General features: G+C 70.4%; 100 protein-coding genes and 5 tRNA genes (2 of these 105 cut by a window edge). 83 read left to right on the forward strand and 22 right to left on the reverse strand.

All coding sequences use genetic code 11. The features are described from left to right. Positions 1–878, forward strand: partial view of an alkaline phosphatase family protein gene (locus HSO01S_RS00825; protein ID WP_066038693.1) — the 3' portion only. 271 nt of this gene lie to the left of the window's left edge; the window shows 878 of its 1,149 coding nt (coding positions 272–1,149); its start codon lies beyond the left edge, outside the window; its stop codon occupies positions 876–878. A 91-nt stretch (positions 879–969) separates the two neighbouring features. On the opposite strand, the gene sepH is transcribed toward HSO01S_RS00825, so the two are convergent. Next, positions 970–2,142: a septation protein SepH gene (gene sepH, locus HSO01S_RS00830; protein ID WP_084361185.1), complete on the reverse strand. Its 1,173-nt coding sequence runs from the start codon at positions 2,140–2,142 to the stop codon at positions 970–972. 201 nt (positions 2,143–2,343) lie between these two features. On the opposite strand from sepH, the gene HSO01S_RS00835 reads away from it, so the two are divergent. Then, positions 2,344–2,637, forward strand: coding sequence for a DUF4193 domain-containing protein (locus tag HSO01S_RS00835; RefSeq protein ID WP_066038695.1), 294 nt, complete (start codon positions 2,344–2,346; stop codon positions 2,635–2,637). On the opposite strand, the gene HSO01S_RS00840 is transcribed toward HSO01S_RS00835, so the two are convergent. Continuing rightward, positions 2,634–3,092, reverse strand: a complete 459-nt coding sequence (locus HSO01S_RS00840) for a DUF3093 domain-containing protein (protein WP_066038696.1) — start codon at positions 3,090–3,092, stop codon at positions 2,634–2,636. The genes HSO01S_RS00835 and HSO01S_RS00840 overlap by 4 nt on opposite strands. A gap of 39 nt (positions 3,093–3,131) precedes the next feature. Here HSO01S_RS00840 and dut point away from each other — a divergent pair, with 39 nt between their 5' ends. The 6 genes from dut to dxs all read left to right on the forward strand — a co-directional run bounded on the left by dut (position 3,132) and on the right by dxs (position 12,725). After that, the gene (gene dut / locus HSO01S_RS00845; RefSeq protein WP_157078836.1) at positions 3,132–3,590 is read left to right on the forward strand and encodes a dUTP diphosphatase; all 459 of its coding nucleotides are present in this window, start codon (positions 3,132–3,134) and stop codon (positions 3,588–3,590) included. 200 nt (positions 3,591–3,790) lie between these two features. Then, positions 3,791–4,408 carry a DUF3710 domain-containing protein gene (locus HSO01S_RS00850; protein WP_066039098.1) on the forward strand — a complete coding sequence of 206 codons (618 nt, stop codon included), beginning with the start codon at positions 3,791–3,793 and terminating at the stop codon, positions 4,406–4,408. Between the two features lies 1 nt (position 4,409). Continuing rightward, positions 4,410–5,153 (forward strand): DUF3159 domain-containing protein, encoded by a 744-nt coding sequence (locus HSO01S_RS00855; protein WP_084361187.1) that lies wholly within the window; start codon positions 4,410–4,412, stop codon positions 5,151–5,153. Positions 5,154–5,171: 18 nt separating this feature from the next. Continuing rightward, complete coding sequence (locus HSO01S_RS00860) at positions 5,172–7,610, forward strand: HAD-IC family P-type ATPase (protein ID WP_066038697.1); 2,439 nt, start codon at positions 5,172–5,174, stop codon at positions 7,608–7,610. Between the two features lie 154 nt (positions 7,611–7,764). Beyond that, positions 7,765–10,611: an aconitate hydratase gene (locus HSO01S_RS00865; RefSeq protein ID WP_066038698.1), complete on the forward strand. Its 2,847-nt coding sequence runs from the start codon at positions 7,765–7,767 to the stop codon at positions 10,609–10,611. Between the two features lie 122 nt (positions 10,612–10,733). Continuing rightward, positions 10,734–12,725 carry a 1-deoxy-D-xylulose-5-phosphate synthase gene (gene dxs / locus HSO01S_RS00870; RefSeq protein WP_084361188.1) on the forward strand — a complete coding sequence of 664 codons (1,992 nt, stop codon included), beginning with the start codon at positions 10,734–10,736 and terminating at the stop codon, positions 12,723–12,725. A 109-nt stretch (positions 12,726–12,834) separates the two neighbouring features. Here dxs and HSO01S_RS00875 read toward each other — a convergent pair whose 3' ends face one another. The 5 genes from HSO01S_RS00875 to HSO01S_RS00895 all read right to left on the reverse strand — a co-directional run bounded on the left by HSO01S_RS00875 (position 12,835) and on the right by HSO01S_RS00895 (position 18,639). Next, positions 12,835–13,320 carry a dihydrofolate reductase family protein gene (locus HSO01S_RS00875; RefSeq protein WP_066038699.1) on the reverse strand — a complete coding sequence of 162 codons (486 nt, stop codon included), beginning with the start codon at positions 13,318–13,320 and terminating at the stop codon, positions 12,835–12,837. A 78-nt stretch (positions 13,321–13,398) separates the two neighbouring features. After that, a complete protein-coding gene (locus tag HSO01S_RS00880) occupies positions 13,399–15,546 on the reverse strand; it encodes a 3-hydroxyacyl-CoA dehydrogenase NAD-binding domain-containing protein (RefSeq protein ID WP_066038700.1) in 2,148 nt (715 codons plus the stop codon). Continuing rightward, a complete protein-coding gene (locus HSO01S_RS00885) occupies positions 15,543–16,757 on the reverse strand; it encodes a thiolase family protein (RefSeq protein WP_066038701.1) in 1,215 nt (404 codons plus the stop codon). The genes HSO01S_RS00880 and HSO01S_RS00885 overlap by 4 nt, the downstream gene beginning before the upstream one ends. A 72-nt stretch (positions 16,758–16,829) precedes the next feature. Then, on the reverse strand, positions 16,830–18,050 hold the full coding sequence (locus tag HSO01S_RS00890) for a ribonuclease D (RefSeq protein ID WP_169799912.1): 1,221 nt from the start codon (positions 18,048–18,050) through the stop codon (positions 16,830–16,832). Then, a complete protein-coding gene (locus HSO01S_RS00895) occupies positions 18,043–18,639 on the reverse strand; it encodes a DUF3000 domain-containing protein (protein ID WP_066038702.1) in 597 nt (198 codons plus the stop codon). The genes HSO01S_RS00890 and HSO01S_RS00895 overlap by 8 nt, the downstream gene beginning before the upstream one ends. Before the next feature lie 84 nt (positions 18,640–18,723). On the opposite strand from HSO01S_RS00895, the gene HSO01S_RS00900 reads away from it, so the two are divergent. Beyond that, positions 18,724–19,905 (forward strand): alpha/beta hydrolase family protein, encoded by a 1,182-nt coding sequence (locus tag HSO01S_RS00900; protein WP_066038703.1) that lies wholly within the window; start codon positions 18,724–18,726, stop codon positions 19,903–19,905. A 10-nt stretch (positions 19,906–19,915) separates the two neighbouring features. Here HSO01S_RS00900 and HSO01S_RS00905 read toward each other — a convergent pair whose 3' ends face one another. Together HSO01S_RS00905 and HSO01S_RS00910 are read right to left on the reverse strand one after the other, a co-directional pair. Next, the gene (locus HSO01S_RS00905) at positions 19,916–20,362 is read right to left on the reverse strand and encodes a SufE family protein (protein WP_066038704.1); all 447 of its coding nucleotides are present in this window, start codon (positions 20,360–20,362) and stop codon (positions 19,916–19,918) included. A 68-nt stretch (positions 20,363–20,430) separates the two neighbouring features. Continuing rightward, the gene (locus HSO01S_RS00910) at positions 20,431–21,330 is read right to left on the reverse strand and encodes a sulfurtransferase (protein ID WP_066038705.1); all 900 of its coding nucleotides are present in this window, start codon (positions 21,328–21,330) and stop codon (positions 20,431–20,433) included. A 106-nt stretch (positions 21,331–21,436) separates the two neighbouring features. Between HSO01S_RS00910 and zapE the strand changes: the two genes are divergently transcribed. Both zapE and HSO01S_RS00920 read left to right on the forward strand, forming a co-directional pair. Continuing rightward, a complete protein-coding gene (zapE, locus tag HSO01S_RS00915) occupies positions 21,437–22,471 on the forward strand; it encodes a cell division protein ZapE (RefSeq protein WP_066038706.1) in 1,035 nt (344 codons plus the stop codon). Positions 22,472–22,673: 202 nt separating this feature from the next. Continuing rightward, positions 22,674–23,915 carry an ammonium transporter gene (locus HSO01S_RS00920; protein ID WP_066038707.1) on the forward strand — a complete coding sequence of 414 codons (1,242 nt, stop codon included), beginning with the start codon at positions 22,674–22,676 and terminating at the stop codon, positions 23,913–23,915. Between the two features lie 17 nt (positions 23,916–23,932). Here the strand turns inward: HSO01S_RS00920 and HSO01S_RS00925 are convergent, their stop codons facing one another. Together HSO01S_RS00925 and HSO01S_RS00930 are read right to left on the reverse strand one after the other, a co-directional pair. Continuing rightward, the gene (locus HSO01S_RS00925) at positions 23,933–24,739 is read right to left on the reverse strand and encodes an EI24 domain-containing protein (protein WP_084361189.1); all 807 of its coding nucleotides are present in this window, start codon (positions 24,737–24,739) and stop codon (positions 23,933–23,935) included. Positions 24,740–24,796: 57 nt separating this feature from the next. Then, positions 24,797–24,872, reverse strand: a tRNA-Val gene (locus HSO01S_RS00930). A 142-nt stretch (positions 24,873–25,014) separates the two neighbouring features. Between HSO01S_RS00930 and HSO01S_RS00935 the strand changes: the two genes are divergently transcribed. From HSO01S_RS00935 to HSO01S_RS01010, 16 genes are all read left to right on the forward strand, one after another. Further along, positions 25,015–25,086, forward strand: a tRNA-Gly gene (locus tag HSO01S_RS00935). A gap of 58 nt (positions 25,087–25,144) precedes the next feature. Continuing rightward, a tRNA-Cys gene (locus tag HSO01S_RS00940) sits at positions 25,145–25,218 on the forward strand. 26 nt (positions 25,219–25,244) lie between these two features. Next, positions 25,245–25,316, forward strand: a tRNA-Val gene (locus HSO01S_RS00945). Positions 25,317–25,381: 65 nt separating this feature from the next. Next, positions 25,382–25,945, forward strand: coding sequence for an alpha/beta fold hydrolase (locus HSO01S_RS00950; RefSeq protein WP_066038708.1), 564 nt, complete (start codon positions 25,382–25,384; stop codon positions 25,943–25,945). Between the two features lie 121 nt (positions 25,946–26,066). After that, positions 26,067–28,010, forward strand: a complete 1,944-nt coding sequence (gene thrS, locus HSO01S_RS00955; protein WP_066039100.1) for a threonine--tRNA ligase — start codon at positions 26,067–26,069, stop codon at positions 28,008–28,010. Between the two features lie 56 nt (positions 28,011–28,066). Then, positions 28,067–28,609 (forward strand): HIT family protein, encoded by a 543-nt coding sequence (locus HSO01S_RS00960; RefSeq protein ID WP_066039101.1) that lies wholly within the window; start codon positions 28,067–28,069, stop codon positions 28,607–28,609. A gap of 27 nt (positions 28,610–28,636) precedes the next feature. After that, positions 28,637–29,536, forward strand: coding sequence for a pyridoxal 5'-phosphate synthase lyase subunit PdxS (gene pdxS, locus HSO01S_RS00965; protein ID WP_066038709.1), 900 nt, complete (start codon positions 28,637–28,639; stop codon positions 29,534–29,536). Continuing rightward, a complete protein-coding gene (gene pdxT, locus HSO01S_RS00970) occupies positions 29,526–30,149 on the forward strand; it encodes a pyridoxal 5'-phosphate synthase glutaminase subunit PdxT (protein WP_066038710.1) in 624 nt (207 codons plus the stop codon). The genes pdxS and pdxT overlap by 11 nt, the downstream gene beginning before the upstream one ends. A gap of 56 nt (positions 30,150–30,205) precedes the next feature. Continuing rightward, positions 30,206–30,964 carry a YebC/PmpR family DNA-binding transcriptional regulator gene (locus HSO01S_RS00975; RefSeq protein ID WP_066038711.1) on the forward strand — a complete coding sequence of 253 codons (759 nt, stop codon included), beginning with the start codon at positions 30,206–30,208 and terminating at the stop codon, positions 30,962–30,964. Continuing rightward, positions 30,961–31,554 (forward strand): crossover junction endodeoxyribonuclease RuvC, encoded by a 594-nt coding sequence (ruvC, locus tag HSO01S_RS00980; RefSeq protein WP_066039102.1) that lies wholly within the window; start codon positions 30,961–30,963, stop codon positions 31,552–31,554. The genes HSO01S_RS00975 and ruvC overlap by 4 nt, the downstream gene beginning before the upstream one ends. Beyond that, positions 31,554–32,177, forward strand: coding sequence for a Holliday junction branch migration protein RuvA (ruvA, locus tag HSO01S_RS00985; protein WP_066038712.1), 624 nt, complete (start codon positions 31,554–31,556; stop codon positions 32,175–32,177). The genes ruvC and ruvA overlap by 1 nt, the downstream gene beginning before the upstream one ends. Then, the gene (gene ruvB / locus HSO01S_RS00990) at positions 32,174–33,232 is read left to right on the forward strand and encodes a Holliday junction branch migration DNA helicase RuvB (RefSeq protein ID WP_084361191.1); all 1,059 of its coding nucleotides are present in this window, start codon (positions 32,174–32,176) and stop codon (positions 33,230–33,232) included. The genes ruvA and ruvB overlap by 4 nt, the downstream gene beginning before the upstream one ends. A gap of 107 nt (positions 33,233–33,339) precedes the next feature. Next, positions 33,340–33,726, forward strand: coding sequence for a preprotein translocase subunit YajC (gene yajC / locus HSO01S_RS00995; protein WP_245635841.1), 387 nt, complete (start codon positions 33,340–33,342; stop codon positions 33,724–33,726). 76 nt (positions 33,727–33,802) lie between these two features. Next, the gene (gene secD / locus HSO01S_RS01000; RefSeq protein ID WP_066038714.1) at positions 33,803–35,542 is read left to right on the forward strand and encodes a protein translocase subunit SecD; all 1,740 of its coding nucleotides are present in this window, start codon (positions 33,803–33,805) and stop codon (positions 35,540–35,542) included. Beyond that, positions 35,542–36,543 (forward strand): protein translocase subunit SecF, encoded by a 1,002-nt coding sequence (secF, locus tag HSO01S_RS01005; RefSeq protein ID WP_066038715.1) that lies wholly within the window; start codon positions 35,542–35,544, stop codon positions 36,541–36,543. The genes secD and secF overlap by 1 nt, the downstream gene beginning before the upstream one ends. A 139-nt stretch (positions 36,544–36,682) precedes the next feature. Further along, on the forward strand, positions 36,683–38,938 hold the full coding sequence (locus tag HSO01S_RS01010) for a RelA/SpoT family protein (RefSeq protein ID WP_066038716.1): 2,256 nt from the start codon (positions 36,683–36,685) through the stop codon (positions 38,936–38,938). A 47-nt stretch (positions 38,939–38,985) separates the two neighbouring features. Here the strand turns inward: HSO01S_RS01010 and HSO01S_RS01015 are convergent, their stop codons facing one another. The 3 genes from HSO01S_RS01015 to HSO01S_RS01025 all read right to left on the reverse strand — a co-directional run bounded on the left by HSO01S_RS01015 (position 38,986) and on the right by HSO01S_RS01025 (position 41,795). Further along, positions 38,986–39,561 carry a hypothetical protein gene (locus HSO01S_RS01015; protein WP_157078837.1) on the reverse strand — a complete coding sequence of 192 codons (576 nt, stop codon included), beginning with the start codon at positions 39,559–39,561 and terminating at the stop codon, positions 38,986–38,988. Positions 39,562–39,692: 131 nt separating this feature from the next. Beyond that, positions 39,693–40,922: a DUF349 domain-containing protein gene (locus HSO01S_RS01020; RefSeq protein WP_066038718.1), complete on the reverse strand. Its 1,230-nt coding sequence runs from the start codon at positions 40,920–40,922 to the stop codon at positions 39,693–39,695. Positions 40,923–40,985: 63 nt separating this feature from the next. Next, a complete protein-coding gene (locus tag HSO01S_RS01025; protein ID WP_066038719.1) occupies positions 40,986–41,795 on the reverse strand; it encodes a peptidylprolyl isomerase in 810 nt (269 codons plus the stop codon). Between the two features lie 60 nt (positions 41,796–41,855). Here HSO01S_RS01025 and HSO01S_RS01030 point away from each other — a divergent pair, with 60 nt between their 5' ends. From HSO01S_RS01030 to HSO01S_RS01170, 29 genes are all read left to right on the forward strand, one after another. Beyond that, a complete protein-coding gene (locus HSO01S_RS01030; RefSeq protein WP_084361192.1) occupies positions 41,856–43,274 on the forward strand; it encodes a replication-associated recombination protein A in 1,419 nt (472 codons plus the stop codon). Between the two features lie 193 nt (positions 43,275–43,467). Continuing rightward, positions 43,468–44,097 (forward strand): 30S ribosomal protein S4, encoded by a 630-nt coding sequence (gene rpsD, locus HSO01S_RS01035; RefSeq protein WP_066038721.1) that lies wholly within the window; start codon positions 43,468–43,470, stop codon positions 44,095–44,097. 78 nt (positions 44,098–44,175) lie between these two features. Beyond that, complete coding sequence (locus tag HSO01S_RS01040) at positions 44,176–44,589, forward strand: DUF948 domain-containing protein (RefSeq protein ID WP_066038722.1); 414 nt, start codon at positions 44,176–44,178, stop codon at positions 44,587–44,589. A gap of 63 nt (positions 44,590–44,652) precedes the next feature. Further along, positions 44,653–44,862: a hypothetical protein gene (locus HSO01S_RS01045; RefSeq protein WP_066038723.1), complete on the forward strand. Its 210-nt coding sequence runs from the start codon at positions 44,653–44,655 to the stop codon at positions 44,860–44,862. Between the two features lie 76 nt (positions 44,863–44,938). Continuing rightward, entirely contained in the window at positions 44,939–47,617 is a 2,679-nt protein-coding gene (gene alaS / locus HSO01S_RS01050) for an alanine--tRNA ligase (RefSeq protein ID WP_066038724.1), read from the forward strand. A gap of 3 nt (positions 47,618–47,620) precedes the next feature. Further along, positions 47,621–48,091: a Holliday junction resolvase RuvX gene (gene ruvX, locus HSO01S_RS01055; protein ID WP_066038725.1), complete on the forward strand. Its 471-nt coding sequence runs from the start codon at positions 47,621–47,623 to the stop codon at positions 48,089–48,091. A 49-nt stretch (positions 48,092–48,140) separates the two neighbouring features. Continuing rightward, positions 48,141–49,328 (forward strand): endolytic transglycosylase MltG, encoded by a 1,188-nt coding sequence (mltG, locus tag HSO01S_RS01060; protein ID WP_157078838.1) that lies wholly within the window; start codon positions 48,141–48,143, stop codon positions 49,326–49,328. Positions 49,329–49,343: 15 nt separating this feature from the next. Then, on the forward strand, positions 49,344–50,237 hold the full coding sequence (locus tag HSO01S_RS01065) for a shikimate dehydrogenase (protein ID WP_066038726.1): 894 nt from the start codon (positions 49,344–49,346) through the stop codon (positions 50,235–50,237). Between the two features lie 95 nt (positions 50,238–50,332). Continuing rightward, the gene (locus HSO01S_RS01070; RefSeq protein ID WP_066038727.1) at positions 50,333–52,861 is read left to right on the forward strand and encodes a helix-turn-helix transcriptional regulator; all 2,529 of its coding nucleotides are present in this window, start codon (positions 50,333–50,335) and stop codon (positions 52,859–52,861) included. 56 nt (positions 52,862–52,917) lie between these two features. Further along, the gene (aroC, locus tag HSO01S_RS01075) at positions 52,918–54,117 is read left to right on the forward strand and encodes a chorismate synthase (RefSeq protein ID WP_066038728.1); all 1,200 of its coding nucleotides are present in this window, start codon (positions 52,918–52,920) and stop codon (positions 54,115–54,117) included. Continuing rightward, positions 54,114–54,626: a shikimate kinase gene (locus HSO01S_RS01080; RefSeq protein ID WP_066038729.1), complete on the forward strand. Its 513-nt coding sequence runs from the start codon at positions 54,114–54,116 to the stop codon at positions 54,624–54,626. Before aroC ends, HSO01S_RS01080 begins: the two co-directional genes overlap by 4 nt. After that, the gene (aroB, locus tag HSO01S_RS01085; protein ID WP_066038730.1) at positions 54,623–55,702 is read left to right on the forward strand and encodes a 3-dehydroquinate synthase; all 1,080 of its coding nucleotides are present in this window, start codon (positions 54,623–54,625) and stop codon (positions 55,700–55,702) included. Before HSO01S_RS01080 ends, aroB begins: the two co-directional genes overlap by 4 nt. Before the next feature lie 7 nt (positions 55,703–55,709). Continuing rightward, positions 55,710–56,174, forward strand: a complete 465-nt coding sequence (locus HSO01S_RS01090) for a type II 3-dehydroquinate dehydratase (protein WP_066038731.1) — start codon at positions 55,710–55,712, stop codon at positions 56,172–56,174. Between the two features lie 84 nt (positions 56,175–56,258). Beyond that, positions 56,259–56,819: an elongation factor P gene (gene efp / locus HSO01S_RS01095; protein WP_066038732.1), complete on the forward strand. Its 561-nt coding sequence runs from the start codon at positions 56,259–56,261 to the stop codon at positions 56,817–56,819. A 12-nt stretch (positions 56,820–56,831) separates the two neighbouring features. After that, positions 56,832–57,239, forward strand: a complete 408-nt coding sequence (gene nusB / locus HSO01S_RS01100; RefSeq protein WP_066038733.1) for a transcription antitermination factor NusB — start codon at positions 56,832–56,834, stop codon at positions 57,237–57,239. Positions 57,240–57,519: 280 nt separating this feature from the next. Beyond that, entirely contained in the window at positions 57,520–58,056 is a 537-nt protein-coding gene (pyrR, locus tag HSO01S_RS01105; protein ID WP_066038734.1) for a bifunctional pyr operon transcriptional regulator/uracil phosphoribosyltransferase PyrR, read from the forward strand. Beyond that, positions 58,053–59,009, forward strand: a complete 957-nt coding sequence (locus tag HSO01S_RS01110) for an aspartate carbamoyltransferase catalytic subunit (RefSeq protein WP_066038735.1) — start codon at positions 58,053–58,055, stop codon at positions 59,007–59,009. The genes pyrR and HSO01S_RS01110 overlap by 4 nt, the downstream gene beginning before the upstream one ends. Then, positions 59,006–60,346, forward strand: coding sequence for a dihydroorotase (locus HSO01S_RS01115; RefSeq protein WP_066038736.1), 1,341 nt, complete (start codon positions 59,006–59,008; stop codon positions 60,344–60,346). The genes HSO01S_RS01110 and HSO01S_RS01115 overlap by 4 nt, the downstream gene beginning before the upstream one ends. Beyond that, positions 60,339–60,893, forward strand: a complete 555-nt coding sequence (locus tag HSO01S_RS01120; protein WP_066038737.1) for a PH-like domain-containing protein — start codon at positions 60,339–60,341, stop codon at positions 60,891–60,893. Before HSO01S_RS01115 ends, HSO01S_RS01120 begins: the two co-directional genes overlap by 8 nt. After that, positions 60,890–62,053 carry a glutamine-hydrolyzing carbamoyl-phosphate synthase small subunit gene (gene carA / locus HSO01S_RS01125; RefSeq protein ID WP_157078839.1) on the forward strand — a complete coding sequence of 388 codons (1,164 nt, stop codon included), beginning with the start codon at positions 60,890–60,892 and terminating at the stop codon, positions 62,051–62,053. The genes HSO01S_RS01120 and carA overlap by 4 nt, the downstream gene beginning before the upstream one ends. Further along, positions 62,053–65,331, forward strand: a complete 3,279-nt coding sequence (carB, locus tag HSO01S_RS01130; RefSeq protein ID WP_066038738.1) for a carbamoyl-phosphate synthase large subunit — start codon at positions 62,053–62,055, stop codon at positions 65,329–65,331. Before carA ends, carB begins: the two co-directional genes overlap by 1 nt. Further along, positions 65,328–66,293 (forward strand): orotidine-5'-phosphate decarboxylase, encoded by a 966-nt coding sequence (pyrF, locus tag HSO01S_RS01135; protein WP_084361194.1) that lies wholly within the window; start codon positions 65,328–65,330, stop codon positions 66,291–66,293. The genes carB and pyrF overlap by 4 nt, the downstream gene beginning before the upstream one ends. Next, positions 66,290–67,204 (forward strand): guanylate kinase, encoded by a 915-nt coding sequence (gmk, locus tag HSO01S_RS01140; protein ID WP_066038740.1) that lies wholly within the window; start codon positions 66,290–66,292, stop codon positions 67,202–67,204. The genes pyrF and gmk overlap by 4 nt, the downstream gene beginning before the upstream one ends. Before the next feature lie 5 nt (positions 67,205–67,209). Next, a complete protein-coding gene (rpoZ, locus tag HSO01S_RS01145; RefSeq protein ID WP_066038741.1) occupies positions 67,210–67,476 on the forward strand; it encodes a DNA-directed RNA polymerase subunit omega in 267 nt (88 codons plus the stop codon). A 30-nt stretch (positions 67,477–67,506) separates the two neighbouring features. After that, on the forward strand, positions 67,507–68,751 hold the full coding sequence (gene coaBC / locus HSO01S_RS01150; RefSeq protein ID WP_066038742.1) for a bifunctional phosphopantothenoylcysteine decarboxylase/phosphopantothenate--cysteine ligase CoaBC: 1,245 nt from the start codon (positions 67,507–67,509) through the stop codon (positions 68,749–68,751). Continuing rightward, the gene (metK, locus tag HSO01S_RS01155) at positions 68,748–69,956 is read left to right on the forward strand and encodes a methionine adenosyltransferase (protein ID WP_066038743.1); all 1,209 of its coding nucleotides are present in this window, start codon (positions 68,748–68,750) and stop codon (positions 69,954–69,956) included. Before coaBC ends, metK begins: the two co-directional genes overlap by 4 nt. A 131-nt stretch (positions 69,957–70,087) precedes the next feature. After that, positions 70,088–72,274 (forward strand): primosomal protein N' family DNA-binding protein, encoded by a 2,187-nt coding sequence (locus HSO01S_RS19275; RefSeq protein ID WP_066038744.1) that lies wholly within the window; start codon positions 70,088–70,090, stop codon positions 72,272–72,274. Next, positions 72,271–73,191, forward strand: coding sequence for a methionyl-tRNA formyltransferase (fmt, locus tag HSO01S_RS01165; RefSeq protein ID WP_066038745.1), 921 nt, complete (start codon positions 72,271–72,273; stop codon positions 73,189–73,191). Before HSO01S_RS19275 ends, fmt begins: the two co-directional genes overlap by 4 nt. After that, positions 73,188–74,765 carry an RsmB/NOP family class I SAM-dependent RNA methyltransferase gene (locus HSO01S_RS01170; protein ID WP_084361195.1) on the forward strand — a complete coding sequence of 526 codons (1,578 nt, stop codon included), beginning with the start codon at positions 73,188–73,190 and terminating at the stop codon, positions 74,763–74,765. The genes fmt and HSO01S_RS01170 overlap by 4 nt, the downstream gene beginning before the upstream one ends. A 60-nt stretch (positions 74,766–74,825) precedes the next feature. On the opposite strand, the gene HSO01S_RS01175 is transcribed toward HSO01S_RS01170, so the two are convergent. Continuing rightward, a complete protein-coding gene (locus HSO01S_RS01175) occupies positions 74,826–75,254 on the reverse strand; it encodes a hypothetical protein (protein WP_066038746.1) in 429 nt (142 codons plus the stop codon). A 148-nt stretch (positions 75,255–75,402) separates the two neighbouring features. Here HSO01S_RS01175 and rpe point away from each other — a divergent pair, with 148 nt between their 5' ends. The 16 genes from rpe to HSO01S_RS01255 all read left to right on the forward strand — a co-directional run bounded on the left by rpe (position 75,403) and on the right by HSO01S_RS01255 (position 93,589). After that, the gene (rpe, locus tag HSO01S_RS01180) at positions 75,403–76,074 is read left to right on the forward strand and encodes a ribulose-phosphate 3-epimerase (RefSeq protein WP_066039107.1); all 672 of its coding nucleotides are present in this window, start codon (positions 75,403–75,405) and stop codon (positions 76,072–76,074) included. A gap of 18 nt (positions 76,075–76,092) precedes the next feature. Further along, on the forward strand, positions 76,093–76,356 hold the full coding sequence (locus HSO01S_RS01185; RefSeq protein WP_066038747.1) for a phosphoribosyl-ATP diphosphatase: 264 nt from the start codon (positions 76,093–76,095) through the stop codon (positions 76,354–76,356). Positions 76,357–76,434: 78 nt separating this feature from the next. After that, positions 76,435–77,274 (forward strand): ATP phosphoribosyltransferase, encoded by an 840-nt coding sequence (gene hisG, locus HSO01S_RS01190; RefSeq protein WP_066038748.1) that lies wholly within the window; start codon positions 76,435–76,437, stop codon positions 77,272–77,274. Next, positions 77,274–78,044, forward strand: coding sequence for an imidazole glycerol phosphate synthase subunit HisF (hisF, locus tag HSO01S_RS01195; RefSeq protein ID WP_066038749.1), 771 nt, complete (start codon positions 77,274–77,276; stop codon positions 78,042–78,044). The genes hisG and hisF overlap by 1 nt, the downstream gene beginning before the upstream one ends. Then, positions 78,041–78,415: a phosphoribosyl-AMP cyclohydrolase gene (gene hisI / locus HSO01S_RS01200; protein ID WP_066038750.1), complete on the forward strand. Its 375-nt coding sequence runs from the start codon at positions 78,041–78,043 to the stop codon at positions 78,413–78,415. Before hisF ends, hisI begins: the two co-directional genes overlap by 4 nt. Beyond that, entirely contained in the window at positions 78,412–79,962 is a 1,551-nt protein-coding gene (locus HSO01S_RS01205; protein ID WP_066038751.1) for an anthranilate synthase component I, read from the forward strand. The genes hisI and HSO01S_RS01205 overlap by 4 nt, the downstream gene beginning before the upstream one ends. Next, positions 79,962–80,837: a Trp biosynthesis-associated membrane protein gene (locus HSO01S_RS01210; protein WP_066038752.1), complete on the forward strand. Its 876-nt coding sequence runs from the start codon at positions 79,962–79,964 to the stop codon at positions 80,835–80,837. The genes HSO01S_RS01205 and HSO01S_RS01210 overlap by 1 nt, the downstream gene beginning before the upstream one ends. A gap of 49 nt (positions 80,838–80,886) precedes the next feature. Then, the gene (locus tag HSO01S_RS01215) at positions 80,887–81,117 is read left to right on the forward strand and encodes a DUF6704 family protein (RefSeq protein ID WP_066038753.1); all 231 of its coding nucleotides are present in this window, start codon (positions 80,887–80,889) and stop codon (positions 81,115–81,117) included. A gap of 5 nt (positions 81,118–81,122) precedes the next feature. Continuing rightward, entirely contained in the window at positions 81,123–81,896 is a 774-nt protein-coding gene (gene trpC / locus HSO01S_RS01220) for an indole-3-glycerol phosphate synthase TrpC (protein ID WP_066038754.1), read from the forward strand. Then, on the forward strand, positions 81,893–83,128 hold the full coding sequence (gene trpB, locus HSO01S_RS01225; RefSeq protein ID WP_066038755.1) for a tryptophan synthase subunit beta: 1,236 nt from the start codon (positions 81,893–81,895) through the stop codon (positions 83,126–83,128). The genes trpC and trpB overlap by 4 nt, the downstream gene beginning before the upstream one ends. Beyond that, positions 83,125–83,922, forward strand: a complete 798-nt coding sequence (gene trpA, locus HSO01S_RS01230; RefSeq protein WP_066038756.1) for a tryptophan synthase subunit alpha — start codon at positions 83,125–83,127, stop codon at positions 83,920–83,922. The genes trpB and trpA overlap by 4 nt, the downstream gene beginning before the upstream one ends. An 8-nt stretch (positions 83,923–83,930) precedes the next feature. Continuing rightward, a complete protein-coding gene (lgt, locus tag HSO01S_RS01235; protein ID WP_066038757.1) occupies positions 83,931–84,956 on the forward strand; it encodes a prolipoprotein diacylglyceryl transferase in 1,026 nt (341 codons plus the stop codon). Between the two features lie 123 nt (positions 84,957–85,079). Beyond that, positions 85,080–89,660 carry a glutamate synthase large subunit gene (gene gltB / locus HSO01S_RS01240; RefSeq protein WP_066038758.1) on the forward strand — a complete coding sequence of 1,527 codons (4,581 nt, stop codon included), beginning with the start codon at positions 85,080–85,082 and terminating at the stop codon, positions 89,658–89,660. Next, on the forward strand, positions 89,653–91,110 hold the full coding sequence (locus HSO01S_RS01245; RefSeq protein WP_066038759.1) for a glutamate synthase subunit beta: 1,458 nt from the start codon (positions 89,653–89,655) through the stop codon (positions 91,108–91,110). Before gltB ends, HSO01S_RS01245 begins: the two co-directional genes overlap by 8 nt. A gap of 71 nt (positions 91,111–91,181) precedes the next feature. Continuing rightward, entirely contained in the window at positions 91,182–92,627 is a 1,446-nt protein-coding gene (gene pyk, locus HSO01S_RS01250; RefSeq protein WP_066038760.1) for a pyruvate kinase, read from the forward strand. A gap of 188 nt (positions 92,628–92,815) precedes the next feature. Then, complete coding sequence (locus HSO01S_RS01255; RefSeq protein WP_066038761.1) at positions 92,816–93,589, forward strand: hypothetical protein; 774 nt, start codon at positions 92,816–92,818, stop codon at positions 93,587–93,589. Positions 93,590–93,661: 72 nt separating this feature from the next. Here HSO01S_RS01255 and HSO01S_RS01260 read toward each other — a convergent pair. Then, positions 93,662–93,747 (reverse strand) — tRNA-Leu (locus tag HSO01S_RS01260). Between the two features lie 39 nt (positions 93,748–93,786). Between HSO01S_RS01260 and HSO01S_RS01265 the strand changes: the two genes are divergently transcribed. Beyond that, a complete protein-coding gene (locus HSO01S_RS01265; protein WP_066038762.1) occupies positions 93,787–94,392 on the forward strand; it encodes an ANTAR domain-containing response regulator in 606 nt (201 codons plus the stop codon). Positions 94,393–94,430: 38 nt separating this feature from the next. Here HSO01S_RS01265 and HSO01S_RS01270 read toward each other — a convergent pair whose 3' ends face one another. Then, positions 94,431–94,847, reverse strand: coding sequence for a PaaI family thioesterase (locus HSO01S_RS01270; protein ID WP_245635867.1), 417 nt, complete (start codon positions 94,845–94,847; stop codon positions 94,431–94,433). 102 nt (positions 94,848–94,949) lie between these two features. Between HSO01S_RS01270 and polA the strand changes: the two genes are divergently transcribed. Then, a complete protein-coding gene (polA, locus tag HSO01S_RS01275) occupies positions 94,950–97,628 on the forward strand; it encodes a DNA polymerase I (RefSeq protein ID WP_066038764.1) in 2,679 nt (892 codons plus the stop codon). Positions 97,629–97,715: 87 nt separating this feature from the next. On the opposite strand, the gene HSO01S_RS01280 is transcribed toward polA, so the two are convergent. The 4 genes from HSO01S_RS01280 to imuA' form a co-directional block, all read right to left on the reverse strand. Continuing rightward, positions 97,716–98,894 carry a baeRF2 domain-containing protein gene (locus tag HSO01S_RS01280; protein WP_066038765.1) on the reverse strand — a complete coding sequence of 393 codons (1,179 nt, stop codon included), beginning with the start codon at positions 98,892–98,894 and terminating at the stop codon, positions 97,716–97,718. A gap of 54 nt (positions 98,895–98,948) precedes the next feature. Then, complete coding sequence (locus HSO01S_RS01285; RefSeq protein ID WP_066038766.1) at positions 98,949–102,356, reverse strand: error-prone DNA polymerase; 3,408 nt, start codon at positions 102,354–102,356, stop codon at positions 98,949–98,951. Positions 102,357–102,461: 105 nt separating this feature from the next. Then, complete coding sequence (locus HSO01S_RS01290) at positions 102,462–104,138, reverse strand: DNA polymerase Y family protein (protein ID WP_066038767.1); 1,677 nt, start codon at positions 104,136–104,138, stop codon at positions 102,462–102,464. Continuing rightward, positions 104,135–104,986 carry a DnaE2-dependent mutagenesis accessory factor ImuA' gene (gene imuA', locus HSO01S_RS01295; protein ID WP_174522959.1) on the reverse strand — a complete coding sequence of 284 codons (852 nt, stop codon included), beginning with the start codon at positions 104,984–104,986 and terminating at the stop codon, positions 104,135–104,137. Before imuA' ends, HSO01S_RS01290 begins: the two co-directional genes overlap by 4 nt. Positions 104,987–105,073: 87 nt before the next feature. Here imuA' and HSO01S_RS01300 point away from each other — a divergent pair, with 87 nt between their 5' ends. The 8 genes from HSO01S_RS01300 (at position 105,074) to HSO01S_RS01335 (ending at position 113,343) form a co-directional block, all read left to right on the forward strand. Next, positions 105,074–106,777: a DUF885 domain-containing protein gene (locus HSO01S_RS01300; protein ID WP_066038768.1), complete on the forward strand. Its 1,704-nt coding sequence runs from the start codon at positions 105,074–105,076 to the stop codon at positions 106,775–106,777. Next, complete coding sequence (locus HSO01S_RS01305) at positions 106,774–107,493, forward strand: DUF4166 domain-containing protein (protein ID WP_066038769.1); 720 nt, start codon at positions 106,774–106,776, stop codon at positions 107,491–107,493. Before HSO01S_RS01300 ends, HSO01S_RS01305 begins: the two co-directional genes overlap by 4 nt. Next, complete coding sequence (locus HSO01S_RS01310; protein ID WP_066038770.1) at positions 107,490–108,461, forward strand: epimerase; 972 nt, start codon at positions 107,490–107,492, stop codon at positions 108,459–108,461. Before HSO01S_RS01305 ends, HSO01S_RS01310 begins: the two co-directional genes overlap by 4 nt. A 211-nt stretch (positions 108,462–108,672) precedes the next feature. Continuing rightward, positions 108,673–110,124, forward strand: a complete 1,452-nt coding sequence (gene rpsA / locus HSO01S_RS01315; protein WP_066038771.1) for a 30S ribosomal protein S1 — start codon at positions 108,673–108,675, stop codon at positions 110,122–110,124. Between the two features lie 152 nt (positions 110,125–110,276). Beyond that, positions 110,277–110,897 (forward strand): dephospho-CoA kinase, encoded by a 621-nt coding sequence (gene coaE, locus HSO01S_RS01320; protein ID WP_066038772.1) that lies wholly within the window; start codon positions 110,277–110,279, stop codon positions 110,895–110,897. Then, entirely contained in the window at positions 110,894–111,658 is a 765-nt protein-coding gene (locus HSO01S_RS01325; RefSeq protein ID WP_066038773.1) for a LamB/YcsF family protein, read from the forward strand. The genes coaE and HSO01S_RS01325 overlap by 4 nt, the downstream gene beginning before the upstream one ends. A gap of 22 nt (positions 111,659–111,680) precedes the next feature. Beyond that, positions 111,681–112,394, forward strand: coding sequence for a 5-oxoprolinase subunit B family protein (locus HSO01S_RS01330; RefSeq protein WP_245635842.1), 714 nt, complete (start codon positions 111,681–111,683; stop codon positions 112,392–112,394). Continuing rightward, a complete protein-coding gene (locus tag HSO01S_RS01335) occupies positions 112,384–113,343 on the forward strand; it encodes a 5-oxoprolinase subunit C family protein (protein WP_245635843.1) in 960 nt (319 codons plus the stop codon). Before HSO01S_RS01330 ends, HSO01S_RS01335 begins: the two co-directional genes overlap by 11 nt. Here the strand turns inward: HSO01S_RS01335 and HSO01S_RS01340 are convergent. Then, positions 113,340–114,365, reverse strand: coding sequence for a 6-phosphofructokinase (locus HSO01S_RS01340; RefSeq protein ID WP_066038775.1), 1,026 nt, complete (start codon positions 114,363–114,365; stop codon positions 113,340–113,342). The two genes, HSO01S_RS01335 and HSO01S_RS01340, sit on opposite strands and share 4 nt — an antisense overlap. Positions 114,366–114,467: 102 nt before the next feature. Between HSO01S_RS01340 and uvrB the strand changes: the two genes are divergently transcribed. Continuing rightward, positions 114,468–115,343 carry the 5' end (the start) of an excinuclease ABC subunit UvrB gene (gene uvrB / locus HSO01S_RS01345; RefSeq protein WP_066038776.1) on the forward strand. Its footprint extends 1,194 nt past the window's final position, so the window shows 876 of its 2,070 coding nt (coding positions 1–876); the start codon lies at positions 114,468–114,470; its stop codon lies beyond the right edge, outside the window.

Below are 115,343 nucleotides of genomic sequence, written 5' to 3' on the forward strand. Positions count from 1 at the left end.
CCGGCACCCGACCCGGCGAGCACGGCATCGTGGGCTACACGGCCCTGGTGCCCGAGGCCGGTCAGGTCGTGAACCAGCTCTCCGGCTGGTCGGAGGCCATGCCTCCGGAGACCTGGCAGCGCCGCACCACGGTCTTCGAGCAGCTGCAGGATGCGGGGCTCCGGTCGAGCACGATCGGCCCGGCCAAGTACGCCGACTCCGGACTCACCCGCGCGATCCTCCGCGGCGCCGACTACATCCCCGCGGCGACCATCGCCGATCGTTTCGCGGCAGCCCGCCGCCTGTTCGACGAGGGCGGCCGCGGACTCGCGTACCTCTACATCCCCGAGCTCGACCAGCTGGCCCACTCCCGTGGCTGGGAGTCCGACCGCTGGCTCGCCACGCTCGAACTCCTCGACTCCGAGTTCGCGGCCTTCACCGCGACGCTCGGCCGGGGCGAAGGGCTGCTCCTCACGGCCGACCACGGCGTGGTCGACGTGCCGGCGACCTCGCAGATCCTGTTCGGCGACGACCCGGCGCTGATCGAGGGGGTCGAGCACGTCGGGGGAGACCCCCGCTGCGTGCAGCTCTACCTGGCCCCGGATGCACCCCTCGGCGCAGCCGACCGGCTCGCCGAGAGCTGGCGCGAGCGGGAGGGCTCGCGGGCGTGGATCGCCACGCGTGAGGAGGCGATCGAGGCCGGCTGGTTCGGACCGGTGGATCCGGAGGTCGCACCCCGGATCGGCGACGTGATCGTGGCCGCGCGAAAGCTGGTCGCGTATTACGACGGGCGGAACGGCGACACCACGGGCCGGTCGATGATCGGCCAGCACGGCTCGCTCACGGTCGAGGAGACCCAGGTGCCGCTGCTTCGGGCCGGGGCCTACGCGCTGGACTGAGGCGGGGACCAACAGCAAGCTACCTGACAGACCAGGCTGAGTCTGCTCAGGGCACGTGAGCCCAGGCGGGGCCGACTCAAGCCGGGCCGGCTCAGGCCGGGTCGTCCTCCGACCGGGCGCCGAACACGATCTCGTCCCAGCTCGGCATCGCCGCACGCTGACGCTTCGACGCCGGCTGCTTCGAGGGCTTGGGGCTCGAGTCGTCGGACAGGTCCGGGCCAAGCCCGTCCAGAGGGGTGTCGAGCGCCTCGACGATGTCCGAGAGGTCGGTCATGTCAGCCACGGCACGCGGCCCACCGAAGACGGGATGCTCGTCCGCGTGCTCCTGCGCAGCAGGCTCGAAGGCGGCGGACTCCCGCTCGCCCCGGCGGCGGCGGAGCGCCTCGAGCAGATCAGCGGTCTGGTTGTGGTCGGCGGTGTCGGAGTCGTCCGGCGCACGCTTGGTCGCGTAGGCGTCGAACGGCCGGCCCTGCTCACGCGTGGGCGGGACGGCGGCGGCGAAGGGAGAGGGAGCCGGAGTCGCCGCCTCGGGGGCCTCGGCGACCGGGGTCTCGCTCGCGTCGCGACGGGCCGCATCCGGAGCCGGCTTCTCGGCCGGACGCTCGGGAGCGCGCTCGAGCGGCGCGAAGGCCCCGCTGTCGAAGCGCGTGTCGGCGGTGTCGCCGGGCGACACGGCGCGGAGCCGAGGGATCAGGCCCTCGGTCAGCTCGCCGTGACGGGAGAGGGTGGTCGCCTCGTTGTTGAGAGGGGTGAGCACGTGGCGCTTGGGGTCGAACTGCCAGCGGGCGTCGTGGTCGATCTCGCGGGAGACGAAGGTGAGCTTGACGATCCAGCCGGTCTCGTCCTTCCAGCTCGCCCAGCGGATGTCCTTCGCGTCCAGGCTCTCGAGGCGCTCCTCGAGGGCGTCGCCGAAGGTCGAGAGCGGCTCCTCGCCGAGCGGGTCGGCCGGGCTCGTGGGCTGCACCGGCACGCGGAGCGCCGAGTCGACGATGAACTGGCGCTCGGCGACGACCGGGCCCTCGAAGCGCTCGACGTATTCGACGTCGGCCCCGGTGAGTTCGGCGACCTCGAACGCGGAGAGCCCCGCGCGGATGTGGGTCTGGATCTCGCGCGGCGAGACCTTCTTTCCGCCCTGGGCGGACACGATGCCCTGACGGAGCTTCGATTGGAGGAGCTCGTCGATCACGATGCGATACCGCTCGCCGCCGTCGTTGGAGACGATCAACGCCCCGTTCTCGACTCCGATTACCGTCAATTCCTGCATGGTGAAAGGCCTCCAGAGGTCACTGTGCGATGACAGGATCGCACGCGAGCCCCCTGGGATCCGGGAATGTTCTGGGCGCGCCGCAAGTTGATGGCGGCGTGAGTAATTACTGCTCACGCGACGGTTTGCTATTCCCGCCCGTTTGATGCAAACTAACGCCGCCGATTTGGTTAATGGGCTGTATTCAAGAAGTGGATGGGCATGGCGACTGATTACGACGCACCGCGCAAGACCGATGACGACTCGGATTCGATCGAAGCGCTGAAGGAGCGAGTGCCGGACAAGATGTCCGGTGTCGTTGACGTCGATGACGCTGACAACCCCGGTGGTTTCGAACTGCCCGGCGCCGACCTCTCCGACCTCGATCTGGATGTCGTCGTCCTGCCTCCGCAGGCCGACGAGTTTACCTGCGTGAGCTGCTTCCTGGTGAAGCACCGGTCGCAGATCGATCACGAGGAGAAGCTGGGTGCCATCTGCGTGGAGTGCGCCTCTTAGGAGCTGCTCCCGCGGAGTGACACCGCATCGATGAGATCGCCGGGACGCCGGGTCGACACCAGCCAGTAGGGTGTCGGATCCAGCGGATCGGCGATTCGCATCTTAACCACCGGATCGACCCAGCCGCGGATGCACAGCCAGGCCCGGACATCCATCAGCCGGCCCCGCTGAGCCGTGGCGTCGGCCCCGGTGAAGGCCTCGCACTCACCGATCAGCTCGAGGGGGATGGACGCACGTCCGACCCGGAGGGTGTCACCCGTGACCTCGATCACGGGCGAGGTGAGGATGAGCACCAGGAGCGCGCCGGCGTAGAGCACGATGCCGACTCCGACCCCGACGGGCCAGCCCGTGCCGTCCCAGATCGGGGCGAAGACGATGATGCTCGCCGGCAGGACGAGAGCCGTGGCGAAGAACACCCAGGGCGACGGAGAGAGCCTCTCCCGATAGCGCGTCATGGCTCTATTCGATCATTCTTTCTGCACTACCCTCGACTCGTGACTTCTTCCATCGAGATCCTGATCACCGGCGAGGCCGCTCCGGTCTACGCCCACCCGGGCGACGCGGGGGCCGACCTCCTCTCGACCGAGGCGCTGACGCTCGCTCCGGGCGAGCGCCGGCTGATCGGCACCGGGGTCTCGATCGCGTTGCCCGACGGCTACGTCGCGTTCGTGGTCCCGCGGAGCGGTCTGGCGGCCAAGCACGGGATCACGGTCGTCAACTCCCCGGGAACGGTGGATGCGGGATACCGCGGCGAGATCAAGGTCGCTCTTCTGAACACGGACAGCGAGGTGCCGTACGATATCGCCGTCGGCGACAGAATCGCGCAACTGATCGTGATGCCGGTGACACGAGCCGTGTTCGTGCCCGTCGAGACGCTCCCCGGGAGCCATCGGGGCGCAGGCGGCTTCGGCTCCACCGGATACTCGACGACGACGAACGGAAACCAGGCATGAGCAAGAAGAAGACGGCCCCGAACGACGAGCCCGAGAACGAGAAGTCGGGCGAGGTCACGCCGGCGGATGCGCCCGCGAGCGGCGAGGTCGCCGAGACGGGTGCGACTGTCGAGGTAGACACCTCCGACACGGCTGACGCTGCCGGCACCGCCGGCGATTCCGACATCGAGCTGGCCGAAGCGGATGCGATCGCCGAGGCGCTGGCCGACAACACCGACGGCCCCGACGACGCGAAGTCCGCCCCGGCCGACCGCGAGACCGAGGGCCCCTTCGACTCGACCGAGGCGAACCCGGCCCGTCCCTACGTCGACCTCGGCGGCCTCAAGATCCTGCCCCGCGAGGGGCTCCACCTGCGTCTGGAGGTCGAGGAGGGCACCAATCGGGTCGTCGCCGTCGGCCTCGACTTCGCGGGCTCCACGCTCCAGGTGCAGGCCTTCGCCGCACCGCGCTCGACCGGCCTCTGGCACGAGATCCGCGAGCAGATCGAGGATCAGATCCTCAAGCAGGGCGGGCAGAGCACCGCGCAGGTCGGCCCGTTCGGCCCCGAGCTCGTCGCCGGCGTCCCCGCGGTCGCCCCCGACGGCACGCAGGGACTGCGGATCGCCCGGTTCATCGGCGTCGACGGCCCGCGCTGGCTGCTCCGCGGCGTGATCGCCGGCGAGGCGATCCAGAACCCCTCCGCCAGGGCGGCGATGGAAGAACTGTTCCGCAGCGTCGTGGTCGTCCGCGGCACCGCACCGATGCCTCCGCGCGACCTGATCCCGCTCAGCATCCCGAAGACCGCGGCGACCGGCGGCGCCCAGCCCGCGACCAGCTGAGATGAGCGACGACCCGAAGCCCACGCCGTCCACCTTCTCCGAGGCGTTCGCCCAGGCGGCCCGGAACGCCGGGATCGGTCAGGTGGCCCCCGGTGAGACCCCGACCGGTGCCTCGCTGCTGCGGGCCATCGGCGGTGTGCGCGGCCTGATCGAGTCGATCCTGCCCGGGCTCGCGTTCCTCGTGATCTACACGATCACGAAGGACCTGCCGCTCGCGGTCACCGTGCCGGTCGCGGTCTCGGTCGTCTTCGTCATCATCCGGCTGGTCACCCGCAGTGCGGTCATGCCCGCGATCGCCGGGTTGATCGGCGTGGGCGTCTCGGCCGGCCTGTCGCTGTTCACGGGTCGCGCGGAGGACAACTTCGTGATCGGCATCGGGATCAACATCGCGTGCCTCGTCATCCTGCTGATCAGCCTGATCGCGCGGCGCCCGCTGATCGGTGTGATCGTCGGCCTGCTGAACGGCGACGGCGGCGCCTACCGCACCGACCGGGCGAAGTCCCGGGTCGTGCTGGTCGCCACCTGGTGCTGGGTGGGGCTCTTCGCCGCCCGGCTGATCGTCGAGCTGCCGCTCTACTGGGCCGGTGAGACCGAGATCCTCGGGTCGGTGAAACTGATCATGGGCGTGCCGCTGTACGCCGCCCTGCTCTGGGTGACCTGGCTGCTTGTCCGCGCCGCGTACGCGAAGCCGGCCGCGGCGGTCGACGCCGATCCCTCGCCGGCAGACGACACCGAGACCCCCTAGAGAGCAGCCCGGTCCCGCATGCCGATCACCGCCCCCGGGCTCAGCCACGCCGAGGTGGCGGATCGGGTCGCGCGCGGACAGACGAACGTCAGCGACCGGTCGACCTCGCGCTCGGTCGGCAGCATCCTGCGCGAGAACGTCTTCACCTTCTTCAACGCCGTGCTCACGGTCTGCTTCGTGGCGGTGCTGCTGCTCGGCGACCTGGGCGACGGGCTCTTCTTCGGCATCGTGGTCGTCAACTCGCTGATCGGGATCGTGCAGGAGCTGCGTGCCAAGGCGAGCCTGGAGAAGCTCGCGCTGCTGGCGGCGCCCGAGACGGCCGTCCGCCGGGGCGGCGAGGTCGAGGTGATCGCCCCCGAGCAGGTTGTGCTGGGCGACCTGATGCTGCTGCGGCCGGGCGACCAGGTGACGGCGGATGCGGAGCTCTCGGCCGTCGCCGACCTGCTGGTCGACGAGTCGATGCTCACCGGTGAATCGGTCCCGATCGCCAAACGCCCCGGCGACCGACTGCTCTCCGGCTCGCTCGTCGTCTCCGGAACCGCCGAGGCGACCGTGAACGCGGTCGGCGCCGACTCGTACGCGAACACCCTGACCCGGGAGATCAAGAAGCACTCGCTCGTCTACAGCGAGCTGCGCGCGGCGACCACGCGCATCCTGGTGTATCTGACCTGGCTGCTGATCCCGATCATCGCGGTCGTGATCGTGGGGCGGGTCTTCACCTACGGGGCGCACCAGGGCCTGGACTCGATCGCGGTGGAGGACTGGCGGCACGCGGCGCTCGACACGGTGGCGAGCGTGGTGGGCATGATCCCCGAGGGCCTGGTGCTGCTCACCAGCCTCGCGTTCGGCGTCGCCGTCATCCAGCTCAGCCGCCAGAAGGTGCTCGTGCAGGAGCTCGCCGCGGTCGAGGTGCTCGCGCGGGTCGACGTGCTGTGCCTGGACAAGACCGGCACGCTCACCACGGGCGAGATCGGCTTCGAGCGGCTGGTGACCCTCGACCCCGCGATACCGGATGCACGCATCGACTCGGTGCTGGGACTGATCGCCCACGACGTGGCCGCGAACCAGACCGCGCTCGCCCTGCGCTCGCACTTCGTCGACGACGGCTCGTCGGTGCTCGAGCGGCTGCCGTTCAGCTCGCGCCGGGCGTTCAGCGCGATCACCGTCGAGCGGCCGGTCGTGCGGGCTGCCGAAACGGAAAGCGCGCGGGCCGCCGAGCCCCTCGGCGAAGGGCAGGCCCGCAGCCGCGAGACCTGGCTGCTCGGCGCCCCCGAGCGCCTGCTCAGCGCCCATCCCGACGCCCTGACCCGCGCCAACGCGATCGCCGCCGACGGCCGCCGTGCCCTCGTGATCGGCGTCGGCGAGGGCCTCGCGTCGGACTACTCCGACCGGGAGTCGCCGGGCGACGGGTTCCGGCCCGCTGCCATCGTGGTCTTCCGCGAGTCCGTGCGGCCGGATGCGCGCCCCACCCTCGAGTTCTTCGACGAGCAGGGCGTGCGCGTGGTCGTGCTCTCCGGCGACAACCCGGTGACCGTCGGCGCCATCGCGGGGGAGCTGGGCCTCAGCCCCGACGCGGTCGACGCCTCCTCCCTGGCCGACGACGACGCCGTGACCGGCGCCCTGGCGGCCGGGAGCGTCTTCGGCCGGGTGGCTCCCGAGCAGAAGCGCCGGGTCGTCCACACCCTCCAGGAGGAGGGGCGCACCGTCGCCATGACCGGCGACGGCGTCAATGACGCGATGGCGATCAAGGACTCCGACCTCGGCATCGCGATGGGCAATGCCACTCCGGCCACCCGCGCGGTCTCGCGGATCGTGCTGCTCGACAGCCGGTTCGACCGGCTGCCGACCGTGCTCTCCTACGCCCGCCGAGTGATCGCGAACGTCGAGCGGGTGTCGAACCTCTTCCTCACCAAGACGGTCTACGGCATCGTGCTCGCGCTGGTCAGCGCCGTGCTGCTCTGGAAGTTCCCGTTCCTGCCCCGCCAGATGACGCTGGTCTCGTCGCTGGCCATCGGCATCCCGTCGTTCTTCCTCGCCCTCGCGCCGAACCGCCGGCGGTACCAGCCGGGCGTACTCAAGCGCGTGCTGAGCTTCTCGATCCCGACCGGGCTGATCGCGGCGGCCGCGGTCGTGGCGAGCTTCATCGTGCTGCGCGAGAACGTGCCGCTGGGGGAGGCGAGGAGCCTGGTCACGGTGACGCTGTTCATCGTCTCGCTCTGGGTGCTCTGCGTGCTCGCTCGCCCGCTCACCGGCTGGCGGCTGGTGCTGGTGGGCGCGGTCACGGCCGCGTTCGTGCTCGCCTTCCTGGTGCCGCTCGCCCGCGACTTCTTCAACCTCGAGCTCGGCAGCCCGGTCGCCCTCCTCTACGCCATCGGCGTCGGGGTGGTCGGAGCGCTCGGAATCGAGGGCTGGTACCGGTTCGCCCGGCGCCGCGGCCTGGTGTTCGATCGCGAGTGACGGTGGTATATTTATCTTGACGTCAAGATAAATCAGTCAGACGTGAACAGTGCTCGCGCGGCATCCGCGGCCCTCACCGGTTAGGTTGCCCTTGCTAGCCATCCACCCTTCTCGCGCACAAAGATTGTCGTGAGTCAGCGAAGGTGAGGTCGACGTGTCGGCAGTCAACAGTTTCGAATCCAAGGACACCCTCCAGGTCGGTGACACCGCCTACGAGGTCTACCGGATCGACAAGGTCCCGGGTCACGAGAAGCTCCCGTTCAGCCTCAAGGTGCTGCTGGAGAACCTCCTCCGCACGGAGGACGGCGCGAACATCACCGCCGATCACATCAAGGCCCTCGGCGGCTGGGTCCCCACCGCCGAGCCGGACACGGAGATCCAGTTCACGCCCGCGCGCGTGGTCATGCAGGACTTCACCGGCGTGCCCTGCATCGTCGACCTCGCCACCATGCGCGAGGCCGTGGGCGCCCTCGGCGGCGACCCCACCAAGATCAACCCGCTGGCCCCGGCCGAGCTCGTGATCGACCACTCGGTGATCGCCGACCTGTTCGGTTCCGCGAACGCCCTCGAGCGCAACGTCGAGATCGAGTACGAGCGCAACGGCGAGCGGTACCAGTTCCTCCGCTGGGGCCAGACGGCCTTCGACGACTTCAAGGTCGTCCCGCCGGGAACCGGAATCGTGCACCAGGTCAACATCGAGTACCTGGCCCGCATCACCTACACGCGTGAGGTGAAGGACTCCTTCGGCAACACCGTCCTCCGCGCCTACCCCGACACCTGCGTCGGCACCGACTCGCACACCACGATGGTCAACGGCCTGGGCGTGCTCGGCTGGGGCGTCGGCGGCATCGAGGCCGAGGCCGCGATGCTCGGCCAGCCCGTCTCCATGCTCATCCCGAAGGTCGTCGGCTTCAAGCTGAGCGGCTCCATCCCCGCCGGCGTGACCGCGACCGACGTGGTTCTCACGATCACCGAGATGGTGCGCAAGCACGGCGTCGTCGGCAAGTTCGTCGAGTTCTACGGCGAGGGCGTCGGCCAGGTGCCCCTGGCCAACCGCGCCACCATCGGCAACATGAGCCCCGAGTTCGGCTCGACCGCCGCCATGTTCCCGATCGACGACGTGACCCTCGACTACCTGCGCCTCACCGGTCGCAGCGACGAGCAGGTCGCGCTGGTCGAGGCCTACTCCAAGCTGCAGAAGCTCTGGCACGACCCGGAGACCGAGCCGGTCTTCAGCGAGTACCTCGAGCTCGACCTCGCCACCGTCGTGCCCTCGATCTCCGGGCCGAAGCGCCCGCAGGACCGCGTGGAGCTGAGCGTCGCCAAGCCGACCTTCATCCGCGACCTCGAGAACTACGCGAACTCGGACCACGACCTCTCGCGCGTCGACGCCTCGCTGGAGGGCACGTTCCCCGCCTCCGACCCGCTCGGCTTCACCGCGCAGGACGAGGATTCGGCGCACGAGCACTCGCACACCCACGCGAGCCACACCAGCCACGCCCCCGGCGCGTACTCCAAGCCCACCAAGGTCACGACCGCGGCCGGCGACAAGTACACGCTCGACCACGGAGCCGTCGCGGTCGCGGCGATCACCTCCTGCACCAACACCTCGAACCCCAGCGTGATGCTGGCGGCCGGCCTCCTGGCCCGCAATGCCAACAAGCTGGGCCTCAAGGCCAAGCCCTGGGTCAAGACCACCCTCGCCCCCGGGTCGAAGGTCGTCACCGACTACTACGCCAAGGCCGGCCTCACCGACGACCTCGAGGCCCTCGGCTTCTACACCGTCGGTTACGGATGCACGGTCTGCATCGGCAACACCGGCCCGCTGATCGACGAGGTCAGCGCCGCGATCAACGACAACGACCTCGCCGTCACCGCGGTGCTCTCGGGCAACCGCAACTTCGAGGGCCGCATCTCGCCGGACGTGAAGATGAACTACCTCGCGAGCCCCCCGCTCGTGATCGCGTACGCCCTCGCCGGGTCGATGAACTTCGACTTCGAGGTGGATGCGCTGGGTCAGGACTCGAACGGCAACGACGTGTTCCTGCGCGACATCTGGCCCGACGCGGCCGAGGTGCAGGCCACGATCGACAGCTCGATCAGCACCGAGATGTTCACCCACGAGTACGCGAGCGTGTTCGAGGGCGACGAGCGGTGGCGGTCGCTGCCGACGCCGACCGGCCCCACCTTCGAGTGGGACTCGGAGTCGACCTACGTGCGGAAGCCCCCGTACTTCGACGGCATGACCCTCGAGACCACCCCGGTCTCGGACATCGCCGGCGCCCGCGTGCTCGCGAAGCTCGGCGATTCGGTCACCACCGACCACATCAGCCCCGCCGGCAACATCAAGGCCGACAGCCCGGCCGGCCGCTACCTCGACGAGCACGGCGTGGCCCGCAAGGACTACAACTCCTACGGCTCGCGACGCGGCAACCACGAGGTGATGATCCGCGGCACCTTCGCGAACATCCGGCTGAAGAACCAGCTGCTCGACGGCGTCGAGGGCGGGTACACCCGTGACTTCACGCAGGAGGGCGGCCCGCAGTCGTTCATCTACGACGCGAGTCAGAACTACCAGGCCGCGGGCACCCCGCTCGTGATCTTCGGCGGCAAGGAGTACGGCTCCGGCTCGTCGCGCGACTGGGCGGCGAAGGGCACGAGCCTCCTCGGCGTCAAGGCGGTCATCGTCGAGAGCTTCGAGCGCATCCACCGGTCGAACCTGATCGGCATGGGCGTCGTGCCCCTGCAGTTCCCGGCTGGCGAGAGCTGGGAGTCGCTCGGGCTCGACGGAACCGAGATCGTGTCGATCAGCGGGATCGAGCAGCTCAACGAGGGCGTGACCCCGAAGACGGTGCACGTCGTCGCCGAGCCCAGCGAGTCCTCGGCCGAGGGCAAGCAGACGATCGAGTTCGACGCCGTGGTGCGCATCGACACCCCCGGTGAGGCCGACTACTACCGCAACGGCGGCATCCTGCAGTACGTGCTGCGCAGCCTGGTCTGAGCATCGCGCTGAAGCGGTGGGCAGGCGGAGACGCCGCCCACCGCTTCTTCGTGTGCGGAGGGGATCGATCGGATGGTGCGGCGTAGACTGCGGATTCAGCCTGTCGTGGGAAGGTGGAAGACATGAGCCTGCTCGAAGGGATCAACGGACCCCGTGACCTGGACTCCTTGTCGACGGAGGAACTGGAGACGCTCGCGGGCGAGATCCGGGCCTTCCTGATCGCCGAGGTGTCGAAGACCGGCGGCCACCTGGGCCCGAACCTGGGTGTGGTCGAGACGACCATCGCCATCCACCGGGTGTTCGACTCGCCCCGCGACGCGATCGTGTTCGACACCGGGCACCAGTCGTACGTGCACAAGCTGCTGACCGGGCGTCAGGACTTCTCGCTGCTACGCCAGAAGGGTGGCCTCGCAGGCTACCCGCAGCGCTCGGAGAGCCCGCACGACGTCGTGGAGTCCTCGCACGCCTCGAGCTCGCTGTCCTGGGCCGACGGCATCTCCCGGGCCTTCGAGATGACCGGTCAGGACGACCGCCACGTGGTGGCTGTCGTCGGCGACGGCGCCCTCACCGGCGGCATGACCTGGGAAGCCCTGAACAACATCAGCGACGACAACTCGCGCAACCTCGTGATCGTCGTCAACGACAACGGGCGCTCCTACGCCCCGACCATCGGCGGCATGGCGCGCTACCTCAACGGAGTGCGCACGGCGAGCAAGTACCAGAAGCTGCACCACTCCAGCCAGCGCTTCTTCGACCACCTCGGGGCTCCCGGGCGGGCCCTGTACCGCGGGGTCCGCGGCGGCCTGCACGGCTTCCTCAGCCGGATGACCAACAACGCGGCCCTCTACGCGAACCTCGACATCAAGTACGTCGGCCCGGTCGACGGGCACGACGTGCACGCCATGGTCGAGGCGCTCCGTCAGGCCAAGGAGTACGCGGCCCCGGTCATCGTGCACGCGATCACCGAGAAGGGCCGCGGCTACGAGCCGGCGCTGACCGACGTGGCCGACCAGTTCCACGCCGTCGGCCAGATTGATCCCGAGACGGGGGAGCCGCTGTCGGCGCCCTCGGGTAGCCCCTCCTGGACGGGCGTCTTCGCCGACGAGATGGTGCGGCAGGCCGAGCGCGACGAGACGATCGTCGGGATCACCGCCGCGATGCTCCGGCCGACCGGGCTGCACAAGTTCGCCGAGCGCTTCCCGGCCCGCGTCTTCGACGTCGGCATCGCCGAGCAGCACGCGGTGACCTCGGCCGCCGGTCTCGCCTTCGGCGGCCTGCACCCCGTGGTCGCGCTGTACGCGACCTTCGTCAACCGCGCCTTCGACCAGGTGCTGATGGATGTCGGGCTGCACGAGGCCGGCGTCACCTTCGTGCTCGACCGCGCCGGGGTCACCGGTCCGGACGGGCCGAGCCACCACGGAATGTGGGATCTCGCGATCCTGCAGGTCGTTCCCCGCATCCGCCTCAGTGCGCCCCGCGACGCCGAGCGGCTCCGCGAGCTGCTGGGCGAGGCCGTGCAGGTCACGGACGCGCCCACCGTCATCCGCTTCCCGAAGGGCTCGGTCGGCCGTGAGCTGCCGGCCGTGCGCCGCACGGGCGACGGCGTCGACGTGCTGCGTGAGGACGACCGGGGCGACGTGCTCATCGTCGCCGTCGGCCCGATGGCCACCCTCGCACTCGACGTGGCCGAGCTGCTCGACGCGCAGGGGATCGGCACGACCGTCGTCGACCCGCGCTGGGTCGTGCCGGTCGCCTGGAGCATCATCGAGCTCTCGGATGCGCACCGGCTGGTCGTGACGATCGAGGACGGCGTGCGGGTCGGCGGGATCGGCACGCGCATCCGTCAGGATCTGCGCGAGGCCGGCGTCGACACCGCCGTGACCGAGCTGGGGTTGCCGGACGAGTTCCTCGAGCACGCCACGCGCGAGGAGATCTTCGAGCGCGTCGGGCTCACCCCGGCGCAGATCGCGGAAGACCTGATCGCGCAGGTGCGCGGCAACAAGATCCCGATCGCGCGCCCCGTCGACTCCCGCCCCAACGCCGGCATCACCCCGCGTGAAGCCGCTCCCGGCACCGACACCGGCTCGACCCCCCTCCACCACGCCAACCGCTAGCGCCGCGGGCCGCTAGCCTGACGCCGCCCGCCGTCGCGCCGGCCCGGCTACGCCCTCCGGTAGGTCGTCGTCACCGCACCGCTCGGGTGCACGTGGGTGTCGTGCGCCCTCAACGGCGCGCCGGTGGCGGCGACCGGCAGCAGGGGAGTGCCGGCGCCGAGCAGACCGGCATGGTGGTGAGGATGATCTCGTCCAGCAGCCTGGCATCGGCCACCTGTGCGGCCACGTCGCCGCCCCCGACGATCCAGATGTTCCGCCCGGCGGCCGCCTCGACCCACTCGGCATGCAGCTCGCTCACGGGAGCAGCAGCCACCCGGATGTCGCCGCCCTCGATCACCGGCAGCACACGGCTCGTGAGCACCCACGCGACCTGATCCGGGTAGGCCCACTCTGACCCTTCCGCGAGCACGAACTTGTAGGTCCGCGCCCCCATCACCACCACGCCCACCTCGGCGAGGAACGTCTCGTAGTCGGCCCCGAACTCCTCGAAGCCGAACTGGAGGAGCCAGTCGAGCCCACCCTCCCGATCGGCGATGAACCCGTCGAGCGAGGCGGCCACGTAGTACTGCGTCTTGGTGCTGTGCTGATCCGTCATGCCCACATCGTAGAAGCGGCCACCGACGGTGGGTCGGTGGCCGCTTCGGGGGGCGGCGAGAGCCGCGAGGGGTGCCCGCTACTCGACGCCCTTGATGACGGGGTGGTGGAAGGTGTCGCCGAAGACGCGCTCCGAGGCACCCACGCGGTCGAGGTAGGGCGTCAGCCCGCCCATCTGGAACGGGTAGCCCGCACCGAGGATGAGGCAGAGGTCGATGTCCTCCGCCGCGTGCACGACGTCGTCCTCGAGCATCCGGTGCACCTCGTCGGCCAGGCCGTCCTCCACCCGGCGCTGGATCTCCTCGGCGGTCATCGGGTGCGACTCCTCACCCTTGCCGGGAGTGACGATCGCCACGGCCTTCTTGTCGAAGCCCTTGATCTTGCCCTTGTCGTCGCGGTCGAAGATCTTGCCGTACTCCGCGAGCTTGTGCAGGTTCTCGCTCTCGAAGAACCTGTCCGGGAAGGCGGCGTGGTGCGTGTCGAGCACGTGCGCGCCGACCTTGAGGCCCACGAGCTCGAGCAGCTCGAACGGCGTCATCGGCAGCCCGAACGGGTCGAGCGCGTGGTTCATCACCTCGAAGGGGGTGCCGGTGTCGACCGCGTGCATGGCCTCGCCGAGCACCTTCGCCAGGATGCGGTTCACGACGAACCCGGGGGTGTCGCGCGTGATGACCGCGTTCTTCTTGAGCTTCGCGGCGGTGACCATCGCGGTCGACAGCGTGGCCTCATCCGTCGCCGGCGCGTTCACGACCTCGATCAGCGGCATGACCGCGACCGGGTTGAAGAAGTGGAAGCCGACGAGGCGTTCCGGATGCGCGAGCTTCGCCCCGATCTGCTCGACCGAGAGCGACGACGTGTTGGTCGCCAGCACCGCGGTCTCCGAGACGTGCTTCTCGATCTCGGCGAAGACATCTTGCTTCACGCCGAGCTCTTCGAAGACGGCCTCGATCACCCAGTCGGCGTCGTTGAACTCCGCCTTGTCGGTGGTGCCGGAGATGAGCGCGTTGAGGCGGTTCGACTCGTCCGAGGAGATGCGGCCCTTCGACGCGAGCGTCGCGATCTCGCCGCGGATGTAGTCGAGGCCCTTGTCGACGCGCGACTGGTCGAGGTCGGTGATGACCACGGGCACCTGCAGGCGGCGAACGAACAGCAGCGCGAACTGGCTGGCCATGAGACCGGCGCCGATGATGCCGACCTTGGTGACCGGCTTCGCGAGCTTCTTGTCCGGAGCCCCGGCCGGCCGCTTCGCGCGCTTCTGCACCAGGTTGAAGGCGTAGATGCTCGCGGCGAACTGGTCGCCCGAGATCAGCTCGGCCAGCGCCTCGTCCTCGCGCTCGAAGCCCTCCTCGGGCGTACCCGACTTGGCCGCCTTCAGCAGGTCGAGCGCCTTGTAGGGCGACTTCGCGACCGTGCCGATGCGCGACTCCAGCATCTTCCGCGCGATGCCGACCGCGGCATCCCACTTCACCAGACGCTCGACCTTGCCCGGCTCGTTCGGCCGCTTGACCTTGACCTGGCCGGAGATGACCGAGTCGGCCCACTTCAGCGAGTCCTCGAGGTAGTTGGCCGGCCCGAAGATCGCGTCCGCGATGCCCAGGTCGAAGGCCTCCTGACCCTTGAGGGTGCGGTTGTTCTTCAGCGGGTTCTCGATCACGACCTTGAGGGCGTTCTCGATGCCGATCAGGTTCGGCAGCAGGTAGGCGCCGCCCCAGCCCGGGATGATGCCGAGGAAGACCTCGGGCAGCGCCAGCGCCGGCGTCGACGAGTCGATCGTGCGGTAGTCGGCGGCCAGGGCCACCTCGACACCACCGCCGAGCGCGAGCCCGTTGATGAACGCGAAGGTCGGCACGCCGATGGTCTTCATCGTGCCGAAGGCGTAGTGCCCGAGCTGGGCGAGCTGCTTCGCGGCCGCCTTGCTCGGGATCTCGCTGACCTTGCTGAGGTCGGCGCCCGCGGCGAGGATGTACGGCTTGCCGGTGACGGCGACCGCCTGGATCTCGCCCCGTGCCGCCCGCTCCTTGAGCCCCGCGAGGGTCTTCTGGTACTCGATCAGGGTCACCGGGCCCAGCGTGTTCGGCCGGGTGTGGTCGCGCCCGTTGTCGAGCGTGATCAGGGCGAGCACCTTGCCGCTGGGCAGCGGCACGTCGCGCACGAAGGAGTGGGTGACGACCTCGTCGGCCGAGAAGGCCTCGAGCTCGGAGAAATCGATCGTCGAGTAGTCGGTCATCGTGCCGCCTTCTTGGTCGCCTTCTTGTTCCAGTTCGGGTTCTCCCAGATGACGCTGCCGCCCTGGCCGAGGCCGATGCACATCGCGGTGACGCCGTAGCGCACCTCGGGGTGACGCTCGAACTGGTGGGCGAGCTGGATCATCAGGCGCACACCACTGGATGCGAGGGGGTGACCGAGCGCGATCGCTCCGCCGTACTCGTTGACGCGCGGGTCGTCGTCGTCGATGCCGAAGTGGTCGAGGAAGGAGAGCACCTGCACGGCGAACGCCTCGTTGAGCTCGAACAGGCCGATGTCCTCGATCGAGAGCCCCGCCTTGCGGAGGGCCTTCTCGGTGGAGGGCACCGGGCCGATGCCCATGATCTCCGGCTCGACGCCGGCGAAGGCGAACGACACCAGGCGCATCTTGACGGGCAGACCGAACTCCTTCGCGAACGACTCGCTCGCGATCAGCGACGCGGTCGCGCCATCGTTCAGGCCCGAGGAGTTGCCGGCCGTCACGCGCCCGTGCGGGCGGAACGGCGTGCGGAGCCCGGCGAGCCCCTCCATCGTGGTCTCGGGGCGCGGGGCCTCGTCACGGGTGGCGAGCCCCCAGCCGGCCTCGCTCTTGATGGCGACCGGGATGAGGTCGGGCTGGATGTTGCCGGCCTCGTAGGCCGCGGCGACCTTCTGCTGGCTGCGCAGCGCGTAGCGGTCGGAGCGCTCCTTGGTGAGCTGCGGGAACCGGTCGTGGATGCGCTCCGCGGTGTTGCCCATGTTGAGCGCCTCGGCGCTCACCAGCCGCTCGGCCATGAACCGCGGGTTCGGGTCGGCACCGAAGCCCATGGGGTGGCGCCCCATGTGCTCGACACCGCCGGCGATGGCCGCGTCGTACTGGCCGAAGCCGATGGCGCCGGCGACCGTGGTGACGCTCGTCATGGCGCCCGCGCACATCCGGTCGATGGCGTAGCCGGGCACCGACAGGGGCAGCCCGGAGAGGATGGATGCGGTGCGGCCGAGGGTCAGGCCCTGGTCGCCCTGCTGGGTCGTCGCGGCGATCGCCACGTCGTCGATGCGGTCTTGGGGCAGGCTCGGGTTACGGTCGAGCAGGCCCTTGATCGCCTTGACGACGAGGTCGTCGGCCCGCGTCTGCCAGAACATTCCTTTTTCGCCCGCGCGCCCGAACGGGGTGCGCACTCCATCGACGAAAACGACTTCAGATCTTTCGGCCACTATGCCTCCTGGGATTGGATCGGCTTCGATCCTAGAACCGGCGTCTGAACGCCCGGAATCGTTTGACTCTTCCTACGAATCGCCGTCGGACGCCGTCTCGGGCTCTTGGTGGGCTTCTACAAAGGCATCGACGATCGGCTGTGCAGTCAGTTCAATCTGCCACGGCCGCGCACCGAGCTCGCCGAGCGCCTCGGAGATGTTCTCGACGGTCTCCGGCTGCGGGGGACGCCAGGCCAGCCGCCGCAGGAAGTCGGGGGTCAGCAGGTTCTCGAGCGGGATGCTGTGCTCCTCGCCGACCGCGGTGAGGGCGGTGCGCGCGGCCTTGAGTCGCGCATCCGCCTCGGGATTGCGGTCGCCCCAGCTGCGGGGAGGCGGGAGGGTGTCGGTGGCGCGCCGCTGCACGGGGATCTCGTCCGTGGTCAGAGCGCGCTCGATGGCGGCCCACCAGCGGTCGATCTCTGAGCGGCTCGCACGGCCGGAGAACTGCTTGAGCGACGCCAGCTCGCGACGCGAGGTCGGCAGGGCCTTCGCCGCGACCAGCAGTGAGGAATCCGGAACCAGACGGCCGGGGGCGATGTCGGTCTCGCGGGCCAGCGCGTCCCGGGCGAGCCAGAGCTCCTTCGCGGCGGCGAGGTGCCGGTCGGCCCGGAGGGTGCTGATGCCGGTGAGGCGGCGCCAGGGCTCGGCGGCCGGCGCCTTCTCCTCGCGGGCGACGACGGCGGCGAACTCCTCCTCGGCGATCCGTTCCTTGCCCTGCTCCTTGAGCAGCACGGCCATGGCGTCACGGACGTCGATCAGCAGTTCGACGTCGAGGGCCGCGTACTCGAGCCAGGAGGCCGGCAGCGGGCGGGTCGACCAGTCGGCCGCCGAGTGCTCCTTCTTCAGGTGGATGCCGAGCAGCTCCTCGACGACCGCGCCGAGGCCGACCCGGGGCAGCCCCAGCAGCCGGGCCGCGAGCTCGGTGTCGAAGACGGTCGTCGGGTCCAGGCCCACCTCGCGGAGGCACGCGAGGTCCTGGCTCGCCGCGTGCAGCACCCACTCGACGTCTTGGATGACCGACTGCAGGGGAGCGAACTCCCGGATCGCCGGCGGATCGATGAGGAAGGTGCCGGAGCCGCGCCGGTAGAGCTGGATCAGGTACGCCCGCTGGGAGTACCGGAAGCCGCTCGCCCGCTCGGCGTCGACGGCCACGGGGCCCTCGCCGAGCGCGATCGCCTCGACCGCGTCATGGAAGTCGTCGACCGTCGTGATGACGGTTCTCTCTGGTGTCTCGATCAGTTCGCCATCACTCACGTCGGGCCCGCCGGGTCTGCAGCATCGTCACCCCGTCGACGACGGGCGGCAGACCGGCCAGCATGCACAGAAGTTCGCTCCAGCCCTCGACATGGGCCTGGAGGTCGTGGTCGGTCGGTGTCCACGAGGCGCGCAGTTCGATCTGCGCCCCGTCTCCCTGGCTCGACAGTTCGCCGAAGCCGGTGGAGATGATCTTCGTGGCGGTGCCGGAGGCCGCGGTGTAGTTCGCCCCGCGCGCGTCCAGCGCATCCACGAGCCACGACCAGGCCACGTCGGCGAGGAACGGGTCGAGCCCGATCTCGGTCTCGAGCGGCGCCTGCGCGAAGCAGACCACCCGGAACTCGCCTCCCCAGGCCTCCGGCCGCGACTCGTCGTGCAGCAGGATGAACCGCCCCGTTCCGAGCTCGGAGTCGGCGCCGTGACGTGCGGGGTTCACGTCGGCGGCGAGTGCGACCGAGTTCGGCGCGAGGTTGCCGGGCGCGGGGATCTCGTTGATCACGAGCTCGTCTCGCGTGTCCGCCCGCCGCAGCGATTCGAGGGCTGCGCCGAACGCCGCGGGGACGTCCGGGGTGAAGGGGGAATCGGCCACGTCTGCAGACTAGAGTTCTTTACCGTGCGGGCGGCGAAGGCACGCCGGTCGCCGGCCCGCCACGACGGCTCGGAAGGCGGAAAGATGGCTCCTCGTTCGACTGGTCCCGCGCACGTCCCGGTGTGGGCGGTGCTCGCCCTGGTCGCCGGATCCGCTGCGACGGTCGTCACCGCGGCCGCCGCCGTGATCACCGCGCGGATGTCGCGGGCCATCGTCACGCCCTCCGTCCCGGAGGACGACACCCGCATCCTCGGCTACGACCCGGCGGCCCGCGTGGTCTCGCTGGCCGTCACGGCCGACTCGATCCTGCCCGGCCGGTACAGCCTCCGGTTCACGGGCGACACCGGGCACGCCCGGCTGGGCGAGGTGCTCTCGGTCGCCGACGGCGTGGTGCGGCGCACCGTGCTCGCGGTCGACTACGGCGATCTGAGCGCTGCTCGCGCGGGCCGGATCAGCGGCTGGTACTTCATCCACCCGCGCGAGCTCGACGTTCCCGTCGAAGAGGTCGAGGTCTTCACGCCCGTAGGGCCGGCGCCCGCCTGGCTCGTGCCGGCCGCCGACACCTCCTCGACCCGGTGGGTCATCCAGGTGCACGGCCGCGGAGTCCGGCGCGGCGAGACCATCCGCGCCATCCCGGTCTTCCACGCCCGCGGTTACCACTCCCTGCACATCTCCTACCGCAACGACGGCGACGCCCCGCGCTCGGCCGACGGCAAATACGCGCTCGGCGACACCGAGTGGCAGGACCTGGACGCGGCGATCACCTACGCCGTCGACCACGGCGCGACCGACATCGTGCTGATGGGCTGGTCGATGGGCGGCGCGATCTGCCTGCAGGCGATGGGTCGCGCGGTGCACCGCGAGCGCGTCAGAGCGATCGCGCTCGACTCCCCGGCGATCGACTGGCAGGACGTGCTCCGTTACCACGGGCGCGCCCGCGGGGTGCCCGAGCTGCTGGGGGATGCAGCCCTCGCCACGATCACGCACGGCTGGGGCGGCGTCGTCACCGGCCAGGACCAGCCGCTCGACCTCGACCGGCTCGACTTCGTGAAGCACTCGGACGAGGTGCACGTCCCGTTGCTCGTCATGCACAGCGACGACGACGGCTACGTGCCCGTCACCGGGTCGCGGAAGCTCGCCGAGGCGCGGCCTGACCTCGTCACCTTCGCGCCGTTCTCGATCGCCCGGCACACCAAGCTCTGGAACTATGACGTGCAGCACTGGAACGCGTCGATCGACGCGTGGCTGGACGCGAACGGGCTCTGAGTCGGCTCGGTCAGTCCTTGGCCGTGACCCGGGCGCGCACCTGGCGCTTCGTGCGCCCGAGCAGAGCGGTCATCCCGCGGATCCTCAGCGGCGAGACCGCCTCGGTGAGTCCGATCGTGTTCGGGAAGTCGTCCGGGATCGCGAGCACCTCGTCGACGCTCAGCCCGTCGATACCCTGCACGAGGATCGACGCGAACCCGCGCGTGGTGGGGGCCTCCCGCGGCGCGGTGGCGAACAGGTGCACGATGCCCTCGTCGCTCACCTCGACGAAGATGAACACGGGCGACTGGCACTCCTCCACCCGCTCGAACAGATCCGGATGCTCCTGGTAGCGCTCCGGGAGCTCGGGGAGCTCGTTCGAGAACTCCAGCAGCATCTCGAGCCGCTCGCGCTGGCCCAGGGCCAGGAAGTCGTCGCGGATGCCGGCGAGGGATTCGGGGAGCGTCGTCTCAGTCATCCCTTCCAGTATGCGCCAACCACGGATGCCCGAGGCAGGGCGAACCAGCAGCTGGCGGCCAGGCGAGACTAGCGCGCCGGCACCTCGCCGGGCTCGGAGCCCTTGACGATCGGCACGCGGACCGTGCTGCCCCACTCGGTCCAGGAGCCGTCGTAGTTCCGTACGTCCTCGAAACCGAGGAGGTGCTTCAGCACGAACCAGGTGTGGCTCGACCGCTCGCCTATCCGGCAGTACGCGATGACCGGCTCGCCCTCGGCGAGGCCGGCGCCCTCGCGGTAGATCGCGTCGAGCTGGGCGACCGGACGGAAGGTGCCGTCCTCGGCCGCGGCCTTCGCCCAGGGCACGTTCGCCGCGCTCGGGATGTGGCCGGCGCGCAGCGCGCCCTCCTCGGGGTAGGCCGGTGCGGTGGTGCGCTCGCCCGAGTACTCCTCGGGGGAGCGGACGTCGATCAGGGGGTGGCCCAAGTGCGCGAGCACGTCGTCCTTGAAGGCGCGGATCTCGTCGTCGTGGCGTTCGACGACGGGGTAGTCCACCGCATCCGGGGTCGTGCGCTCGGTCGTGATCGGACGGCCCTCGGCGATCCACAGGTCGCGCCCGCCGTCGAGCAGCCGGACGTCCTCGTGGCCGAAAAGGGTGAAGACCCAGAGGGCGTAGGCCGCCCACCAGTTGTTCTTGTCGCCGTAGATGACGACGGTCGAGTCGCGCGAGATCCCCTTGCCGCCGACGAGTTCCGCGAACGCGGGGCCCTCGATGTAGTCGCGGAGCACGGGGTCGTTCAGGTCGGTGTGCCAGTCGATCTTGACGGCGCCGGGGATGTGGCCGGTCTCATACAGCAGCACGTCCTCATCCGATTCGACCACCACGAGGCCCGGTTCGCCGAGATGGGCTTCGAGCCACTCTCCCGACACCAGGCGCTCCGGGTGCGCGTATCCGGCGAACTTCTCCGAGCGATCGTTCTCGACTGTCATCTCACAACCTCCAGTTAGGGTAGGAACAACCCCCAGACGAATCTAAGTCTTCCCGACGCCCCGCTGCACCTCGCGGGTCGGATTACGACACACAGGACTCCAGCAGATGACAGATGAGCGGCAGTCCGTCGCCCCGCGCCTCACCGAGCGCAGCCCGTCGATGTCCGTGGACGAGCTCGCCGCGACCCTGGTGCCGCCGCGTCAGTTCGACACCGCGTCGTTCGAGAGCTACCGGCCCGACCCCGACGCCCCGTCGCAGGCCGAGGCGCTCGAGCGCATCCAGGCCTTCGCGGGTGGCTGGAAGCCCACGAAGGGCACCGGGTTCTTCGGCCGCTCGAAAAAGGCGCCGGCCGCCAAGCCCGGCATCTACCTCGACGGCGGCTTCGGCGTCGGCAAGACCCACCTCCTCGCCGCACTCTGGCACGCCGCCCCGGGCCGCAAGTACTTCGGCACCTTCATCGAGTACACCGCGCTGGTCGGAGCCCTCGGCTACGCCAACGCCGTGAAGCTGTTCTCCGGCTCGGCGTTCATCGCGATCGACGAGTTCGAGCTCGACGACCCGGGCGACACGATGCTGATGACCAGGCTGCTCGGCGAGCTCACCGCCACGGGCACGCGACTGGCCGCCACGTCGAACACCCCGCCGAACGCGCTTGGCGAGGGCCGGTTCGCGGCCGCCGACTTCCTCCGCGAGATCCAGGCGATCGCCGACCGCTTCGAGATCCTCCGCATCGACGGCCTCGACTACCGCCGCCGCGACATCGAGGGCCACGCCGCCGCGTTCGGCAGCGACACCGAACTCGCCGTGGCCATGGACCGCCACGCCTCGTCCGGTGAGACCGTCACCTACGACGGGTTCCGCGACCTCGTCGCGCACCTCGGCACGATCCACCCCTCGCGCTACATCAAGATGATCGAGGGGGTCGACGTGATCGCCCTCAGCGACGTCACGCCGCTCACCGATCAGACGGATGCGCTGCGACTGGTGGCCTTCATCGACCGCGTCTACGACGCCCAGATCCGCATCCTCGCCTCGGGCACCCCGCTCGACGAGGTCTTCGCGGGGGACATGCTGAACGGCGGCTACCGCAAGAAGTATCTGCGTGCCGCATCCCGGTTGATCGCGTCCGCGACGCTCTAGAACTTCCCGGCCCGCCGAAACACGATGTTTACACGGGGCCCGGCCACGTAACACGGCGTACACACAGCACGCCTCCTCGCGAAATCTCTCTTCGGCAGACTTCCCTTGCCTGCAATTGCGCCGTCGGCCCCGTGCTAGCCGTCGGCACCACAGCAGTTCCGGAAGTACCCGCCAGCACGTTATAGAGAGGTAACCATTCATTATGGAAGAAGTAACCGGCAACCTGAACGCGTTGTGGTTGCTCGTTGCAGCCGCCCTCGTGCTCCTGATGACCCCCGGTGTCGCGTTCTTCTACGGCGGCATGGTCAAAGCGAAGTCCGTCATCAGCATGATGATGATGAGCTTCGGAGCGATGGGCCTCGTCGGCGTCCTCTGGGTGATCTACGGCTACGGACTCGCGTTCGGCACGCCGCTCATCCCGGGAATCGTCGGCAACCCCTTCGAGGGCTCGATCGGACTCGGCAGCCTGCTCGGCATCGATGACACCGGCGCGATGAACCCCGACCTCGCCGGTCTCTCCTTCGCCGGCTTCCAGGCGACCTTCGCGATCATCACCGTCGCCCTGATCTCCGGTGCGATCGCCGACCGCGCCAAGTTCGGTGCGTGGATGGTCTTCGCGGGTGTCTGGGTCACCGTGGTCTACTTCCCGGTCGCCTTCATGGTCTTCAACCTGGCCGAGGGCTGGGCTCCGGTCTGGGGCGTCAACGACTTCGCCGGTGGAACCGCGGTGCACATCAACGCCGGTGCCGCCGCCCTGGCGCTCGCCCTGGTCCTCGGCAAGCGCGTCGGCTTCCAGAAGGGCATCCAGAAGCCGCACAACGTGCCGCTGACGCTGCTCGGCGCCGCTCTGCTGTGGTTCGGCTGGTTCGGCTTCAACGCCGGTTCCGAGGCCGCGGTCGACGGCGTCGCCGCGATCGCCTGGATCAACACCCTCGCCGCTCCCGCCGCCGGTATCCTCGGCTGGCTGATCGTCGAGAAGATCAAGGACGGCAAGCCCACCTCGATCGGTGCCGCCTCCGGCGCCGTCGCGGGCCTGGTCGCCATCACCCCCGCCTGCAACATCCTGACCCCGGGCTGGGCCATCCTCCTCGGCGTCATCGCCGGTGCGGTCTGCGCCCTGGCGGTGGAGCTGAAGTTCAAGCTCGGCTTCGACGACTCGCTCGACGTCGTGGGCATCCACCTCGTCGGCGGCATCATCGGAACGCTCTACATCGGCTTCTTCGGCGCCGGCATCGGCTGGTTCACCGGCGGTGGCGGACCCGAGCAGCTCTGGAAGCAGTTCGCTGCGGCCGCGGTGATCGCGATCTACTCCTTCGTGATGGCGTTCATCATCGGCTGGATCATCCAGAAGACGATGGGCTTCCGCATCAAGAACGAGGACGAGGTCGCGGGCGTCGACACGACCGTCCACGGCGAAGAGGGCTACGTGCTCGAGACCGTCTAGGTCTCCCTCTCACCGAGTCAGATCAGCGGGGCGTCTCCTACCGGGAGGCGCCCCGCTTCTGCGTTCCCGGCTCGCGCTTGGCCGGCTTCTGCGTGCGCGGCGCGGGCGAGGAGGGTCGCGCCGACCACCGCGGCGGGCATCGCGACGACCGCACCCAGCGGGATGAGGAAGACCAGGTACGCGGCGGCGCCGAAGCCGAGGGTGCGTGCGCGGCGGGCCCCGAGCATCCGTCGCCGGTCGCGCAGAGAGCCGCCGCGCGCGTCGAAGGCGAAGCCGGTCAGCTCGAGGGCGAGCACCCAGCCGCCGAAGAACGCGGCGAGCACGGGGGAGAGCACGGGGCCGATCAGCGGCACGAGCCCGACCAGGAACAGGCCGAGGCCGATCACGACGGTGAGGGCGAGGATGCGCAGGCCCGCACCCAGCCCGCGCCAGAGCAGCCGCCAGAAGCCGCCCTGCGGCTCCGGAGGGGCATCGCCCAGTCCCTCCTCGGTCGCCAGCCAGATCTTCTCGTAGAAGGGATCTCCGACGGCGAGCGTGATGGCGGTGAAGGTGAACACCACGAGCAGCACGCCGGCGGCCACGAGGGCGAGGGCGGCCGAGACCCGCACGGTGCTGCGCCAGGGCTCGTCCCAGCCGTCGGCGAACGGGGTGGCCCATTCGGCGATGCCGGGGGAGTTGACCGCCAGGACGACGAGGCCGGCGCCGTAGACGAGCGCGACGATCAGGGCCGGGATGGCTCCGACGAGCATGAGTGCCGGCCTGGTGAGCCAGAAGCCGAGTCCGCGGCCGAGGAAGGCCACGCCGGAGAGGAAGTCGCGGATCATGGGGCCGAGCCTATGAGGCCTGTGCCGATAGGGGACTTTCGCGGATGCAAATTGTTCTGGTGGGCGATACCGGACTCGAACCGATGACCTCTTCCGTGTGAAGGAAGCGCGCTACCAACTGCGCCAATCGCCCGGGGGCAGTTATCGATGCTACTGCATCCTGGAGGGTGCTCGTGAACAACCGGTGATGCCGACACGCACGGGATACGACGATTTGGCAACCTCGCGAGAAGTCGGCTAGTGTCTAATCCGTTCGCAGGAATGCGAGCGAAAATGCGGATGTGGCGCAGTGGTAGCGCATCACCTTGCCAAGGTGAGGGTCGCGAGTTCGAATCTCGTCATCCGCTCGAGTGAAGTCACTCGAAGAGTCTCTCTTCGGGTTGTGCTCTGGGGGAACCCCCACACGGTGGCGTGGCCGAGAGGCGAGGCAGCGGCCTGCAAAGCCGTCCACACGGGTTCAAATCCCGTCGCCACCTCCACTCGAAATCCCGGAGTTCACTCCATTGGGCGATTGGCGCAGCGGTAGCGCGCTTCCCTGACACGGAAGAGGTCACTGGTTCGATCCCAGTATCGCCCACAGAAAGACAGGCCAGGATCCCGATCCTGGCTTTCTCTCGTTAAGCGCCCCGAAAGGATCTCATCGTGACCGACACTCTGATCTTCGACGCCGACGGCCGTGGCATCGCCTACGCCGAGGAGGGCTCCGGCCCCGCGCTGGTGCTGCTGCCCGAGAAGGGGTCGGAGATCGGCTACCTCGGTGCGCTCGCCCACTCGGTCTCGGCCGAGGACTTCCGCGTGATCCGGATGGGGTCGCGCGCCGGCGACGCGTCGCTCTCCGAGCTCGCCCAGGACGTCGTCGACCTGCTCGACGCCCTCGACGTGAAGGACGCCTGGATCGGCGGCCACGGCTTCGGCGGCAGCATCGCGCGGATCGTCGCGATCGAGCACCACGACCGCGTCAACGGCGTCATCCTGTTCGGCGTCGAGTCGGGCGAGAACCTGCCCGCGCTGGCCGAGGGCCTGCCGGTGCTCGTCATCCAGGGCACCGAGGACGACGCGAACCCGCCGGCGAACGGCGAGGCCCTCCGCGACTCGGCCCCCGGGCTGGTCTCGGTCGTCCCGATCGAGGGCGGTGGCCACGACTTCCCGGCGGCCCACGTCGGCGAGACCTCCTGGGCCATCGAGGATTACCTCGACTGGGACTGATCCGCGGGGCCGGGTGTGAGCTCGCGCCTCGGTAGGATTGTGGGGTTCTCTTCGACGCAGGCAGGAGCCCCCACACGTGGCAACAGGATTCGAACTCTTCACCGACCGGTCGATCGTGGCCATGCGGGTCAACGGTGAGCTGAAGGATCTCGCGGCGACGGTCACCGACGCCGACACCGTCGAGCCCGTGACCATCGACAGCCCGGACGGGCTCGCCATCCTCCGCCACTCCGCCGCCCACGTGGCCGCGCAGGCCGTGCAGGCGATCAACCCGGAGGCGAAGCTCGGCATCGGCCCGCCCGTCACCGACGGCTTCTACTACGACTTCGACGTCGCCGAGCCCTTCACGCCCGAAGACCTCAAGGCGATCGAGAAGGGGATGGAGCGCATCATCCGTCAGGGCCAGCGCTTCGTCCGTCGCGTCGTGACCGAGGAGGAGGCCCGCGCCGAGCTCGCGGACGAGCCGTACAAGCTCGAGCTGATCGGCCTCAAGGGCTCCGGCGCCGACGACTCCGTCGAGGGTGCCGAGAACGCGGCCGACGAGTCGGTCGAGGTCGGCGGCGCCGAGCTCACGATCTACGACAACGTCGACCCCAAGACCGGCGAGACGGTCTGGAAAGACCTGTGCCGCGGCCCGCACCTGCCGAGCACCCGCCTGATCGGCAACGGCTTCGCGCTCACCCGCCTGGCCGCCGCCTACTGGCGCGGCTCGGAGAAGAACAAGCAGCTCCAGCGGGTCTACGGCACCGCCTGGCCCACGAAGGACGAGCTGCGCGCCTACCAGACCCGCCTCGAGGAGGCCGCGAAGCGCGACCACCGCAAGCTCGGCAACGAGCTCGACCTGTTCTCGTTCCCCGAGGAGATCGGATCGGGCCTCGCGGTCTTCCACCCGCGCGGCGGCATCATCCGTGCCGAGATCGAGAACTACCTGCGCGACCAGCTGGTCGCCCACGACTACGAACTGGTGAACACCCCGCACATCACCAAGAAGCACCTGTTCGAGACCAGCCAGCACCTCACCTGGTACAAGGAGGGCATGTTCCCCCCGATGCACCTGGATGAGGAGACCGACGCCGAGGGCAACATCACGCGCCAGGGCCAGGACTACTACCTCAAGCCCATGAACTGCCCGATGCACAACCTGATCTTCCGCGCCCGCGGCCGCAGCTACCGCGAGCTGCCGCTGCGCCTCGCGGAGTTCGGCACCGTGTACCGGTACGAGAAGAGCGGCACGCTCTCGGGCCTCACCCGAGTGCGCGGCCTCACGCAGGACGACGCGCACATCTACGTCACCCCCGACCAGGTGAAGGACGAGCTGGCCCGCCAGCTTGACTTCGTGCTCGAGACCCTCCGCGGCTACGGCCTCGACGACTTCTACCTCGAGCTCTCCACGAAAGACCCGGAGAAGTCCGTCGGCGACGACGAGCTCTGGGAGACCGCGACCGAGACCCTGCGGCAGGTGGCCGTCGAGTCCGGCCTCGAACTCGTGCCCGATCCCGGGGGAGCGGCGTTCTACGGCCCGAAGATCTCGGTGCAGGCGCGCGACGCGATCGGCCGCACCTGGCAGCTCTCGACGGTGCAGCTCGACTTCAACCAGCCCGAGCTGTTCGAGCTCGAGTACACCGCCCCCGACGGGTCGCGTCAGCAGCCCGTGATGATCCACCGGGCCCTGCTCGGCTCGATCGAGCGCTTCTTCGCCATCCTGCTCGAGCACTACGCCGGCGCCTTCCCGGTCTGGCTCGCTCCGGTGCAGGTCGTGGGCATCCCGATCTCGGACGATCACGCCGACTACCTCGCCGAGGTGGTCCGGCGGCTGAAGAAGCGCGGCATCCGTGCCCAGCTCGACGACTCGGCCGACCGGATGCAGAAGAAGATCCGCACCCACACCAAGGACAAGGTGCCCGTGATCCTGATCGCCGGCGGCGACGACGTGGCGGCCGGCTCGGTGAGCTTCCGCTTCCGCGACGGCACGCAGGAGAACGGCGTCGCGGTCGACGAGGCCATCGAGCGGATCGTCGACAGCGTCCAGCGGCACCTCCAGGTCACCACGGCGGGTCAGCTCTGATGGACTGGCCGGGCACTCCGGAGCGCGGGCCGTACAGCCCGCACGAGTTCGACGGGATGCCGGTCGAGGACGCGTCCGAGTTCGCCGCGGTCCCGGATGCCTTCCAGCGGCTCTGGACCCCGCACCGGATGGTCTACATCCAGAACGGCGAGCAGCCGCACCTGGACGACTGCCCGTTCTGCCGCGCCCCGAAGCTGAGCGACGAGGAGGGCCTGATCGTGGCCCGGGGCGAGCACGCCTACGCGCTGCTCAACCTCTTCCCGTACAACTCCGGCCACCTGCTCGTCTGCCCGTACCGGCACGTCGCGACCTACGATCTCGCCACCCCCGAGGAGGTCGCGGAGATCGGCAGCCTCACCCAGACCGCCATGCGCGTGCTGACCGAGGTGGCCCGCTGCGAGGGCTTCAACATCGGGATGAACCAGGGGCGGATCGCGGGGGCCGGCGTCGCCGGGCACCTGCACCAGCACATCGTCCCGCGCTGGGCGCTGGATTCGAACTTCTTCCCGATCATCGCGAAGACAAAGGCGCTCCCGCAGCTCCTCGGCGAGGTGCGGGCCGAGATCCAGGCGGCGTGGCCCTCCGGCCCGGCGCGATAGAATCGTTTTGGTTTCTGAGAGGACAAGATGAGCGACAGCAGCACACACGAGTTCGGGTCCAGCCGCGTCAAGCGCGGGCTGGCGGAGATGCTGAAGGGCGGCGTCATCATGGACGTCGTGACGGCCGAGCAGGCCCGCATCGCCGAAGACGCCGGTGCGGTCGCCGTGATGGCGCTCGAGCGCGTCCCCGCCGACATCCGTTCGCAGGGCGGCGTGGCCCGGATGAGCGACCCCGACCTGATCGAGGCGATCATCGCCGAGGTCTCCATCCCCGTGATGGCCAAGGCCCGGATCGGCCACTTCGTCGAGGCGCAGGTGCTGCAGGCCCTGAACGTCGACTACATCGACGAGTCCGAGGTGCTGAGCCCGGCCGACTACGTCAACCACATCGACAAGTGGGACTTCACCGTTCCCTTCGTCTGCGGTGCGACGAACCTGGGTGAGGCGCTCCGCCGCATCAACGAGGGTGCGGCCATGATCCGCTCGAAGGGCGAGGCCGGCACCGGCGACGTCTCCGAGGCGACCAAGCACATCCGCACCATCAAGGCCGAGATCGCGCGCCTGACCTCACTCTCCAAGGACGAGCTCTACGTCGCGGCCAAAGACCTGCAGGCGCCCTACGACCTCGTGGTCGAGGTGGCCGAGACCGGCAAGCTGCCCGTCGTGCTCTTCACCGCCGGCGGTGTCGCCACCCCCGCCGACGCCGCGATGATGATGCAGCTCGGCGCCGACGGCGTCTTCGTGGGCTCGGGCATCTTCAAGTCCGGCAACCCGGCCCAGCGCGCCGCCGCCGTCGTCAAGGCCACCACGTTCTACGACGACCCCGCCGTGATCGCCGAGGTCTCCCGTGGACTCGGTGAGGCCATGGTCGGCATCAACGTCGCCGACCTCGCCGCGCCCCACCGTCTCGCCGAGCGTGGCTGGTAGCAGCCAGGGCGATCCGGTCGCCGCGCACGGGCCCGTCGGGGTACTCGCCCTCCAGGGCGATTTCCGTGAGCACGTGTCGGTGCTCCGCGGGCTCGGCGCCGACGTCGTGACCGTGCGCCGACCCGAGGAGGCGCGGTCGATCTCGGGCCTGGTGATCCCCGGCGGCGAGTCGAGCGTGATGGACAAGCTGTCGCGCTCCTTCGGCGTGGCCGAGGCGCTGCAGGAGCGGATCGCGGAGGGCATGCCGGTCTACGGCACCTGCGCCGGGCTGATCATGATCGCCGACCGCATCCTTGACGGCATCCGGGGCCAGCAGAGCCTCGGCGGTCTCGACGTCGCGGTGCGGCGGAACGCCTTCGGCTCGCAGACCGACTCCTTCGAGGCCGATCTCGACGTGCCCGCGCTCGGCGACCCGCCGATGCACGCGGTCTTCATCCGCGCCCCCGTTGTCGCCGAGCTCGGCCCCGAGGCGACCGCGCTGGCCTCCCTCGCCGACGGTACGGTCGTGGCCGTCGAGCAGGGCAACCTGCTCGGCACCTCGTTCCACCCGGAGATGACCGGCGACCACCGGTTCCACCAGTACTTCCTCGACAAGGTCGCGGCGCGCTCCTGAGGGCCTCCGAACCGGCCTTCGCGTACACTTGACCACGATTCCTGAAGGAGATTTTCGTGTCCGGACACTCTAAATGGGCGACCACCAAGCACAAGAAGGCGATCATCGATTCGCGGCGTGCCAAGTCGTTCGCCAAGTTGATCAAGAACATCGAGGTCGCCGCGAAGATCGGCGGCGCCGACATGTCGGGAAACCCGACCCTCGTCGACGCGGTGCAGAAGGCGAAGAAGACCTCCGTCCCCAACGACAACATCGATCGCGCGATCAAGCGCGGCGCCGGGCTCACCGGTGAGTCGATCGACTACCAGACGATCATGTACGAGGGCTACGGCCCGAACGGCGTCGCGCTGCTGATCGAGTGCCTCACCGACAACAAGAACCGGGCCGCGGCGGATGTGCGCACCGCGATGACCCGCAACGGCGGCACCATGGCCGACCCGGGCAGCGTCGCCTACAACTTCAGCCGCAAGGGCGTCATCACCGTCGCCCACGCCGACGGCGTGACCGAGGACGATGTCCTCGTCGCGGTGCTCGACGCCGGAGCCGAAGAGGTCACCGACCGCGCCGAGGCCTTCGAGGTGCTCACCGAGCCCTCGCAGATGGTCGCCGCGCGCAGCGCCCTCCAGGAGGCCGGGATCGACTACGACTCGGCCGACGTGGAGTTCGTCGCGAGCCTCCAGGTCGAGGCCGACGCCGAGACCGCGCGCAAGGTCTTCCGCCTGATCGACGCGCTCGAGGACTCCGACGACGTGCAGAACGTCTACACGAACATCGACATCACGCCCGAGGTCCAGGCCGAGCTCGAAGACGACTGAGCGTGCGAGTGCTCGGGATCGACCCAGGCCTCACCCGCTGCGGGGTCGGCATCGTCGACGTGTCGGCGACCCGCACCCCGGTTCTGGTGCACGTCTCGGTGATCACCACGAGCCCCGACCTCGCGCTCGAGCAGCGGCTGATGATCGTGTCGGCCGGCATCGAGCGGCTGATCGACGAGCACCGTCCGGACAGCGTCGCCGTCGAGCGCGTGTTCGCGCAGCACAACGTGCGCACGGTGATGGGCACCGCCCAGGTCTCCGGCATCGCGCTGCTCGCCGCGGCCCGGCGCTCTCTTCCGGTAGGCCTGCACACGCCCACCGAGGTGAAGGCCGCGATCACCGGGTACGGCCAGGCCGACAAGCGCCAGGTGGGCACCATGGTCGCCAAGGTGCTGCGGCTCGACGAGATCCCGAAGCCGGCGGATGCGGCGGACGCGCTGGCGCTGGCCATCTGCCACGCCTGGCGCATCCCGCTCGGCTCGGGGTCGTCATCCGGTGCCGGCTCGGCCACGGAGACTCCGGCACAGCGTGCGTGGCGCGCCGCCGAGCAAGGGACGGCCAAGCGGGTCGCCGCCCGTAGGCTTGCCTGATGATCTCAGCGTTACGCGGCACGGTCCTCTCGATCGCGGGGGGAACGGCCGTGATCGACGTCAACGGCGTCGGCTACGCGGTGAACGTGACCTCCGGGCACGGCCTCGCCCTCCGCACCGGCACGGAGGCCACGCTGCTCACCTCGCTGATCGTGCGCGAGGACTCCCTCACCCTCTTCGGCTTCCCGGATCAGGACTCGCTCGACATCTTCACGCTCCTCGTCGGCGTCACCGGCGTCGGGCCCAAGTCGGCTCTCGGTGTGCTCTCCGAGCTCACCCCGGGTGACGTCGCGCTGGCCGTGGCGCGCGAGGACGACTCGGCGTTCCGGAAGGTGTCCGGCATCGGGCCGAAGACGGCCAAGCTGATCGTGCTGTCGCTGGCCGGCAAGATCGCCGCACGGCCCGTCGACACGGCCGCATCCACCCCCGAGCCCTCGCGACAGGTGCGGATGAACGTCGAACGCGCCCTGATCGGCCTCGGCTACCCCGAGCGCAGCGCTGCGTCGGCCCTCGACGAGGCGCTCGAGACCGCGACGGCGGCGGAGGCGGGCAACGTGCAGTCGCTCCTGCGGCTCGCGCTGGCCCTGCTCGGCCCCGCCCAGACCAGTGGTGCAGGCCGATGACCGCCTTCGAAGACACGGATCCGTTGTTCGGTGGCGGCGACGACGTCGTGAACCCCGAGGTCGAGTCCGAAGCCGAGATCGCGATCGAGGGGGCGCTCCGGCCCAAGTCGCTGGCCGAGTTCGTCGGTCAGCGCAAGGTGCGGGGGCAGTTGCAGCTGCTGCTGGATGCGGCGGCCCTGCAGAACCGCACGCCCGACCACATCCTCCTTGCCGGCCCTCCCGGGCTCGGCAAGACGACACTGGCGATGATCGTGGCGCACGAGAGCGGGCAGCCGCTCCGGCTGACCAGCGGTCCGGCGATCCAGCACGGGGGAGACCTCGCCGCGGTGCTCTCCTCGCTGGTGCCCGGCGAGGTGCTCTTCATCGACGAGATCCACCGGATGGCCCGCTCCGCGGAGGAGATGCTCTACCTTGCGATGGAGGACTTCCGCATCGACATCATGGTCGGCAAGGGAGCGGGGGCGACCTCGATCCCACTCGACCTGGCTCCGTTCACCCTGGTCGGCGCGACCACCCGGGCGGGCCTCCTGCCGAACCCGCTGCGCGACCGGTTCGGTTTCACGGCGCACCTGGAGTTCTACGAGACCGACGAACTCGTGCGGGTGCTGCACCGGGCGGCGGCGCTCCTCTCCGTCGACATCGAAGAGGAGGCGCTGCGGGAGATCGCGTCACGCTCGCGCGGCACCCCGCGCATCGCGAACCGGCTGCTCCGCCGGGTGCGGGACTACGCCCTGGTCACCGGCGGGGGAGCGACGCTCCACGCGGTGCGGGCCGCGCTCGAGCTCTACGACGTCGACGAACTGGGCCTGGACCGGCTCGACAGAGCCGTCATGAACATCATCCTCGAACGCTTCGACGGCGGCCCGGTCGGCCTCAACACGCTGGCCGTGTCGGTCGGCGAGGAGGCCGAGACGATCGAGGCCGTCGTGGAGCCGTTCCTGGTCAGGATCGGGCTGCTGTCGCGGACCCCGCGGGGCCGGATCGCGACCAAAGCGGGCTGGGCGCACTTCGGGTTGTCCAGGAATGCGGACGCGCTATTCGGGGATGACCTATAATTCAAGCTGGTCTTCAGACGTCGTCTATAGGATGACCCTGGCCACAAACCCCCCACCCTCTTTGGAAGGCGCCTTTTTTCATGGCTTTGGATCCGTTAACAATCATCATGCTGGTCGTTCTGGCCGTGCTGGTGTTCTTCATGTTCCGAAACAGCCGCAAGCGCCAGCGCCAGGCTCAGGAGCTCCAGAGCAAGGTCGCGGTCGGGGCCGAGGTCATGACCAACTTCGGTGTCTACGGCACCATCCTCGACATGGACGAGGAAGAGAACATCGTCCACCTCGAGACGACTCCCGGCACAGTGCTGAAGGTGCACCGCCAGACCGTCACGCGCGTCGTGACCCCGTCGCCGCTCACGCCTGAGGACGAGACGATCGACCACTCGGCCGACGGCGAGCCGGAGTACGGCCAGCGCCTCGACGAGCCCGCTCTCGAGAGCGGCGACTCCGTGATCGACACCACCACCGAGAAGTCCGAGAAGAAGGCCGACGACTAAACCTCGTCCCTCCTCCCTCGTCAGATCCACGCCCGCCGCGATGGCGCCCGGGCGGCACAGAAAGCTGAGTACTTAGGTGGCACAAACGACTGCGGTCAAGAAGGCGTGGAAAACGCTCATCTGGCTCGCCGTGATCTTCGCGGTCCTGATCGGGACGATTGCAGGAGGGGTGCTCTGGAGCACCGCCACCTGGACCCCGAAACTCGCCCTCGACCTCGAGGGCGGGACCCAGATCATCCTGACCCCGAAGCTCGAGTCGGGCCAGGACGTCTCGCAGGAGCAGCTGGACCAGGCCGTCTCGATCATCCGCCAGCGCGTCGACGCGAGCGGTGTCTCCGAGGCCGAGGTGACCACGCAGGGCGCCAAGAACGTCGTCGTGTCCATCCCCGGCGCTCCGGATGACGCGACGCTCAACCGCATCGAGTCCTCGGCGAAGCTCGACTTCCGTGCCGTGCTGCTGGCCGACGTCGCCTCCACGGCGACCACCTCGACGCCGGGGGCGACCCCGGACCCGAGCCTGTCGACCACGCCGACGGCGGTGCCGACCAACGGCAGCGACCTCGCCTGGGTGACCCCGGCGCTGCAGTCCGAGTTCGACAACTTCGACTGCGCCTCGACCGACGCCGACGACGCGGGACAGGCCCCGGCCGACCAGCCGCTGGTCACCTGTGACGCGAACGGCATCAAGTACCTCCTCGGCCCGGTCGAGATCGAGGGTGCGGACATCGCCGACGCCTCGGCGGGCATGGCCACCACGCAGCAGGGAGCCTCGACCGGCCAGTGGGTCGTCGACATCTCGTTCAACGACGCCGGCACCCAGAAGTTCGCCGACGTCACGACCCGTCTGTTCGGCCTCACCGGCGTGCAGAACCAGTTCGCGATCGTGCTCGACGGCAAGGTGATCACGGCCCCCACCACGGGCGGTTCGTTCACCGACGGCCGGGCGCAGATCTCCGGTTCGTTCACGCAGGACTCGGCGCAGACGCTCGCCGACCAGTTGAAGTTCGGTGCTCTGCCGATCGGCTTCACCACTCAGTCGTCCGAGAAGATCTCGGCCACGCTCGGTTCCACGCAGCTGATGTCGGGTCTGATCGCCGGCGCGATCGGCCTCATCCTGGTCATCATCTACTCGCTGATCCAGTACCGACTGCTCGGCGCCGTCACGATCGCCTCGCTGGTGATCGCCGCGGCGATGACCTACCTGCTCGTCACCCTGATGTCCTGGCGGATCGACTTCCGCCTCTCCCTCGCGGGGGTGGCCGGTCTGATCGTCGCGATCGGAATCACCGCGGACTCGTTCATCGTGTACTTCGAACGAATACGCGACGAGTTGCGCGAGGGGAAGGCTCTGACCTCCTCCGTGCAGTCGGGCTGGAAGCGCGCGATCCGCACGATCACCGCCTCCGACGCCGTGAACTTCCTCGCCGCCGCCGTGCTGTACGTGCTCGCGGTCGGAAACGTGCGCGGCTTCGCGTTCACACTCGGTCTCACGACGATCGTCGACATCCTGGTCGTGATCTTGTTCACGCACCCGCTGATGACGCTGCTCGCCGAGCTGCCGTTCTTCCGCGACGGTCACAAGCTCTCGGGGCTCGACCCGCGTGCCCTCGGAGCCGTGTACCGGGGCCGCGCGCAATTCCGTGCTCCCTCTGCGAGCGTCTCGGCCGCCAAGAAGGGCTCGTCGAGCCGCGAGGCCGCCAAGCGCCAGACGATCGCCGAGCGCAAGGCCGCCGAGCTCGCCGGGACCACGTCCGGCAGCAAGGCCGTCGGCTCCGCTTCCAGCTCCACCCGCACCGATGAGGGGAAGAACTCCTGATGGCCAGCTTCTCCCAGTTCGGAAACGACCTCTACTCCGGCAAGCGCTCGATCGACATCATCGGCCGCCGCCGCATCTGGTACACGATCTCCGCCGTGCTGGTGCTGATCGCCCTGATCGGCCCGTGGCTGCGTGGCGGCTACGAGTTCGGCATCGAGTTCCGCGGCGGGTCGGAGTTCACCGTCTCGCAGGTCGCGACGCTCGACCAGAACCTCGCGAGCGACACCGTCGATCAGGCGGCGCCGGGATCGAACCCCCGGGTGAGCACCCTCGGCACCGACTCGGTGCGGGTGCAGACCGACGAGCTCGACCAGGCGACCAGCACCACCGTGCAGGAGAGCCTGGCGAAGGCCTACGGCGTGCCGGCCGACGACGTCACGGTCTCCTTCATCGGGGCCACCTGGGGCGCCGACATCACCACGCAGGCGATCCGCGGTCTCGTGATCTTCCTCGTGCTGGTGGCGATCTTCATGGCCATCTACTTCCGCACCTGGAAGATGGCGGCCGCGGCGCTCGTCGCCCTGCTCCACGACCTCGTCATCACGGCGGGCGTCTACGGACTCACGGGGCTCGAGATCACCCCGGCCGCGGTGATCGGCTTCCTGACGATCCTCGGCTACTCGCTCTACGACACCGTGGTGGTGTTCGACAAGATCCGCGAGAACACGGCGCACCTGAGCGACAAGGGAACGCAGACCTTCGCCGAGACGGTGAACCTCGCGGTCAACCAGACACTGGTGCGTTCGATCAACACCTCGGTCGTCGCCGCCCTCCCGGTCGCGTCCATCCTCATCATCGGTTCGTTCGTGCTCGGTGCCTCCACGCTCCGGGACATCTCGCTCGCACTGCTGATCGGAATCATCGTGGGCACGTACTCGACGATCTTCGTCGCGGCGCCGCTCTACGTGCAGTTCCGTCACGGGGAGGACAAGATCCGCAAGCAGGATGCGCGGGTCGAGGCCGACCGTCAGCGCGCCGTCAAGGACAGCGTCTCCGCCTGATCGCGTCGCCGTGGGCGGGGGCATCGCACCCGTCCGCGCTTCGCTCGGGTCGCTGTGGGCGGGCACTGCTCGCCCACAGCACAACCGTCGCGTACACGAGGGCCCTCCGCCTGAGGGATAATCGAGGTGGAGGCCTCACATGACGGAAACCAGCACCACGTCGACCGCGACACTGCGCCGTCTGGTGCCGCGGCTCTTCTCCCGGGCTCAGCCCGCGGGAGCCGTCGACACGCTGATCCGCACCGTCCGGGCCAACCACCCGAAGGCCGACCTCACGATCCTCGAGCGTGCCTACGCCGCCGCGGAGCGCGCGCACGACGGGCAGAAGCGCCGGAGCGGCGAGCCGTACATCACGCATCCGGTCGCCGTCGCCCAGATCCTCGCCGAGCTCGGCCTCGGCTCGAAGGCCGTGGCCGCTGCGCTGCTGCACGACACGGTCGAGGACACCGAGTACTCGCTCGACATGGTGCGCCACGACTTCGGCGACGAGGTCGCCATGCTGGTGGATGGCGTCACCAAGCTCGACAAGGTCAAGTACGGCGACAGCGCCCAGGCCGAGACCGTCCGCAAGATGATCGTCGCGATGTCGCGCGACATCCGCGTGCTGATCATCAAACTCTGCGACCGCCTGCACAATGCGCGCACCTGGGGCTTCGTCGCCGCCGAGTCCGCGCAGCGGAAGGCCAAGGAGACCCTCGAGATCTACGCGCCGCTCGCGCACCGGCTGGGCATCCAGTCGATCAAGTGGGAGCTCGAAGACCTCTCGTTCGCGGTGCTCTACCCCAAGCTCTACGTCGAGATCGAGAACCTCGTGCGCCAGCGCACCCCGCAGCGCGAGGAGTACGTGCAGCAGGTCATCGACGCGGTCGGTGACGACCTCAAGTCGGGCAAGATCCGCGGCAAGGTCGCCGGCCGGCCGAAGCAGTACTACTCGATCTATCAGAAGATGATCGTGCGCGGCCGCGAGTTCGACGAGATCTACGATCTGGTCGGCATCCGCGTGCTCGTCAACACGGTGCGCGACTGTTACGCGGTGCTCGGTTCGATCCACGCGCGCTGGAACCCGATCCCCGGTCGCTTCAAGGACTACATCGCGACCCCCAAGTTCAACCTCTACCAGTCGCTGCACACCACCGTGATCGGCCCGGGCGGCCGGCCCGTCGAGATCCAGATCCGCACCAACGAGATGCACCAGCGGGCCGAGTACGGCGTCGCGGCGCACTGGAAGTACAAGGAGCGGGTGAACGGCGGCAAGGCGAGCGCCTCCACCGTCACCTCGCCGGACACGGACATGGCGTGGCTGGCCCGGATCTCGGACTGGCAGGCCGAGACGGTCGACCCGGGGGAGTTCCTCGACTCGTTGCGCTTCGAGATCGGCGCGAAAGAGGTCTACGTCTTCACGCCGAAGGGCAAGGTCGTCGGTCTGCCCGCCGGTGCGACCCCGGTCGACTTCGCCTACGCGGTGCACACCGAGGTGGGCCACCGCACGATGGGCGCCAAGGTCAACGGGCGGCTCGTGCCGCTGGACTCGACCCTGGGCTCGGGCGACGTCGTCGAGGTCTTCACCTCGAAGAACCCGGACTCCGGGCCGTCGCAGGACTGGCTCAGCTTCGTGCAGAGCCCGCGTGCCCGCAACAAGATCCGCCAGTGGTTCACCAAGGAGCGCCGCGACGAGGCCATCGAGCAGGGCCGGGACGCGATCGCCCGCGCGATGCGCAAGCAGAACCTGCCGCTGCAGAAGCTGATGAGCCAGGACTCGATCTCGGACGTGGCCTCGCAGCTTCACTACGACAACGTCTCCGGGCTGTATGCCGCGATCGGCGAGGGGCACATCTCGACCCAGTCGGTGATCGAGAAGGTCATCGCGTCGCTGCAGACCGAGGTCGAGAGCGAGGATTCGGATCTCGACGTCTTCGTCGGCAACCGGCCTCGCGTCACGCACAGCGACTCGGGCGTGCTCGTCCGCGGGGCGCCCGACATCCTGGTCAAGCTCGCCAAGTGCTGCACCCCCGTTCCCGGTGACGACATCGTGGGCTTCGTGACCCGCGGCTCCGGCGTCTCGGTGCATCAGGCCGACTGCCACAACGTCGCCTCGCTGCTGAACGAGCCGGAGCGGATGATCGACGTCGAGTGGGCGCCCTCCTCGAAGAGCGTCTTCCTCGTGCAGATCCAGGTCGAGGCGCTCGACCGCTCGGGCCTGCTCTCCGACGTCACGCGGGTGCTCTCGGAGCATCACGTCAACATCCTCTCCGCCTCGGTCAACACCTCGAGCGACCGCCTCGCGATCAGCCGGTTCGTGTTCGAGATGGGCGACACCACCCACCTCGACCGCGTGCTGAACGCCGTGCGCCGCATCGACGCCGTCTACGACGTCTACCGCGTCTCCGGCGGCTGACCCGGAGCGGTCATCGCCCGTCCGGCTCGCCTCCGTGGTGAGCCGGGCTATGCGGGACGCCAGCGCAGCCCGGCCAGCTCGCGCATGCCGGCCAGCCGGGCCAGCGCGCGCCGCTTGTGCGGCAGCGAACCCACGGCGCCCAGGCGCGCCCGGCACTCCGCCTCGCCGCACCCGTCGGACAGCATCAGCGTCTCGATCACGACGGCCAAGGCCGGATCGATCCACGGCTCCCACCGGAGCAGGTCGACCACGGTGCGCAGCCGGGTCGTCACCGCGACCGGCCCCGCACGCTCGAGGTCGTCGTCGGCGAACACCGACTGCCGCACCTCGCGCTCGGGCGACTCGAGCACTCTGACGCGGGCGGTCGACCGGATGCACAGCTGCAGCGGGCGGGGGAACGCGACCGACATCCCGTGCAGCCAGGCGGCCGTCCGGCGCTCGGCGATCAGCCCCGGAGGGACCCCCGGCGAGATCGCCTCACCCCGGAGCGCGACGCTCGAGGGCACGTCGACCGCGCAGAACGCGCCTGCCAGCGGACGCAGGTCACCGTCGAGCCGCGCCGCGTGCAGCTCGGCCTCGGGGAGGTCGCGGGAGTGGAGGACGAGGGGGAGTGAGGGTGGCATGCCTCGATGGTGCCAGCGCGGAGAGACGAAGAAGGCGGGCATCCCGGATCTGTGGAGAACCGGGTGCCCGCCTTCCGCGGTGCAGGAGCCGAGGCGGTCAACGCCTCAACCCAGGGGATCAGCCCAGGGGATCAGCCCAGCGCGTCGAGCCAGACCTTCCGCGCGTCCAGCGCCTCCTGGAGCTCGGCCGCCTTCTTGGCGTTGCCGGCCGTCTTCGCGTCGTCGATCTCGCGCTGCAGCTTGTCGATCGCATCCGTCAGCTGCGACGCCAGACCCTCGGAGCGGGCCTTCTTCTCCGGGTTGTTCTTGGTCCAGTAGTCCTCGTCGAGCTTGCGCACGGCGGCCTCGACCTTGCGGAGGCGGTCTTCGACCGGCTTCACCTGGTCGCGCGGGACCTTGCCGATCGCATCCCACCGGGTCTGGATCGAGGTGAGGAGCTCGCGCGCCTTCACCCGGTCGGTCTCCTTCAGGAGCGGCTCGGCCTCGTCGAGCAGGGCGAGCTTCTGGGTGAGGTTCTCGCCGAACTCCTGGTCGTCGCGCGCGACGACCTCGCTGCGGGCGGAGTAGAGCACGTCTCCGGCGGCCTTGAAGCGGTCCCAGAGCGCGTCGTCGTACTTCTTGCCCGCACGCCCGGTGGCCTTCCACGAGGCGAGGAGGTCGCGGTACGCGCCGATCCCGTCGACTCCGCGCGGCGCGAGCGCCTCGGCCTGGTCGACGAGCTCCTGCTTGCGGGTGCGCGCGTCGCGGTGCACCTGGTCGAGCTCGGCGAAGAACGCCTTGCGCTGCTGCTCGAGCGTGGTGCGGGCCTCACGGAACCGCTTCCACAACTCTCCGGCCTCGGCACGGGGGAGCCGCGGACCCTCCTGCTGGTGCTTCTGCCAGCGGGCGAAGAGCGAGTCGATCTGCGAGGTCACCGACTTCCACTGCGCCTTCGCGGGATCGTGCCCGGCGAGCTTCTCGATCTCCTCGACGATCGCCGTGCGGTCCACGACCGCCTGAGCGACCTGGGCCTCCGCCTCGGCCGACTGCTTCTCGGTGATCTCGGACACGGTCGAGGACAGCGCCTCGAGCCGGGTCTGCAGCGATGCCAGGTCGCCGACGGCGTTGGCCGAGGCGACCGACGAGGTCAACGACTTCACGGCCTTGGCGATGTCGGCGGCCGGAGCACCGCGCTTGGCGCGCTGCTCGAGCAGCGTCACCTGGCCGGCGAGGTCGGTGTACTTGCGTTCGAAGTAGGCGAGCGCTTCTTCCTTGGTGCCGTCGGGATACTGGCCGACCAAGCGCTCTCCGTCGCCCTCGCGGACGAAGACGGAGCCGTCGTCCTCGACTCGCCCCCACGGGAGTTGATCACTACTGGTCACGGAACCATCCTGTCGACGTTGTCTGGAATACGGGAACCAGCCTATTGCACGGCCGGGGATCGGTCACTGAACCGTGACGGAGGTGATGGTCGCGGTCGTCTTCGGGGCGCCGTCGCCGCCGCCGTCGGCCGTGCCCGCGGCGATGACGCCGGACTGCAGCGCGTCGAGGCCGCTCGTGATCTGCCCGAGGACGGTGTAGCCGCCCGCGGCGTCCGAGGGGATGGTCGAGTCCTGGTAGACGATGAAGAACTGGCTGCCCATGCTGTAGCCGTTGCCGCCCTGACGGGCCATGGCGAGGGTGCCCGCCGGGTACACGTCGTCGGCGGGGGCGTTCTCGACCGGGCCGTAGCTGTAGCCCGGACCGCCGGTACCGGTGCCGGTCGGGTCGCCGCACTGCAGCACGTAGATGCCGCTCGTGGTGAGCCGGTGGCAGGTGGTGTTCGTCAGGAAGCCGGACTGCGCCTGCGAGATGAAGGCCGAGACGGCCTGGGGCGCGGCGGTGCCGTCGAGCTGCAGGCCGAGCGGGATGTCGTTGATCGTCAGCGTGCCGGTCCAGTCGCGCCCCTCGGCGACCGAGGTGGGCGGCACGTCTCCGGTGTTCTGGCCGGCCTCGGCGGTCGGCGTGGCCGAGGGCGTCGCCTCGGGCGTGGCGCTGGCCGAGGGAGCGGCGACCGGCGTGCCGGGGCCGCCGGAGAAGTAGAACAGCTGGGCCGCGGTGACTCCGGCGATCAGCACGACCACGACGACCACGGCGATCACGTTGTCGCGCACCCGGCGGCGGATGCGCTCGGTGTGAGCGGTCTGCCTGGCCTGGTAGTCGCGCAAACGGGTACGAGCCTCGCGAGCGGCGCGCTCCTGACTGCTGGGTGCCACGGATCCTCCAGGTGTGTTCGATCGCCGGGCGCTGTCGGCCCATCACAGTACCCTAGACGTATGGCTCATCAGCAACCGGGACTCCACTCCGGATCGGTCCCGCTCGCGGTGCGGATGCGCCCCCGGAGCCTCGACGAGGTGGCCGGTCAGAAGCACCTCCTGCGCCCCGGATCCCCGCTGGTGAACCTCGCCTCCGACGTGGGCGGCACGACCGGTTCGGTCTCCGTCATCCTGTGGGGCCCGCCCGGCACGGGCAAGACCACGCTCGCCCAGGCGATCGCGCATTCCTCGGGCCGCAAGTTCGTCGAGCTCTCCGCCGTCACCGCGGGGGTGAAAGACGTGCGGCAGGTGATGGAGGAGGCGTTCCGCAACCGCGACCTCTACGGCCTGTCGACCGTGCTCTTCCTCGACGAGATCCACCGCTTCACCAAGGCCCAGCAGGATGCACTGCTCCCGGGGGTCGAGAACGGCTGGGTCATCCTCGTGGCGGCCACCACCGAGAACCCCTCCTTCTCCGTCATCTCCCCGCTGCTGTCCCGATCGCTCCTGCTCACCCTCGAGCAGCTGACCGACGACGACCTCGGGGTGCTCATCGACCGTGCGGTCACCGACCCGCGGGGCCTCGCCGGCAAGGTTGTGCTCAACGACGAGGCGCGCTCCGCCATCATCCGGATGTCGTCGGGCGATGCCCGCCGAGCGCTCACCGCCCTCGAGGCCGCCGCCGGCACCGTGCTCGCCGCCGTTCCCGGGGCAGACCGGCCGACCGCGGAAGACGACGACGACGAAGACGACGACCTGGATGAGAGGGACGAGGACGAGGGCGAAGACGCCCCGCTCCCCGTCATCACCGGCGCCGTCCTCGAGCAGTCCGTCGACCGGGCCCTCCTCCGCTACGACCGCAACGGCGACGAGCACTACGACGTGATCAGCGCTTTCATCAAGTCGGTGCGGGGTTCCGACGTCGACGCGTCGCTGCACTACCTCGCCCGCATGTTCGAGGCGGGGGAGGATCCGCGTTTCATCGCCCGCCGGGTCATCATCCTCGCGGCCGAGGACATCGGCATCGCCGATCCGCAGGCCCTGCCGATCGCGGTGGCCGCCGCCGAGGCCGTGCAGATGATCGGGATGCCCGAGGGCCGGCTGCCGCTGGCCGAGGCCGTGGTCTACCTCGCCACCGCGCCGAAGTCGAACGCCGCCTACATGGGAATCAACAAGGCGATCGCCGACGTCAAGGCCGGCAACTTCGGCCGGGTGCCCAAGCACCTCCGTGACGCCCACTACGCCGGGGCCAAGCGCCTGGGGCACGGCAAGGGGTACAAGTACCCCCACGATGACTCGATCGGCGTGGTGCGGCAGCAGTACCTGCCCGACGAGCTGACCGGGACGACCTATTACAACCCGACCGATCACGGGCACGAGCGGGAGGTCGCGGCGCGGCTCGCGAAACTCCGCGACATCACGCGGGGATCGCAGGGATAGCGGCATCCGCTGTGCTATTCTCGTAGACGCCTAATCAGCGTCATTTCGGAGCGGCTGCCGATCGACGTTCGATAACGGGATCGCGTTCTTTAGCCGAACCGCCCGGCAGACACCCCTCTTACTTGGACTCCTGTGGAGTCACGCGCACTCGTGCGCAATCCATCTCGTAAGAATTCCAACCGAAAGGACGTAAGTGGCTACCAAGTCGCGTACGCGAAGCAAGACCCGCCTCTCCCGGGCACTCGGCATCCCCCTCACCCCGAAGGCGGCCAAGTACCTCGAGAAGCGCCCCTACGCTCCCGGTGAGCACGGCCGCACCAAGCGCAAGCAGGACAGCGACTACGCCGTCCGTCTGCGCGAGAAGCAGCGCCTGCGCGCCCAGTACGGCATCCGCGAGAAGCAGCTGAAGATCGCCTTCGAAGAGGCCCGCCGCGCGAAGGGCCTGACCGGTGAGAACCTGGTCGAGCTCCTCGAGATGCGCCTCGACGCCCTGGTGCTCCGTGCCGGCTTCGCCCGCACCACCGCCCAGGCCCGTCAGATGGTCGTGCACCGTCACATCATGGTCGACGGCCAGCTCGTCGACCGCCCGTCCTTCCGCGTGAAGCCGGGGCAGATGATCCACGTCAAGCAGCGCTCCGAGGGCACCGAGCCCTTCCAGGTCGCCGCGGCCGGCGGTCACATCGACCTGCTGCCGAAGACGCCCGCCTACCTCGATGTCGAACTGGACAAGCTCCAGGCCCGACTCGTCGAGCGCCCCAAGCGCGCACAGGTCCCCGTGACCTGTGAAGTGCAGCTCGTCGTCGAGTACTACGCGGCCCGATAACTCGAGCAGTCGCGACATACTAGGAAGCGGGTCACCCCAGGGTGGCCCGCTTCCGTCGTTTCACAGAGAGGTTCCGCAATGACCGGTGGAGACATCGCAGGCCTGATCGCAGCGGGGGTCTTCGCCGTGCTGGTGGGCCTGATCGCCGTCCCGCTCCTGAAGCTCGGGGGAGTGTTCGACCAGACGCGCGACTCCATCAAAGACGTCAGCGACGGCATCACGCCGATCCTCGCCGAGTCGACGGTGACGGTGCAGGAGGCGAACAAGCAGCTCGCCCGGGTGGATGCGATCACCAAGAACGTCGAAGAGGTCACCGGCAACGTGTCGTCGCTGGTGGCGCTGTTCGCCGCCTCGGTCGGCGGGCCGCTGATCAAGCTCGCGGGCTTCAGCGCGGCCGTCCGCGAGGGGCTGCTGACCTTCCGCCCCGAGTCGCAGCGCACGGCCAAGAAGGGGCAGAAGCCCAAGCCCGCTCCGAAGAAGCGCTCGAAGTAGCCCGCTACACTGGCCGAGGCTTTTTCTGTCCCGAACGAGCACCCTACGAACGAGGAGAACGCAATGAAGAAAGTTCTGTGGCTGATCGCCGGAGTCGGCATCGGATTCGTGGTCGCGCACCAGTTCAACCAGACCTCGGGCGGCAAGAAGTTCTTCTCCGAGCTCGACAAGAAGACCAAGGAGTTCAGCGACTCGCTGGTCGACGGCTACCGTGAGCGCGAGTCCGAGCTCCGTGCCGCGATCGCCGACGCGGGCGACAAGCTCACCAAGTAAGTCCCTCCGGTCCGCCGTGCGCCTCGCGCCGGCGGACCGCGTACGCTCTCCCACCCCCGCTAGGACACCCGCTCACATGCAGACCGCTGACATCCGTTCCCGCTGGCTCGACTTCTTCGGGAGCAGGGGGCACACCGTCGTCCCCTCCGCCTCCCTGGTCAGCGACGACCCGTCGTTGCTGTTCACGGTCGCCGGCATGGTGCCGTTCATCCCGTATCTGTCGGGGCTGGTGCCCGCACCGTACCCGCGCGCCACGAGCGTGCAGAAGTGCATCCGCACCCTCGACATCGAGGAGGTGGGGAAGACCACGCGGCACGGCACGTTCTTCCAGATGAACGGCAACTTCTCGTTCGGCGACTACTTCAAGGAAGGCGCGATCGGCTACGCCTGGGAGCTCCTCACCGGCAGCGAGTCCGACGGCGGCCTCGGTTTCGCCGAGCGCGACCTCTGGGTCACCGTCTACGAGGACGACGACGAGGCGATCGACATCTGGAAGCGCGTCGCCGGTCTGCCTGACGAGCGCATCCAGCGCCGCGACAAGGAAGACAACTACTGGTCGACCGGTCAGCCCGGCCCCGCAGGCCCCTGCTCGGAGATCTACTTCGACCGCGGCCCGCGCTACGGGATCGAGGGCGGCCCGGTCGCCGACGAGAGCCGGTACATCGAGATCTGGAACCTCGTGTTCATGCAGTACCTCCGCGGCGAGGGCAGCTCGAAGACCGAGTTCGAGATCCTGGGCGAACTGCCCCGCAAGAACATCGACACCGGCATGGGTCTCGAGCGCGTCGCGTTCCTCAAGCAGGGCGTCGAGAACCTCTACGAGATCGACCAGGTCCGTCCGGTGCTCGACCGGGCCTCCGAGCTCTCCGGCCGCCGCTACGGCGCCGACCACGACGACGACGTGCGGATGCGCGTGGTCGCCGACCACGTGCGCTCGGCCCTGATGCTGATGAGCGACGGCGTGACCCCGTCGAACGAGGGCCGTGGATACATCCTCCGGCGCCTACTCCGCCGCACGGTGCGCTCGATGCGACTGCTGGGCGTCGACACCGCCACCATGCCCGAGCTCCTGACCGCCTCGCGCGACGCCATGAAGGCCGCGTACCCCGAGGTCGAGACCGACTTCGGCCGCATCTCCCGCGGCGCCTACGCCGAGGAGGAGTCCTTCCTCCGCACGCTCACCGGCGGCACCACGATCCTCGACACCGCGGTCAGCTCGACCAAGTCCGGCGGGGCGACCGAGCTGCCGGGCGACACCGCGTTCCTGCTCCACGACACCTACGGCTTCCCGATCGACCTCACGCTTGAGATCGCGGAGGAGTCCGGCATCACGGTCGACCGCGTGGCCTTCGAGTCGCTGATGGCCGAGCAGAAGCAGCGCGCCAAGGCCGATGCCAAGGCGAAGAAGCTCGGCATCACCGACCTCACCGTGTACAGCCAGTTCCGCGCGCTCGGCGAGACCGTGTTCCGCGGCTACGACGAGCTCGAGGCCGAGTCGCCCGTGCTCGGGCTCATCCTCGACGGCGTCTCCGTCTCCTCCGCGGTCGCGGGGGAGCAGGTCGAGGTCATCCTCGCCGAGACCGCGCTCTACGCCGAGTCCGGGGGCCAGGAGGCCGACGCCGGCACGATCGTGGGCGAGGGCTTCGAGCTGACCGTGCTCGACGTGCAGAAGCCGGTCAAGGGCCTGATCAGCCACCGCGCCGAGGTCACCAGCGGCCAGGTCGCCGTCGGCGACCGGGCCCGCAGCGTGGTCGACGCCGATTGGCGCCGGGGCGCGACCCAGGCGCACTCCGCGACCCACCTCATCCACGCCGCCCTCCGCGAGACCCTCGGCGAAGAGGCGCACCAGGCCGGTTCGTACAACAAGGCCGGCTACATGCGCCTGGACTTCTCGTGGAACCAGCCGCTCTCGGTCGAGACCCGCACCGAGATCGAGGAGATCGCGAACGTCGCCATCCGGAGCGACCTGCCCGTGCTCACCCGCGAGCTGCCGCTGGACGAAGCGCGCTCGATGGGCGCCATGGCGCTGTTCGGCGAGAAGTACGGCGAGGTCGTGCGGATGGTCGACATCGGCGGCCCGTGGTCGCGCGAGCTCTGCGCCGGCACCCACGTCTCCTCCAGCGCCCAGATCGGCATGATCAACCTGCAGGGCGAATCCTCGATCGGCTCGACCAACCGCCGCGTCGAGGCCCTCGTGGGCATCGAGGCGTTCCGCGAGTTCGCGGCCGAGCGCGCCCTCGTCTCGCAGCTCACCTCGAGCCTCAAGACCCCGCGCGACGAGCTCGTCACGCGGATCGCCGACCTGAGCGCGAACCTCAAGGCCGCAGAGAAGCGGATCGCCGCCTTCGAGGCGGGCCAACTGTCGACCCGCATCCCGGGCCTGGCCGCATCCGCCCGCCCCGCCGGAGCGGTGACACTCGTCGCCGAGAACCTGGGCGAGCTGCGGTCGGCCGACGACGTGCGCCAGCTCGTCACCGGTGTTCGCGAGGTGCTCGTGGCCGGCGGCTCGGACACCGCGGTCGTGGCGCTGGCCGCCGTGGTCAACGCCAAGCCCGTCGTGATCGTCGCCACCACGGACGGCGCGCGCGCCGCCGGAGCCAAGGCGGGCGCGCTCGCGAAGCTCGCGGCCGGCGTGCTCGGCGGTGGTGGTGGCGGCAAGGACGACCTGGCCCAGGGCGGCGGCACCGACACCGAGGCCCTCGGGGAGGCGCTCTCGGCCATCGGCCGGGCGGTCTCCGGCGGGACGGCCGGGTAGCGGATGCGGACCGGAGTGCGGATCGGGATCGATGTGGGCAAGGCCCGCATCGGTGTCGCCCGCACGGATCCGCACGGCATGCTCGCCACCCCGGTCGAGACGGTTCCCCGCTCGCCCGAGGGCGACGACGCCGACCTCCGGCGCATCCGGAGCATCGCCGACGAGCTCGACGCGCTCGAGTACGTGGTGGGCCTTCCGCTGTCGATGAGCGGCTCCGAGACGGCCTCGACCCAGGATGCGCGCGACTTCGCCGAGCGGCTGGCCGAGAGCGGCGGCCTCCCGGTGCGCATGATCGACGAGCGCCTCACGACCGTCTCCGCCCAGGCCGCCCTGCACCGGACCGGTCGGAACACTCGGAGCTCACGCCCCGTGATCGACCAGGTGGCCGCGGTTATACTCGTGCAGCATGCCCTCGACACCGAGCGTGCCTCGGGAAATCCTCCCGGCATCCTGATCGCAACGGGGCGATTCTGATGACAACGGCTCATCCCCAGCCCGACCCGAGTCAAGGAAAAGGTATCGCGTGACTGATCGACAGCCACCAGAGGACCACCCTTTCGCGGAGTTCTTCCGCCCGGAGCAGCCCGGCCGCGTCGCCACCGCCACGCCGCCCACGCGCCGATCCACCCGGGAGAGCGCGCCGCCGCCGCGGAAGCCGCGTCGCTGGATCGCCCGGCTGATCACCACGATCGTCGTGCTCGGCCTCCTGGGCGGCGCCGGCTACTTCGTCGTCAACACCTTCGGCTCGCAGATCAGCTCGATGTTCGCGGCCAAGGAGACCGACGACTACAGCGGCACCGGCACCGGTGAGGTCATGTTCGTCGTGAACCAGGGCGACATCGGCGAGGCGATCGGCGACAACCTGGCCACCGCGGGCGTCATCAAGAACTCCGCGACGTTCTACGACCTGCTGCTCAAGCAGAGCCCGGCGCCGGTCTTCCAGTCGGGCACCTTCCGGCTCGCCTCGCAGATGAGCGCGCAGGCCGCGCTCACGGCGCTGCAGGATCCCGCGAACAAGGTCGACTACACCGTCACGATCCCTGAGGGATCGAGCGCCAAGGGCATCTACCAGGAGCTCGCCGACGTCACGGGGCAGCCGCTGGCCGACTTCGAGGCCGCCGGAGCGAACTACGTCGCACTCGGGGTGCCGGCGCAGGCGCCGAGCATCGAGGGCTTCCTGTTCCCGGCCACCTACACCTTCCAGCCGGGGCAGACCGCGGCCGACATGATCACGACCATGGTGAACCGCACCTTCCAGTCGCTGGATGCGGCGGGCGTCGCACCCGACGACCGGTTCCGCGTGATCACCCTCGCCGCCCTCATCCAGAAGGAGGCGGGCAGCACCGCCGACATGGCGAAGGTCTCGCGGGTGTTCACCAACCGCCTCGCCGACGGCATGAACCTCGAGTCGGATGCGACGGTCCGCTACGGCGCCGGCGGCAACGACGTCGAGACGACCTCGGCCGAGCGCGCGGACACCTCGAACATCTACAACACCTATGCGCACCCCGGGCTCCCGGGCGGGCCGATCTCGAACCCGGGCGACGATGCGATCAACGCGGCGCTGCACCCGGTCGACGGACCGTGGCTGTTCTTCGTGACGGTGAACCTCGACACCGGCGAGACGGTGTTCTCGACCACGGCCGAGGAGCACGAGCAGGCGGTCGAGCAGCTGCAGCAGTGGTGGGCCGACCACCCGGGCATCGGCTGAGTCGGGAGGCCTCGGATGACGATCGATCCGCTCACCGGTGATCCGGACGCGCTGCGCGTGCCGCGCCTGCTGGGCGTGCTCGGGTCGCCGATCGCCCACTCGAAGTCGCCGCTGCTGCACCGGGCCGCCTATGCGGCGCTCGGGCTGCCGTGGGGCTACGACGCGATCGAGGTCACGAGCGAGCAGCTGCCCGGGTTCCTGGCCGAGCTCGACGAGCCGTGGCGCGGGCTGTCGCTGACGATGCCGCTGAAGGAGACCGTCTTCGGGTCGCTGTCGTCGGTGGATGCGGTGGGCCGGATGACCGAGTCGGTCAACACGGTGCTGGTCACCTCCGCCGACGGCCGGCGGCTGCTGTCGGGGTTCAACACCGACGTGTACGGCATCGCCGAGGCGCTGCGCGAGGCCGGGGTCACCTCGACCGCGCGGACGCTCGTGCTCGGCGGCGGCGCGACCGCGCGCTCGGCCGTGGTGGCCGCGGCGCAGCTCGGCAGCGAGCACGTCGACGTGGTGCTGCGGAGCCCGGCGAAGGCGGCGTCGGTCGTCGAGGCGGCCCGGGCCGCCGGCGTCGCCTCCTCGGTCACGGCGCTGCACGACCCGGCCCTGGCTGGGCTCGAGCCCGACCTCACGATCAGCACGCTGCCCGGCGGAGTGGGGGTGTCGGTGAACTTCGCCGCGGCCGTCGCACCCCGTTCATCCACTCTGCTCGACGTCGCCTACCACCCGTGGCCGAGCGAGCTCGCCGGGCTCTGGCAGCAGGCCGGGAGCGCCACCGTCACCGGTGAGGCGATGCTCGTGCACCAGGCCCTCATGCAGATCCGCATCTTCCTGCACGGCGACCCCCTCGTGAAGCTCCCCGACGAGCCCCGCATCCTCGCCGCGATGCAGTCGGCCCTCGCACCCGCATCCTGATCACGCGATGATTGCGCGATGATCCTCGTGCACGCATCATCGGTAACGCACGATAATCGGTGCGCAGGATCATCGGTACGCAAGGGGGCTCGCTGATGAGTGGTCACGGGAAAGTCGATTCGCGGGAGTCCGCCGTCGCGACGGTGCTGGCCGTGCTCGCCACCGGGCAGGGTGTTCTCGTCGTGGGTGAACCGGGTGCGGGCCGTACGCACCTCATCCGGTCGGCGCTCGCCCAGCTGCCGGACGAATCGCGGCGGTCGATCTGGGTCGGCGACGACGTCCACCGTCTCGACGCGCAGCTCGGCTCCGACCTGATCCGGTCGACGGAGCAGAAGCGGATCATCCCGGTCATCACCGCAGCGGCACGACGTCCGCTCGGCGCGGTGGCCGAGAAGATGTGCCGCGACGGCCTCGTCGTGCGCATCGATCTGCCGGACCTGGATCCGAGCGCGGTGCTCGCTGCCGTGCAGACATTCCTGGGCGGCCGGCTCGATCCTGCCGCGGTACCGGCGTTCGTCCCTCAGCGCAGCGGAGGCGACCTGGTCGTGCTGCAGGAGGTGGTGCGCGAGGCGCAGGCCGCGGGAGCCCTGGTGGAGAGGAACGGGTCGTGGGGTCTCACGGGCCACTCGCTCCATCCCGATCCGCTCCGTCGTCTCCTGCGATCCCGGCTGAGCGCGCTCACGACCCTCACCCCCGTGTCGGAGACGCTGCTCGACATCATCGGGCTCGCACCGGAGATGAGCGTCGAGCAGGTCGAAGTGCTGCTCGAGGCTCTCGTCGACGGCGACACGGCACACGCGCTGGAGCGGTTGGAGGAGGACGGCGTGATCGACGTCCTGGGCCGGGACGGGTCGTTCCGGGTGAGGATCCACGACGCGGTCATCGAATTGATCATTCCGCAGACGATCGGCCAACTCCGACGCCGTCGGCTGACGACTGCGGTGGTGGAGCAGCTGAGGCACGTACCTCCGGAGCGCCTGACCGAGAGCGAGCTCGCCTGCCTCACACGCTACGCGGCACCGTTGGGCGTGCCGATCGAGGCCGACGTCCTCACCCGGGCGGCGAACGCGGCCCTCCGGCGTTCGCGGCGGGAACTGGCGTTCCATCTCGCATCCGCCGCGGTGGAGGGCGGTGGCGGCTCGTCGGCCGGCCTGGCCCTCGCGGCGGCCGAAGCGCAGCTCGGCCGGGTCGACGCGGCGAAGGACCGGCTGAGAGGGCTCGAGGGCGACTTCGCCACCGAGCCGGGGTTCGCCGCAGCCGCTGCGACGCTCTCCCGTCTGATCGACGAGCGGAGCCGGGATGCACTGGCCGCCTGGCACATCCCGTCGGACTGGTCCGGAGACGAGGACGTCTTCGCTCTCGGCGCCACTTTGCGTCTGGACTCTGCCAGGGACATCATGACGCCGGCCGAGATCCGGAGCGCGGTATCGGTCCCGGTGGATCCGAACATCGTCATCCAAGGCGAGGTGATGGCACAGACCGCCCTGGTCGCATGCCTCCAGGGGGATCTCTCCCGCGCCGACGACCTGCTGGACGACGCCGAGGCGATCCTCGCACCCGCAGGCGCGGACCTCCTGCGGATCCAGTGGACGCGCGCGTACATCCGATGCCACGACGAACCGCTGGACCCTTGGCTCCGGGTGCTGTCCGACATGCGGGAGTCCGCGGCCGCACGGGGCCACGGCGTCGTCCAGGGCCACATCGGGCTCGCCATCGGCGGCATGATGGTGGGCGCCGGCCGGGTGACCCAGGGAGCGGTCGAGCTTCAGCGCGCGCTCGACCTCCTCGAGCAGAACGGTCTCGTCGCGGCCGCGACGGACACGCGGGTCGAACTCGCGGTCGCCACCGCCATGGCGGGAGACGGCGAGGGCGCCATGGAGTTGCTGAGGCCGGTGCTGGATCCGTCCCCGGAGATGGGGTTCCTCCTCGCCCGGACGACGGTCGCCGTGGGGGTGTCCCACGCCGCGGCAGGCCGGATGGGCGAGGCCGCGGAGGCGTTGATCCAGGCCGCCGGCATCCATGCCGCCCTCGGGCTCCGTCTCCACGAGCTGAGCGCCCTGCACCATGCGGCGCGCGCAGGTGCCGCGCAGGAGGTGCTTTCCCGGGTCGACGAGCTCGGCACCAGCGTCGAGGGGCGCTCGATGGCGATCTGTGTGCGGCACACCCGGGCTCTCGCCCGCTCGCAGTCGCTGGATCCCGCGCTCCCGCACTCCGGCGAGGAGACCAGGGCTCTGGCGCGGGAGTTCGTGGAGACCGCGGAGGAGGCATCCGTCCTCGGGTGGCCCGCCCCCGCTGCGGAAGCGTTCTTCTCGGCGGCCGAGCTGTTCGCGGCCTGCGGCGACGACCGGGACGCATCCGCCGCGCGTCGGCGCGGAGAGGACCACCTGGTCGTGTGCGGGCTGACATCGCTTCCGTTCACCCGCGATCCGGGCGTGGTCCGTTTGTCGGAGCGGGAGTCCGAGATCGCGGGTCTCGCGGCCGCGGGGGCCTCCAACCGGCAGATCGCCGACGCGCTGGTGCTCTCGGTCCGCACCGTCGAGACGCACCTCCAGCGGGTGTACCGCAAGCTCGGCATCCGCGGTCGCAGCGAACTCCCCGACGCGATCGGCTCCCGCACCCCCTGACCCGCCCGCCGCCCGCGCCGCAGAGGCGGCGGCGCGGTACTAGCTAGAATCGATTCATGCTCCGTTGGCTCACCGCCGGGGAATCCCACGGTCAAGAACTCGTCGCTATCGTCGAGGGTCTTCCGTCCGGCATCCCCATCACACTCGACCAGCTCCGTGCCGACCTCGCCAGGCGCAAGCTCGGCTACGGTCGCGGCGCCCGGATGAAGTTCGAGCAGGACCAGCTGAACCTGTCCGGCGGCGTCGTGCACGGCCGCACCCTCGGCAGCCCGGTCGCGATCCGCGTGGGCAACACCGAGTGGCCGAAGTGGACCGAGGTGATGGGCGTCGAGCCCCGCGACGAGCCGCTGTCCGGCACCGGCCGGAGCGCTCCGCTCACCCGCCCGCGTCCTGGCCACGCCGACCTGGTCGGCATGCAGAAGTACGACTTCGACGAGGCACGCCCGATCCTCGAGCGTGCGAGCGCCCGCGAGACGGCCGCCCGGGTGGCGCTCGGAGCGGTGGCGAAGGCCTTCCTCGGCGAGCTCGGCATCCAGCTGGTCAGCCACACCGTGGCGATCGGCCCGGTGCGGGTGCCCGAGGGCAGCCGGCTTCCCCGCCCGACGGACGTCGAGGCGCTCGACGCCGATCCGGTGCGCTGCTTCGACCCGGCCACCAGCGCCTTGATGGTCGCCGAGATCGACGACGCCCACAAGGAGGGCGACACCCTCGGCGGCGTCGTCGAGGTGCTCGCCTACGGCCTGCCGCCGGGGCTCGGCTCGCATGTGCACTGGGATCGCCGTCTCGACTCGCAGCTCGCCGCCGCCCTGATGGGCATCCAGGCGATCAAGGGCGTCGAGGTCGGCGACGGCTTCGAGACCACCCGCCGCCGCGGTTCGGCCGCGCATGACGAGCTCTACCGCGAGGGCGACGAGATCGTCCGCACCAGCGACCGCGCCGGTGGCACCGAGGGCGGCATGTCCACGGGCACCGTCCTCCGCGTCAGCGCCGGCATGAAGCCGATCGCCACCGTGCCGCACGCCCTCCACACGATCGACGTCGCCACCGGAGAGGACGCGGCCGCGCATCACCAGCGCTCGGACGTCTGCGCGGTCCCCGCCGCCGGTGTCGTGGCCGAGGCGATGACCGCTCTCGTGCTCGCGAACTCGGTTCTGGAGAAGTTCGGCGGCGACTCGGTCGGCGAGACCCGCCGCAACCTCGAGTCGTACCTGGCGAACATCCCCGAGGCGCTCCGCACCGGCATCGCCCGCGTATGACGCTCGTGCTGATCGGTCCGCCGGCGGCCGGGAAGTCGCGGATCGGCACGCGCGTGGCGCGGCTGCTCGGCGAGCCCTTCCTCGACACCGACTCGCTGATCGTCGGCGAGCACGGGCCCATCCCGGAGATCTTCGCCCGGCACGGCGAACCCCATTTCCGGTCGCTCGAACGCGAGCAGGTCGTCGCGGCCCTCGCCGCCGGCGGCGTGATCTCCTTCGGCGGCGGCGCGGTGCTCGATCCCGACACCCAGCACGACCTCGAGGGGCTCCCCGTCGTGCTCCTGACCGTCCAGCCGCACGCCGTCCTCGGCCGGCTGGGCTCGGGCAAGCGCCCGCTCGTCCCCGACATCGAATCCTGGATCGCGGTCTTCGAGGCCCGCCGCGACCTGTACGACCGCCTGGCCGGCTTCACGGTCGACACCTCGGACCGGCCGGCCGACACCATCGCCGAGGAGATCGCGCGCTGGGCCCGCAGCCGGCGCGCGGACAGCAAGGAGAGCATCCGATGACCGCCCCCGTCACCCGCATCCCGATCACCGGAGAGGGCGCGTACGACGTGATCGTCGGCCGCGGCATCCTCGACCTGGTCCGCGACGGGCTCGGCCCGGCGGTCAAGAAGGTGCTCGTCGTGCACCCTCCGACCCTCGGTGCGATCGCCGCCTCCTTCCGCGAGAGCCTCCTGGGCGACTACGAGGTGCTGCTCGCCGAGGTCCCGGATGCGGAGGCCGGCAAGCGCGTCGAGGTCGCCGCCTTCTGCTGGCAGGTCATGGGGCAGGCCGACTTCACCCGCACCGACGCCGTGATCGGCTTCGGCGGGGGAGCGGTCACCGACCTCGCGGGCTTCGTGGCCGCGACCTGGCTCCGCGGCGTCACGCTGGTGCAGGTGCCGACCACGCTGCTCGGGATGGTCGACGCGGCCGTCGGGGGCAAGACCGGCATCAACACCAACGAGGGCAAGAACCTCGTCGGCGCCTTCTACGCGCCGAGCGTCGTCGTGGAGGACCTCGACGTGCTCACCGCGTTGCCGCGCAACGAGATCCTCGCGGGGTTCGGGGAGGTCGTGAAGTACGGCTTCATCGCCGAGCCCGAGATCCTCGACATCATCGAGGCCGACGTGGACCGGGCGACCGACCCGTCGACCGAGGAGTTCCGCCGCCTGATCGAGCTCTCGGTCGCCGTCAAGGCGCGGGTGGTCAGCAGCGACTTCAAGGAGGCCGGGCTCCGCGAGATCCTCAACTATGGCCACACCCTGGGGCACGCCATCGAGCACGCCGAGCGGTACCAGTGGCGGCACGGGGCCGCGGTGGCGGTCGGCATGATGTTCGCCGCCGAGCTGAGCCGGCTCACCCGCTCGCTGCCGGATGCCCAGGTCGACCGGATGCGCGCCATCCTGACCTCGCTGTCGTTGCCGACGACGTACCCGGGTGGTCGCTGGCCGACGTTGCTCGCGACCATGCAGCGCGACAAGAAGTCCCGGGGCGGGATGCTCCGCTTCATCGTGCTCGACGACCTCGCCCGGCCCAGCGTGCTGCAAGGGCCGGACTCGTCGCTGTTGTTCGCCGCCTACCAAGAGATCGCGTCCTAGGAGCACCATGGCATCCGTCCTCGTCCTCAACGGCCCCAACCTCGGCCGCCTCGGCAGCCGCGAACCCGACGTCTACGGGTCGCAGGACCTCGGGGCGCTCGAGGCGCTGCTCGTCGCCGATGCGGCGGCTGCGGCGGCTTCCGGCGTCCCTGGTGGCGAGCCCGTCGGGATCGACCTGCGTCAGACCAACGACGAGGCCGAGCTGATCTCGTGGCTCTACGAGGCCGTCGACACGCGCACCCCAGTCATCCTGAACCCGGCCGCGTTCACGCACTACTCCTATGCGCTCCGGGATGCGGCGGCCCTGGTCACCAAGGCCGGCCTGCCGCTCGTCGAGGTGCACATCTCGAACCCGCACGCGCGGGAGACCTTCCGGCACACGAGCGTGATCTCGGGGGTCGCGTCCGGAGTGATCGCCGGCTTCGGCTTCGGCTCGTACCGGCTCGCTCTCCGAGGCATCCTCGACCTCTGAGACGCCGTCCGGACGGAGCCGCTACACTTCTTCAGGGCCGAAACGCCGGTCGCACCCCCAACTTCGAAACGGATCACCTCTTTCATGGCTTCAACGAACGACATCAAGAACGGCACCGTGCTGAGCATCGACGGTCAGCTCTGGAACGTCATCGAGTTCCAGCACGTCAAGCCGGGCAAGGGCGGCGCGTTCGTGCGCACCAAGATCAAGAACGTGCGCACCGGCAAGCTGGTCGACCGCACCTTCAACGCCGGAGCGAAGATCGAGACGGCCAACGTCGACCGCCGCGACTTCCAGTACCTGTACAAAGACGGCGAGGACTTCGTGTTCATGGACACGACCGACTACGACCAGATCACCATCCCCGGTGCCATCGTGGGCGACGCCGCCAACTTCATGCTCGAGCAGCAGATGGCCACCATCGCGCTGACCGGCGACGAGCCGCTCTACGTCGAGCTGCCCGCCTCCGTCGTGCTCGAGATCACGTACACCGAGCCGGGCCTCCAAGGCGACCGCTCGACCGGCGGCACCAAGAACGCCACCGTCGAGACCGGGTACGAGATCCAGGTGCCGCTGTTCCTCGAGATCGGCACCAAGGTCAAGGTCGACACGCGCACGGGCGACTACCTCGGCCGCGTCAACTAGTCGGGCTGGTCGTTGAGCGCACGCACGAAGGCCCGTAAGCGGGCCCTCGACATCCTCTACGCCGCCGACGTGCGGCAGATCCCCATCCAGGAGTCGCTCGCCGCTGAGGCGGGCCGCGCCGCGGGGGAGCCCGACCGGCAGAACTCGTGGCCCTACGCCCGCGAGATCGTCGACGGCGTGATCGAGAACCAGACCGAGATCGACGAGACGATCGAGACCTACGCGCAGGGCTGGAGCATCCCGCGGATGCCCACTATCGATCGCGCGCTGCTGCGGATCGGGGTCTGGGAGATCCAGTACAACGACGAGGTGCCCGCGAGCGTGGCGATCGCCGAGGCGGTCGAGCTGGCGAAGACGCTGTCGACGGATGACAGCTCGGGGTTCGTGAACGGGGTGCTGGGCAAGGTCGCGCTGAGTTAGCTGTGTTAGCTGCCGGGATGCGCGTGCTTCGCGCGCGTATCCCGGGCTGCGCCGGTCCCTGCCCGGCGCAGCGCGACATGTTCGGCCTCGGTCGCTGGCGCGGCCAAGGCCTCACCTTGGGTCGTCGAGTATGGCCCGCCGCTTGCACTTCCGGGCCGCGTGCTTCTCGTCTCGGGCTACGGGTGTCGGGGCGGGGGTGGGCGGGCCGCTGGTAGGGTAGAGGCGCAAGACGTTGGCATCCTTTAAAGCCGTCCGAGAGGCGGGGAAGGAGGTCGGTTGCATGGCGCGTACCGTGCTGCAGCAGACTGACATAGCCCGGGCGTTGACTCGGATCTCTCACGAGATCCTCGAGTCCAACCGGGGAGCAGGCGACCTGGTGATCCTCGGGATCCCGACCCGTGGCGTCATCCTCGCCGAACGGATCGGTCAGCTGATCGCCGGTATCGAGCCCGGCGCCGATCCTGCCTCGATGATCGGGTCGCTCGACATCACGATGTACCGCGACGACCTCTCCAAGAACCCGACCCGCGCCCCGTCGCCGACGCGGGTGCCCCGGAACGGCATCGACGGCAAGACGGTCGTGCTGGTCGACGACGTGCTCTACTCGGGCCGCACCATCCGCGCCGCCCTCGACGCCCTGGGCGACCTCGGCCGCCCCCGCGCGGTCCGGCTCGCCGCCCTGGTCGACCGCGGACACCGCGAGCTGCCGATCCGCGCCGACTTCGTGGGCAAGAACCTCCCCACCTCCCGCGAGGAGCGCATCCACGTGCGCCTCGCCGACATCGACGGTGTGGACGAGGTGACGATCGAAGGATGAAGCACCTGCTCTCGACCCGCGACCTCGCTCGCGACGACGCCATCCGCATCCTCGACATCGCCGAGGACATGTCCGAGGTCTCCACCCGCGAGGTGAAGAAGCTCCCGGCCCTCCGCGGCAAGACCGTCGTGAACCTCTTCTTCGAGGACTCCACCCGCACCCGCATCTCGTTCGAGGCCGCCGCGAAACGCCTCTCGGCCGACGTGATCAACTTCTCGGCCAAGGGCTCGAGCGTCTCGAAGGGCGAGAGCCTCAAGGACACCGCGCAGACCCTCGCCGCCATGGGCGCCGACGGCGTCGTCATCCGCCACCCGGCCTCGGGCGCGCCCCAGGTGCTTGCCCAGAGCGACTGGATCGACGCGGGCGTGGTCAACGCCGGCGACGGCACCCACGAGCACCCGACCCAGGCGCTCCTGGACGCCTTCACGATGCGCCGCCGCATCCACGGCACCGCCAGCCGGGGCAAGGCGCTCGACGGGGTGAGCGTCGTGATCGTCGGCGACATCCTGCACTCGCGGGTCGCGCGCTCCAACCTCTGGCTCCTCCGCACGCTCGGCGCCGAGGTGACCTTCGTCGCCCCGGCCACCCTCGTGCCGGTCGGCGCCGACACCTGGCCCGCCACGGTGAGCTTCGACCTCGACGCGACGCTCGCCGCCGTTCGTCCTGACGTGCTGATGATGCTGCGCATCCAGAGCGAGCGGATGAACGCGGCCTACTTCCCCAACGCCCGCGAGTACTCCCGCCAGTGGGGGCTGGACGACGAGCGCCTGGCCCTCCTCGGCCCGGATAGCATTGTGATGCACCCCGGGCCGATGAATCGCGGCCTGGAGATCTCGGCCGGCGCAGCCGACTCCGCGCAGTCGACCGTGCTCGAGCAGGTCGCGAACGGGGTGTCCATCCGGATGGCAGTGCTCTACCTGCTGCTGTCCGGCGAGAGAGAGGCCCACGCATGAGCGACCGCTACCTGCTGAAGGGCGCGACGCTGCCGGACGGCCGGCCCGCCGACATCCTGATCGAGGGCGACCGCATCCTCTCGACCGCGACGACCACGACGGGCGCGAGCGCGAGCGCGAAAGCCGGCACCGGCACCACCGTCATCGACGCCGACGGCCTCGTGGCCCTCCCCGGCCTCGTCGACCTGCACACCCACCTCCGCGAGCCCGGCTTCGAGCAGAGCGAGACGGTGCTCACCGGCACCCGCGCGGCCGCGGCCGGCGGCTTCACGGCCGTGTTCGCCATGGCCAACACCCTCCCGGTCTCCGACACCGCGGGCGTCGTCGAGCAGGTGCAGGCCCTCGGCCGCGCCGCCGGCTACGCCACCGTGCGCCCGATCGGCGCCGTGACGGTCGGGCTCCAGGGGGAGCGGCTCAGCGAGATCGGCGCGATGGCCCAGTCGCTGGCCGGCGTGCGCGTCTTCTCGGACGACGGCAAGTGCGTGCACGACTCCCTGCTCATGCGCCGCGCGCTCGAGTATGTGAAGACCTTCGACGGGGTGATCGCCCAGCACGCCCAGGATCCGCGGCTGACCGAGAACGCGCAGATGAACGAGGGCGCCTTGAGTTCCGAGCTGGGCCTCAAGGGCTGGCCCGCCGTCGCCGAGGAGTCGATCATCGCCCGGGACGTGCTGCTCGCCGAGCACGTCGGAGCGCGACTGCACATCTGCCACCTCTCCACCGCCGGCTCGGTCGACGTGGTGCGCTGGGCCAAGGCCCGCGGCATCCAGGTCACCGCCGAGGCCACCCCGCACCACCTGCTCCTGACCGAAGAGCTGATCCGCAGCTACGACGCCCGGTACAAGGTCAACCCGCCGCTCCGCCGCGACGAGGACGTGCAGGCCCTCCGCGAGGGCGTCGCCGACGGCACGATCGACATCATCGCGACCGACCACGCCCCGCACCCGCGCGAGAGCAAGGAGTGCGAGTGGGATGCCGCGGCATTCGGCATGGTCGGCCTCGAGTCGGCCCTCCCGGTCGTGCAGACCGCGCTCGTCGACACCGGGCTGCTCGACTGGGCCGACGTGGCCCGCGTGCTCTCGAACACGCCCGCCGCGATCGGCCGCCTGCACGACCACAGCCACTCCTTCGAGGACGGCAGCCCGGCGAACCTCACGCTCGTCGACCCGGCCGCCTCCAGCGTCTTCGCGCTCGACCGGCTGCACGGCAAGAGCCGCAACACGCCCTTCGAGGGCGTCACGCTCTCCGGCAGCGTCCGCTGGACCTTCCACAAGGGCTTCCCGACGCTCCGCGACGGCGTGCTGGCCGAGCCGGGGGAGGTGCCGTCCCGTGTCTGACAAGACCGTGCCCGCGATCCTCGTGACGCTGCTCGCCCTCGTGATCCTCGCCGCGATGTTCTGGGGCTGGCGCGCCCGCAAGCGCCGCCAGACCGCGTTCGGCGCACCCACCCCGGCCCCGACGACGGATGCACGGGGCGAGCTGATCGCCGACGCCCCCGTGCTCTACGTGGCCACCACCCGGGCCGGCGAGCCGCTCGACCGGCTCACCATCCCCGGGCTCGCCTTCCGCGGCCGCGCCACCGCGGGCATGTACCACGGCGGCTTCTCGATCGTGATCCCGGGAGAGCCCGAGACCTTCGTGGCCACCGACCGCATCCGCTCGGTCGGCACGTCCACCTGGGCGATCGACCGGGCCGTCGAGACCGGCGGCCTCGTGCGGCTGGACTGGACCTACGACAGCGCCACCGGGCCCGTCGACGTGGAGAGCTACCTCCGCGCCACCGGCCTCGGCGACGCACGACGGCTGATCGACGCCGTCGAGACCATCATCCCGGCCCCGGCTCCGCCGGACCGGACCCCGCAACAGGAAGGACCCTCGTCGTGATCTCAACCGAACCCGCCGTTCTCGTGCTGGAAGACGGGCGACGCTACGAGGGCCGCGCCTACGGCGCCCGCGGGCGGACGCTCGGCGAGGCCGTCTTCGCCACCGGCATGACGGGCTACCAGGAGACCCTGACCGACCCGAGCTACGCCGGCCAGATCGTCATGCAGACCGCGCCGCACATCGGCAACACGGGCGTCAACGACACCGACAAGGAGTCGTCGAAGATCTGGGTCGCCGGCTACGTGGTGCGCGACCCCTCCCGCGTGGTCTCGAACTTCCGCGCCCAGCGGAGCCTCGACGACGACCTGAAGACCGATGGCGTGGTCGGCATCTCGGGTGTCGACACCCGCGCCATCACCCGGCACCTCCGCAGCCTCGGCGCCATGCGCGCCGGCATCTTCTCGGGCGACCAGTACGCCCTCTCCGACACCGAGCAGCTGAACGTCGTGCGCTCGGGTGCCGGGATGGCGGGCCAGAACCTCTCCACGGTCGTGTCCACGCCCGAGCGCTACCAGGTGCCCGCGAGGGGCGAGCGGATCGGCTCCGTGGCGGTGCTCGACCTCGGCGTCAAGACGTCGACCCTTACCTACCTCGCCGAACGCGGTTTCGACGTCGAGGTGCTGCCCGCCTCCAGCACGGTCGAGGAGGTCACCGCCCTCGCACCGGACGCCCTGTTCTACTCCAACGGCCCCGGCGACCCGGAGGCCTCGGAGGCGCAGGTCGAGCTCCTCCGCGACGTGCTCCGCACCGGCACGCCGTACTTCGGCATCTGCTTCGGCAACCAGCTGCTCGGCCGCGCGCTCGGCTTCGGCACCTACAAGCTGCCCTTCGGCCACCGCGGGATCAACCAGCCCGTGCTCGACCGCGCCACCGGCCGGGTCGAGATCACCAGCCAGAACCACGGCTTCGCGGTCGAGGCGCCCCGCGAGGGCATCGTCGACTCGCCCGCCGGCTTCGGCCGGGTCGAGGTCAGCCACGTGAGCCTCAACGACGACGTCGTGGAAGGGCTCCGGTGCCTGGACATCGACGCCTTCTCGGTGCAGTACCACCCCGAGGCGGCCGCCGGCCCCCACGACTCCATGTACCTGTTCGACCGCTTCCGCGACATGATCCTCGCGAAGACGAACGCACCCGCCCTCTCCGAAGGAGACGACCAGTAATGCCCAAGAGAGAAGACATCCAGAGCGTCCTGGTCATCGGCTCCGGCCCGATCGTGATCGGGCAGGCCGTCGAGTTCGACTACTCCGGCACGCAGGCCTGCCGCGTGCTCCGCGAGGAGGGCGTCCGCGTCATCCTGGTGAACTCGAACCCGGCGACGATCATGACCGACCCCGACTTCGCCGACGCGACCTACGTCGAGCCGATCACCTGGCAGGTCATCGAGACCATCATCGCCAAGGAGAAGCCGGATGCGATCCTGCCGACCCTGGGCGGTCAGACCGCGCTGAACGCGGCCATCCAGCTGCACGAGCACGGCATCCTCGAGAAGTACGGCGTCGAGCTGATCGGCGCGAACTTCGAGGCCATCAACAAGGGCGAGGACCGCCAGATCTTCAAGCAGCTGGTGCTCGACGCCGGTGCCGACGTGGCCCGCAGCCACATCGCGCACACCGTCGGGGAGGCGATCGGCTACGCCGAAGACCTCGGTTACCCGCTGGTCGTCCGCCCCTCGTTCACGATGGGCGGCCTCGGCTCCGGCTTCGCGTACGACGAGACCGAGCTCCGCCGCATCGTCGGCGACGGCCTGCACCAGAGCCCGACCACCGAGGTGCTCCTCGAGGAGTCGATCCTCGGCTGGAAGGAGTACGAGCTCGAGCTCATGCGCGACACCGCCGACAACACGGTCGTGGTCTGCTCGATCGAGAACGTCGACCCGGTCGGCGTGCACACCGGTGACTCGATCACCGTCGCCCCGGCGCTCACCCTCACCGACCGCGAGTACCAGAAGCTCCGCGACATCGGGATCGACATCATCCGCGCCGTGGGCGTGGACACCGGCGGCTGCAACATCCAGTTCGCGGTCGACCCCGCCGACGGCCGCATCATCGTGATCGAGATGAACCCGCGCGTCTCCCGCTCGTCCGCGCTCGCCTCGAAGGCGACCGGGTTCCCGATCGCCAAGATCGCGGCCAAGCTCGCCATCGGGTACCGGCTCGACGAGATCCCGAACGACATCACGAAGGTGACCCCGGCATCCTTCGAGCCGACGCTCGACTACGTCGTGGTCAAGGTGCCCCGGTTCGCGTTCGAGAAGTTCCCCGCCGCCGACCCGACCCTCACCACGACCATGAAGTCCGTGGGCGAGGCGATGGCCATCGGCCGCAACTTCTCGCAGGCGCTGCAGAAGTCGCTGCGATCGCTCGAGAAGCGCGGATCCTCGTTCCACTGGGACGGCGAGCCCGGCGACAAGGACGAGCTGCTCGCGATCGCCGCCGTGCCCACCGACGGCCGGATCGTCACCGTGCAGCAGGCGCTCCGGGCCGGGGCGAGCCTCGAGGAGGCCTTCGAGGCCACCAAGATCGACCCCTGGTTCCTCGACCAGATCGTGCTGATCAACGAGGTCGCCGAGGCGATCCGTTCCTCCGAGAACGCCGACCACGCGATGTTCACGCTCGCCAAGGAGCACGGCTTCTCGGATGCCCAGATCGCGTCGCTCCGCGGCTTCGGCGAGAAGGAGGTGCGCGAGGTGCGGCACATCCTCGGTATCCGCCCGGTCTACAAGACGGTCGACACCTGTGCGGGCGAGTTCCCGGCGCTCACGCCGTACCACTACTCCAGCTACGACCTCGAGACCGAGGTCGAGCCCTCGGACGCCCGGAAGGTCGTCATCCTCGGCTCCGGCCCGAACCGCATCGGCCAGGGCGTCGAGTTCGACTACTCCTGTGTGCACGCCTCGTTCGCCCTGCACGACGCCGGGTTCGAGACGATCATGATCAACTGCAACCCGGAGACGGTCTCTACCGACTACGACACCAGCGACCGGCTCTACTTCGAGCCGCTGACGCTGGAGGACGTGCTCGAGGTGATCCACGCCGAGCAGCAGTCCGGCGAACTCGTCGGCGTCGTCGTGCAGCTCGGCGGCCAGACCGCCCTGGGGCTCGCGAAGGGCCTCAAGGAAGCCGGCATCCCGATCCTCGGCACCACGCCCGAGGCGATCGACCTGGCCGAGGAGCGCGGGCTGTTCTCGAAGATCCTGGATGCCGCCGGCATCCTGGCCCCGAAGAACGGCATCGCGGTCGACTACGAGTCGGCCGTCGTGGTCGCCGAGGAGATCGGCTTCCCGGTGCTCGTGCGCCCGAGCTACGTGCTCGGCGGCCGCGGCATGGAGATCGTCTACGACACCCCGTCGCTCGCGGACTACTTCGAGCGGATCGCGGGCCAGGGGATGGTCGGCACGGCCAACCCGCTGCTGGTCGACCGCTTCCTCGACGACGCGATCGAGATCGACGTCGACGCGCTCTACGACGGCCACGAGCTGTACATCGGCGGCATCATGGAGCACCTCGAGGAGGCCGGCATCCACTCGGGCGACTCGAGCTGCACGCTCCCTCCCGTCACGCTCGGCCGCGAGGTGATCGAGCGGGTGCGCGAGGCGACCCTCGCCATCGCCCAGGGCGTCGGTGTGCGCGGCCTGCTGAACGTGCAGTTCGCGATCGGCGCCGGCATCCTCTACGTGCTCGAGGCCAACCCCCGCGCGTCGCGCACCGTGCCCTTCGTCTCGAAGGCGCTCGGCATCCCGCTCGCGAAGGCCGCCTCGCGCCTGATGGTCGGCACGACCATCGCCGAGCTCAAGACCGAGGGGATGCTGCCCCAGCAGGACGGCTCGATCGTGCCGCTGGACTCGCCGGTCGCCGTCAAGGAGGCCGTGCTGCCGTTCAAGCGCTTCCGCACCAAGGAGGGCCTGATCGTCGACTCGGTGCTCGGGCCGGAGATGCGCTCGACCGGCGAGGTGATGGGGATCGACCGCGACTTCCCCCGCGCCTTCGCCAAGAGCCAGGAGGCCGCGTACGGCGGAATGCCGACCTCGGGCACCGTGTTCGTGTCGGTCTCGGACCGCGACAAGCGCGCGATCGTGCTGCCGGTGCTGCGCCTTCAGCAGCTGGGCTTCGAGATCCTCGCCACGAGCGGGACGGCCGAGGTGCTGAACCGCAACGGCATCCACGCCCGGATCGTGGCGAAGTTCTCCGAGGGCCAGGGCGAGTCGATCGTCGATCTGATCAACGCCGACAAGGTGGACATCGTGATCAACACACCGAGCGGCCGCTCGGCCCGGGTCGACGGCTACGAGATCCGCGCGGCGGCGGTGGCGGCCGACAAGCCGCTGTTCACCACGATCGCGCAGCTGAGCGCGGCCGTGGCGTCGTTCGACGTGCTCTCCGAGGGCTTCGAGGTCACCTCGCTGCAGGAGTACGCGCTCGCCCGGAGCGCCCGCGGATGACGGGCGGCACGTCCCCGGCCGCTGCTTCCGGCTCGGCCCCGTCTCCGGCCCCGTCTCCGGCTCCGTTCGGCGCGCGACTGGATGCGGTGTTCGCGTCGCGCGGGCACCTGTGCGTCGGCATCGACCCGCATCCGTATCTGCTCGCCGACTGGGGCCTTTCGGCCTCGGCCGACGGTGCGCGATCCTTCGGGCTCGCCGTCGTGGAGGCCGCGGCGGCCTCGGGTCGCGCGGGCATCCTGAAGCCGCAGGTCGCGTTCTTCGAGGCCTACGGGTCGGCCGGCTTCCGCGCCCTCGAGGAGGTGCTCGCCGCCGCGCGCGACGCGGAGCTGCTCGTCATCGGTGACGCCAAGCGCGGCGACATCGGCTCGACCAACGACGGCTACGCGGCCGCCTGGCTCACGGCGGGCTCACCCCTCGAAGTGGATGCGCTGACGGTCACGGCCTACACCGGCGTCGGCGCCCTCGACGGCCTGTTCGGCGTCGCGGAGGCGAACGGCAAGGGCGTGTTCGTGCTGAGCGCCACGTCGAACCCGGAGTCGCACGGGCTCCAGCGGGCCCGGCCCGGCTCGGGCGGTGGGGCTGCGCTTGGCACTGGGATCGGCCCTGGCACCGGCACCGGCGCTGCCGGCGGCACCGTCGCGACGCTCATCGCCGCGGAGGTCGCGGCGCGCAACACCGACCGCACCCGCCTCGGCGACTTCGGGCTCGTGCTCGGCGCGACCAAGCGCCTCGACGACTACGGCTTCACGGCCGAGGCCCTCCGCGGCCTCTCGACCACGCCCGTGCTCGCGCCCGGGTTCGGCTTCCAGGGCGCCGAGTTCTCGGCCATCCCGCACGTCTTCGGGCCGCTGGCTCCGGATCTCGTCGTGAGCGTCTCGCGATCGATCCTGCAGGCCGGCCCCGACGGCCTCACCGCCGCGATCGAGGCCGAGGCCGCCCGCCTGGCCGAGGTGATCGCGTGAACCCGCCCGAGGTCGACCGTGTCGCCGCATCCCGGGCCGCCGTCGCCGCGCGCCGTGCCCGTGCCGCCGTCAAGCGCGCGGTCTCCGAGCGCCGGCTGAGCGCCGTCTCGGTGCTCGACACCGCGCTCTCCAGCAGCGAGAGCATCGAGGCGTCCCTCCGCGTCCGCGACCTGCTGATGAGCATCCCGGGTCTCGGCCCCGTGCGGGTCGACCGGATCATGGAGCGACTCGAGATCGCGCCGAGCAAGCGGCTCTCCGGGCTCGGTGTGCACCAGCAGCAGCGGCTGCGGGAGTTCCTCGCCAAGCGTGCCCCCGTCGTCGAGCGGCCCGAGCAGAGCCGGCTGGTCGTGCTCGCCGGTCCGACCGCGGTCGGGAAGGGCACGGTCTCCGGGTACATCCGCGAGAACTATCCCGAGGTGCTGCTCTCGGTGTCGGCAACGACCCGCGCGCCGCGCCCGGGCGAGATCGACGGCGTGAGCTACTACTTCATCGACGACGCCGAGTTCGACCGGATGGTCGAGGCGGGGGAGTTCCTCGAGTGGGCCGTCGTGCACAACAAGTCGCGCTACGGCACGCCGCGGGGCCCGATCGAAGAGGCCCTGGCCGCCGGGACGAGCGTGCTGCTCGAGATCGACATCCAGGGTGCGCGCCAGGTCAAGGGCACCATGCCCGAGGCCACTCTGGTCTTCCTGCTGCCCCCGACCTGGGACGAACTGGTGCGCCGGCTGATCGGCCGCGGCACCGAGACGCTCGAGGAACAGGAGCGCCGGCTGACCACCGCGCGGGTCGAATTGGCGGCCCAGGACGAGTTCGACCACCGGGTCGTGAACCGGGATGTCGAGGCTGCGGCGGCAGAGGTCGTAGAATTGATGCAGATTCAGAAGGCGACTGACCTTCGCAGCAAGGAGTGAACACAATGCCCACCAACAAACTCGGCATCATCGACCCGCCCATCGACGAGCTGCTCTCGAAGGTCGACTCGAAGTACGCGCTCGTCATCTTCGCGTCCAAGCGGGCCCGCCAGATCAACGACTACTACGCCGACCTGCACGAGGGAAGCCTCTTCGACAACGTCGGACCGCTGGTCGACTCGACCATCGACGACAAGCCCCTCTCGGTCGCCATGCACGAGATCAACGAGGACAAGCTCTCGATCCGCCCCGCGGCGCCGATCGCCGAGTAGTCCTCTCCGGCTTCACCGGAACGGCTCCAATTGAACATCGTCGTCGGGATCACGGGTGGCATCGCGGCCTACAAGGCTGTGAACGTCATCCGTGGTCTCGTTCTGGCGGGGCACGACGTCCAGGTCGTGGCCACCGAGGCGGCGCTCCGCTTCGTGGGCCGGCCGACGCTCGAGGCCCTGTCACGCAACACCGTCGCGACGGATCTCTACGAGGGCGTCGCCGAGGTGCGGCACGTGGCCATCGGCCAGGCCGCCGACCTCATCGTGATCGCCCCGGCCACCGCGAACACCATCGCGAAGCTCGCCGCCGGCCTCGCCGACGACCTGCTCGGCAACACCGTGCTGGCCAGCAGGGCGCCCCTCGTCATCGCCCCGGCGATGCACACCGAGATGTGGCAGAACCCGGCGACGACCGCCAACGTGGCGACGCTCGTCGCGCGCGGCGTGCACCTGGTCGGCCCGGTCAGCGGTCAGCTGACGGGCAAGGACTCGGGGCCCGGGCGGATGGCCGAGCCCGAGGACATCATCCGCGAGGCGCTGGCCGTCGCGGAGGTTTCTGCTGACGGCGCTTCTGGCGCTGGTCGTTCGACCGCCGTGCATCGCGACCTCGAAGGCCGCCGCGTGCTGGTCACGGCCGGCGGAACCCGCGAACCGCTCGACCCCGTCCGCTTCATCGGCAACCGCTCGAGCGGCAAGCAGGGCGTCGCCCTGGCCGTCGCCGCGCGCGATCGCGGCGCCGAGGTCACCCTGATCGCCGCCCATGTCGAGGTGCCGCTGCCCGAGGGCGTCGAGGTCGTGCGCGTCGAGACGACCGCAGAACTCTTCGAGGCGACCACCGCATCCGCACCCTCGCACGACCTGGTCGTGATGGCGGCCGCCGTCGCCGACTACCGCCCGGTCTCGATCTCGGACGACAAGATCAAGAAGGCGCACACGGGGGAGCACCTCACGCTCGAGCTCGTGCAGAACCCGGACATCCTCGCCACGATCGCGCACGAGCCGCATCCCGGCCGGCTGGTCGTCGGCTTCGCGGCCGAGACCGCCGACGACCACGACGCCCTGCTCGAGCTCGGCCGCGCCAAGATCGCGCGGAAGGGCTGCGACTTCCTGGTGCTCAACTCGGTCGGCTGGCGCAAGGTGTTCGCCGCCGACAGCAACACGGTCACGGTCCTCGATGCCTCCGGCGCTATAGTTTTCGAGGCATCCGGAAGCAAGACGTCGGTGGCTGATGACATTCTCGGAGTGTTCGCCGCCGCCCTATCAGGAGCACAATGACCGCCCTTCGCCTTTTCACGTCCGAGTCCGTCACCGAGGGTCACCCCGACAAGATCTGCGACCAGATCTCCGACAGCATCCTCGACGCGCTGCTGACCGTCGACAAGCACTCCCGGGTCGCGGTCGAGACGCTCGTCACGACCGGGCTCGTGCACGTCGCCGGTGAGGTGACGACCGCCGGCTACGTCGAGATCCCCGCGATCGTGCGCGACAAGATCACCTCGATCGGCTACACCTCGTCCGACGTCTGGTTCGACGGCCGCTCGTGCGGCGTGTCGGTCTCGATCGGCGGGCAGTCGCCCGACATCGCCCAGGGTGTCGACAATGCGTTCGAGACCCGGGAGGGCTCGTCGACCGACGAGGCCGACCGTCAGGGCGCGGGCGACCAGGGCATCATGTTCGGCTACGCCACGACCGAGACGCCGCAGCTCATGCCGCTGCCGATCTGGCTCGCGCACCGCCTGTCGGCACGCCTCGCGGACGTGCGCAAGGAGGGCCTGCTCGACTACCTGCGGCCCGACGGCAAGACGCAGGTGACGATCGGCTACGACGGCGTCGTGCCGCGCACGGTCGACACCGTGGTGCTGTCGACCCAGCACGCGCCGAGCATCGGCCTCGACGACCTCCGCCGCGAGGTCGAGGAGGTCGTCATCCGCCCGGTTCTGGATGCGGCCCTCGCCGACGGGGTCGAGCTCGACTCGGACGGCGCGCGCATCCTGATCAACCCCACCGGCCGCTTCGAGATCGGCGGCCCGCAGGGCGACGCCGGGCTCACCGGCCGCAAGATCATCGTCGACACCTACGGCGGGGCCGCGCGCCACGGCGGCGGCGCCTTCAGCGGGAAGGACCCGTCGAAGGTCGACCGCTCGGCTGCCTACGCCATGCGCTGGGTCGCGAAGAACGCGGTCGCGGCCGGGCTCGCCGAGCGCCTCGAGGTGCAGATCGCCTACGCGATCGGCAAGGCGGCACCGGTCGGCTTCTACGTCGAGAGCTTCGGCACCGGCGTGGTGTCGGACGAGGTGATCACGGAGGCGCTCCGCGAGGTCTTCGACCTGCGCCCGGCGTCGATCATCGAGGATCTCGATCTGCTGCGCCCGATCTACAGCAAGACGGCCACCTACGGCCACTTCGGGCGCGAGCTGCCCGAGTTCACCTGGGAGCGCCTCGACCGCGTCGAGGAGATCCGCACCGCCGCAGGACTGTAGCGGTGGCCGGCGAGCCCGGGGCTTCGCGGCCCGCGGGGGCGCCCGGGCCGGCCCGGCCTGCTGGGTCGAATGGGGCTGCTGGGGCTACTGAGCCGGCGGAGTCCGCCCGGCCCGCCGTTGTCGCGCGGGTGATGCTGGAGTCGCCGCTGCCGCAGCTGGACAGGCTGTTCGACTACCTGGTGCCGACGGCGATGGTTCCGGATGCGCACCCGGGCGTGCGCGTGAAGGTCCCGTTGCGCTCGGCCGGCCGGACGGCTCGGGGCTATGTGATCGAGCTGGTGTCGCACGCGGCCTTCGAGGGCACACTGAGCGAGCTCGACGAGATCGTGTCTCCGCTGCCGGTGCTCACGCCCGAGGTGTGGGCTCTCGCGCGGCGGCTGGCCGACCGTGCCGCGGGGAGCGCCTGCGACATCGTGCGGCTGGCGGTGCCGCCGCGTTTCGTGCGGGTGGAGAAGGCGTTCATCGCGGCGCGGGCGGCGGCGAGCGCCGGCGACGGTGGGGGTACGGGTGCTGACTCGGGTGCCGCTGCCGACCTGACCGGGGCCGGTGCGGGGGACGGGACCGTCGAGTCGGTGGCCGAGACCGTCGAGGAGGCCGCCCCTGAGGCTCCCGAGCGGGTGCTGACCGGGTACTCGGCGAGCGACGCCCACCACCTCGTCGAGCCGGGGGCGCGCGCCGCGATCGACGCCATCGCCACGATCGCTGTACTCGAGCCGCGTGCCACGAAGCCGGTTGGCGACGACCCGAGCGGCGATGAGACCGGTGCACCCGAGCCGGGCGCGAGCGCAGCGGGCCCAGACGCAGCGGGCGCCAACGCAGTGGGCACGGCGCCGGCGGTCACCGTCGGGTACTGGGCGCTCACGATCGCCGAGCTGTCGGCGGCCGTGTTCGAGCGGGGCGAGTCGGTGATCGTCGCGGTGCCGGACTACCGCGACCAGAACCAGGTCGAGACCGCCCTCACCCACCTGGGTCTCGCCGACGCCATCGTGCGGCTGGATGCGCGGCAGGCCCGGAACGAGCGGTACGCGAACTTCCTCACCGCCCTCGACGGCGACCCCCACATCGTGGTCGGCAACCGGTCGAGCATCTACGCGCCGGTCGCGCACCTCGGCCAGATCATCATCTGGGACGAGGCCGACTCGCTGCAGTCCGAGCCCCTCGCGCCCTACGTCCACGTGCGGGACGCGGCCCTCGTGCGGCAGGAGCAGTCGGGCTGCCGATTGGCCTTCGTCGCGCACTCCCGGAGCACCGAGGTCGAGCGGCTGGTCGAGCTCGGATTCCTGCACGCGGTGCTGCCCACCCCCCGCTACCTGCCCCGCCTCGTGCCCACCGCCGAGCAGGAGGACGCGGGGGCGCCGCAGAACTCCGCACGCATCCCGTCGTCGGCCTGGAAGGCGGCGCGCGAGGCGCTGCAGCACGGGCCCGTTCTGGTGCAGGTCGCCCGGCCGGGCTACGCGCCGGTGCTCGCCTGCCAGAACTGCTCCACTCCGGCGGGCTGCACGGTCTGCGGCGGTCCGCTCCGGGTGCGCCGGGCGGGCGAACTGCCTTCGTGCACGCTCTGCGGCGCGATCGCCGTCAACTGGAGCTGCGCCCACTGCCACGGCACCCGGTACCGCTTCGCCTCGATCGGGGCGGGACGGACGGCGGACGAGCTCGGCCGGGCCTTCCCCGGCCTGCGGGTCATCGTCTCGGACGGCGAGCGTCCCGTGCTCGACGTCGACTCCCGGCCTGCCCTCGTCGTCGCCACGCGCGGCGCCGAGCCGGTGGCCGCCGGCGGCTACCGGGCGGTGCTCCTCCTCGACGGTCCGCGGATGCTCGCCCGGGAGTCGCTCCGCGTGGTCGAGGACTGCCTGCGCTGGTGGTCGAACGCGATCGCCCTCTCCGCGCCGCGGGCGACCAGCCTGATCGTCGGCGTCGGCGGGGAGCTGGCGAAGAGCCTGGTGACCTGGCAGCAGTCCGTCGTGGCCCACGACGAGCTCGCCGACCGGCGCCGCCTCCGCTTCCCGCCCGCCGTGCGGATCGCGACGCTGACCGGGGCCGCCGACACCGTGGCCGGCGCCCTCTCCGACCTCCAGGGGCTCATGACCGCCGAGGAATGGGCGAAGATGGACACACTGGGTCCGGTGCCCACCGACGACGGGAACGTGCGAGCGATCGTGCGGTTCGACTACGCGGTCGGTGCCGCCGTGGCCCGGCACCTGAGGGCACTGGTGGTCAAGAACGCCACGAGCCGGCGCGCCAAGGCAGGGCGCGGCCCCGGCTTCCGCCCGCCGCCCACCTTGCGGGTGCGATTCGACGATTCGGAGATCATGGAATGAGACTCGTGTTCGCGGGCACCCCCGCAGCCGCCGTGCCCAGCCTGGCGGCACTGGCCGAACGCCACGACGTGGCGGGGGTCGTGACCCGGGTCGACGCACCGCTCGGCCGCAAGAAGGTGCTGACCCCCTCGCCGGTGGCCGAGGCGGCCGCCGGACTCGGTCTCGCCGACGCGACGATCAAGGCCAATCGCCTCGACGACGAGGTCACCGCGCGGGTCGCCGCGGTCGACGCCGACCTCGGCGTGATCGTCGCCTACGGCGGCCTGGTCAAGGAGCCGCTGCTCAGCACGCCCCGCCTGGGCTGGATCAACCTGCACTTCTCGCTCCTCCCGCGCTGGCGGGGCGCCGCTCCCGTGCAGTGGAGCATCATCTCGGGTGACGTCGAGACCGGGGCCAGCGTCTTCCAGCTGGTGCCGGGGCTGGATGCCGGTGACCTGTGGGCGACGGAGCCCACCCCGATCAATGCCCACGAGACCGCGGGCAGCCTGCTCTCCCGCCTCTCGCTGTCCGGCGCCGACCTGCTCGTCCGCACCGTCGAGCGGATCGCGGCCGGCGATGCCCGACCGGTCCCGCAGACCGGCGAGGTGACCATCGCGCCGAAGCTCGGCATCGACGACGCGCGGCTCGACGTGCAGGACGACGTGGAGAGCCTGTACCGCCGGCTCCGCGGGGTCACGCCGGAGCCCGGCGCGTTCCTCGAGCTCGACGGGGTGCGGATCAAGATCCTCGACGCCGCCCCGGCCCGGGACACCCCGCGGCTGGAGCCCGGGACCGTGGAGGCTCAGGGCCGCCAGGTGCTGCTCGGCACCGCCACCGCCCCGCTCGAACTGCTCGTGGTGCAGCCGGCCGGCAAGAAGCCGATGGCCGCCGCCGACTGGTGGCGCGGTGCCGGCGTCGAGCGGATGGTGGCCCGATGAGCCCCCGCGACGACTCCCGCGATCCGTCACGCTACTCAGGCCGCGGCGACTCCGGTCGGGGCGACACCGGCCGCAGCAACGGCAACAACTCGGCCCGCGGCGACGGCCGCCGGGACCCCGGTCGGCGCGGGCCCGACCGGCGGAAGCCCGCCACGCCCACCGCCGGACCCTCGGCGGTTCAGCCGGCCCGCCGGATCGCGCTCGAGGTCATCACCGCCGTGCGCGAGGACGACGCCTACGCCAACCTGCTCCTCCCGACCAAGATCGCAGCTGCGCGCCTCGACACGGCCGACGCAGGTCTCGCGACCGAGCTGACCTACGGCACGCTCCGGATGCGCGGCTACTACGACCGGGTGATCGAGCTCGCCGCCGGACGGCCCATCGACGAGATCGACGGCCGGGTGCGAGACGTGCTCGAGCTCGGCTGTCACCAGATCCTCTCCCTGCGCGTGGCCCAGCACGCGGCCGTGAACGAATCCGTCGAGCTCGCCCGCCAGGTCGCCTCGCGCTCGTCGACCGGCTTCGTCAACGGCGTGCTGCGCACGATCGGCCGCACCCCGGCCTCCGAGTGGCTCGAGAAGGCGGTCGAGGCCGCGGACGCGGGCGGGGACGACGAGCGCCTCGCGGTCGCCGCCTCGCACCCGGCGTGGGTCATCCGCGCCTTCCGTCGCGCCCTCGGCGCCGACGGGGTGCCCGCCGACCAGGTGCCGTTCGAGCTCGACGAACTGCTGGAGTCGGACAACACGCCCGCCCGCCTCAGCCTCGCCGCCCTGCCGGGCCTGATCGACCGTGACGCGGTCGGCGCCGGCACCGAGCCCTCGCCGCTGTCGCCGATCGGTCTGCTCGCGCCCACCGGCGACCCGTCCGGCATCCCCGCCGTGCACGACGGGGTCGCCCGGGTGCAGGACGAGGGGTCGCAGCTCGCAGCGCTCGCCCTGACCCGAGCCACCCCCATCGTCCGTGGCGAGCGCTGGCTCGATCTCTGCGCCGGCCCCGGCGGCAAGACCGCGGTGCTCGCCGCCGAGGCGGCACCCGCGGGTGCCGTCGTCGTGGCGAACGAGCCGGTGCCCGCCCGTGCGGGACTCGTCCGGCGCGCGGTCGCGGCCATCCCGGACCCGCCCGTGGTCTGGGAACGCGACGGCACGACCATCGGCGCGGACCAGCCCGAGGCCTTCGACCGCATCCTGGTCGATGCGCCCTGCACCGGCCTCGGCGCGCTCCGCCGCCGGCCGGAGGCGCGCTGGCGGAAGACCCCGGGCGACGTGGCGGCCCTGGTGCAGCTCCAGCAGCAGCTGATCGACTCGGCGGTCGGGGCCCTCAAGCCCGGCGGTCTGCTGGCCTACGTGACCTGTTCGCCGCACGTCGGCGAGACCCGCGGGCAGGTGCAGGGCGCTCTCCGCCGCTGGGACGGCGTGCTCGAGCAGGTCGACACGCAGCAGGTGCTCCGCGAGATCACGGATGACGCGATCACCCTCGGCGGTGAGGATGCGGCCGCTCAGCTCTGGCCGCACCGCAACAACACCGACGCCATGTTCATCGCCCTCTTCCGCAAGGTCGCCCCCACCGCGTCCTGATCCCGACACCGGCGACGCCGGCGACAGCAGCGAGCACACAAGCAGCAGGACCGACCCGCGTCACACGAGCGCCACCCCGTCCGAGCACGCCAGCACCTGCGCCCTGAGCCGGAGTGCGGGGGAGTCGTCCCCCTCCTCCGGCTCCACCGGGTACGCCGACTCCAGCCGGGCGCAGAGCTCGCGCTCCTCGGCCGAGAGCTCGACGCCGCCCGGCCGCTCCCACACCACGATCAGCTGTACCGCCTCGGCCTCCCGGGCCGCACCGCAGGCGAGGCCGACCAGCGCGGCGAGCCCCTCGTCGCTCGGCTGCTCAGGCACGTCGTCGATCGGGATCAGGAGCGGGACCGGTCTGTCCTCCCGATCGAGGAAGAGCAGCCAGAGCTGCCGGCGGATGGCCTGGCCGACGAGTTCGGCGGCGAGCCCGCAGACGTCGGAGTCGGTGGGGACGGGGTGCTGCGCCGTCGTGGCGGCGTTCCTTCGCAGTTTCATGCCCCGATCCTCCGCGCCCGGCCGCACCGCCGGACGGCAGCCGCCAGATCTGTGGAGAACGGCCGGCCGATCACCCGCTGTGCAGAAGCCGAAGAAGAGCGCCCCCGAACACCAGGCTCTCCCCACCCCCGCCCGGTACGCTCGAACCGTGGCACTCCGCATCAACCCCAGCATCCTGTCGGCCGACTTCGCGAACCTGGAGAGCGAGCTCGACCGCATCCGCACCGCCGATCTGGCCCATGTCGACGTGATGGACAACCACTTCGTGCCGAACCTCACCCTCGGGCTCCCGGTCGTGGCCCGGCTGCAGGAGGTCTCGCCGATCCCGCTCGACGTGCACCTGATGATCGACGCCCCCGAGCGCTGGGCCCCCGCCTACGCCGAGACCGGCGCCTACTCGGTGACCTTCCACGCCGAGGCGGTCTCCGCCGGCGTCGATCCCGTCACGGTGGCCCGCAGCCTCCGCGAACGCGGCGCCCGGGCGGGTCTCGCGATCAAGCCCGGCACCCCGATCGAGCCCTACCTCGAGCTGCTGCCCGAGTTCGACATGGTGCTCGTCATGACGGTCGAGCCCGGATTCGGCGGCCAGTCGTTCATGCCCGAGACCATGCCGAAGCTCCGCACCCTGAGTGCCGCCGTCCGCGACGCCGGGCTCGACCTGTGGCTGCAGGTCGACGGCGGGATCAACGACGACACCATCGGGATCGCCGCCGAGGCCGGCGCCGACACCTTCGTCGCGGGCTCGGCCGTCTTCGGTGCCGACAGCGCCGCCGAGCGGATCGAGCAGCTCCGCACCCTCGCGGGCGAGCACACCCACTGACACCGGTACCCTTGACCCGTGAAGACTTTCGATGAGCTGTTCCTCGAGCTCTCCGCCAAAGCGGCCGAGCGGCCCGAGGGCTCCGGCACCGTGCGCGAGCTCGACGCGGGCGTCCACACGATCGGCAAGAAGATCGTCGAGGAGGCCGCCGAGGTCTGGATGGCGGCCGAGTACGAGACCGACGAGAACACCGCCGAGGAGATCTCGCAGCTGCTCTACCACCTGCAGGTGATGATGCTCGCGAAGGGCCTGACCCCGGCGGACGTGTACCGACATCTGTGACGGACGCGGTCGCCCGGCCGCACGCATCCACCCCGTCACCGAGACAGACACCGACACCCACCGAAAGCCGGAACACCCATGCTGAAGATCGCGGTGCCCAACAAGGGCTCCCTCTCCGAGACCGCCGCCCAGATGCTCGCCGAGGCGGGCTACCAGGGCCGGCGCGACTCCCGCGAGCTCGTCGTGCTCGACCCCCGCAACGGCGTCGAGTTCTTCTACCTCCGCCCCCGTGACATCGCCACCTACGTCGGTTCCGGCGCGCTCGACGTCGGCATCACCGGTCGCGACCTGCTGCTGGACTCCGAGTCGCCCGCCACCGAGACGGCCGCCCTCGACTTCGGCGAGTCGACCTTCCGGTTCGCCCGCCCCGAGGGCACCGCGATCGAGCTCACCGACCTCGAGGGCGCGCGCGTCGCCACGAGCTACCCGGGCCTGGTCCGCGGCTTCCTCGCCGGGTACGGCATCACCGCCCAGCTCATCCGTCTGGACGGCGCCGTCGAGTCGGCCGTGCGCCTGGGCGTCGCCGACGCCGTGGCCGACGTCGTCTCGACCGGCAGCACGCTCCGGAAGGCAGGCCTGGAGATCTTCGGCCCCGTCATCCTCGAGTCGACCGCGGTGCTGATCAGCTCGGGCACCGAGCACCCCGGTGCCCAGACGCTGCTGCGCCGCCTGCAGGGCGTTCTCGTCGCCCGCCAGTTCGTGCTGATGGACTACGATGTCCCGGTCGTGCACCTCGACGAGGCCTGCGCGCTCACACCGGGCATCGAGTCGCCTACGATCTCGCCGCTCCACGACCCCGAGTGGGTCGCCGTGCGCTCGATGGTGCCCAAGAGCGACACCAACCAGGTGATGGACGCGCTCTACGAGGTCGGCGCCCGGGCCATCCTGGTCAGCCCCATCCACGCCGCGAGGATCTGATGTCGCTCGCCGTCCGCGTGATCCCGTGCCTCGACGTGGCCGCAGGCCGCGTGGTCAAGGGCGTCAACTTCGAGAACCTCCGCGACGCCGGCGACCCGGTCGAGCTCGCGCGCCTGTACTCCGAGCAGGGCGCCGACGAGTTGACCTTCCTCGACGTGACGGCGACGGTGGATGCGCGCGACACGATGTACGACGTCGTGCGCCAGACCGCCGAGCAGGTCTTCATCCCGCTCACCGTCGGCGGGGGAGTGCGCACCACGGAGGACGTGGCCCGCCTGCTCGCCCACGGCGCCGACAAGGTGGGCGTCAACAGCGCCGCGATCGCCCGCCCCGCCCTGATCGACGAGATCGCCGACCGCTTCGGCGCGCAGGTGCTCGTGCTCTCGCTCGACGTCAAGCGCACCGCCCCGCGCGCCACCGTGCCCTCCGGCTTCGTCGTCACCACTCACGGCGGCCGCCGCGAGACCGAGTTGGATGCGCTGGACTGGGCGCGCGAGGCGATCGACCGCGGCACCGGCGAGCTGCTGGTCAACTCCATCGACGCCGACGGCACGAAGGACGGCTTCGACCTCGAACTCGTCGGCCTCATGCGCGAGCTCAGCCGCGTGCCCGTCATCGCGTCCGGGGGAGCCGGCCGGGTCGGGCACTTCGGCGAGGCCGTCAAGGCCGGCGCCGACGCCGTGCTCGCCGCCTCCGTCTTCCACCTGCGTGAGATGACGGTCGGCGACGTCAAGACCGAGCTGAAGAAGGAAGGGGTGGTCGTGCGATGACCGATCTCGACGGGATCCTCGACCGGGTGCGTTTCGACGACAAGGGCCTCCTGCCCGCCGTGATCCAGCAGTGGGACACCAAAGAGGTGCTCATGCTGGGCTATATGGACGCCGAGGCGCTCCGCCGCACGCTCACCGAGGGCCGCGTGACCTACTGGTCCCGGTCGCGCCAGGAGTACTGGCGGAAGGGCGACACCTCCGGGCACGCGCAGTACGTCAAGGGCGCGGCGCTCGACTGCGACGCGGACACCCTGCTGGTCGAGGTCGACCAGATCGGCGTGGCCTGCCACACGGGCGCCCGCCGCTGCTTCGACGTCGACCCCCTCGACCCCGTGGTGCTCGACGAGGGACGGGCCGGGAGCGGATCATGACCGCGACGACCCCGTCCTCTACCTCCACCGCGTCGACGACCCGCGCCGAGTTCGACGCGGTCGTCGGAAGCCACCGGGTGATCCCGGTCGTGCGCGAACTCTTCGCCGACGGCGAGACGCCGGTCGGCATCTACCGCAAGCTCGCCGACGGGAAGCCGGGCACCTTCTTGCTCGAATCCGCCGAGCAGGGCGGCATCTGGTCGCGGTTCTCCTTCATCGGCGTCTCGAGCTTCGGCCTGCTGACCGAGTCCGGCGACAGGGCCGCCTGGATCGACCTCGGCCTGCCGCGCGAACGCGCCTTCCCCGAGGGCATGCCCGAGGGGCCCCTCGACGCGGTCAGCGCGCTCTACGACCGGTGGAAGACCCCGGCCGTGGCCGGGCATCCGCCCCTCACCGGCGGCCTCGTCGGATTCGTCGGCTGGGAATCGGTGCGGCAGCTGGAGCGGCTCCCGAACCGCCCGCCGGCCGACTACGCCATCCCGAGCCAGGGGCTCGCCTTCGCCCACGAGATCGTCGTCGTCGACCACGCCTACGGCACCGTGCAGCTGATCGTCAACGTGCTCGCAGACGAGCGCGCGCACGCCTCGGCCGAGCTCTGGGCCGACGCGCAGGAGCGCCTGGACCAGCTGCAGACCCGGCTCGCCGAGCCCTCCGAGGCCTGGCTCGGCACCGCCGACTTCGGCATCCAGGCCACGCCCCGGGCACGCACGGAGCAGGACGACTACCTCGCCGCGGTCGAGGTCGCCAAGGAGCACATCCGCGAGGGCGACATCTTCCAGGTCGTCGTCGCCCAGCGGTTCGAGCTCGACTGCCCGGCCGACCCGCTCGACGTCTACCGGGTGCTGCGGATGCTCAACCCCAGCCCGTACATGTACCTCTTGACCCTGGCCGACACGGAGGGCGTCCCCTTCCAGATCGTCGGCTCGAGCCCCGAGGCCCTGGTCAAGATCGGCAAGGGTCACGCCCACACCCACCCGATCGCCGGCTCCAAGCCCCGCGGAGCCACCCCGCAGCTCGACCTCGAGCTCGAGCAGGAGCTGCTGGGCGACCAGAAGGAGAAGGCCGAGCACCTGATGCTGGTCGACCTGGCGCGGAACGACCTGCTCAAGGTCTGCGAGGCCTCCTCGGTGGAGGTGACCGAGTTCATGCGGGTCGAGCGGTTCAGCCACATCATGCACATCGTCTCCTCGGTCGAGGGGCGGATGCGGGACGGCGTCGACGCGGTCGACGTCTTCCGGGCCACCTTCCCGGCGGGCACCCTCTCCGGGGCGCCCAAGCCGCGGGCACTCGAGATCATCGACGCCCTGGAGCCCGCCCAGCGCGGGGTCTACGGCGGGGTCGTCGGCTACTTCGCCTTCGGGGGAGACGCCGACCTCGCGATCGCCATCCGCACCGCCACGATCCGCGAGGGCGTGGCCACCGTGCAGGCCGGCGGCGGAGTCGTCGCCGACTCGGACCCGGTGAGCGAGTTCCAGGAGTCGCAGAACAAGGCCGCCGCGCCGCTGCGTGCCGTGGCCGTCGCCAACGCCATGACCCGGGTGCGCTGATGACCGCGGACACCGGCTCGGGCGCGGGCGCGAGCTCAGACGCCGGCGCGGGCTCAGCCGCGGGCTCGGGTTCGGTCGCGCGCAAGCCCTCGACCGGAGGCCGCATCAAGGCCTTCACGATCCTCGCGGTGCTCGTGCTCAGCGGGCTGACCTTCCTGGCCTGGTCCCAGTCCTGGGGCTCGTTGCTGATCGCCGGGGGCACCACGACCGAGGCGTCTCTGGATGTGCCCGGCTCGGCCGCCGCGCCCGCCCTCTCGGCCCTCGGGCTCGCGGGGATCGCGCTGGCCGGAGCCCTCGCCATCGCCGGCCCGATCATCCGGATCGTGCTCGGCGCGCTCGAGGTCCTTCTCGGGGCCAGCGTGCTCTGGTCGGCGCTCGGTGCGCTCGGCGACCCGGTCGCCGCGGGAGCATCCGTCGTGACCACCAGCACCGGCGTGGCCGGACTCGGCTCGATCCGCGAGCTCGTCACCGCCGGGCCCGCGAGCCCCTGGCCTGCCGTCACCGTGGTGCTCGGCATCGCGATGATGATCGCCGGGATCGCCGTGGTCGCCACCGTCCGCCGCTGGCCGGCCGCGAGCCGCAAATACCAGGCCGTGACCTTCGAGGGCGCGGGCGGACGCCAGAGCGGCGACCCGGCCGACTTCTTCGACGACGAGCCGGACGACGAGCGAGACGAGGCCGACGAGCGCGACCGGTCCTACGACGCCACCGCGACCAGGACGGCGACAGCGGGTAACGCCGAGACGCGAGACGCATCCGCCGCAAAGCCCCCTGCCGGCGAGGCGCCCGAGACCGACGAACCCCTCCGTCGCGCCCGCGACGCCGCGGTCGACGACTGGGACAGCCTCTCCCGCGGCACCGATCCCACCCGCTGACACCCGGTAGACTTTCAACCGACGACCACTTTGAGACAGGAAGAGATCGATGAGCCACGAAGAGGATGAAATCGGCGAAGGCCACTCGCTCGCAGCATGGACCGGCGTCATCGTCGCCCTGGTCGGCATCGCGATCGGCACGGTCGCGTTCTTCTTCGACGTCCAGTGGCTCGTCTGGGCCGCCGCGGGCCTCACGCTCCTCGGGTTCATCGCGGGCTTCGTGCTCTCGAAGGCCGGCTACGGCGTGAACGGCGGCCGTACGCTGCAGAAGGAGCACTGACCCCGGTGCTCGCCGATCTCGTCGCGGGTGCCCTCGAGGACGCGGCTGCGCGGCAGACGGAGCGGAGCAGTTCCGCCGTCGAGGCCGCCGCGCTCGCGCGCCCGGCCGCACTCGACTCGCTGGCGTTCCTCGCTCCGGCCGACCGGGTGAAGATCATCGCCGAGGTGAAGCGGGCGAGTCCGTCCCGCGGCGCCCTGGCCGAGATCGCCGACCCCGCCTCCCTCGCCGCGCAGTACGCCGAGGGCGGGGCCAGCGCGATCAGCGTGCTCACGGAGCAGCGCCGTTTCAAGGGGTCGCTCGCCGACCTCGAGGCTGTCCGTGCCGCGGTCTCCGTGCCGGTGCTCCGCAAGGACTTCATCGCGACCGAGTACCAGGTGCTCGAGGCGCGGGCCGCGGGTGCCGACCTCGTGCTCCTGATCGTGGCCGCACTCGACCAGCCGACGCTCGTGCGTCTGCACGAGTTCGTGCTCTCGCTCGGGATGACCCCGCTCGTCGAGACCCACGACGCCGCCGAGGTGTCGCGCGCCGTCGACATCGGCGCCTCCCTGATCGGGGTGAACGCCCGTGACCTCACGACCTTCGAGCTCGACCCCGACCTCTTCGGCCGGCTCGCCGGCCGCATCCCCGCCGGAACGGTGAAGGTGGCCGAATCGGCCGTCAAGACCGTCGCCGACGTCGCCCACTACCGTGCGGCGGGGGCCGATGTCGTCCTCGTCGGAGAAGCCCTGGTCACGGGGGAGAACCCCGTGACGACCCTGAAGGAGTTCCTCTCCGTATGACCGATCTCCACTCCGTCCGTTCGCTCCGCGCCGAGGAAGGCCCCTTCTTCGGCGAGTTCGGCGGCCGCTTCATGCCCGAGTCCCTGATCGCCGCGCTCGACGAGCTCGACGAGGCGTACCAGCTGGCCAAGCTCGACCCCGAGTTCCACCGCGAGCTCGCCGAGCTCGGCCGCACCTACACCGGGCGCCCCTCGATCATCACCGAGGTGCCCCGCTTCGCCCGCCACGCCGGCGGCGCCCGCATCATCCTGAAGCGCGAAGACCTGAACCACACCGGTTCGCACAAGGTCAACAACGTGCTCGGGCAGGCCCTGCTCGCCAAGCGCATCGGCAAGCACCGCCTGATCGCCGAGACCGGCGCCGGCCAGCACGGCGTCGCGACCGCGACGGCCGCCGCCCTGTTCGGCATGGAGTGCGTCGTCTACATGGGCGAGGTCGACACCGAGCGCCAGGCCCTCAACGTGGCCAGGATGCGCCTGCTCGGCGCCGAGGTCATCCCTGTCACGAGCGGCACCCGCACCCTGAAGGACGCCCTGAACGAGGCCTTCCGCGACTGGGTCGCGAACGTCGAGAGCACCCACTACCTCCTTGGCACGGTGGCCGGCCCGCACCCGTTCCCGGCGATGGTCCGCGACTTCGTCAAGGTCATCGGCGAAGAGGCGCGTCAGCAGGTCATCGACCTAACCGGTGCGCTTCCGGATGCGGTCACCGCGTGCGTCGGCGGCGGCTCGAACGCGATCGGCATCTTCCACGCCTTCCTCGACGACGCGACCGTCGGCCTCTACGGCTACGAGGCCGCCGGCGACGGCGTCGACACCGAGCGGCACGCTGCCACGATCACGATGGGCCGCCCCGGCGTGCTCCACGGGTCGCGCAGCATCATGCTGCAGGACGAGGACGGCCAGACCAGCGACTCCCACTCGATCTCCGCGGGCCTGGACTACCCCGGCGTCGGCCCCGAGCACGCCTGGCTCTCCTCGATCGGCCGCGCCAGCTACCGCCCGGTGACGGATGCGGCGGCGATGGAGGCGTTCCGGCTGCTCTGCACCACCGAGGGCATCATCCCGGCCATCGAGACGGCACACGCCCTGGCCGGCACGATCGAGCTGGGCCGCGAGCTCGGCCCCGACGCCACCATCCTCGTCTCGCTCTCCGGGCGCGGCGACAAGGACGTCGAGACCGCCGGCCGCTGGTTCGACGTGCTCGACGAGCAGGGGAACGCGAAGATATGACCGCCGTCACCGGCTCGCCCGTCGGCAGCACCATCGCCCAGGCGAAGAGCGATCGGGCCGGAGCCCTCGTCGGCTACCTCCCGGTCGGCTTCCCGACCCTCGACGCGAGCATCGACGCCGCCGTCGCCCTGGTCGAGAACGGGGTCGACGTGCTCGAGCTCGGCCTGCCGTACTCTGACCCGGTGATGGACGGCCCGGTCATCCAGGCCGCCACCGTGACCGCGCTGGCGAACGGCACCCGGCTCCGCGACGCCTTCACCGCGGTGGAGCGCATCCGGGCCCGCGTCGACGCGCCGGTCCTGATGATGACCTACTGGAACCCGGTGCTGCAGTACGGCGTCGACCGCTTCGCCGACGACCTCGTCTCGGCCGGTGGCGCCGGGCTCATCACCCCCGACCTCACGGTCGACTCCGGCGCCGACTGGCTCGCCGCCAGCGACCGCACCGGGCTCGATCGCGTCTTCCTCGCCGCGCCCACCTCCACCGACGAACGGCTCCGGATGGCGGTCGAGAACAGCCGCGGCTTCGTCTACACCGTCTCGACGATGGGCATCACGGGAGCCCGCGGCGACCTCGACGCGGCGGCACGCACCCTCGCCGGCCGGCTCCGCGCGCAGGGCGCCGAGAGCCTCGCCGTCGGCATCGGCGTCTCGACCGCCGCGCAGATCGCCGAGATCCTGACCTATGCCGACGGCGCGATCGTCGGTTCGGCCCTGGTCAAGGCGCTCTCCGACGGCGGCGTCCCCGCGGTCGGCCGTCTCGCGGCCGAGCTCGCGACGGGCACGGGCCGGTAGCGGCGACCATGCTGCCGCAGAGCATCCCGGCCCCGGGGGCCGTGTCCTTCGACCTCACCCAGTGGCTGGCGAGTCTGGGCCTGGAGTTCTTCGGGCAGTGGAACCTGCCCATCCGCTTCTCGGCCATCGCCGTGGTGGTCGCGATCGTGGTCGCCCTCTGGCTGACCTCGCGTCGGCTCACAAAGCGGGGCGCCGAGCCCGGCATCGTGGTCGATCTCGCGATCTGGGCCGTGCCGCTCGGCTACATCGGGGCCCGCCTCTGGTTCGTGCTCGAGCATCCGTCGGTCTACTTCGACGGCTCGGCCTTCCCCGGCGCGCTCTTCGCGGTCTGGGACGGCGGGTACACCTTCACCGGCGGCCTGATCGGCGGCGCGATCGGTGCGCTGATCGGCTCGCGGCTGAGCGGCATCCGATTCTGGTCGTTCGCCGACGCGCTCGCCCCGGCGCTCCTGGTCGGCCAGGCCATCGGCAGGGTGGGGGACTACTTCGACCTGCTGCGCTTCGGCGTGCCGACGACCCTGCCCTGGGGCCTCGAGGTGCCGGCCACGACTCCCGGCTTCCCCGCGGGGCTCGCCGATGGCACCCTCTTCCAGCCCGTCTTCCTCTACGAGATCGTCTGGGATCTGGTCGGCGCCGCCCTCCTCGTGCTCGTGGCGCGCCGGTTCGCGCTGCAGTGGGGCAAGGTCTGGGGCCTCTACCTGATCTGGTTCGGCCTCGGCCGCTGGTGGATGGGCGGACTGCGGATCGACGTCGGCCCCCTTCTCGCGGGCGTGCGGCTCGAGGTCTGGGCCGGTTGGCTCGCGATCGTGCTGGGCCTGGTCGTGCTCGTCGTCCAGGCGCGGCGTCACCCCGGCGTCGAGACCGGCCCGTATCGGCCCGGTGCGGAGTGGGCCGGTCCTGCTGGGGTAGAATCGACCGACACGTATTCGGACGATGAGCTGGAGGGCGAGGACGCCCCCGAGCTCGCCGAGAACGAGGCAGTCGAACCGAGCGCCACAAGTGAAATCGGAGCGAAGTCCCCGTCCGCGCGATGACAGCACCCGGCGCGGAGAAGGACAAGTAGACACCGCAGGGCCGTGAGACCCCGCGGATACCCTGATATCAATGGGCCATTGGCGTCCCAGTTCCCTTATGAATCACGTAGAGGACGGTTCTCTATGGCCGATCAGCCTGCATCCTTCTCCTTCAGCGCGCTCCCGCCCGTCCAGGGTCTGTACGACCCGAGCGACGAGCGCGACGCCTGCGGGCTCGCCATGGTCGCCACGCTCCGCGGCACGGCCGGTCACGACATCATCGACACCGCCCTCGGCGCGCTCCGCAACCTCGAGCATCGTGGGGCGATCGGCTCCGACGCCGGTACCGGCGACGGTGCGGGCATCCTGACCCAGATCCCGGACGACTTCCTCCGCGCGGTCGCACCCGTCGAGCTGCCCCCGGTCGGGAGCTACGCCGTCGGCAACGCCTTCCTCCCGCTCGACGACGCCGAGCGCCGGAAGGTCGTCGAGCACATCCGCGACCTCGCCGAGCAGGAGGATCTCGAGATCCTCGGCTGGCGCGAGGTGCCCGTGCGCCCGGACGAGCTCGGCCGCCTGGCCCGGGACGCGATGCCGGCGATCCACCAGCTCTACGTGAAGTCGACCCGCACGACCGCGACCGGTGAGACGCTCTCCGACCTCGACCTCGACCGCCAGGCGTTCCGCCTGCGCAAGCGCGCCGAGCTCGAGCACGAGGTGTACTTCATGTCGCTGTCGTGCCGCACCATCACCTACAAGGGCATGGTCACGACGCTGCAGCTGGAGCCGTTCTACCCGGACCTCTCGGACGAGCGTTTCGCCTCGAAGCTCGCGCTCGTGCACTCGCGCTACTCCACCAACACCTTCCCCTCCTGGCCGCTGGCCCAGCCGCTCCGGATGATGGCGCACAACGGCGAGATCAACACCGTGCAGGGCAACCGCAACTGGATGCGCGCGCGCCAGTCCCAGCTGCACTCGGAGCTCCTCGGCGACCTCAGCCCGCTCTACCCGATCGTGACCCCGGGCCTCAGCGACTCCGGCTCGTTCGACGAGGTCGTCGAGCTGCTGACCCTGGCCGGGCGCTCGCTCCCGCACGCGATCATGATGATGGTGCCCGAGGCGTGGGAGAACCAGGCCGACTTCGAACAGGCCCGCCGCGCGTTCTACGAGTACCACTCGATGCTCATGGAGCCGTGGGACGGCCCGGCCGCCCTCATCTTCACCGACGGCACCCTGGCCGGCGCGACGCTCGACCGCAACGGTCTGCGCCCCGGCCGCTACCTGATCACCGACGACGGCCTGGTCGTCCTGGCGAGCGAGATCGGCGTCTTCCCGGAGGTCGACCCGGCACGCGTCGTCCGCAAGGGGCGCCTGCGCCCCGGCAAGATGTTCCTCGTCGACACGGCCGCCGGCCGCCTGATCGAGGACGACGAGATCAAGGCCGAGCTGGCCGCCGCCGAGCCCTACGCCGAGTGGCTGGAGGAGGGCCGGATCAACCTCCGCGACCTCCCCGAGCGCGAGCACATCGTGCACACGCCCGCCTCGGTGACCCGTCGTCAGCGCACCTTCGGCTACACCGAGGAGGAGATCCGCATCCTCCTCACCCCGATGGCGAAGGCGGGCGCCGAGCCGCTCGGCGCCATGGGCTCCGACACCCCGATCGCCGTGCTCTCCGACCGTCCGCGCCTGCTGTTCGACTACTTCACCCAGCAGTTCGCCCAGGTCACGAACCCGCCGCTGGACTCGATTCGCGAAGAGGTCGTGACGAGCCTCCGCCTCGGCCTCGGGCCGGAGCGCAACCTGCTCGACGCCACGCCCGAGCACACCCGTCAGGTGATCCTCGACTTCCCGGTGATCGACAACGACGAGCTGGCGAAGATCCAGCACATCGACCCGCGCTCGGGCAGCCGCCTGACCACGACCATCCGCGGCCTCTACCGGGTCGACGAGGGCGAGAAGGCGATGCAGAACCGCATCGCCGCGATGTGCGCCGAGGCCGACGAGGCGATCGAGAACGGCGCCGAGTTCATCGTCCTGTCCGACCGCGACTCGAACCGCGAGTACGCACCGGTGCCGTCCCTGCTCATGCTGGCCGGCGTCCACCACCACCTGATCCGCAAGCAGACCCGGATGAAGGTCGGCATCATCGTCGAGGCCGGGGACGTCCGCGAGGTGCACCACGTCGCGCTGCTGATCGGCTACGGCGCCTCCGCGGTCAACCCGTACCTCGCCATGGAGTCGGTCGAGAACCTGGTCAGGAGCGGTGTCATCGTCGGGGTCACCCCCGAGAAGGCCGTCAAGAACGTGATCAAGGCGCTCGGCAAGGGCGTGCTCAAGATCATGTCGAAGATGGGCATCTCCACGGTGTCCTCCTACGCCGGAGCCCAGACCTTCGAGGCCGTCGGGCTCGCACCCGAGTTCGTGAAGGAGTACTTCACCGGCACCTCCTCCAAGCTGGGCGGCGTCGGCATCGACGTGATCGCGGCCGAGAGCGGCGCCCGCCATGCGGCCGCCTTCCCGGACGACGCGGCCGTGACCGCGCACGAGCCGCTCGCGGTCGGCGGGGAGTACCAGTGGCGCCGTGAGGGGCCGCCCCATCTGTTCAACCCGGACACGGTGTTCCGCCTGCAGCACGCCACGCGCGCCCGGCGCTACGACATCTTCCGTGAGTACACGAAGCTCGTCGACGACCAGGCCGAGCACCTGATGACACTGCGCGGTCTGTTCAAGCTGCGCGACGGGGTCCGCCCGCCGGTGCCGATCGACGAGGTCGAGCCGGTCTCCTCGATCGTCAAGCGCTTCTCCACCGGGGCGATGAGCTACGGCTCCATCTCCCAGGAGGCGCACGAGACCCTCGCGATCGCGATGAACCAGTTGGGCGCCAAGTCGAACACGGGCGAGGGCGGGGAAGACGTCGACCGGCTGCTCGACCCGACCCGCCGCAGCGCGATCAAGCAGGTCGCCTCCGGCCGGTTCGGCGTCACGAGCATGTACCTGACCCACGCCACCGACATCCAGATCAAGATGGCCCAGGGCGCCAAGCCCGGCGAGGGCGGTCAGCTGCCCCCGACGAAGGTCTATCCCTGGGTGGCGCGCACCCGTCACGCGACCGCGGGCGTCGGCCTCATCTCGCCGCCGCCGCACCACGACATCTACTCGATCGAAGACCTCAAGCAGCTGATCTTCGACCTGAAGCGCGCGAACCCCGAAGCCCGCGTGCACGTCAAGCTGGTCAGCCAGAACGGCATCGGCGCGGTCGCCGCGGGCGTGACGAAGGCGCTGGCCGACGTCGTGCTGGTCTCCGGCCACGACGGCGGCACGGGCGCCAGCCCTCTGAACTCGCTGAAGCACGCCGGCACCCCGTGGGAGATCGGTCTCGCCGAGACGCAGCAGACGCTGATGCTGAACGGGATGCGCGACCGCGTGGTCGTGCAGGTCGACGGCCAGATGAAGACCGGCCGCGACGTCATCGTCGGCGCCCTGCTCGGAGCGGAGGAGTTCGGGTTCGCGACGGCCCCGCTCGTCGTCGAGGGGTGCATCCTGATGCGCGTCTGCCACCTGGACACCTGTCCGGTGGGCGTCGCGACGCAGAACCCGGAGCTGCGGGCCCGCTTCAGCGGCAAGCCGGAGTTCGTGGTCAACTTCTTCGAGTTCCTCGCCCAGGAGGTGCGGGAGTACCTCGCCGCGCTCGGCTTCCGGAGCCTCGAGGAGGCCATCGGCCACAACGAGCTGCTCGACGTGAACGCCGCCGTCGAGCACTGGAAGACCGACGGCCTCGACTTGAGCCCCGTGCTAGTGGGCCCCAAGTTCTCGGCCGACGAGCCGCGGGCCAACCGCCGCGCCCAGGAGCACGAGCTCGACAAGCACTTCGACAACCGCCTCATCCACGAGGCGCGGTCGGCGCTCGAGCACGGGGAGCCGGTGGCGATCACGCTGCCGATCCGCAACACCGAGCGCGCGGTCGGCACCATGCTCGGCCACGAGGTCACCAAACGCCACGGCGAGCAGGGTCTGCCCGACGGCACGATCCAGGTGACGCTGCTCGGCTCGGCCGGCCAGTCGCTCGGCGCCTTCCTCCCGTCCGGCATCACGCTGCGCCTGGAGGGCGACTCGAACGACTACGTCGGCAAGGGTCTCTCCGGCGGCCAGATCATCCTGCGGCCGGACCGCCACTCGGTCTTCGCGGCCGAGCAGAACGTGATCGCCGGCAACGTGATCGGCTACGGGGCCACCCGGGGCAGCCTCTTCCTCCGCGGCATCGTGGGGGAGCGGTTCCTGGTCAGGAACTCGGGGGCCACGGCCGTCGTCGAGGGTGTGGGCGACCACGCTCTGGAGTACATGACCGGTGGTCTCGCCCTCATCCTGGGTTCGACCGGGCGCAACCTCGGCGCCGGGATGTCCGGCGGCACCGCCTACATCCACGATCTGCACCCGGAGCGGGTGAACGCCGATTCGCTGAACTCGGGCGAGCTGCAGCTGCTCCCGCTCGGCGGTGCCGACGTCGAGATCGTGCGCGACCTGCTCGAGCGGCACCAGGCCGAGACCGGCTCGCCCCTCGCGGCCCGGATGCTCGCCGATTTCGACACCACGATCGCGGCGTTCACGAAGGTGCTGCCCCGCGACTACGCGGCCGTCCTCGCCACCCGGCAGGAAGCGGTCGAAGAAGGACTCGACCCGGACGGCGACGTCGTCTGGGGACGTATTTTGGAGGTGACAGGTGGCTGATCCCAAGGGCTTCCTGAAGACACAGGAGCGCGAGCTCCCGCCCCGCCGCCCCGTCTCGGTGCGGCTGATGGACTGGAAAGAGGTCTACGAGCAGGGCGACGCCGCGACCACGCGCCGCCAGGCCGGCCGCTGCATGGACTGCGGCATCCCGTTCTGCCATCACGGCTGCCCGCTCGGCAACCTGATCCCGGAGTGGAACGACCTGACCTGGCGCGACGAGGGCCGTCAGGCGATCGAGCGACTGCACGCGACGAACAACTTCCCCGAGTTCACCGGGCGGCTGTGCCCCGCGCCCTGCGAGTCGGCCTGCGTGCTGGGCATCAACCAGCCCCCGGTCACCATCAAGCAGGTCGAGGTCTCGATCATCGACCAGGCGTTCGCGAACGGCTGGGTTCAGCCGCACCCGCCCGAGCGCCTCACCGGCAAGACGATCGCGGTCGTCGGCTCGGGCCCCGCGGGCCTCGCCGCCGCCCAGCAGCTCACGCGCGCCGGCCACACGGTCGCCGTGTACGAGCGGGACGACCGCATCGGCGGACTGCTGCGCTACGGCATCCCGGACTTCAAGATGGAGAAGAAGCACCTCGAGGCGCGCCTGACCCAGATGATGTCCGAGGGCACCCGCTTCCGCGCCGGCATCGAGATCGGCGTCGACATCTCCTGGGACGACCTGCGCGCGCGCTACGACGCCGTGATCGTCTGCACGGGCGCCACCGTCCCGCGCGACCTGCCCATCCCGGGCCGCGACCTCGACGGCGTGCACTTCGCCATGGAGTACCTCGTGCAGCAGAACAAGGTCGGCGCCGGTGACGACATCCTCGGCCAGATCGACGCGGAGGGGAAGCACGTCGTCGTCCTGGGCGGCGGCGACACCGGCGCGGACTGCATCGGCACGGCGCACCGCCAGGGCGCCCTCTCGGTCACCAACCTCGCGATCGGCAAGCAGCCCCCCGCCGAGCGGCCCGAGACCCAGCCCTGGCCGATGCAGCCGACCCTCTTCGAGGTCGCCAGCGCCCACGAGGAGGGCGGTGAGCGCACCTACCTCGCGTCCACCGTCGAGTTCCTGTCGAACGAGTCGGGCGAGGTGCGGGCCATCCGCGTCGCCGAGACCGAGTTCGTCGACGGCCGCCGCGTACCCAAGGCCGGAACCGAGAAGGAGATCCCGGCCGACCTGGTGCTCCTCGCCCTCGGCTTCACCGGGCCGGAGACCGACGGGATCACCGATCAGCTCGGCACCCGCTTCGACCAGCGCGGCGCCGTCGAGCGCGCCGGCGACTACCAGAGCAGCACCCCCGGCGTCTTCGTCGCGGGCGACGCCGGTCGCGGCCAGTCGCTGATCGTCTGGGCCATCGCCGAGGGCCGCGCCGCGGCTTCCGCGGTCGACGCCTACCTGGAGGGCTCGACCGAGCTCCCGTTCCCTGTGAAGCCCACGGATCGCGCCATCTCGATCTGATAGCCTCCCAACCGCTTCCACACACCACCACCACATGCGCCCCGGCGCAGAACTCGGAGCAGTACACACTGATGAGACGCGCGAAAATCGTCGCAACACTCGGCCCGGCAACCTCCAGCTACGACACGATCAGGGCCATCATCGATGCCGGCGTCGACGTCGCGCGGATGAACCTGAGCCACGGCAGCTACGACGTCCACGAGGCGGTGTACCGCAACGTGCGGCAGGCCGCAGAAGACTCGGGCCGTGCCGTCGCCGTGCTGGTCGACCTGCAGGGTCCGAAGATCCGTCTCGGCCGGTTCGAGAACGGGCCGTACGACCTGGCCGAGGGTGACATCTTCAAGATCACCGTCGACGACATCATCGGCAACAAGGAGATCTCCTCGACGACCTACAAGGGTCTGCCGGGCGACGTCACCGCGGGCGACCCGCTGCTGATCGACGACGGCAAGGTCACCCTCCGGGTGCTCGAGACCGACGGCCGCGTCGTCACCACGGTGGTCGAGGTGCCCGGAGCGGTCTCGAACAACAAGGGCATCAACCTGCCCGGTGTCGCCGTGAACGTCCCCGCCATGAGCGAGAAGGACATCGCCGACCTGCGCTGGGGCCTCAAGCTCGGCGCCGACCTGATCGCCCTCTCCTTCGTGCGCAACGCCGAGGATGTGGTGCAGGTGCACGAGATCATGGCCGAGGAGGGCCGGAAGGTCCCCGTCATCGCCAAGATCGAGAAGCCGCAGGCGGTCGAGAACCTCGAGGAGATCATCGACGCCTTCGACGGCATCATGGTCGCCCGCGGCGACCTCGGCGTCGAGCTCCCGCTCGAAGCGGTCCCGATCGTGCAGAAGCGCGCGGTCGAGCTCTCCCGGCGGATGGCGAAGCCCGTCATCGTCGCCACCCAGGTGCTCGAGTCGATGATCTCCAGCCCGCGGCCCACCCGCGCCGAGGCCTCCGACTGCGCCAACGCGGTGCTCGACGGCACGGATGCGGTCATGCTCTCGGGCGAGACCAGCGTCGGCGAGTTCCCGGTGATCACCGTGCAGACCATGGCACGGATCATCGAGTCCACCGAGGAGCACGGCCTCGAGCGGATCCCTCCGCTCGGCACCAAGCCCCGCACCCAGGCCGGCGCGGTCACCCTCGCCGCCGCCGAGGTGGGCGACTTCGTCGAGGCCAAGTTCCTCTGCGTGTTCACCGAGTCCGGCGATTCCGTGCGCCGCATGACCCGCCTGCGTTCGAGCATCCCGATCCTCGGCTTCACGCCGGAGCCCGGCATCCGCAACCGGATGGCGCTGAGCTGGGGCGTGCAGTCCTACCTGGTCGACCGGGTGAAGCACACCGACGAGCTCATGGTGCAGGTGGACGACATCCTGCTGGGGCTCGGCCGCGCCCAGATCGGTGACAAGGTCATCGTCATCTCCGGTTCCCCTCCCGGGGTCGCCGGCACCACGAACGACATGCGCGTGCACGTCATCGGCTCGGCCCACAACCCGTCGGCCCCCGCGGTGATCGACAACTGAGGCACCCGCACGGCGACTGAGCCGTAGCGTCTTCGCGCTACCTCAGGATTCGGCCAGGATTCGATCAAGGTTCGATCGGTTCCTGGCCGATCGCCGTTTCCGGGCGGATCGGCGCTGCTAGATTCCCAACTGCCCGGGGAGCGAACGGCTCGACGGGTCTGTGGAACCTCGACCTGAAAGTGCCGCCCATGCCTCCGAAGAGACTCATCATCCGCCTCGTCGGCGCAGGTGCGGCGATCGCCACGGCCTTCGCCCTGTCCGGCTGCTCCACGATCATGCCGCTCTTCGGCATCCAGCCGACGCCGGGCGCCGCCAACTCCTCGACCACGACCACGACGAGCGAGGAGCCCGCCGCGACCACCGACGCCGGCCTCCAGTTCGCCTCGGTCTTCACCGACATGGGCTCGGTGCACCCGACGGTCGACATCGCGAACAAGCTCCAGCTGAAGCTCGACGTCTGGACCGAGCAGAAGACGCACGACTGGACCCCGATGGCCGACAAGCGGTTCTCCTTCGTCATCGGCGTCTACGACAACACCGTCTCGGCCGAGGCCCCGTTCGACCAGAAGCGGCGCGTGTACATGTCGAACATCTCGGTCACGGCCAAGACCACCACCACCTCCGGCGCGGTTCAGACGGCGTACTCGCTGAACACCGACCCGCTGAAGGTGACCCTCGACCCCGAGGCCCTGCGATCCGATCAGGGCCTCGGTCTCCTCATCACCTCGCCCAAGGGCGGGTTCCAGCTGGAGTCGCAGCAGATCGGCGTGCTGAGCGACGACACCCAGGGCGTGATGCTCGACTTCGCGTTCCAGGTGTCGTACGAGAACAGCCCGCTCTCGAACACGTACACGACGCAGGTCGTGCACCAGTACGTGCCGATCGCCATCTTCTCCGAAGCCGTCGCCGCCGCGAGCACCCCGACCCCGACGGCGACCCCCACCCCCATTCCGGTGGGATAGCACCACAGCAGCAGTACCGGCGAGCCCCGTCCTCCGCACCAGAGGGCGGGGCTTCGTCGTCCTGCCTGTGCGTGGTACCGGTGGTGGGACTCGAACCCACATGCCCTCACGGACAGCGCATTTTGAGTGCGCCGCGTCTGCCATTCCGCCACACCGGCCTGCTACGAGCGAGGTCCAGAATACCGTAGGGTTGAAACGTGACTGACCAAGAACCAACGACAGCAGCGCCCCGCCGTGTAGTGGTGGCGGAGGACGAGTCCCTGATCCGCCTCGACATCGTCGAGATCCTGCGCGACAACGGGTTCGACGTCGTGGGTGAGGCCGGAGACGGCGAGACCGCGGTCGCCCTCGCGACCGAGCTGCGGCCCGACCTCGTGATCATGGACGTCAAGATGCCTCAGCTCGACGGGATCTCCGCGGCCGAGCGCCTCTCGAAGGACCACATCGCCCCCGTCGTGCTGCTCACCGCCTTCAGCCAGAAGGAGCTCGTCGAACGGGCCACCGAGGCCGGCGCGCTCGCCTACGTCGTGAAGCCCTTCACCCCGAACGACCTGCTGCCCGCGATCGAGATCGCCCTCTCGCGCTACGCCCAGATCATCACCCTCGAGACCGAGGTCGCCGACCTCGTCGAGCGCTTCGAGACCCGCAAGCTCGTCGACCGGGCCAAGGGCCTGCTGAACGAGAAGATGGGCCTCACCGAGCCCGAGGCGTTCCGCTGGATCCAGAAGGCCTCGATGGACCGGCGTCTGACCATGCACGACGTCGCCCAGGCGATCATCGAGCAGCTCAGCCCGAAGAAGTAACAGGAGCTCTTCTCCGTCGCCGCTGTTGCGGCCCGGAGCTACTTCTGCTCGAAGACCTGGCCCGGCCGTCGGTCCTTGATGATGTTCGTGATGCGGACCGTCGAGAGCCGGCGGCCGTTCTCGTCGTCGATCTCGATCTGGTGGGTCGCGAGGCTCCGCCCGAGGTGGATCGCCGTGCAGGTGCCGGTCACCCAGCCCTCGGTCGCCGAGCCGGAGTGGCTGGCGTTGATCTCGATGCCCATGGCGACCTTGCCCGGGCCCGCGTGCAGGTTGGCCGCGGTCGAGCCGAGGCTCTCCGCCAGCACGACGTAGGCTCCGCCGTGCACGAGACCGAGGGGCTGCGTGTTGCCCTCGACCGGCATCCGCGCGACCGATCGCTCGGCGCTGAGCTCGAGGAACTGGATGCCCATCCGCTCGGCCAGCGCACCGATCCCGCGGTAGCCGAAGACGGCCATCACGTCGACCGGGAGGACGTCGTCGGGGGTGGGATGCGCATCCGTCATCGTCGTGATCCTGAACTCTGAGGGGGTGTCGGAGGCCGTGTGTAGGCTTGCCGTGTGCCGGACAATCAACAGCCTACCCTCCTCGTCATCGACGGTCATTCGCTCGCATTCCGGGCCTTCTACGCCCTTCCCGTCGACAGTTTCTCGACCCGGGACGGGCAGCACACGAACGCGATCCACGGCTTCATCGCGATGCTCGTCAACCTGCTGAAGGCCGAGAAGCCCACCCATCTCGCCGTCGCGTTCGACATCTCCCGCCACTCGTTCCGCACCCGTGAGTACCCGGAGTACAAGGGCACCCGCGGCGAGACGCCGGCGGAGTTCATCGGCCAGGTCCCGCTCCTGCAAGAGGCGCTTCACGCGCTCGGCATCGTGACGATCGAGAAGGAGGACTACGAGGCCGACGACATCCTCGCCACCCTCGCCAAGAAGGGGGTCGAGGAGGGCTACCGCGTGCTCGTCGTCTCCGGCGACCGGGATGCGATCCAGCTCGTCAACGACGACGTCACGCTGCTCTACCCGTCGCGGCAGGGCGTCTCCGACCTCACCCGCTACGACGGCGCGAAGGTCTTCGAGCGCTACGGCATCCGGCCCGAGCAGTACCCCGAGGTGGCGGCGCTGGTCGGCGAGACCAGCGACAACCTCCCCGGCGTACCCAAGGTCGGCGAGAAGACGGCCGTCAAGTGGCTGAACCAGTACGGCTCGCTCGACGCGATCCTCGAGCACCGCGACGAGATCCCCGGCGTCGTCGGCAACAACCTCCGCGAGCACGCCGAGAACGTCGTCCGCAACCGCAAGCTCAACCGCCTGCTGACCGACGTCGACCTTCCGGTCGGGCCCGCCGACTTGGAGCGCCGGCCCGCCGACGAGCAGCAGATCCGCGACGTCTTCGCGCGTCTGGAGTTCCGCACCCTGCTCGACCGCGTGCTGAAGCTCGAGGGCATCGCGGGCGACTCCGAGGTCGGTCAGGCCGCCGCGGCGGCCGCCGCCGAGAAGGCCGAGAACGCACCGACGCCGGTCACCCTGCTCGACGAGGAGCTGGCGGGCTGGCTGGCCCGCCACGGCTCGACCGGTGAGGCGATCTCGGTCCAGATCGAGACCATCGACGGCTACCCGATCGCGATCGGCCTCGCGACCCAGCACGAGACCGTCTTCCTACCCTGGACGACGGGGAGCCGCGACTACGCCCCGTTCGAGGAGTGGCTGGCCGGCCCGGCGCCGAAGATCTTCTTCGAGGCCAAGCGCCAGGTGAAGGCGCTGCGGAACGCGGGGCTCGCGGTCGACGGCGTCTCGTTCGACCCGGTGATCGCGGCGTGGTTGCTGAAGCCGGATGCGAGTGCCGACCGCTCGCTCGCCCAGCTCGTCGACCGGCATCTGCTCGAGATCCTGCCGACGCCCGACCCCAACCAGCTCGTGCCCGACAGCGACACCGTCGTCGGGCCGGCGGAGGAAGCGTGGTACGCCTTCCGCGTGGCCCGCGCCCTCACTGCCCAGCTCGACGAGCGCACCCTGCGGGTGCTCACCGAGATCGAGATGCCCGTGCTGATGGTGCTGGCCGAGATGGAGCTCACGGGTGTCACCGTCAGCCACGACGAGCTGAGCGCGCTCTCGGCCGAGCTCGGCGAGTCGGCGTCGACCATCGCGACCGAGGCCTTCGGCATCATCGGGCGCGAGGTCAACCTCGGGTCGCCGAAGCAGATCCAGGAGGTGCTCTTCGATCAGCTCGACATGCCGAAGACCCGCGCCACCAAGACCGGGTACTCGACCGACGCGGGGGCCCTCGCCGACCTGCAGGCCTCGAACCCGCATCCGTTCCTCGGTCTGCTGCTCGCGCACCGGGATGCGACGAAGCTGCGTCAGATCATCGAGAGCGTCGACAAGGCGATCGCGCCCGACAAGCGGGTGCACACGACCTACGTGCAGACCGGCTCGTCGACCGGGCGCATCTCGTCGACCGACCCGAACCTGCAGAACATCCCGGTGCGCACCGAGGAGGGCCGCCGCATCCGGCAGGCGTTCCAGGTCGGGGAGGGCTACGAGACACTTCTGACCGCCGACTACTCGCAGATCGAGATGCGCATCATGGCGCACCTCTCGCGCGACCAGGGGCTGATCGACGCCTTCCACTCGGGCGAAGACCTGCACCGGTTCGTCGGCTCGCGCATCTTCTCGGTCGATCCCGAAGACGTGACGCCGAACATGCGCACCAAGGTCAAGGCGATGTCGTACGGCCTGGCCTACGGGCTCAGCGCCTTCGGGCTCTCGAAGCAGCTGCGCATCGAGACGGCCGAGGCCAAGCAGCTGATGAGCGACTACTTCGAGCGCTTCGGCGGCGTGCGCGACTACCTGCGCAACGTGGTCGTGCAGGCGAAGGTCGACGGCTATACCGAGACGATCTTCGGCCGCCGCCGCCCGTTCGCGAACCTCAACAGCACCAACCGCGTGCTGCGCGACAACGATGAGCGGGCCGCGCTGAACGCGCCGATCCAGGGCACGGCGGCCGACATCATCAAGATCGCGATGATCGACATCCTGGCCGACCTGCGCCGGCAGGAGCTGACGTCGAGGCTGCTGCTGCAGGTGCACGACGAGCTCGTGTTCGACGTGGCGCCGGGGGAGTGGGACGCGCTCGAGGCGATCGTCACGACCCGGATGAGCCGGGCCGCCGACCTCTCGGTGCCGCTCGAGGTGCAGGTCGGCCGCGGCCAGAACTGGAACGACGCGGCCCACTGACCCGGTCGCACCCACCCCACTTCGCCGAGAAGTCACTTTTACGTCCAAAACCCATGGGTTAGACGTAAAAGTGACTTCTCGGCGTTTTTAGAGGTCGTCGACGCCGGGGACCGCGGGGCCCGTGGTCCAGCGGAGGAGGGCCGCCACCGCGGCGCCCTCGGGCAGCGCCACCGGTTCGTCGTCCGAGCCGCGCTCCCGCGCGAAGAAGACCCGCGCATCCGTCACCAGGGCGGCCCGCACCAGCCCCAGCCGCGCCGGCACCGAGCCGAGGATGCCCGCGGTCAGCGCCTCTTCGGGCGCCGTCGCCACCCAGGGCGGTCCGTCCAGCGCCAGCACCTCCCGGTCGCCCAGCCGGGACTCGTCGATCAGCAGCGTCTCGACCTGGGCCGAGGCGAGCGCGTGCACGACCCCGCCCACGGTGAGCTCGGCACGGTTGTCGCCGCGGCCCTCGTGTTCGCGCACCAGCTCGGCGACGGCCTCCTCGTCGGCCCGGATGATCGCACCGATCTCCTCGTCGATGAACGCCTCCAGCCGGGAGCGGTCAGCTCCCTCGGCCTCCTGATCCGAGGCCTGCACGCGCACCACGCCCTGCGCCTCGGTGGAGAGCTCGTCGATCAGCAGCTGCCGGGCCCGGATGTCGCCGGTCACCACGATCAGACGCGGCCGGTAGCGCTGCACCAGCGAATCGATCGTGGTCGCGACCTCGGACTGCGTGCGGCGCCAGATCTCCTCGGCGTGGCGCTGGAAGTAGTCCTGCCGCCAGCCGCCCCCGCTCTTGGAGGCGTGGAGGGTGTCGGTGCGCCCCTGCTGCCTCGTCTTCTGGTCCGGCTCCGCCCGGCCGACCCGGCGGAGGGTGATGGTCGCGCCGTCGCGCGCGGTCTCGACCACAAGGTAGTGGAAGGAGTCGGCCGCGTGCTTGAGCAAGGGCACCAGGTCGGGGAGCGGACCATAGGTCACCGACTCCTGGTCGAGCGGCGTCGCGGTGATGAGGTCCTCCACGACGACCTCCCCGTCGCGCACGAGCGCGAAGGCCGTCACGGGGCTCGGCATCCCCTCGGCGCCGGCCAGGACGTCGATCACCGCATCGACGTCCTCCTGCGGAGCCCCGGCCCGACCGAGCATGTCGGCGATGGATCGCCGCCGCTCCTCGGCGGCCTGGGGCGGATCCCCGGTGTCGAGGGAGAGGTCGAAATAGACCGTCGAGTAGTCGCCCGGCTGCCGGTAGACGTCGGCGAGGGCACGGAGAAGAGGGGATGCGGTACTCATGCATCCATTCGGCACTCCTGCACGAGCCGCGGGAGGGGGTTGACACGCGCCGCGCTACTGGAAGTCGCGGGAGCGGGTCTTCGCGCTGAGCACGAGCGGCTCGAAGCGGTCGGCCACGAGGTTGATCACGCCCTCGGCGGTGCACTCCAGGATGCCGCGCACGATCAGGGCCGGAGCCTCCCGCGCGATCCGGCGGTACCGCTTCCAGACCCCGACGCTGCAGATGACGTTCAGGATGCCGGTCTCGTCCTCGATGTTGAGGAAAGTGATGCCGCTGGCCGTCGCCGGACGCTGCCGGTGCGTCACGACCCCGCCCACCTCCACGCGGCGACCGTTCTCGGCGACGGCGAGCTCGGCGAACGACAGCGCCCCGCGCATCCGCAGTTCGTCGCGGGCGTGGGCCAGGGGATGGTCGTCCGGCGAGACCCCGGTGGCCCACAGATCGTAGACGACCTGCTCCTCGGCCGAGAGCATCGGCAGTAGGGGCGGCTGCACCGAGACGAAGGTGCCCGGCAGGTACTCCGCGCGCTCCTGCGCGGCGTTGCCCGCCTCCCAGAGCGCCTCCCGCTTGGTCAGCCCGAACGACTCGAAGGCTCCGGCGGTCGCCAGCGCCTCCAGCTGCGGAGTGGTGAGCCCGACCCGGCGGGCCAGATCGGCCATGTCGAGGAAGGGGCCGTTCTCGTCGCGCTCGGCCACGATCCGGCCCGCCAGGGTGTCGCCGATCGAGGTGACCTCGGCCAGTCCCAGCCGCACGGCCAGGTGCCCGTCACGCCGGTGGGCGGCGGACTCGTCGGGGGCGGAACGGTCGAAGGTCTGCGGCACGGGCGGCGGCTCGTCGAGGCATCCGTCGCGGCCGGTCTCGGCCACCGGATGCGCGGGATCGGCGCCCAGCAGCAGGGGCTCGAGGCCCGAGTCGACCCCCGAGCGCGCGATGTCGGGCCGGCGCACCTCCACGCCGTGCCGCCGCGCATCCGCGGTCAGGGTCTGCGGCGAGTAGAAGCCCATCGGCTGCGCCCGCAGCAGCGCCGCCAGGAACGCCGCCGGGTAGTGCAACTTGAACCACGAGCTCGCGTAGACGAGCAGGGCGAAGCTCGTCGAGTGGCTCTCGGCGAAGCCGAAGTTCGCGAACGACTCGATCCTCCGGTAGATGTCGTCGGCGAGGTCGCCCGTGATCCCGTTGCCGGCCATGCCTTCGTAGAGCGTGGCGCGGAGCGAGGAGATCTTCTCCAGCCCGCGCTTGGAGCCCATCGCCCGCCGCAGCAGATCGGCGTCCTCGCCCGAGCAACCACCCACGGCCATCGCCATCTGCATCAGCTGTTCCTGGAACAGCGGCACGCCGAGGGTGCGCTCGAGCACGGGCTTGAGCTTCGGGTGCATGTAGGTGACCGGCTCGGTGCCGAGCTTGCGACGGATGTAGGGGTGCACGGCGCCGCCCTGGATCGGACCGGGGCGGATGAGCGCGATCTCGACCACCAGGTCGTAGAACTTCCGCGGCTGCAGGCGCGGGAGCGTGCCCATCTGGGCGCGGCTCTCGACCTGGAACACACCGATCGAGTCGGCGCGGCAGAGCATGTCGTAGACGCCCTCCTCCTCCTTCGGGATCGTGTCCAGGCTCCACCGGCGCCCGGTCGACGCCTCGACCAGGTCCATCGTCTGGCTGAGCGCGGTCAGCATCCCGAGCCCGAGCAGGTCGAACTTCACCAGGCCCATCCAGGCGCAGTCGTCCTTGTCCCACTGCAGCACCGTGCGGTCCTCCATTCGGGCGTTCTCGATCGGGCAGACCTCCCCGACCGGGCGGTCGGTGAGCACCATCCCGCCCGAGTGGATGCCGAGGTGCCGCGGGAACTTCAGCACCTCGGTGGCCAGCCCGATCACCTCGGCCGGGATGTCGTGGTCGTCGCTCTCGACCATCGGCCCCCAGCGCTCGATCTGCTTCGACCAGGCGTCCTGCTGCCCGGCGCTGTGCCCGAGGGCCTTGGCCATGTCACGCACCGCGAACTTGGGGCGGTACTGGATCACGTTCGCGACCTGCGCCGCGTTCCGCCTCCCGTACTTGGCGTAGACGTACTGGATCACCTCCTCCCGCCGGTCGGAGTCGAAGTCGACGTCGATGTCCGGCTCCTCGTCGCGCATGCTGGAGAGGAAGCGCTCGAACGGCAGGTCGCGGGCGATCGCGTCGACCGCGGTGATGCCGAGCAGGTAGCAGACCGCCGAGTTGGCCGCAGATCCCCGGCCCTGGCAGAGGATGCCCCGGCTCTTCGCCTCGCGCACGATGTCGTAGACGATCAGGAAGTAGCCCGGGAAGTCCTTCAGCTCGATCACGCCGAGCTCCTTCTCGATCCGCGCCAGGTCGTCGGCACTCGCGTTCGGGTACTTCACCGGCACCGCCTCGAGCACGAGGGAGCGCAACCACGACATCGGCGTGTGCCCCTCGGGCACCGTCTGGCGGGGCAGGCGCGGCTTGGCCATCCGCAGCGGGAACGCCAGTTCACGGGCCACCTCGACGGTGGTCTGGATCGCTCCCGGGTAGCGGGCGAAGCGGCGGGCCATCTCGGCACCCGAGCGCAGGTGGGCGGTGGGGGCGGCGGGCAGCCAGCCGTCGAGCTCGTCGAGGCTCCGCCGGGCGCGCACGGCCGCGATCGCCTGGGAGAGGCGGTGCTGACGCGGGGTCGCGTAATGCACGTTGCCGGTGGCGACCGAGCGCAGGCCGCGGCGCTCGGCGAGGATGTGCAGCACGTCGTTGCGGGTGCTGTCGAGCGGATCGCCGCGGTCGGTGAGCTCGACGAGCACGTTGTCGGCGCCGAACAGGGCGACGAGCCGGTCGATCTCCCGCAGCGCGCCCTCGGCCCCCTCGACCTCGAGCGCCTGCCTGACCTGGCCCTTGCGGCAGCCGGTGAGCACCATCAGCTCGCCCCGGGCCTCAGCGGCGAGCTCGTCGAGGTCGTAGAGCGGGCGGCCCTTCTCGGCCTCGGGGGCGAGCTGGGCCGAGGTGATCGCGCCGGCCAGCCGGTGGTAGCCCTCCTTGCGGCGGGCGAGCAGGAGCAGATGGGAGCCCTCGGGATCGGGCACCCCGTTCTGCGGCTTGCTGAGCTCCAGCGACAGCTCGGCGCCGAAGATCGTGCCGACCTCGTGCTTCTCGGCGGCCTCGGCGAACCGCACCACGCCGTAGAACCCGTCGTGGTCGGTGAGCGCCAGCGCCTCGAGCCTGAGTCTCGCCGCCTCCTCGATCAGGGACTCGGGGGAGGAGGCGCCGTCGAGGAAGCTGAAGTTGGAGTGCGCGTGCAGCTCGGCGTAGGGCACGACCGGCCCGGTCTCGGCCGGCTCGGCGAGACCCTCCGGGTCGTACGGGGCGCGTTTGGCCGACTCTGTGACGCCATCGCCGGGCGGCGGGCCGGGACGGGTACGCCCGGACAGCGCCTGCTCGAGCTCGGACCAGGGGATCGGCGGGTTGTTCCAGCCCATCAGCGGTCACCGCCCGGGCGGGGGTGCGGGTGAGGGGCGGGCAGGATGCGCGGCCGGTCCAGGATGCGCGGGGCGGCAGTGCGCGGCCGGTCGAGGATGCGCGGCTCAGTCATAGCGGGCCTCCGCCCACCAGAGACCCCGGTCGAGCGCGAGCAGCCAGGCCGTGCCGTCGGCGTCGACGATCTGCACCCGGTCGAACCGCCGAGCTGACCGTGCATCCCACCAGCGTTCCTCGGCGGGCCAGGGACCGGCCCAGGCGCGGAGGGCGCGCAGATCGCGATCGGAGAGCGTCTCGGAGAAGCGATCGGGGTCGCCCAGGAGTTCGCCCCGCTCGCCCAGGTCGACGAGGTCGCCGCCCGCGGTCACGAGCAGCACCGGCCGGCGGATCTCGAACACCGTCGTCGGCAGGGGCGGCGGCAGGCTCCCAGGCCACGGGGCGGCCGCCGCGGACGCCTTCACGGCCGCCGTAGCCGTCGCCTTCGTTGGCGTGGCTTTCCCCGTCGCCTTCGCTGCCGTCTTCGCTATCGCGGCCGCCCCCGACCCCGCCGCGGCCCGATCCCCCCAGGGCACCAGCACCTGGCGTTCGCGCGGCGACCGCCCTCCGCCGATGGAGGCGGTCAGCACCCCCTCGTGACCGACGATGCTCTGCACGCGGGCGAGTCCGTGGTGGATGCGCTCATCCGATCCGCTTCCCCACAACCCCGTCTCGTGGGCCGAGCTGTCGTCGACCGTCTCCGCGATCAGCCGCACCCGCTCGACCGGGGCCGAGAGCGCGCTCTCGATCGTGCTGCCGCCCTGCAGCTGCCAGCGCACCCGGTCGACCACGTCACCCGAGCTGAACCAGCGCGGATGCAGCCAGCTGCGCTCGCGCACCTCGCCCCGTTCGGTGCGGATCTCCACCACCAGCTCGGTGCAGACCAGCCGCGCGGCCATCAGCTCGTCCACGAACCGGTCGGCCGCGGCCCGGAGGCTGAACACGATCTGGTCGATGCGCTCCAGCGGCGGCTCGAAGGCGTTGAGGCTCTCCTTGACCTGGGGCGGGATGCGCGGCACAACCCGCTGCGGGTCGGCCCCGCCCGCCCGGGTGTGCGCCCGCGCGCCGGCCTCGCCGAACCGCGAACGCACGTCCTCGGCGGGCAGCGCCGCGAAGTCGCCGAGGGTGCGGATGCCGAGCCGCCAGAGCAGCAGGGCGAGCTCCTCCTCCTGCAGCAGCTCCAGCGGGAGGCCGGAGAGGAACTCGGCCGATCGCCCCTCGGGCACGATCCGGATGAGGTCGACCCCGGGAAGCCGGGCCGCTTGGTCGGCCGCGAACAGGCCGTCGGCCACGCCGACCCGCGCATCCGTCACGCCGAGCTCGGCGAAGCGCTCGAGGAAGGCCAGGGCAGCGGAGTGCTCGTCGCCGTAGAAGCGCGCGGGGCCCCGGGCTCGGAGGGCGCAGCTGCCGGCGCGCATCACCTGCACGTTCGGGCTCATCTCCTCCAGCGCCGAGATGAGCGGTTCGAAGGCACGGTTGACCTGCACGGGATCGTGCTCGAAGTCCCGCAGCTGCGGACAGCGAGCCTGAGCCTCGCGGATCCGCAGCCCACGGCGCACCCCTGCGGCACGCGCCGACTGGGAGCAGGCGTAGACCAGGCCCTTCTCGATCACCGCGATCGGTGCATCCGGTGTCAGCCCCTCGGCGGCGGCCGTGGCGAGCACCGGCCAGTCAGGGCACCACACCACCATGGTGCGGGTCGCCGGGCCCGGGGCGACCGCGCCGCTCCTGCTGCCGCCGGCCCTCATCCCGCCACCCCCTGGAGGAGCCGCTGACGGGTGCCGGAGCGCTCGTGGCGGCGCGCGTCGATCGACTCGTCGACGCCCGTGCCGGTGCCGGCGCCGGCACCTGCGCCGGTGCCGCCCGCGTTCGCGCCGCCCGTGCCCATGCCCGCGCCGCCGCCCATCCCGGCACCGCCGCCCGCGAGCTCGACCACCGGCCGGAACGCCTCCGACCCGTCCGGCAGCCACAGCCGCCCGCGCCGGGGCCGGCCCGATCCCGCCCGCGCCGTCACCGACACGGTCGCCTGCCGCCCGGCGAGGTAGCCGTGCCCGGATCCGATGCCCGCCCACGAGCTCTCGGTCACCCGCAGCGTCGCCTCGCTCTGCGGCCAGTCGCCAAGGACGATCAGGGTGGCGTCACGCTGCCGGATGCGCGCCTGCAGCCGGGCGACCGCCCCGTCCGAGACCCGGCCGGGCACCCGGGTGACCACCACGCCCACCACGTCGGCCATCGCCGCCGTGACGCTCAGCCATTCCTCGCCCGGATGCGGCACCAGGGCCAGCCGGTCGAGATCGATGCCGAAGCGCGACGCCGCCTCGATGCCGAAATCGGGCAGGCCGACGACCCCGCACCAGACGCCGTCGGCCGAGGGCCCGGCCATCAGCGCCATCAGCAGGGCGGTCGAGCTCTCGACCGAGTACGCCGAGCCGGCCCGCAGCGTCCCACCCGGCAACAGGGGCGCCAGAGCCGGATGCGTGCGGATCGCCCGGGTGTCGAGTTTGGTGGCCTGCATGGCCTGGATGCGGGACTGCAGCGCACGGATCTCCTCCGCCGCGGAGGCGGCGGGGGAGAGGCTGAGCGCGGCATCCGTCATGCCCTCATGTTCGAACACATGTTCGAATAAGTCAACCGGGCGGAACGCTCCGTGGGCGATGTCGGAGCCGTGCTCTAGGGTCGAAGAATGAGCGTAATCCCACCCGCTGACAGCCCTCGTCCGCAGACCCCGATCGACCTCGTCGCCGAGCGCTGGGTCGACACCCTGGTCGAGCTCGAGCCGGTGATCGGCACCTACATCGGCCGCACCGAGGTGGGCGGCCGTTTCGGCGATCTCTCGCCCGAGGGGCACGAGCGCTACACCGCCGCGGTCTCCGGCGTGCTGGTCGAGCTGGCCGCCACCGAGCCGCGCGACGAGGTCGACGAGGTCACCAGAACCGACCTCACGAACGAGCTCGGCCTCACCCTCGCGAGCGCCGAGGCCCGGCTGCACCTGCGCGACCTGAACGTGATCGACTCGCCCAGCCAGCACATCCGCGAGGTCTTCGACCTCATGCCCACCGCGACCGTCGACGACTGGGAGACCGTCGCCACGCGACTCGGTGCGGTGCAGGAGGCCCTCGACGGCTACATCCTCACCCTGCGCGAGGGCATCCGCGAGGGTGTCACCCCGGCCCGCCGCCAGGTCGCCGAGGTGCTCGAGCAGGCGCGCAAGAACGCCGGGCCCGAGAGCTTCTTCGCCGAGTTCGCCGCCGGGGCCCAGACCACCGGCGACGGCGGCGAGACCGGTGAGCTGCCCTCCACCCTCCGGCGCGAGCTCGAGCGCGGCGCCGGCGAGGCCGCCGAGGCCTACTCGCGCTTCGCCCGCTTCCTGGCCGACGAGCTGGCTCCCGCCGCGACGGAGGAGGATGCGGTTGGCCGCGAGATCTACGCCCTCCAGTCGCGCCGCTTCCTCGGCGCCACGATCGACCTCGACGAGACCTACGAGTGGGGCATCGACGAGCTGAGCCGCATGGTGCGCGAGCAGGAGACGATCGCCGAGGAGATCCTGCCCGGCGCCACGGTCGAGGAGGCCATCGCCTTCCTCGACGGCGACCCGAAGCGCAAGCTGCACGGCACCGACGCCCTGAAGGCGTGGATGCAGGAGACCAGCGACCGGGCGATCGCCGAGCTCGGCGCCACCCACTTCGACATCCCGGAGGAGATCCGCGCGCTCGAGTGCATGATCGCCCCCACCCACGAGGGCGGCATCTACTACACCGGCCCCACCGACGACTTCTCGCGCCCTGGCCGCATGTGGTGGTCGGTGCCCGACGGGGTGACCGAGTTCGACACCTGGCGCGAGCTCACGACCGTCTACCACGAGGGCGTCCCCGGCCACCATCTGCAGATCGGTCAGGCCGTCTACAACCGCGGCACCCTCAACACCTGGCGTCGTCAGCTCGCCGGCACGAGCGGTCACGCCGAGGGCTGGGCGCTCTACGCCGAGCGTCTGATGGAGGAGCTGGGCTACCTCGACGACCCGGCCGACCGCCTCGGCATGCTCGACGGGCAGCGGATGCGCGCGGCCCGCGTCGTGCTCGACATCGGCGTGCACCTCAAGAAGCCCCGCCTCGACGGCCAGGGGGTGTGGGATGCGGAGTACGCGCTCGAATTCATGCGCCGCAACGTGAACATGGATGACGCGTTCATCCGATTCGAGGTCAACCGCTACCTCGGCTGGCCGGGCCAGGCACCCTCGTACAAGGTCGGCCAGCGCATCTGGGAGGAGATCCGCGACACCCTCCGCGACCGCGAGCAGCAGGCCTTCTCGTCGAAGGAGTTCCACCGCCGCGCGCTCGACCTCGGCGGCGTAGGGCTCGACACCCTCCGCGCGGTGATGCTCGCGTGAAGCAGCCCGCGCGTTCTCCCTACGAACTCACCGCCGGGTCGGCGCTGGACGACCTGCATCCGGTACTGCGGCGCTACCTCGGCGCGATCCCGGCCGGCCACCGCGGCTACGGCTCGGGCGTCTTCGAGGCCGCGGGCACGCCCCGGCGCTGGCTTCGGCCTCTGGTCGCGCTCGTCTCGTCGTGGACGGGGTTGTTCCCGGTCTGGGAGACGAACGTCCCCTTCACCGTCGTGAACGCCCCGATGACCGACCGCGAGGGCCGCACGGCCGTGGTCGCGGTGCGCCGCTTCCACTTCTCTCGCGGGGTGCAGACGATGGTCGACGCCATCACCGCCGAGAACCCGGGCCGCGACGGGCTCACCGACCACCTGGGGCTCGACCGCCGCTTCCGCATCCGGTTGCGGAGCACCGTGCTCCGCGGCGAGCTGCACCTCGACTCGACCGCGGTCGAGGTGCGGATCGGGCGTCAGCACTTCCGGCTGCCCGGCGCTCTGGCACCGCGCCTCGCGCTGGTCGAGCGGTACGACGACGCCGCGCGCGGCGGAGAGGGCGCCCAGCGGGTGACCGTCACGGTCGTGGCGCCCGTCGTCGGCCTGCTCTACCAGTACACCGGCGCCTTCACCTACGAGGTGCGGCCGGAGGTCGTGGATGCGGCTGATGCGGCACCCGAGGGCGTGGAGCCGCGAGACGCGTCGACCACGAGGCCGGCCGAGTGAGCGGGCCGACGGGGGAGCGCATCGTCCTCGCCGGCGCCAGCGGTTTCATCGGCTCGCGGATCGCCGAGGCCTTCCGCTCCAACGGCGCGCAGGTCTCGCTGATCGGCCGTTCCGGCCCTGATGCACGCTGGGGCGACACCGACGCGATCACCCGGCTGATCGACGGCGCCGACCTCCTGGTGAACCTCGCCGGCAAGAGCGTGAACTGCCGATACACCCCCGAGAACCGCGCCGAGATCTTCCGCTCGCGGGTCGACACCACGCGCGAACTGCACGCCGCCGTCCGCCGGGCCGAGAGCCCGCCGCCGCTCTGGCTCAACTCCTCCACGGCCACGATCTACCGGCACGCCGACGACCGGCCGATGACGGAGGCTGCCGGCGAGCTCGGCGAGGGTTTCTCGGTCGAGGTGGCGACGGCGTGGGAAGAGGAATTCTTCCGCGGCTACCTCCCGGGCACCCGCCGGGCGGCACTCCGAATGGCGATCGTGCTGGGCGACGGCAGTGCTCTCGCGCCGATCCGGGCTCTCGCCCGCGCGGGCCTGGGCGGTCCGCAGTTCGACGGGCACTGGCCTGCGACCCGTGCCCGGCTCGCCGCGGGCACCTACCACCGCTACCGCGCCGGCTCCCGGGGAGGGCGGCAGCGCTTCAGCTGGGTGCACCTCGACGACGTGGTCGGCGTCATCCGCTTCCTCCGCGAGCATCCCGAGCTCGACGGCCCGATCAACGTCTCGGCACCCCACCCCACCGACAACCGCACCTTCATGGCCTCGGTGCGCCGGGCCGTCGGGGCGCGCGTCGGGCTGCCCACCTGGCGCTGGATGCTCGAGGTCGGCTCGGCCGCGATCCGCACCGAGACCGAGCTGGTACTGAAGAGCCGCTGGGTGCTGCCCGAACGCCTCGAGGCCGCCGGCTACGCCTTCCGCTTCCGCGACCACGAGGCCGCCCTCGCCGACATCGTCCGCCGCTGACCCGGATGCCTCCGGCCCGCCCGGGGAATGCTGAAAGCGGTCTCGATGTTGAGGGAAACAGCGCTGAAAGCACGGCTTGCCGTCTGCCCAGCGCGCTAGCTAGACTAGAGCGTCACTCTTGTGACTTCCATCCGCCTGCCAGTCGCGGAAAACACATGAATGCACCACCCGCGGCCGGCCCGAACTATGTCCACAACGGAGCAACCACTACATGACAATCGCAACGACCGAAAAGGCAACCAAGCAGGTCGCCATCAATGACATCGGATCTGCTGAAGACTTCCTCGCCGCGGTCGAAAAGACTCTGAAATTCTTCAACGACGGAGACCTCATCGAGGGCATCGTCGTGAAGATCGACCGCGACGAGGTCCTCCTCGACGTCGGTTACAAGACGGAGGGCGTCATCCCTTCGCGTGAACTTTCCATCAAGCACGATGTCGACCCGACCGAGGTCGTCCAGGTCGGCGACAGCGTCGAGGCCCTCGTCCTCCAGAAGGAAGACAAAGAAGGCCGCCTCATCCTGTCGAAGAAGCGCGCTCAGTACGAGCGTGCGTGGGGCGACGTCGAGAAGATCAAGGACGCTGACGGCGTCGTGACCGGTTCGGTCATCGAGGTCGTCAAGGGCGGCCTGATCGTCGACATCGGACTCCGTGGCTTCCTCCCGGCTTCGCTGATCGAGCTCCGCCGTGTCCGCGACCTGACCCCGTACCTGGGCCAGGAGATCGAGGCCAAGATCCTCGAGCTCGACAAGAACCGCAACAACGTGGTCCTGTCGCGTCGCGCGCTGCTGGAGCAGACCCAGTCCGAGAGCCGCACCACCTTCCTCAACAACCTCCAGAAGGGGCAGGTCCGCAAGGGCGTCGTCTCGTCGATCGTCAACTTCGGTGCGTTCGTCGACCTGGGCGGCGTCGACGGTCTGGTCCACGTCTCCGAGCTCTCCTGGAAGCACATCGAGCACGCCTCCGAGGTCGTCGAGGTGGGCCAGGAGGTCACCGTCGAGATCCTCGAGGTCGACCTCGACCGCGAGCGCGTGTCGCTCTCGCTCAAGGCCACCCAGGAAGACCCGTGGCAGGTGTTCGCCCGTACCCACGCCATCGGCCAGGTCGCGCCCGGAAAGGTCACCAAGCTGGTGCCGTTCGGTGCGTTCGTCCGCGTCGCCGAGGGCATCGAGGGTCTGGTGCACATCTCCGAGCTCTCCGGCAAGCACGTCGAGCTCGCCGAGCAGGTCGTGTCGGTCGGCGACGAGGTCTTCGTCAAGGTCATCGACATCGACCTCGAGCGTCGCCGCATCAGCCTCTCGCTGAAGCAGGCGAACGAGGGCGTCGACCCCGAGGGCACCGAGTTCGACCCGGCGCTCTACGGCATGCTCACCGAGTACGACGACCAGGGCAACTACAAGTTCCCCGAGGGCTTCGACCCGGAGACGAACGAGTGGAAGGAAGGCTTCGACACGCAGCGCGAGGCATGGGAGCAGCAGTACGCTGAGGCCCAGGCTCGCTGGGAGGCCCACAAGAAGCAGGTCGCCACGTCGGCCGAGGTTGCCGCCGCCAGCGACATCCCTGCCGGTTCGTCCTCGTTCTCGAGCGAGTCGGCCGGCGCGGGTACCCTCGCCGACGACGAGACCCTCGCCGCACTGCGCGAGAAGCTCAGCTCGAACAACTAGTCCGTTCTGCAGCACAGCACCACAGGAAGGCCGTCCCCTCGGGGGCGGCCTTCCGCTGTTCCCGGGGGAGGAACAACGGGGAGACGCTCCGCCGGCAGCTCGTCGCGGCGCGCGGCCACTGGCGCCGTCCCCGCCCCGGCTAGCATGGGCACGTGTTCGTCATCGCAGTCACCGGCGGAATCGGCGCCGGCAAGTCCACGGTCGCCCGACGCCTCCGCGAGCTCGGAGCCGTCGTGGCCGACGCCGACCAGCTCGCCCGTGAGGCCGTCGAACCCGGCACGCCGGGCCTCGCCGCGATCGCCGAGCGCTTCGGCCCCTCGGTCATCGCCGCCGACGGCAGCCTCGACCGCCCCGCCCTCGGGGCCGTCGTCTTCGCCGACGAAGCTGCCCGGCGCGATCTGAACGCGATCACGCATCCGGCCGTCCACGACCTGACGGTGCAGCGCATCCGCGAGGCCGGCGAGGCGGATGCGCACGCCGTGTTCGTCTACGACGTCCCGCTGCTCGTCGAGTCGGGCGGGCGCCGAGGCGGCCTGTTCGAGTACGTGATCGTGGTCGAGGCGCCCGAAGAACAGCGGCTCGAGCGTCTGATGACCCTGCGCGGCATGTCCCGCGAGGAGGCCGAACGGCGGATCGCCTCCCAGGCGACGGACGAGGAGCGCCGCGCCCTGGCCGACGTCGTCATCGACGCGAGCGGCACGGTCGAGGAGACCATCCGGCAGACCGACGCGGTCTGGCCGACGCTGGTCGAGCAGGCGATCGCATCCCGATGACCGCCATCGACCTCAACGCCGACCTCGGCGAGTCCTACGGCGCCTGGACGCTCGGCGACGACCGCGCCCTGCTCGAGGTGGTGTCGAGCGCGAACGTGGCGTGCGGGTTCCACGCCGGCGACCCCAGCATCCTGCTCGAGACCGCGCGGCAGGCGACGGCGCACCGCGTGGCGATCGGCGCCCAGGTCTCCTACCCCGATCTGCGCGGCTTCGGCCGGCGCGATCTCGACCTTCCCGCCGACGACCTGATGGCCGACGTGGTCTACCAGCTCGGCGCTCTGCAGGGCATCGCGACCGCGGCGGGTACCCGGGTCGGCTACGTGAAGCCGCACGGCGCGCTCTACAACCGGATCGTGCACGACGAGCACCAGGCGGCCGCGGTCGTCGCCGCGGTCGTCGCCGTGGATCCGGCGCTCGCGCTCGTGGGGCTGCCCGACTCCGAGGTGGGGCGGATCGCCGAGGCGGAGGGGCTGCGCTTCGTGCCCGAGGCCTTCGCCGACCGCGCCTACCGCCCCGACGGCACCCTGGTGTCGCGCCGCGAACCAGGCGCCGTGCTCCACGACCCCGCCGAGATCGCCGAGCGGATGCGCCGCCTGGCGACCGAGGGCGTCGTCACCGCGATCGACGGCAGCGAGCTGGCCCTCTCGGCCGAGACGATCTGCGTGCACGGCGACACCCCGGGCGCGGTCGGCATCGCGCGAGCGGTGCGGGCGACGCTCGAGGCGGCAGGACTCACGATCACCCCGTTCTCGGGTCGTTGAGCCTGGGCCCGGGAGCGACGCGGTGGGGGCCGAGTGGGGATCGCCGACGTCGGGCACGGTGCCGGCGGCCGACCTTGAGCTCCGCCTGCTGCCGATGGGGGAGTCGGCACTGCTGATCGAGCTGACGGATGCGCGCCGGGTCGTTCCGCTGTACGCGCGGCTCCGAGCGGCCGCGCCCGCGTGGGTGATGGAGCTCGTGCCCGCCGCGAAGACGATCCTGGTGGTGTTCGACGCCAGGCGGGTGGGCCGCGCGGCGGTGGGGCACTGGGTCGTCGACCAAGCCGCTCGGGATGCGCCGGCTGCGCCGATCGCGGACGCGGATCCGGTGACGGTCGAGCTGGCGCTGCGATACAACGGGCCCGACCTCGACGAGGTGGCCTCGTCGACCGGGCTCGGCGTCGAGGAGGTCATCCGGGCGCACACCGCGGCCGTCTGGGTCTCGGCGTTCATCGGCTTCGCGCCCGGATTCGCCTACCTCGAGCCCGAGGACGTGCTCGGCGGAAGCGGGGCTCGGGACGTGCCTCGGCTCGACGTCCCTCGCCGTGCGGTACCCCGCACCGCCGTCCCGGCCGGATCGGTCGCCCTCGCTGCCGGGTACTGCGGCATCTACCCCCGGGAGTCGCCCGGCGGCTGGCAGCTCATCGGGAGCACGGAGGCGGTGCTCTGGGATCCGTCCCGCGCGCATCCGGCCCTCCTCGCCCCCGGCACCCGCGTGAGGTTCGTCCGTGACGAATGAGTCCGTGATGAGTGGGCAGGAGAGGCGGGATGCCCCGGCACTCCCGATCTCCCCGGCACTCTGGATCGAGGCGACCGGGCCGCTCGCCCTGCTGCAGGATGCCGGCCGCCCCGGCTCGGCGCAGCTCGGCGTGCCCGCATCCGGAGCCGCCGACCGAAGCGCTTACGCAGCAGCCAACCGCCTGGTGGGCAACCGTGCGGGCGCCGCCTGCATCGAGACGGTCTTCGGCGGCCTGGTCGTCCGGGCCCTCCGCGCGGTGTTCGTCGCGGTGGCCGGGCCGCCCGCCGAACTCGTCGTGACCGGGGCCGACGGGAGGACGCGGGTCGTGCATCCGGTGGGCTACTCGTTCCTGCTCGACGCCGGCGAGACCGTGACCGTCGGCGTGCCCGAGCGGGGGCTCCGGCACTACCTCGCCATGCGCGGAGGGATCGAGGCCGAGCGCGTGCTGGGCTCGCGAGCGAGCGACGTGCTGAGCGGTCTGGGTCCGGTGCCACTCGAGGCGGGCGCGGTGCTCGCGACCGCGGGGGAGCAGGAGGGGTGGCCGGCGGCCGATCACCTCGTGCCGGCACCGGTCAGGTCCGAGGCGGACGGACCAATCGTGCTGGATGTCAGTGCGGGACCGCGGGCCGACTGGTTCGGCGAACCGGGGTTGCGTTCCCTGCGCGACACGATCTGGACCGTGAGCCCCGAGTCCAACCGCGTCGGCGTCAGGCTGACGGGAGAGCACCCGATCGTCCGGCTGCCCGGACGCCGCGACGACGAGCTCCCCTCGGAGGGGATGGTGGCGGGTGCCGTCCAGGTGCCGCCGAGCGGGTTTCCGGTGCTGTTCCTCCGCGACCATCCGGTGACCGGGGGCTACCCCGTGATCGCGGTGCTCACCGAGGCGTCGGTCGACGCGCTCGCCCAGCTGCGGCCGGGGGAGCCGGTCAGGATGCGCATCCGGCTCTAGCCGAAGAGCATCGCCGCTTCCTCGTAGCGGTGCTGCGGCACGGTCTTGAGCTTGCCGAGCGCGTCGCCGAAGTTGACCGTGACGATGTCGGTGCCGCGGAGCGCGACCATCTCGCCCCAGGCGTTCTCCTCGACGATGTCCGAGGCCGCCATCCCGAGCCGGGTCGCGAGCACGCGGTCGTAGGCCGTCGGCACGCCGCCGCGCTGGATGTGGCCGAGCGTGGTGGCGCGGGTCTCGATGCCCGTGAGCTCCTCGATCATCGGGGCGAGCCGCTCACCGATGCCGCCGAGGCGGGGGCGGCCGAAGGCGTCGAGTCCGCGCTCGGAGTGGGCGTCGTCGGCGTGGTCGGGCGTGAAGCCCTCGGCCACGACCACCAGCGGTGCGCGACCGCGACCGGCGGCGCTCCGCACCCACTCGGCGACCTGCTCCATGCTGGTCTTCTGCTCCGGGATGAGGATGGCGTGCGCCCCCGCGGCCATGCCGGAGTGCAGCGCGATCCAGCCCACGTGGCGGCCCATCACCTCGGCGACCATGCAGCGGCTGTGCGAGTCGCCCGTGGTGCGGAGCCGGTCCATCGCCTCGGTCGCGATCTCGACGGCGGTGTCGAAGCCGAAGGTGTAGTCGGTGGCGTCGAGGTCGTTGTCGACGGTCTTGGGCACGCCCACGATCTTGAGCCCGGCATCCGTCAGCCGCTTCGCCGCGGCCAGGGTGCCTTCGCCGCCGATCGCCATGATGGCGTCGATGCCGAGGTCGTCGAGGGTCTGCTGGATGCGCTCGGGGCCGCCGTTGCCCTCGAAGGGGTTCGTGCGGGAGGTGCCGAGGATGGTGCCGCCCTGCTTGGCGATGCCGCGCACGTCGCTGCGCTCGAGGGGGCGGATGTCGCCGGCGACGACACCGCGCCAGCCGTCCTTGAAACCGACGAACTCCTGGCCGTGGATCTCCGTGCCCTTCAGCACGGCGCCGCGGATGACGGCGTTCAGGCCGGGGCAGTCGCCGCCGGAGGTGAGGATTCCGATTCTCATGATGCCTGCCTCGATGTGGTGGTGGTGAGGTGAGGGACGCTCGGCATGACGCTCTGAGCGAGCACCGGCCCGGGTGTCGGTGGCTCTCCCTAAACTTATTGCATGGAACCCACCCGCTCTGTCCACCCCTTCGAGGTCGTCAGCGAATACACCCCGAGTGGCGACCAGCCCGCCGCGATCGCCGAGCTGGCGGGCCGCATCAACGCCGGTGAGACGGATGTCGTGCTGCTCGGTGCGACCGGTACGGGTAAGTCGGCCACCACGGCGTGGCTGATCGAGCAGGTGCAGCGTCCCACCCTGGTCCTCGCGCACAACAAGACCCTGGCCGCCCAGCTGGCGAACGAGTTCCGCGAGCTGATGCCCAACAACGCGGTCGAGTACTTCGTCTCGTACTACGACTACTACCAGCCCGAGGCCTACGTGCCGCAGACCGACACCTTCATCGAGAAGGACTCGTCGGTCAACGCCGAGGTCGAGCGTCTCCGGCACTCCACCACGAACTCGCTGCTCAGCCGGCGCGACGTCGTCGTGGTCTCCACCGTCTCCTGCATCTACGGCCTGGGTACGCCCGAGCAGTACCTCAACGCGATGATGGCGCTGCAGGTCGGTCAGCACATCGACCGCGACTGGCTGATCCGGCGCTTCGTGTCGATGCAGTACCAACGCAACGACGTCGACTTCTCGCGCGGCAACTTCCGGGTGCGCGGCGACACCATCGAGATCATCCCGATGTACGAAGAGCTGGCCATCCGCATCGAGATGTTCGGCGACGAGATCGAGGGGCTCTACAGCCTGCATCCGCTCACCGGCGACATCGTGAAGAAGCTCGACAGCGTCTCGGTGTTCCCCGGTTCGCACTACGTGGCCGACACGAACGTGATGCACCGCGCGATCGAGACCATCCAGACCGAGCTGCACGACCGGCTGACCGAGCTCGAGCGCGAGGGCAAGCTCCTCGAGGCCCAGCGGTTGCGGATG

Source organism: Herbiconiux solani NBRC 106740 (assembly GCF_001571005.1).
Lineage (GTDB): Bacteria > Actinomycetota > Actinomycetes > Actinomycetales > Microbacteriaceae > Herbiconiux > Herbiconiux solani.

What these genes read in the sequence shown, in the direction of transcription:
- sepH (WP_084361185.1), bottom strand. Translation starts at nt 2,142, where the DNA reads ATGCAGGAATTGACGGTAATCGGAGTCGAGAACGGGGCGTTGATCGTC.
- HSO01S_RS00835 (WP_066038695.1), top strand. Translation starts at nt 2,344, where the DNA reads ATGGCGACTGATTACGACGCACCGCGCAAGACCGATGACGACTCGGAT.
- HSO01S_RS00840 (WP_066038696.1), bottom strand. Translation starts at nt 3,092, where the DNA reads ATGACGCGCTATCGGGAGAGGCTCTCTCCGTCGCCCTGGGTGTTCTTC.
- HSO01S_RS00855 (WP_084361187.1), top strand. Translation starts at nt 4,410, where the DNA reads ATGAGCGACGACCCGAAGCCCACGCCGTCCACCTTCTCCGAGGCGTTC.
- HSO01S_RS00860 (WP_066038697.1), top strand. Translation starts at nt 5,172, where the DNA reads ATGCCGATCACCGCCCCCGGGCTCAGCCACGCCGAGGTGGCGGATCGG.
- dxs (WP_084361188.1), top strand. Translation starts at nt 10,734, where the DNA reads ATGAGCCTGCTCGAAGGGATCAACGGACCCCGTGACCTGGACTCCTTG.
- HSO01S_RS00875 (WP_066038699.1), bottom strand. Translation starts at nt 13,320, where the DNA reads ATGACGGATCAGCACAGCACCAAGACGCAGTACTACGTGGCCGCCTCG.
- HSO01S_RS00880 (WP_066038700.1), bottom strand. Translation starts at nt 15,546, where the DNA reads ATGACCGACTACTCGACGATCGATTTCTCCGAGCTCGAGGCCTTCTCG.
- HSO01S_RS00900 (WP_066038703.1), top strand. Translation starts at nt 18,724, where the DNA reads ATGGCTCCTCGTTCGACTGGTCCCGCGCACGTCCCGGTGTGGGCGGTG.
- HSO01S_RS00905 (WP_066038704.1), bottom strand. Translation starts at nt 20,362, where the DNA reads ATGACTGAGACGACGCTCCCCGAATCCCTCGCCGGCATCCGCGACGAC.
- HSO01S_RS00910 (WP_066038705.1), bottom strand. Translation starts at nt 21,330, where the DNA reads ATGACAGTCGAGAACGATCGCTCGGAGAAGTTCGCCGGATACGCGCAC.
- zapE (WP_066038706.1), top strand. Translation starts at nt 21,437, where the DNA reads ATGACAGATGAGCGGCAGTCCGTCGCCCCGCGCCTCACCGAGCGCAGC.
- HSO01S_RS00920 (WP_066038707.1), top strand. Translation starts at nt 22,674, where the DNA reads ATGGAAGAAGTAACCGGCAACCTGAACGCGTTGTGGTTGCTCGTTGCA.
- HSO01S_RS00925 (WP_084361189.1), bottom strand. Translation starts at nt 24,739, where the DNA reads ATGATCCGCGACTTCCTCTCCGGCGTGGCCTTCCTCGGCCGCGGACTC.
- thrS (WP_066039100.1), top strand. Translation starts at nt 26,067, where the DNA reads ATGCGGGTCAACGGTGAGCTGAAGGATCTCGCGGCGACGGTCACCGAC.
- HSO01S_RS00960 (WP_066039101.1), top strand. Translation starts at nt 28,067, where the DNA reads ATGCCGGTCGAGGACGCGTCCGAGTTCGCCGCGGTCCCGGATGCCTTC.
- pdxS (WP_066038709.1), top strand. Translation starts at nt 28,637, where the DNA reads ATGAGCGACAGCAGCACACACGAGTTCGGGTCCAGCCGCGTCAAGCGC.
- ruvA (WP_066038712.1), top strand. Translation starts at nt 31,554, where the DNA reads ATGATCTCAGCGTTACGCGGCACGGTCCTCTCGATCGCGGGGGGAACG.
- ruvB (WP_084361191.1), top strand. Translation starts at nt 32,174, where the DNA reads ATGACCGCCTTCGAAGACACGGATCCGTTGTTCGGTGGCGGCGACGAC.
- yajC (WP_245635841.1), top strand. Translation starts at nt 33,340, where the DNA reads ATGCTGGTCGTTCTGGCCGTGCTGGTGTTCTTCATGTTCCGAAACAGC.
- secF (WP_066038715.1), top strand. Translation starts at nt 35,542, where the DNA reads ATGGCCAGCTTCTCCCAGTTCGGAAACGACCTCTACTCCGGCAAGCGC.
- HSO01S_RS01010 (WP_066038716.1), top strand. Translation starts at nt 36,683, where the DNA reads ATGACGGAAACCAGCACCACGTCGACCGCGACACTGCGCCGTCTGGTG.
- HSO01S_RS01015 (WP_157078837.1), bottom strand. Translation starts at nt 39,561, where the DNA reads ATGCCACCCTCACTCCCCCTCGTCCTCCACTCCCGCGACCTCCCCGAG.
- HSO01S_RS01030 (WP_084361192.1), top strand. Translation starts at nt 41,856, where the DNA reads ATGGCTCATCAGCAACCGGGACTCCACTCCGGATCGGTCCCGCTCGCG.
- HSO01S_RS01040 (WP_066038722.1), top strand. Translation starts at nt 44,176, where the DNA reads ATGACCGGTGGAGACATCGCAGGCCTGATCGCAGCGGGGGTCTTCGCC.
- HSO01S_RS01045 (WP_066038723.1), top strand. Translation starts at nt 44,653, where the DNA reads ATGAAGAAAGTTCTGTGGCTGATCGCCGGAGTCGGCATCGGATTCGTG.
- alaS (WP_066038724.1), top strand. Translation starts at nt 44,939, where the DNA reads ATGCAGACCGCTGACATCCGTTCCCGCTGGCTCGACTTCTTCGGGAGC.
- ruvX (WP_066038725.1), top strand. Translation starts at nt 47,621, where the DNA reads ATGCGGACCGGAGTGCGGATCGGGATCGATGTGGGCAAGGCCCGCATC.
- HSO01S_RS01065 (WP_066038726.1), top strand. Translation starts at nt 49,344, where the DNA reads ATGACGATCGATCCGCTCACCGGTGATCCGGACGCGCTGCGCGTGCCG.
- HSO01S_RS01070 (WP_066038727.1), top strand. Translation starts at nt 50,333, where the DNA reads ATGAGTGGTCACGGGAAAGTCGATTCGCGGGAGTCCGCCGTCGCGACG.
- aroC (WP_066038728.1), top strand. Translation starts at nt 52,918, where the DNA reads ATGCTCCGTTGGCTCACCGCCGGGGAATCCCACGGTCAAGAACTCGTC.
- HSO01S_RS01080 (WP_066038729.1), top strand. Translation starts at nt 54,114, where the DNA reads ATGACGCTCGTGCTGATCGGTCCGCCGGCGGCCGGGAAGTCGCGGATC.
- aroB (WP_066038730.1), top strand. Translation starts at nt 54,623, where the DNA reads ATGACCGCCCCCGTCACCCGCATCCCGATCACCGGAGAGGGCGCGTAC.
- HSO01S_RS01090 (WP_066038731.1), top strand. Translation starts at nt 55,710, where the DNA reads ATGGCATCCGTCCTCGTCCTCAACGGCCCCAACCTCGGCCGCCTCGGC.
- efp (WP_066038732.1), top strand. Translation starts at nt 56,259, where the DNA reads ATGGCTTCAACGAACGACATCAAGAACGGCACCGTGCTGAGCATCGAC.
- pyrR (WP_066038734.1), top strand. Translation starts at nt 57,520, where the DNA reads ATGGCGCGTACCGTGCTGCAGCAGACTGACATAGCCCGGGCGTTGACT.
- HSO01S_RS01110 (WP_066038735.1), top strand. Translation starts at nt 58,053, where the DNA reads ATGAAGCACCTGCTCTCGACCCGCGACCTCGCTCGCGACGACGCCATC.
- HSO01S_RS01115 (WP_066038736.1), top strand. Translation starts at nt 59,006, where the DNA reads ATGAGCGACCGCTACCTGCTGAAGGGCGCGACGCTGCCGGACGGCCGG.
- carB (WP_066038738.1), top strand. Translation starts at nt 62,053, where the DNA reads ATGCCCAAGAGAGAAGACATCCAGAGCGTCCTGGTCATCGGCTCCGGC.
- pyrF (WP_084361194.1), top strand. Translation starts at nt 65,328, where the DNA reads ATGACGGGCGGCACGTCCCCGGCCGCTGCTTCCGGCTCGGCCCCGTCT.
- rpoZ (WP_066038741.1), top strand. Translation starts at nt 67,210, where the DNA reads ATGCCCACCAACAAACTCGGCATCATCGACCCGCCCATCGACGAGCTG.
- metK (WP_066038743.1), top strand. Translation starts at nt 68,748, where the DNA reads ATGACCGCCCTTCGCCTTTTCACGTCCGAGTCCGTCACCGAGGGTCAC.
- HSO01S_RS19275 (WP_066038744.1), top strand. Translation starts at nt 70,088, where the DNA reads ATGCTGGAGTCGCCGCTGCCGCAGCTGGACAGGCTGTTCGACTACCTG.
- fmt (WP_066038745.1), top strand. Translation starts at nt 72,271, where the DNA reads ATGAGACTCGTGTTCGCGGGCACCCCCGCAGCCGCCGTGCCCAGCCTG.
- HSO01S_RS01170 (WP_084361195.1), top strand. Translation starts at nt 73,188, where the DNA reads ATGAGCCCCCGCGACGACTCCCGCGATCCGTCACGCTACTCAGGCCGC.
- HSO01S_RS01175 (WP_066038746.1), bottom strand. Translation starts at nt 75,254, where the DNA reads ATGAAACTGCGAAGGAACGCCGCCACGACGGCGCAGCACCCCGTCCCC.
- hisG (WP_066038748.1), top strand. Translation starts at nt 76,435, where the DNA reads ATGCTGAAGATCGCGGTGCCCAACAAGGGCTCCCTCTCCGAGACCGCC.
- hisF (WP_066038749.1), top strand. Translation starts at nt 77,274, where the DNA reads ATGTCGCTCGCCGTCCGCGTGATCCCGTGCCTCGACGTGGCCGCAGGC.
- hisI (WP_066038750.1), top strand. Translation starts at nt 78,041, where the DNA reads ATGACCGATCTCGACGGGATCCTCGACCGGGTGCGTTTCGACGACAAG.
- HSO01S_RS01205 (WP_066038751.1), top strand. Translation starts at nt 78,412, where the DNA reads ATGACCGCGACGACCCCGTCCTCTACCTCCACCGCGTCGACGACCCGC.
- HSO01S_RS01210 (WP_066038752.1), top strand. Translation starts at nt 79,962, where the DNA reads ATGACCGCGGACACCGGCTCGGGCGCGGGCGCGAGCTCAGACGCCGGC.
- HSO01S_RS01215 (WP_066038753.1), top strand. Translation starts at nt 80,887, where the DNA reads ATGAGCCACGAAGAGGATGAAATCGGCGAAGGCCACTCGCTCGCAGCA.
- trpB (WP_066038755.1), top strand. Translation starts at nt 81,893, where the DNA reads ATGACCGATCTCCACTCCGTCCGTTCGCTCCGCGCCGAGGAAGGCCCC.
- trpA (WP_066038756.1), top strand. Translation starts at nt 83,125, where the DNA reads ATGACCGCCGTCACCGGCTCGCCCGTCGGCAGCACCATCGCCCAGGCG.
- lgt (WP_066038757.1), top strand. Translation starts at nt 83,931, where the DNA reads ATGCTGCCGCAGAGCATCCCGGCCCCGGGGGCCGTGTCCTTCGACCTC.
- gltB (WP_066038758.1), top strand. Translation starts at nt 85,080, where the DNA reads ATGGCCGATCAGCCTGCATCCTTCTCCTTCAGCGCGCTCCCGCCCGTC.
- pyk (WP_066038760.1), top strand. Translation starts at nt 91,182, where the DNA reads ATGAGACGCGCGAAAATCGTCGCAACACTCGGCCCGGCAACCTCCAGC.
- HSO01S_RS01255 (WP_066038761.1), top strand. Translation starts at nt 92,816, where the DNA reads ATGCCTCCGAAGAGACTCATCATCCGCCTCGTCGGCGCAGGTGCGGCG.
- HSO01S_RS01270 (WP_245635867.1), bottom strand. Translation starts at nt 94,847, where the DNA reads ATGGCCGTCTTCGGCTACCGCGGGATCGGTGCGCTGGCCGAGCGGATG.
- HSO01S_RS01280 (WP_066038765.1), bottom strand. Translation starts at nt 98,894, where the DNA reads ATGAGTACCGCATCCCCTCTTCTCCGTGCCCTCGCCGACGTCTACCGG.
- HSO01S_RS01285 (WP_066038766.1), bottom strand. Translation starts at nt 102,356, where the DNA reads ATGGGCTGGAACAACCCGCCGATCCCCTGGTCCGAGCTCGAGCAGGCG.
- HSO01S_RS01290 (WP_066038767.1), bottom strand. Translation starts at nt 104,138, where the DNA reads ATGAGGGCCGGCGGCAGCAGGAGCGGCGCGGTCGCCCCGGGCCCGGCG.
- imuA' (WP_174522959.1), bottom strand. Translation starts at nt 104,986, where the DNA reads ATGACGGATGCCGCGCTCAGCCTCTCCCCCGCCGCCTCCGCGGCGGAG.
- HSO01S_RS01300 (WP_066038768.1), top strand. Translation starts at nt 105,074, where the DNA reads ATGAGCGTAATCCCACCCGCTGACAGCCCTCGTCCGCAGACCCCGATC.
- rpsA (WP_066038771.1), top strand. Translation starts at nt 108,673, where the DNA reads ATGACAATCGCAACGACCGAAAAGGCAACCAAGCAGGTCGCCATCAAT.
- HSO01S_RS01325 (WP_066038773.1), top strand. Translation starts at nt 110,894, where the DNA reads ATGACCGCCATCGACCTCAACGCCGACCTCGGCGAGTCCTACGGCGCC.
- HSO01S_RS01340 (WP_066038775.1), bottom strand. Translation starts at nt 114,365, where the DNA reads ATGAGAATCGGAATCCTCACCTCCGGCGGCGACTGCCCCGGCCTGAAC.